The 81,703-nt window shown below is 74.5% G+C and carries 75 protein-coding genes and 3 pseudogenes; 32 read left to right on the forward strand and 46 right to left on the reverse strand.

From position 1 onward, the window contains the following. The 5 genes from BU52_RS26920 to BU52_RS26940 all read right to left on the reverse strand — a co-directional run. Positions 1–386, reverse strand: a 386-nt coding sequence (locus BU52_RS26920) for a phytoene desaturase family protein (protein WP_037939086.1), incomplete at its 3' end; no start/stop codon positions are given. Then, positions 379–885, reverse strand: a complete 507-nt coding sequence (locus BU52_RS26925; RefSeq protein ID WP_037939087.1) for an SRPBCC family protein — start codon at positions 883–885, stop codon at positions 379–381. The genes BU52_RS26920 and BU52_RS26925, both read right to left, overlap by 8 nt. 97 nt (positions 886–982) lie before the next feature. Next, positions 983–1,855 (reverse strand): oxygenase MpaB family protein, encoded by an 873-nt coding sequence (locus tag BU52_RS26930; RefSeq protein ID WP_037939088.1) that lies wholly within the window; start codon positions 1,853–1,855, stop codon positions 983–985. Positions 1,856–1,940: 85 nt separating this feature from the next. Continuing rightward, positions 1,941–2,207 (reverse strand): hypothetical protein, encoded by a 267-nt coding sequence (locus BU52_RS26935; RefSeq protein WP_037939090.1) that lies wholly within the window; start codon positions 2,205–2,207, stop codon positions 1,941–1,943. A gap of 53 nt (positions 2,208–2,260) precedes the next feature. Further along, a complete protein-coding gene (locus BU52_RS26940; RefSeq protein WP_037939242.1) occupies positions 2,261–3,082 on the reverse strand; it encodes a restriction endonuclease in 822 nt (273 codons plus the stop codon). Between the two features lie 194 nt (positions 3,083–3,276). On the opposite strand from BU52_RS26940, the gene BU52_RS26945 reads away from it, so the two are divergent. Next, positions 3,277–3,942, forward strand: a complete 666-nt coding sequence (locus BU52_RS26945; RefSeq protein WP_078903460.1) for a GAF and ANTAR domain-containing protein — start codon at positions 3,277–3,279, stop codon at positions 3,940–3,942. Between the two features lie 30 nt (positions 3,943–3,972). Here the strand turns inward: BU52_RS26945 and BU52_RS26950 are convergent, their stop codons facing one another. Then, on the reverse strand, positions 3,973–4,554 hold the full coding sequence (locus tag BU52_RS26950; protein ID WP_200881305.1) for an AMIN-like domain-containing (lipo)protein: 582 nt from the start codon (positions 4,552–4,554) through the stop codon (positions 3,973–3,975). 164 nt (positions 4,555–4,718) lie between these two features. Between BU52_RS26950 and BU52_RS26955 the strand changes: the two genes are divergently transcribed. Continuing rightward, positions 4,719–7,292: a SpoIIE family protein phosphatase gene (locus BU52_RS26955; RefSeq protein WP_051858621.1), complete on the forward strand. Its 2,574-nt coding sequence runs from the start codon at positions 4,719–4,721 to the stop codon at positions 7,290–7,292. A gap of 19 nt (positions 7,293–7,311) precedes the next feature. On the opposite strand, the gene BU52_RS26960 is transcribed toward BU52_RS26955, so the two are convergent. From BU52_RS26960 to BU52_RS26975, 4 genes are all read right to left on the reverse strand, one after another. Next, a complete protein-coding gene (locus tag BU52_RS26960) occupies positions 7,312–7,500 on the reverse strand; it encodes a hypothetical protein (RefSeq protein WP_037939094.1) in 189 nt (62 codons plus the stop codon). 170 nt (positions 7,501–7,670) lie between these two features. Next, complete coding sequence (locus BU52_RS26965; protein ID WP_037939251.1) at positions 7,671–9,710, reverse strand: DUF1996 domain-containing protein; 2,040 nt, start codon at positions 9,708–9,710, stop codon at positions 7,671–7,673. 281 nt (positions 9,711–9,991) lie between these two features. Beyond that, positions 9,992–10,666 (reverse strand): lytic polysaccharide monooxygenase auxiliary activity family 9 protein, encoded by a 675-nt coding sequence (locus tag BU52_RS26970; RefSeq protein WP_037939097.1) that lies wholly within the window; start codon positions 10,664–10,666, stop codon positions 9,992–9,994. A 178-nt stretch (positions 10,667–10,844) separates the two neighbouring features. After that, on the reverse strand, positions 10,845–11,477 hold the full coding sequence (locus BU52_RS26975; RefSeq protein WP_037939254.1) for a GNAT family N-acetyltransferase: 633 nt from the start codon (positions 11,475–11,477) through the stop codon (positions 10,845–10,847). A 101-nt stretch (positions 11,478–11,578) separates the two neighbouring features. On the opposite strand from BU52_RS26975, the gene BU52_RS26980 reads away from it, so the two are divergent. Beyond that, positions 11,579–12,706 carry a YihY/virulence factor BrkB family protein gene (locus tag BU52_RS26980; protein WP_037939257.1) on the forward strand — a complete coding sequence of 376 codons (1,128 nt, stop codon included), beginning with the start codon at positions 11,579–11,581 and terminating at the stop codon, positions 12,704–12,706. A 61-nt stretch (positions 12,707–12,767) separates the two neighbouring features. Here the strand turns inward: BU52_RS26980 and BU52_RS26985 are convergent, their stop codons facing one another. Further along, complete coding sequence (locus BU52_RS26985; protein ID WP_037939100.1) at positions 12,768–13,220, reverse strand: flavodoxin family protein; 453 nt, start codon at positions 13,218–13,220, stop codon at positions 12,768–12,770. 97 nt (positions 13,221–13,317) lie between these two features. Here BU52_RS26985 and BU52_RS26990 point away from each other — a divergent pair, with 97 nt between their 5' ends. Then, on the forward strand, positions 13,318–14,007 hold the full coding sequence (locus BU52_RS26990; protein ID WP_037939104.1) for a class I SAM-dependent methyltransferase: 690 nt from the start codon (positions 13,318–13,320) through the stop codon (positions 14,005–14,007). 47 nt (positions 14,008–14,054) lie between these two features. Here BU52_RS26990 and BU52_RS26995 read toward each other — a convergent pair whose 3' ends face one another. The 6 genes from BU52_RS26995 to BU52_RS27020 form a co-directional block, all read right to left on the reverse strand. Further along, on the reverse strand, positions 14,055–14,405 hold the full coding sequence (locus BU52_RS26995; protein ID WP_037939260.1) for an ArsR/SmtB family transcription factor: 351 nt from the start codon (positions 14,403–14,405) through the stop codon (positions 14,055–14,057). A gap of 148 nt (positions 14,406–14,553) precedes the next feature. Continuing rightward, entirely contained in the window at positions 14,554–14,976 is a 423-nt protein-coding gene (locus BU52_RS27000) for an ATP-binding protein (RefSeq protein WP_037939106.1), read from the reverse strand. Further along, complete coding sequence (locus BU52_RS27005; protein WP_078903461.1) at positions 14,973–16,619, reverse strand: SulP family inorganic anion transporter; 1,647 nt, start codon at positions 16,617–16,619, stop codon at positions 14,973–14,975. Before BU52_RS27005 ends, BU52_RS27000 begins: the two co-directional genes overlap by 4 nt. Before the next feature lie 200 nt (positions 16,620–16,819). After that, positions 16,820–17,419: an Rv1733c family protein gene (locus BU52_RS27010; protein WP_037939111.1), complete on the reverse strand. Its 600-nt coding sequence runs from the start codon at positions 17,417–17,419 to the stop codon at positions 16,820–16,822. Positions 17,420–17,557: 138 nt separating this feature from the next. Beyond that, positions 17,558–18,631 carry a zinc-dependent alcohol dehydrogenase family protein gene (locus BU52_RS27015; RefSeq protein ID WP_037939114.1) on the reverse strand — a complete coding sequence of 358 codons (1,074 nt, stop codon included), beginning with the start codon at positions 18,629–18,631 and terminating at the stop codon, positions 17,558–17,560. Positions 18,632–18,925: 294 nt separating this feature from the next. After that, entirely contained in the window at positions 18,926–19,834 is a 909-nt protein-coding gene (locus BU52_RS27020; RefSeq protein WP_037939116.1) for a LysR family transcriptional regulator, read from the reverse strand. Positions 19,835–19,931: 97 nt separating this feature from the next. On the opposite strand from BU52_RS27020, the gene BU52_RS27025 reads away from it, so the two are divergent. Both BU52_RS27025 and BU52_RS34135 read left to right on the forward strand, forming a co-directional pair. After that, positions 19,932–20,897 carry a DMT family transporter gene (locus tag BU52_RS27025; protein WP_037939118.1) on the forward strand — a complete coding sequence of 322 codons (966 nt, stop codon included), beginning with the start codon at positions 19,932–19,934 and terminating at the stop codon, positions 20,895–20,897. 120 nt (positions 20,898–21,017) lie between these two features. After that, a pseudogene (locus BU52_RS34135) lies at positions 21,018–21,146 on the forward strand (aminopeptidase); the annotation flags it as partial. Positions 21,147–21,398: 252 nt separating this feature from the next. Here BU52_RS34135 and BU52_RS27030 read toward each other — a convergent pair. The 11 genes from BU52_RS27030 to BU52_RS27075 form a co-directional block, all read right to left on the reverse strand. Then, a complete protein-coding gene (locus BU52_RS27030; protein WP_037939121.1) occupies positions 21,399–23,150 on the reverse strand; it encodes an ABC transporter ATP-binding protein in 1,752 nt (583 codons plus the stop codon). After that, positions 23,147–24,886 (reverse strand): ABC transporter ATP-binding protein/permease, encoded by a 1,740-nt coding sequence (locus tag BU52_RS27035; RefSeq protein ID WP_037939124.1) that lies wholly within the window; start codon positions 24,884–24,886, stop codon positions 23,147–23,149. The genes BU52_RS27030 and BU52_RS27035 overlap by 4 nt, the downstream gene beginning before the upstream one ends. Further along, a complete protein-coding gene (locus tag BU52_RS27040) occupies positions 24,883–25,947 on the reverse strand; it encodes a nitroreductase family protein (RefSeq protein ID WP_037939127.1) in 1,065 nt (354 codons plus the stop codon). Before BU52_RS27040 ends, BU52_RS27035 begins: the two co-directional genes overlap by 4 nt. 11 nt (positions 25,948–25,958) lie before the next feature. After that, complete coding sequence (locus tag BU52_RS27045) at positions 25,959–27,314, reverse strand: YcaO-like family protein (RefSeq protein WP_037939130.1); 1,356 nt, start codon at positions 27,312–27,314, stop codon at positions 25,959–25,961. After that, positions 27,311–28,795 (reverse strand): CocE/NonD family hydrolase, encoded by a 1,485-nt coding sequence (locus BU52_RS27050; RefSeq protein WP_037939132.1) that lies wholly within the window; start codon positions 28,793–28,795, stop codon positions 27,311–27,313. The genes BU52_RS27045 and BU52_RS27050 overlap by 4 nt, the downstream gene beginning before the upstream one ends. After that, positions 28,792–29,613 carry a hypothetical protein gene (locus BU52_RS27055; protein ID WP_037939134.1) on the reverse strand — a complete coding sequence of 274 codons (822 nt, stop codon included), beginning with the start codon at positions 29,611–29,613 and terminating at the stop codon, positions 28,792–28,794. The genes BU52_RS27050 and BU52_RS27055 overlap by 4 nt, the downstream gene beginning before the upstream one ends. Before the next feature lie 92 nt (positions 29,614–29,705). After that, positions 29,706–29,819 carry a streptamidine family RiPP gene (amiA, locus tag BU52_RS36880; protein WP_240661371.1) on the reverse strand — a complete coding sequence of 38 codons (114 nt, stop codon included), beginning with the start codon at positions 29,817–29,819 and terminating at the stop codon, positions 29,706–29,708. A 58-nt stretch (positions 29,820–29,877) separates the two neighbouring features. Beyond that, positions 29,878–30,699 carry an ABC transporter ATP-binding protein gene (locus BU52_RS27060; RefSeq protein ID WP_037939137.1) on the reverse strand — a complete coding sequence of 274 codons (822 nt, stop codon included), beginning with the start codon at positions 30,697–30,699 and terminating at the stop codon, positions 29,878–29,880. Positions 30,700–30,719: 20 nt separating this feature from the next. Then, entirely contained in the window at positions 30,720–31,727 is a 1,008-nt protein-coding gene (locus BU52_RS27065; protein ID WP_037939141.1) for a FecCD family ABC transporter permease, read from the reverse strand. Beyond that, positions 31,724–32,899 (reverse strand): iron chelate uptake ABC transporter family permease subunit, encoded by a 1,176-nt coding sequence (locus BU52_RS27070; RefSeq protein WP_235216431.1) that lies wholly within the window; start codon positions 32,897–32,899, stop codon positions 31,724–31,726. Before BU52_RS27070 ends, BU52_RS27065 begins: the two co-directional genes overlap by 4 nt. A gap of 77 nt (positions 32,900–32,976) precedes the next feature. Then, positions 32,977–33,936: an ABC transporter substrate-binding protein gene (locus tag BU52_RS27075; RefSeq protein ID WP_051858623.1), complete on the reverse strand. Its 960-nt coding sequence runs from the start codon at positions 33,934–33,936 to the stop codon at positions 32,977–32,979. Between the two features lie 95 nt (positions 33,937–34,031). Between BU52_RS27075 and BU52_RS27080 the strand changes: the two genes are divergently transcribed. Further along, positions 34,032–35,228, forward strand: coding sequence for a hypothetical protein (locus tag BU52_RS27080; RefSeq protein ID WP_037939143.1), 1,197 nt, complete (start codon positions 34,032–34,034; stop codon positions 35,226–35,228). A gap of 12 nt (positions 35,229–35,240) precedes the next feature. Here BU52_RS27080 and BU52_RS27085 read toward each other — a convergent pair whose 3' ends face one another. Further along, positions 35,241–39,572: a cation-translocating P-type ATPase gene (locus tag BU52_RS27085; RefSeq protein WP_037939145.1), complete on the reverse strand. Its 4,332-nt coding sequence runs from the start codon at positions 39,570–39,572 to the stop codon at positions 35,241–35,243. A gap of 22 nt (positions 39,573–39,594) precedes the next feature. Next, positions 39,595–40,158 (reverse strand): hypothetical protein, encoded by a 564-nt coding sequence (locus tag BU52_RS35805; RefSeq protein WP_051858631.1) that lies wholly within the window; start codon positions 40,156–40,158, stop codon positions 39,595–39,597. A gap of 277 nt (positions 40,159–40,435) precedes the next feature. Here BU52_RS35805 and BU52_RS27095 point away from each other — a divergent pair, with 277 nt between their 5' ends. From BU52_RS27095 to BU52_RS27115, 5 genes and pseudogenes are all read left to right on the forward strand, one after another. Then, positions 40,436–41,131 carry a nucleotidyltransferase family protein gene (locus BU52_RS27095; RefSeq protein WP_037939146.1) on the forward strand — a complete coding sequence of 232 codons (696 nt, stop codon included), beginning with the start codon at positions 40,436–40,438 and terminating at the stop codon, positions 41,129–41,131. A 21-nt stretch (positions 41,132–41,152) separates the two neighbouring features. Continuing rightward, positions 41,153–41,440 (forward strand): hypothetical protein, encoded by a 288-nt coding sequence (locus BU52_RS27100; RefSeq protein ID WP_037939147.1) that lies wholly within the window; start codon positions 41,153–41,155, stop codon positions 41,438–41,440. Then, complete coding sequence (locus BU52_RS27105; protein ID WP_037939148.1) at positions 41,437–42,198, forward strand: metallophosphoesterase family protein; 762 nt, start codon at positions 41,437–41,439, stop codon at positions 42,196–42,198. Before BU52_RS27100 ends, BU52_RS27105 begins: the two co-directional genes overlap by 4 nt. A 275-nt stretch (positions 42,199–42,473) precedes the next feature. Further along, positions 42,474–42,713 (forward strand): annotated as a pseudogene (locus BU52_RS27110) (alkaline phosphatase D family protein); the annotation flags it as partial. A gap of 164 nt (positions 42,714–42,877) precedes the next feature. Then, the gene (locus BU52_RS27115; RefSeq protein WP_037939153.1) at positions 42,878–44,248 is read left to right on the forward strand and encodes a trypsin-like serine protease; all 1,371 of its coding nucleotides are present in this window, start codon (positions 42,878–42,880) and stop codon (positions 44,246–44,248) included. Between the two features lie 79 nt (positions 44,249–44,327). On the opposite strand, the gene BU52_RS27120 is transcribed toward BU52_RS27115, so the two are convergent. After that, positions 44,328–45,575 carry a cytochrome P450 gene (locus tag BU52_RS27120; RefSeq protein ID WP_037939155.1) on the reverse strand — a complete coding sequence of 416 codons (1,248 nt, stop codon included), beginning with the start codon at positions 45,573–45,575 and terminating at the stop codon, positions 44,328–44,330. Positions 45,576–45,784: 209 nt separating this feature from the next. Here BU52_RS27120 and BU52_RS34140 point away from each other — a divergent pair. The 8 genes and pseudogenes from BU52_RS34140 to rfaE2 all read left to right on the forward strand — a co-directional run. Further along, positions 45,785–46,244 (forward strand): annotated as a pseudogene (locus BU52_RS34140) (hypothetical protein); the annotation flags it as partial. 214 nt (positions 46,245–46,458) lie between these two features. Next, entirely contained in the window at positions 46,459–47,421 is a 963-nt protein-coding gene (locus tag BU52_RS27130) for an NAD-dependent epimerase/dehydratase family protein (protein ID WP_037939157.1), read from the forward strand. Positions 47,422–47,487: 66 nt separating this feature from the next. After that, positions 47,488–49,155 carry a carbamoyltransferase family protein gene (locus BU52_RS27135; RefSeq protein ID WP_037939167.1) on the forward strand — a complete coding sequence of 556 codons (1,668 nt, stop codon included), beginning with the start codon at positions 47,488–47,490 and terminating at the stop codon, positions 49,153–49,155. Continuing rightward, positions 49,152–50,216, forward strand: a complete 1,065-nt coding sequence (locus BU52_RS27140) for a glycosyltransferase family 2 protein (protein WP_037939169.1) — start codon at positions 49,152–49,154, stop codon at positions 50,214–50,216. Before BU52_RS27135 ends, BU52_RS27140 begins: the two co-directional genes overlap by 4 nt. A 49-nt stretch (positions 50,217–50,265) precedes the next feature. Further along, positions 50,266–51,231 (forward strand): glycosyltransferase, encoded by a 966-nt coding sequence (locus tag BU52_RS27145; protein WP_037939171.1) that lies wholly within the window; start codon positions 50,266–50,268, stop codon positions 51,229–51,231. Then, positions 51,228–52,490 carry a glycosyltransferase gene (locus BU52_RS27150; protein ID WP_051858627.1) on the forward strand — a complete coding sequence of 421 codons (1,263 nt, stop codon included), beginning with the start codon at positions 51,228–51,230 and terminating at the stop codon, positions 52,488–52,490. The genes BU52_RS27145 and BU52_RS27150 overlap by 4 nt, the downstream gene beginning before the upstream one ends. Before the next feature lie 91 nt (positions 52,491–52,581). After that, entirely contained in the window at positions 52,582–53,208 is a 627-nt protein-coding gene (locus tag BU52_RS27155; RefSeq protein WP_037939172.1) for a D-sedoheptulose-7-phosphate isomerase, read from the forward strand. Further along, positions 53,205–54,620, forward strand: coding sequence for a D-glycero-beta-D-manno-heptose 1-phosphate adenylyltransferase (gene rfaE2 / locus BU52_RS27160; protein ID WP_037939174.1), 1,416 nt, complete (start codon positions 53,205–53,207; stop codon positions 54,618–54,620). Before BU52_RS27155 ends, rfaE2 begins: the two co-directional genes overlap by 4 nt. Positions 54,621–54,774: 154 nt before the next feature. Here the strand turns inward: rfaE2 and BU52_RS27165 are convergent, their stop codons facing one another. The 4 genes from BU52_RS27165 to BU52_RS27180 all read right to left on the reverse strand — a co-directional run bounded on the left by BU52_RS27165 (position 54,775) and on the right by BU52_RS27180 (position 57,960). Next, positions 54,775–56,007, reverse strand: a complete 1,233-nt coding sequence (locus BU52_RS27165) for an MFS transporter (RefSeq protein WP_037939175.1) — start codon at positions 56,005–56,007, stop codon at positions 54,775–54,777. A 369-nt stretch (positions 56,008–56,376) separates the two neighbouring features. Beyond that, on the reverse strand, positions 56,377–56,940 hold the full coding sequence (locus BU52_RS27170) for a hemerythrin domain-containing protein (RefSeq protein WP_037939272.1): 564 nt from the start codon (positions 56,938–56,940) through the stop codon (positions 56,377–56,379). 91 nt (positions 56,941–57,031) lie between these two features. Further along, positions 57,032–57,565 (reverse strand): DoxX family protein, encoded by a 534-nt coding sequence (locus tag BU52_RS27175; protein WP_037939177.1) that lies wholly within the window; start codon positions 57,563–57,565, stop codon positions 57,032–57,034. Positions 57,566–57,636: 71 nt separating this feature from the next. Further along, entirely contained in the window at positions 57,637–57,960 is a 324-nt protein-coding gene (locus BU52_RS27180; protein ID WP_037939179.1) for a hypothetical protein, read from the reverse strand. Between the two features lie 138 nt (positions 57,961–58,098). Here BU52_RS27180 and BU52_RS27185 point away from each other — a divergent pair, with 138 nt between their 5' ends. Next, complete coding sequence (locus tag BU52_RS27185) at positions 58,099–58,986, forward strand: fructosamine kinase family protein (protein ID WP_037939183.1); 888 nt, start codon at positions 58,099–58,101, stop codon at positions 58,984–58,986. A 4-nt stretch (positions 58,987–58,990) separates the two neighbouring features. On the opposite strand, the gene BU52_RS27190 is transcribed toward BU52_RS27185, so the two are convergent. The 3 genes from BU52_RS27190 to BU52_RS27200 form a co-directional block, all read right to left on the reverse strand. Next, entirely contained in the window at positions 58,991–60,649 is a 1,659-nt protein-coding gene (locus BU52_RS27190; protein WP_037939185.1) for a catalase, read from the reverse strand. 221 nt (positions 60,650–60,870) lie between these two features. Continuing rightward, positions 60,871–61,107 (reverse strand): hypothetical protein, encoded by a 237-nt coding sequence (locus BU52_RS27195; RefSeq protein WP_037939187.1) that lies wholly within the window; start codon positions 61,105–61,107, stop codon positions 60,871–60,873. 260 nt (positions 61,108–61,367) lie between these two features. After that, entirely contained in the window at positions 61,368–62,855 is a 1,488-nt protein-coding gene (locus BU52_RS27200) for a helix-turn-helix domain-containing protein (RefSeq protein ID WP_037939191.1), read from the reverse strand. 160 nt (positions 62,856–63,015) lie between these two features. Between BU52_RS27200 and BU52_RS27205 the strand changes: the two genes are divergently transcribed. The 3 genes from BU52_RS27205 to BU52_RS27215 all read left to right on the forward strand — a co-directional run bounded on the left by BU52_RS27205 (position 63,016) and on the right by BU52_RS27215 (position 66,014). Then, the gene (locus BU52_RS27205; RefSeq protein ID WP_037939193.1) at positions 63,016–63,636 is read left to right on the forward strand and encodes an L-threonylcarbamoyladenylate synthase; all 621 of its coding nucleotides are present in this window, start codon (positions 63,016–63,018) and stop codon (positions 63,634–63,636) included. Positions 63,637–63,652: 16 nt separating this feature from the next. Beyond that, positions 63,653–64,408 carry a dienelactone hydrolase family protein gene (locus tag BU52_RS27210; RefSeq protein WP_037939196.1) on the forward strand — a complete coding sequence of 252 codons (756 nt, stop codon included), beginning with the start codon at positions 63,653–63,655 and terminating at the stop codon, positions 64,406–64,408. Positions 64,409–64,508: 100 nt separating this feature from the next. Next, positions 64,509–66,014 (forward strand): metallophosphoesterase family protein, encoded by a 1,506-nt coding sequence (locus BU52_RS27215; RefSeq protein ID WP_037939198.1) that lies wholly within the window; start codon positions 64,509–64,511, stop codon positions 66,012–66,014. 11 nt (positions 66,015–66,025) lie between these two features. Here BU52_RS27215 and BU52_RS27220 read toward each other — a convergent pair whose 3' ends face one another. Next, positions 66,026–67,000 carry a TauD/TfdA dioxygenase family protein gene (locus BU52_RS27220; RefSeq protein WP_037939200.1) on the reverse strand — a complete coding sequence of 325 codons (975 nt, stop codon included), beginning with the start codon at positions 66,998–67,000 and terminating at the stop codon, positions 66,026–66,028. 174 nt (positions 67,001–67,174) lie between these two features. Here BU52_RS27220 and BU52_RS27225 point away from each other — a divergent pair, with 174 nt between their 5' ends. Continuing rightward, positions 67,175–68,005 (forward strand): aldo/keto reductase, encoded by an 831-nt coding sequence (locus tag BU52_RS27225; protein ID WP_037939203.1) that lies wholly within the window; start codon positions 67,175–67,177, stop codon positions 68,003–68,005. Between the two features lie 97 nt (positions 68,006–68,102). Here the strand turns inward: BU52_RS27225 and BU52_RS27230 are convergent, their stop codons facing one another. Genes BU52_RS27230 through BU52_RS27240 form a run of 3 tightly spaced genes read right to left on the reverse strand, consistent with a single transcriptional unit; the run spans position 68,103 to position 71,336 of the window. Then, on the reverse strand, positions 68,103–70,433 hold the full coding sequence (locus BU52_RS27230; RefSeq protein WP_037939206.1) for a SpoIIE family protein phosphatase: 2,331 nt from the start codon (positions 70,431–70,433) through the stop codon (positions 68,103–68,105). A 58-nt stretch (positions 70,434–70,491) separates the two neighbouring features. Next, on the reverse strand, positions 70,492–70,959 hold the full coding sequence (locus BU52_RS27235) for a peroxiredoxin (RefSeq protein ID WP_037939209.1): 468 nt from the start codon (positions 70,957–70,959) through the stop codon (positions 70,492–70,494). Beyond that, the gene (locus BU52_RS27240) at positions 70,956–71,336 is read right to left on the reverse strand and encodes a DoxX family protein (protein WP_037939211.1); all 381 of its coding nucleotides are present in this window, start codon (positions 71,334–71,336) and stop codon (positions 70,956–70,958) included. Before BU52_RS27240 ends, BU52_RS27235 begins: the two co-directional genes overlap by 4 nt. Positions 71,337–71,658: 322 nt before the next feature. On the opposite strand from BU52_RS27240, the gene BU52_RS27245 reads away from it, so the two are divergent. From BU52_RS27245 to hemC, 3 genes are all read left to right on the forward strand, one after another. Next, positions 71,659–72,639, forward strand: a complete 981-nt coding sequence (locus BU52_RS27245; RefSeq protein ID WP_037939274.1) for an ATP-dependent DNA ligase — start codon at positions 71,659–71,661, stop codon at positions 72,637–72,639. A gap of 143 nt (positions 72,640–72,782) precedes the next feature. Then, positions 72,783–73,559 (forward strand): NPP1 family protein, encoded by a 777-nt coding sequence (locus BU52_RS27250; RefSeq protein ID WP_037939215.1) that lies wholly within the window; start codon positions 72,783–72,785, stop codon positions 73,557–73,559. Positions 73,560–73,640: 81 nt separating this feature from the next. Beyond that, on the forward strand, positions 73,641–74,576 hold the full coding sequence (hemC, locus tag BU52_RS27255) for a hydroxymethylbilane synthase (RefSeq protein ID WP_037939218.1): 936 nt from the start codon (positions 73,641–73,643) through the stop codon (positions 74,574–74,576). A gap of 7 nt (positions 74,577–74,583) precedes the next feature. Here hemC and BU52_RS27260 read toward each other — a convergent pair whose 3' ends face one another. Next, positions 74,584–75,105: a hypothetical protein gene (locus BU52_RS27260; protein ID WP_037939221.1), complete on the reverse strand. Its 522-nt coding sequence runs from the start codon at positions 75,103–75,105 to the stop codon at positions 74,584–74,586. A 503-nt stretch (positions 75,106–75,608) separates the two neighbouring features. Here BU52_RS27260 and BU52_RS27265 point away from each other — a divergent pair. Further along, complete coding sequence (locus BU52_RS27265) at positions 75,609–76,400, forward strand: RNA polymerase sigma factor SigF (protein ID WP_037939224.1); 792 nt, start codon at positions 75,609–75,611, stop codon at positions 76,398–76,400. Positions 76,401–76,428: 28 nt separating this feature from the next. On the opposite strand, the gene BU52_RS27270 is transcribed toward BU52_RS27265, so the two are convergent. Next, entirely contained in the window at positions 76,429–76,749 is a 321-nt protein-coding gene (locus BU52_RS27270; RefSeq protein WP_435857085.1) for an ANTAR domain-containing protein, read from the reverse strand. 250 nt (positions 76,750–76,999) lie between these two features. Here BU52_RS27270 and BU52_RS27275 point away from each other — a divergent pair, with 250 nt between their 5' ends. After that, positions 77,000–77,803 carry a VOC family protein gene (locus tag BU52_RS27275; RefSeq protein WP_037939229.1) on the forward strand — a complete coding sequence of 268 codons (804 nt, stop codon included), beginning with the start codon at positions 77,000–77,002 and terminating at the stop codon, positions 77,801–77,803. 22 nt (positions 77,804–77,825) lie between these two features. Here BU52_RS27275 and glgX read toward each other — a convergent pair whose 3' ends face one another. After that, the gene (gene glgX, locus BU52_RS27280) at positions 77,826–79,970 is read right to left on the reverse strand and encodes a glycogen debranching protein GlgX (protein WP_037939232.1); all 2,145 of its coding nucleotides are present in this window, start codon (positions 79,968–79,970) and stop codon (positions 77,826–77,828) included. Continuing rightward, on the reverse strand, positions 79,967–80,479 hold the full coding sequence (locus BU52_RS27285; protein ID WP_037939235.1) for a hypothetical protein: 513 nt from the start codon (positions 80,477–80,479) through the stop codon (positions 79,967–79,969). Before BU52_RS27285 ends, glgX begins: the two co-directional genes overlap by 4 nt. Before the next feature lie 370 nt (positions 80,480–80,849). Between BU52_RS27285 and BU52_RS27290 the strand changes: the two genes are divergently transcribed. Further along, positions 80,850–81,152 carry a DUF5133 domain-containing protein gene (locus tag BU52_RS27290; RefSeq protein ID WP_037939237.1) on the forward strand — a complete coding sequence of 101 codons (303 nt, stop codon included), beginning with the start codon at positions 80,850–80,852 and terminating at the stop codon, positions 81,150–81,152. A 73-nt stretch (positions 81,153–81,225) separates the two neighbouring features. Further along, positions 81,226–81,703, forward strand: a 478-nt coding sequence (locus BU52_RS27295; protein ID WP_037939239.1) for a maltotransferase domain-containing protein, incomplete at its 3' end; no start/stop codon positions are given.

The raw sequence follows: 81,703 nt of genomic DNA on the forward strand, positions 1-81,703 counted from the left end.
TCCCACATGTCGTGCAGGCGGCGCCAGGCGGCTCCGTCCCCCGGGGCGAAGGCCTCCAGGGAGTCGGCGGTGACGTCGACACGGCGGTCGAGCACCGCGCACCGGCCGTCGCTCCGCGGATGCGCGACGACGTGCGGAGCGTGGCTCCAGCGCAGCCCGTGACGCTCCAGGTGCAGCCCGGAGACGACCGGGGACGCGGCGGCCAGCGGATAGAAGGAGCTGCAGAGGTCGCTGACGAAGTCGGGGTGGGCCCCCCGGTCGTGGCGCACGGCGCCGCCCGGTTCCGGCTGTTCCTCCAGGACCTCCACGCTCCAGCCCGCGTCGGCGAGCAGGTTCGCCGCGACCAGTCCGTTGGGCCCGGCTCCGATGACGACGGCGTCAGGCACGGGCGCCTCCCGCGCCGGGCTCCGGCGCGACGACCTGCCCCATGGGCCGGCGCCGCTCCTCCTCCGCCGCCTCGGCCTCGCAGATGTGCGCCAGCCGGGCGAGCATGGCCCGGTGGCGGACCTGGATGAGACCCTCCACGGCCACGTTGTGCAGCGTGCCGCCCGCGCCCCGCAGCGGATGCTCGTCGACGATCACCAGGCAGTGGTCGCCCCAGGGCCGCACCTCGATGGCGATCCGCGCCGTGCCGAGCGGTCCGGCCTTGGCCTCGAGTTCCAGGGCCTCGCCCGGAACGCAGCGCCGCACGACGGTCTCGTTGGACAGGCGCACGGTGCCGAGCCGCACCTCGTAGGCGATCGCGGAGCCGAGCTCCGGCCAGTGCCCGCGCACGGGCTCCGACGACGAGGTGCCCACGACCCATTCCGCATAGCGGGTGCCGTCCTCGAGCACGGTCCACACGGACCGTGGGCTCGCTTTGATCAGACGATGGCGTACCGCCACTTCGACCTCCTGTGTCCCGGAACGACACCAGCCAGCACTGAGTGCCCTCTCTGGCGCGTGTCAACCAGCGGCGGGGCGAGGAGCCGGGACGACCGGGTCAGTGCGTGTCGCGCGTCGGAGCCAGCGCCCACCGGATGCCCGCGGTGACGGCGCTGCCGAGCGGGCGGACGCACACGCTCTCGGCCGGCGGGACGCGGGGCAGCCACAGGGCACGGGAGGCCCAGCCCGGCAGGAGGGAGACCGCGTTGGCGGCGAGGACGCCGTACGGCAGCCGGGCGAGCAGCGGAACAGGCGGGTTGAGCAGCAGGAAACGGGTCGTGCTGCGTGCCTCGGGGGTGGCCCGCAGTTCCGGGCGGTAGGCGGCCAGCCGCTCCTCGAGTCCGGCCCGGTCGACCGGCGGATCGGGTATGCCGAGGGCGGTGGCGATGCGTGCCATGTCGGCGACGTACCCGTCGCAGTCCTCCTCGTCCAGGGGATGCGCGCCGTAGCGCTGGTGGGCGCGCAGGAAGCTGTCGACCTCCGCGACGTGCACCCAGCACAGCAGGTGGGGGTCGGCGGCCCGGTACTCCTCGCCGTCGGCGGTGGTGCCCCGTACCGTCTCGTGGACGGCCCGGACCCGGTCGACGGCCCGCTGGGCGGCGTCCGCGGTGCCGTAGGTGGTGACGGCGAGGAAGGTGCTGGTCCGCTGGAGGCGTCCCCAGGGGTCTCCGCGGAACCCGGAGTGCCCGGCGACGGCGGCCATGGCCAAGGGGTGCAGCGACTGCAGCAGCAGGGCCGACAGGCCGCCGATGAACATCGAGGCGTCCCCGTGCACCCTTCTGACCGGCCGCTCGGGGCCGAACCAGCGCGGTCCGGGCGTGCCGTGGATGCGGGCCCGGTTGTCCGGGCCGTCCGGTCCGGCCACCCTGGAGAAGATCGCGTGCCCGATCCGGCCGCGCAGCGCCGAGCCGCCTTCCGTCAGCAGTCCCATGGCTCGCTCCGCCCTCTTCGCGCCCGCGACGGCCGTGGACGCCCTATGGCTACGTCTGCCCCGCCCCCCTCGGTGCCCACACCGGTCAGGGGACGTCGCCCCACCAGTCGTACACCCGGCCTCCGGGGCTGCGGGGCGCGTACACCGAGCGACCGCCCGCGCCGTAGCGCCCTATCTCGGTGCGCAGACCCACGCCGTCCCTCAGCTCCGCCTCGTCGCGGCCCGTGACATCCAGCAGCAGGCCGTCGAGCGGTCCGCCGGCCAGTTCCACGTACGACCGCCCTTCCCGTGGTCCCGGGTCGTCGTGGTCCGCCCCGTAGACCCGGCCGCGCATGAACTCCAGCTCGTCCATACCGGCAGGGTGACATCCGCCACTGACAGTCGGCCCCGGACGGCGGAGAGGGGCTACACCTGCGGACCGCCCGCGTACGCCGCCCACGGCGCCGGCGCCCGGCCGTCGCTCCAGGCCAGCAGGGCGTCGCGGGCGACGCACACTATGCCGCACTGCGCGGCGTACCCCTCGGCCGGTTCGGTGAAGTCGCTCGTGGTGACGACCAGGGCCAGATCCGCCTCGTGGACGGTGAAGCAGGTGCCGCCGAAGCGCTGCAGGTCCTGCGATCCGACCTTGTTGTCGTCGCCGTAGCGCTTGCACTGGATGACGAGGCGGCGGCCCTCGGGGCACACGGCGATCACGTCGGCCCCCAGGTCCCCGGCGCCGCCGACGACGTGCACCTGTGAGCAGCCGTCGCGTGCGCACAGGGCGGCTATCGCCTCCTCGAACTCCACCGGGCTCAGCGCGTCGAAGTCGTACCCGGGCTCGTCACCGGCCGCGTGGCCCGCGTCCTGGCCGGACGCCGGGTCGGGCCCATGGCCGTCGGCGCGAGCCGCCGGTGGCGCCGGTGCCGTCGCCAGGGCCGGTGCCGGCGTCTCGAGGGCGTCGAGTGCCGTCGTCGTCGCCTGCTCCAGTGCCTCGCCGGCCCGGCGGGCGATCCCCGCGGCGGACAGCCGCCGCCGTCTGCGCCCGTGGGCCAGGACGGTCGCGAGGACCACGCAGACGAGCACGAAAACCCATATCGGGCGCTGGCTCACCACCCCGGACAGCGCGCGCACCGCGAGGCCGCCCGTGACCAGGACCGTGGCGAGCAGGCCGAAGAACATGGCTGTCGCGCGCAGGTCGAAACGCCGCCCGCGGGGCAGCGGACGCGTAGGGCGTTCGGGCATGGTCACCGTGGTGATTCCCTTCTCTGGCAGCCGGCAGACGTGCCCCCGGTAGTCGGGGCCGCCGAAGATCACGTACGCCGTCTGCCCGGGATCGGTGCGTTCACCGGCGTGCCGCTCATGGGCGCGGGGTAGGTGCGGTGTGTGCTGACTGCGGCAACCAGGGAGGTTGGACGGTGGACTGGCGGGGATTCGCTCAGCAGATGGCTTCGATGGCGCGTGATCTCCTGGCCGAACACACCCTCGAGTCCACGCTGCAGCAGATCTCGAGGTCGGCGGTGGACCTCGTCGAGGGCTGCGACGCGTCGGGGATCCTCGTGCTGCGGGGTGACGAGGTGAGTTCGCTGGCGCCCACCGAGCAGCTCGTGATCGACAGCGACCGTCTCCAGGGGATGCTGCGAGAGGGGCCGTGCTTCGACGCGGCCCGGCCCGACCGGACCGAACGGGTCTTCCGCATCCCCGACTTCACCGAGCGCCCCGAGCGCTGGCCGGCCTTCGTGCCCCGCTGCCGGGAACTCGGAGTGGGCAGCATGATGGGATTCCTGCTGTACACGCGGGAGGAGGAGCTCGGAGCGCTGAACATGTACTCCCGCAAGCCGGGGATGTTCACCGAGGACAGCGAGACGGCGGGCTGGCTGCTGGCCTCCCACGCGGCGGTCGCGTTCTCCACCGCCCTGACCGATGCCCAGATGCAGGAGGCCATCGCCACCCGGCACCTGATCGGTGAGGCGATGGGCATCCTGATGGGGCGGCACCAGGTCACCGAGGACCAGGCCTTCGACATCCTGCGCACGCAGTCCCAGCGCACCAACACCAAGCTGCGTGACGTGGCGCGCCGGGTCTGCGAGACCGGCACCGTGGAGCGGTGAGCGCGCGGCCGCCGGTCCCGTGCGGGAAGTTCAGCGGCCGCCCGTCCAGGTGTGGGCGACGTCGATCACGAGGTGGCCGGGCAGTTCCAGCACGCGGAACGGCAGCCGGGCACGCGCTCCGAGACCGATCTGGGTCTCGCCCTCGAAGCTGCCGGCGAACCGCGCGTCCCTGAAGGTGCGGTATCCCGTGAGGTCCACGCCCGGCAGGGGGCGTCCGGCACGCGCGGGGTAGGTGGGCTCGCCGGTCTCGGGTGCGTAGGAGGGCGCGGCCACCCGCACCTCGAGAACGGCGCCGCCTGCTACGGGGACGGGCCGGCCCGATCCGTCCTGGTACAGCCGGTCGACGTAGCGCACGGAGTAGCCGAGGCCGCCGCGTCCCGCCCCGGGCACGTCGACGACCATCCGGTCGAAGCAGTCGTGGCGCCCGGTCCTGATGTCGCGCACCGGCGCGGTCGTGCTGTCGGTGTCGGTCCTGGCGGCGCTTCCCCAGCCGGTGGGGCAGGCCGTGGCCCGGGTGGGCGCCGCCTGGGTGGCCCCGGCCGGGACCGCGGTCGCCGTCAGGGCAGTGCCCACGAGCAGGAGAGTCGCGCAGATTGTTCTGGGTTGAAGCATTTTTGGCCCCCTGGGCTCGTATCCGTCTGGTATCGGGTGAGACGAGCGGGATGCCCCAAAGGTTGCGGCTCCTCTCCGGCCGGTCGCCGTACCGGCGGGCATGGCACATCCTGGTGGGAAGCGAACGAACGATGTCCCGTGCGTCCGCACCGGGAGGGCGCGACATGGACCACGCAGCCACCGAACCGCGCGGGGAGCGGTCGGAAGGTCTGCCCGGGCAGGGAGCCGGGGAGTTCCGGAGCGCGCACCCGGAGCGCCGTCTCGAGGACGCGCTCGCCGCTCCCGTGGTGGCGGCGATCCAGAGCACCGGCGGATACGGCGGCCTGGTGTACCTGCGATCGCGCGACCGGCGTTCGCTGGTGCTCTGCGTGGTGTGCGGTGTCCCCCGCTCACTGCTCAGGCCGTGGTGGCGGGTGCCCGTGGGCGGTGCGCTGCCGATGTCGGAGGCGTACCGCAGGGGCGAGGACCTGTGGCTGCCGGACGAGCGGGCGGCGATGCTGCGCTTCCCGCAGTTCACCGCCGCCCTGCCGTACTCGTTCGCCCACGCCTACCACCCGGTTCGGGTCGGCGGTGAGGACGTGGGCGTCCTGGCCGTGCTGCGTTCGGCCACCCGGGAGCCGGTGGACGAGTTGGCGGTGCGGGAGGCGCTGCGCGAGGCCGGGCGTGACATGGAGGAGCGCCTGACCGACTTCGCCCGCCGGATGCCCGGCCGGGAGGGACCGGACGCCGTCGCCTACGGCATCGACTACGACGACCAGCCGGTGAACGTGCGGCTGCCGACCCCGTCCGTCCGGGCCGTGGAGGTCGGCATCATCGAGTGGGACCTGGACAGCGACCGGTGGTCCGGGGACGACGACGCACTGTCCCTTCTCGGCATCAGGCGGGAGGAGTTCGACGGGACCATGGCGGAGGTCGAGGACCGCGTCAGCCCCGACGACCTGTACGAACTGAGGGCGAGCCGGCGGGAGGCGGAGGAGACCGGACAGGTCAGGGCCCGGCACTTCAGGGTGATGGACGAGGAGGACACGCGGGTCCGCTACCGGCCGCTGGAGCTGTGGGGCCATGTCGTACGGATGGAGGGGGCGGCCAGGATCCTGGTGGGCGCCCTCGTCGACGCGGCCGGCGGGCTCACCGCCGCGGAGGCCGCGGAACGGCTGCCCGACGGGCTGTTCTCCCTCGACCAGGACGGCCGGGTGATCTACGCCAACCGCCGCTGCCAGGAACTGCTGGGCAGCGAGCTGGAACAGCTGCTCGGCCACTACCCCTGGGAGGTGCTCACCTGGCTGCACGACCCCGCCTACGAGGACCGCTACCGGGCGGCGATGCTGACGCAGGAGCCGGTGTCGTACATGGTGCGTGACCCGGACGGCGTCTGGCTGGGGTTCGTGCTGTATCCCGGCGTGCACGGCCTGACGGGCCGGGTCTTCCGCACCAACGCCCCCGCGGGGGCGGAGCCCGGCCGGACCCTGGCACCCGTCGGCGGGGTCGCGGGGGCGCCGTCGGAGCTGGTGGCGCCGACCCGCGCGGGGGCGCTCTACCACGTCGTACAGATGGCCAGTGTGCTGACCGAGGCGGTCACCGTCAGGGATGTGTGCCGGGCCGTGGCCGAGCAGCTGCTGCCCGGGTTCGGCGCGCAGGAGATCGCCCTCTACACGATCCGGGAGGGGCGGATGTACCTGCTGTGGGAGTCCGGCTACCCGGAGCACTTCCTCGACGCGTTCGAAGGGGTGCCGCTCGACGCGAACCTGCCCGGCGTACACGCCCTGACGACCCGGCTGCCACTCTTCTTCGAGTCGCCCGAGGCACTGGTGAACGCCTACCCCGGGCTCGCTCTGGACACCATGCGCGCCTGGTCGTTCCTGCCGCTCATCGCCTCCGGACACCCGGTCGGCTCCTGCATCCTCGGCTGGTCCACACCGCACCGGTTCACCCCCGAGGAGCGCAGCGCGCTGACCGCGCTGGGCGGGCTGGCCGCGCAGGCGATGGAGCGGGCCCGGCTCTACGACGCGGAGTCCGCCGTGGCGCGCGGGCTGCAGGAGGGGCTGCTGCCGCACCGGCTGCCGGCCATCGAGCGGATGCGCACCACCGGCCGGTATCTGCCGGGGACGCAGGGCATGGCCATCGGGGGCGACTGGTACGACGTGATCAGGACGGGGCGGGGAGTGGCCCTGGTGATCGGTGACGTCGAGGGGCACAGCGTCGGCGCCGCGGCGGTCATGGGGCAGCTGCGCAGCGCGGTGCACGCCTTCGCGGCGAGCGGCCGGCCGCCGCAGGAGGTCATCACCCACACGAACCGGCTGCTGGCCGAGCTGGAGACGGACGTGTTCGCCACCTGCTGCTACATCGAACTCGAACCCGCCACCGGCCGTGCGCTGGCCGTCCGGGCGGGGCATCCCCCTCCCCTGCTGCGCCATCCCGACGGCCGCACCGAGAGCCTGGACCTGCCCGGCGGTGTGATGCTCGGCGTGCAGCCGGACGCCGTCTACCCGGTCACGGCACTGACCCTGGCCTCCGGCAGTGTGCTCGCCCTGTACACGGACGGGCTCGTCGAGACGCCGGGCAGTGACATCGAGACGGGCATCGAGGAGGTCCGGCTCCGTCTGGCCCACAGCCGCACCGACTCCGTCGAGGAGCTCGCCGACCAGTTGATCCGGACGGCCCGCAGGACCGAGGACCGCCCGGACGACGTGGCCCTGCTGCTGACGGCGTACGACTGGGCCCCGGGAAACGGCACCTGACGGCGTGTCGGGCCGGGTCTCACAGGCAGTAGCGCACCAGCCACTCGTCCGGGTCGTAGGCGCGGCGGGCCGGGTCGTCGGGCAGGGCCGGCCGTTCCTCGACCATGTCCTCCACCCGGACCGGCTCCGGGAGACGGCCGAAACGGGCCTGACGCGCGGTGGCCGCCCGGTCCTCGTCCTCGTGCGTGTGCACCGTTCCCTGGCTCACGGCAACTCCCCTCTGCGGCCGGCCGATGCTCCCCCTCGGACAACACCGCGGCCTCCATGTCGAGTTTCCCACACCGGCGCCCGGAAGCACGGCTTCGTGCACCGGGCAGGACAGACGCCAAGCGGCAGGACCCCCAGGGGGTCCTGCCGCCGTTCACGTGCCGTGGGGGATCAGGCCCCGCGCCGCACGCTCCGCAGGACGAAGAATCCGAAGATCACCAGGACTCCGCCCAGCGCGGCTGGCCACAGCTGGGCCCCGGTCTCGGCGAGGCTCCCCGTCCCGGCCTGTGCCTGGGTCCCGTCCTCTGTTCCGAGTTCGGGGAGGCTGCCGGGCACCTCGGCGGCCTGGGCCGCCTGACCGCCGACGCCCTCGCCGCCCCGGTCGCCGTCCTGGTTCCCGGCGCCCGCGTCCCCGCCGTTCCCGGCCGGGAGGGAGGCCTTCACATCGGGCTGCTCGGGCTGCTCGGGTCGTGCGGTGCCGTCGCCGCCCGCGGGCTCCTCGGCGGCAGGGCTCTCGGCCGGAGTCTCAGCCGGGGTCTCAGCCGGGGTCTCGGCCGGGGTCTCCGACGGCTGCTCCTGACCGCCGTCGCCCTGGTCGCCGCCGTCGCCAGGCTTGTCGCCGCCGTCGCCCTGGTCACCGTCGCCGGGCTTGTCGCCACCGTCGCCCTGGCCCGGGTCCTCCGGCGTGGCCGTGGGCTCCTCCGGCTGCTGCGGCTCCTCGCTCGGCTCGCCGTCACCGTTGCCGCCGTCACCGGCACCGCAGGTGCGGCCCTCGTTGATGCAGCCGACCATCTCGTTCATCAGGTCCTCGTCGAAGACGTTGATGAAGTCGCCGTGGTCCGTGATCGGCTTGTGCAGCTGCTCCGGGAAGGAGTCGACCGCGAACAACGGCGTCGTCCTGCCGCCGTCCTCGAGGCTCGGCGCGTCGACGTCGTAGACGATGCGCTGCACCAGCTGCGGCACCGGCTTGAAGCCCGCCGGGCAGTTGCCCTCGGCGTCCGTGAACGCCATGTGCGTACGGTGGTTGGCGCTGTCGATGTTGCGCCCGTCCCAGCAGCTCTGGAAGTCGAAGGTGCGCACGACGTCGCTGCCCTCGGGGCACAGCGGGTACTTGTCCGTCAGCTGCCGGTCCTCGAAACCGGTGCAGCTCCACGACGCGTTGGCGTTGGCGGGGCCGTTGACGAACGACTTGGCGTCGCCGGTGATGATGCGCAGCAGCCGGGGCATGGCGGTGACGTCTCCGCGCGGGTTGCCCACGAAGGTCAGCGTGACCTCCTTGGGGGTGACGATCTCACCGGCGTTGCCCTCGATGCCGCCGCCAGGGGCGTCGGCATCCCGCTCCTGGGTTCCGTTCTGCAGGCGCAGCACCGGCCAGTAGTACGACGACTTGTCGCCCTGGTCCTCGCAGCTCGTGTCCGCCTGCGCCAGATCCTCGTCGCTGGAGAAGGCGTTGGTGACCTGGTTGCCGATGTAGTCGTGGAAGTGGTGGGCGCCGTTGCTGACACCCGGGGCGGCGATCACGTTGTCCGAGTTGAACACGCCGTTCGCGTTGACGCCGCACTCGGTGGTGAAGGTGCCGCGGGAGGCGTTCTCCGTCTGCTTCGTCCTGGAGACGTTGGGCTGGACGCTCTCGATGTCGACGTAGTCACCGGCGACAGGACCGTTGCCGGCCTGGCCGCCGTTCCCGCCCTGGCCCTGCTGGTCCTGACCACCCTGCTGGCCCTGACCACCTTGCTGGTCCTGGCCCTGCTGGTCCTGTCCATCGCCGCCGTCGCCCGCCTGCTCGCCGCCGGTGCCGTCGCCTTCCTGGCCGGCGCCCTGCTCAGCAGGGGCGTTGCCCGACTCGCGCACGGCACAGGCGGCGAGTTCCTCCAGTCCCTCGGGCCGGTCGCCCACCCGGTCGATGGCGGTCGCTATGCGGGAGAGCGTCGCGGAGCGCTTCTCCTTCAGCGGCCCGGCGATCGCGTTGTCCGCGAACGCCGGGTCCTGCCGGAGGGCGTCGGCCGACTCGCCGAGCCGCCTGTAGGCCTCGGCGACCTGCGCGTCGAGACCGGCGAGTTCCTTGTCGACCTCCGCCCGTGCCTCCTGGGGCACCGACGTCAGCCGCGTGGCCACGTCGGGGCAGTCGATCGTGGCGCCGGCAAGAACCCGCGCCTGATCGGCACCCGTCCCGCCCTCCTCCGTCGCGGAAGCGTAGACATTTGCCGCCATCATCCCGCCTCCGCCGAGGATCAGGGCGAACGCGGCCAGAGTCGCGCGCTGTTTCGGGCGTCTGCGTGTGTTGCGTGGCAAGGCAGTACTCCTACGCTTCCGTCGCGGGGGTCGGCATGGGATTCCCACGCCCCATACGCAGACGGACCGCCGTGTGTTCAGACGCCTCGCGATTTCTTCACGGGATCCCGGAGCGGACGAGCCCCGGGACGGCGGGTCCCCGCCGGGCTCGGCACGCCCGGCGGGGACCCGGTGTTCGGGGAAGGTGACGTTCCGTCGGCTCAGCCGAAGTTGACGTCACTGCAGAGGAAGTACGTCTGGTCCATGTGCGAGGCCTGCCAGATCGTGTAGACGACGTGGCGGCCGCTGAGACCCGACGTGCTCACCGGGATCGAGTAGTTCTGGCTGGGGGCGTACGCGCCGGTGCGCGCCACCAGTTGCAGGTCGTCCCAGCCCAGCTGCTGCGTGGCGGGGTCGAAGCCCTGCCGGGTGACGTAGACGAGGAAGTAGTCCGCGCCGTGGCTGGCCTGGTCGTGGAGCCGGACGGTGAAGTCGTCGTTCACGTCCGTCGTCTTCCAGGCACCCACCGTGTCCAAGGAGTTGTACCGCCCGCCCTCGGTGTGCCCGCCGCTGCACAGCTGACCGTCGGGGACGACGGCCTGGAAGTTCCCGGCGGAACCGTTGCGGTACAGACCGTTCCAGTTCCACATGGCGTTGGGGTTGTCCTGCCAGGCCTGCCAGCACATCGGGTCCTGCTGGGCCATCGCCGGGTTCTGGAAGTCACTCCCCCAGCGCTGCCAGCAGCCGTAGTTGCGGGACGCCGGGTCGACCACGGAGCCGTGGGCGACGGCCGTGCCGCTCCAGGGGATCAGGGTGAGCAGCGCGGCCACCGCGACGGTCAGAGCGAGCGACAGGCGGGACCGGAGCACGGATGTGACATAGCCATGCCAAACCATGAAGACCTTCTTTCCACTGTGGGGGTTGTGGGGGTGGGGGGAGCGCCGCCCATCCGGACATGGGAGCGCTCCCAAACCAGGCTGCGCTCGACGAAACGGAGCGGCAACATGCATTCGCGCCACTTCCCGGCGGGCCGTGGCGCGTTCGACGCGTTCGACGGGACGGGGCGGCGACCCCTCAGAACCGGTCGGGCTCCTCGGTCGTACGTCCGAGGCAGACGACCGACTCGCCCATCGGTGCGTCGATCTCCTCGAAGCCCATCCGGTCGTAGAAGGCCCGGGCCGGCTTGTTGGCGGCCGCCATCACGAGGTGCACGGACGGCACTCCCGCGTCCCGCAGCGCCCTGAGGAAGGTCCGCATGAGCCGCCGGCCGTAACCGCGCCCCTGCCACTCGGGCAGCAGGTCGATGTGCAGATGGGCCGGCCAGGCGGCCAGCTCGGGGACGACCATCCGCTCCGGGTGGTGCAGCAGCAGGGCGATCTCCTCGTCCGGGGTCTCCGGCGGCCCGGACGGTCCGGGATGGCGGTCGGCGACCAGCGGGAGCCATGCCGCACGGAAGGTCCTGGCGAAGCGGGCCGTGTCGGCGGTGCCGACGACGTAGCCGACCGCCCGGCCGCTCCCGTCGTCCAGGACGAAGGCGAGCTCGGGCTCCAGATGGACGTAGGGGGCCGCGAAGGTGTCCGGGAAGACGGTGGGATCGGCGTAGTGGGGGCGGCTGTCCTGGCCGTTGTGCGCGGTGCGGATGCAGATGTCGTCGAGGGCGGCCCGGTCCTCGCGACGGTACGGGCGGATCCTGGGGGACTCGGTCATGTCCGGCATCCTGCACCTTTGGGAGCGCTCCCACAACCTCTTTGGGGCCGGGCCGGATCCCGGCCCGGCGTGACATGGCGGTCACGGGTTACTCGATGGCCATGAAGCTGCATATCCCGGGGCTGAACGACAAGCAGGCCCACAAGGGCACGACGGACGAGGCCCGCCCGGGTCACGGGGGACAGCGCGCGGCGCCGGACGAGGCCCGTCCGGATCAGGAGGCGGAGCGCGCGGCGCCGGACGACCCCGGGCCCAGTGACGAGGTGGAGCGGGCGGCGCCCGACTCACCGGCCAAGCTGCCGAAAGGGGCGTGGGGCGCGGCGCTGAAGGGCAGCCTGCACGAGTTCAAGGACGACGAACTCACGGACCGGGCCGCGGCGCTGACGTACTACGGCGTCCTGTCGCTGTTCCCGGCGTTGCTGGCGCTCGTGTCCATCCTGGGCCTCACCGGCAAATCCACCACCGACAAGGTGCTGGAGAACCTCCAGGAGCTCACCGCCCCCGGCGCGGCCCGGGACATCATCACGCAGGCGGTCGAGCAGCTCCAGGGCAACGCGGGCATCGGCTCGATCGTGGCGATCGTCGGTCTGGTGCTGGCCATCTGGTCGGCGTCCGGCTATGTGGCGGCGTTCATGCGCTCGGCGAACGCGGTCTACGACATGCCCGAGGGGCGTCCGGTGTGGAAGGTGCTCCCGGTACGCGTCGGAGTGACGGTCGTGCTGATGCTGATGGCCGTGATCAGTGCGCTGATCGTGGTCTTCACCGGCGGTCTGGCCCGTCAGGCGGGCGATCTGCTCGGTCTGGGCGACACCGCGCTGACCGTGTGGTCGATCGCCAAGTGGCCGGTGCTGATCGTCCTGGTCGTCATGATGATCGCACTGCTGTACTGGGCGGCCCCGAACGCCAAGGTCCGGGGGTTCCGGTGGATCACTCCGGGCAGTTTCCTGGCGCTGCTGATCTGGCTGGTCGCCTCCGCGGGCTTCGCCCTCTACGTGGCCAACTTCGGGTCGTACAACAAGACGTACGGCACGATGGCCGGTGTCATCGTGTTCCTGATCTGGCTGTGGATCACCAACCTGGCCATTCTGCTCGGGCTGGAGTTCGACGCGGAGATCGCCCGGCAGCGGGCCATCGCCGGGGGCCATCCGCCGGAGGCGGAGCCGTACACGCAGCCGCGCGACACTCGGGCCTGGGACGAGGAGGACCGGCGGCGGATGGACGAGACCTGACCATCCCGAGGGACCCGAACGGACCGCCCGACGGCCCGGCCGCACCGGCGGCCGGGCCGTTTCAGTCCGCCAGGCCGGCCGCGAGCGTGGCGCCCAGTTCCCAGCACTGTTCGGCGGCGGCCTTGTCGGGCTCACCGGTGACCGTCACGGTCTCCGCCGCGCGACGCCAGCCCAGACCCGTCGTGACCGATTCGATGCCGCGTACCGCGCCCGTGACGTCGCTGCCGCCGTGCACGTAGTAACCGAAGGGCCGCCCCCGCGTGGTGTCCAGGCAGGGATAGTAGATCTGGTCGAAGAAGTGCTTGAGCGCCCCCGACATGTAGCCGAGATTGGCGGGTGTGCCGAGGAGGTAGCCGTCCGCGTCCAGGACGTCGGAGGCGGTGGCGGAGAGGGCCGCCCGCCGCACCACCCGGACGCCCTCGATCTCCGGGGCCGTCGTCCCGGCGAGGACGGCTTCGAACATCGCCTGGCAGTTGGGCGAGGGCGTGTGGTGGACGATCAGCAGAGTCGGCACACCCCGACCCTGCCGTGCCGGCCGCGGCGTCCGCAAGCCGGGCGGCAGCCGCGCACGGGCGGTGCCCCGTTGTCACGACGGGACGCGAAGTGGCACGATGCCCCGCATCGGAAACGCGGAGACGGGGTGCGTCTTGGTCGACGAGGAACACGAGTCACCGGCGGCGGCGGTGTTCGACGCGCTGGGCAGCGAGTACGAGAAGGCGTTCGCCTCCTCGGCGGCTCACCGGGCGTCGCTGGACTGGCTGCTGGAGCGCCTGGCGCCCGGCAGCAGGGTGCTGGACGTGGGCAGCGGCACGGGCCGGCCCACGGCCGAGGTGCTCGCCGCCGCGGGTCACCGGGTGCTGGGGGTCGACGTGTCCCCGGTGATGGTGGAGATCGCCTCCCGTCAGGTGCCCGAGGCCGAGTTCCGTTGCGAGGACATCCGCCGGACGACGCTCGAGGACGCTTCTTTCGACGCGGTCTGCCTCTACTTCGCGACGTTGCAGATGTCCCGGTCGGAGCAGTCCGGGCTGCTCCGCCGGCTGGGCCGGGCGCTGCGCCCGGGCGGTCTGCTCGTGCTGGCCACCGTGCCGCTGGACGTGGAGGAGTTCGACGGGGTGTTCATGGGACAGCCCGTGCGGGTCACCAGCTTCGCGGCCGAGGACCTCATCGCCCTGGTGCGCGAGGCGGGGCTGACGGTGCAGTCGGAGCGGAGCGTGATGTTCACCCCGACCCACCCGGACGCCCGGCCGGAGCCGCACCTGTTCCTGCACTGCCGCCGCGAGGGGCCCGCCCCCGTGGGCTGACGCCCGGGCCCGGGCGTCCCCGCGGCGTGACCACCGCGCCCCGGTGACTACGGCAGGGGCTTCGGCTCCTTCTGCGCGGCCTGGAGGTCCGCGAGGAGTTCGGCCTGGCCGGCGAGGACACCGGACAGGATGGTGCGGGCGACCCGCAGCAGTTCCGCCACGTGCGGGCTGGTCAGCGAGTAGTACACAGTCGAGCCCTCCTTGCGGCCGACCACCAGGTTCGCCCGCCGCAGCACGGCCAGTTGCTGGGAGAGGTGCGCCGGCTCGATGCCCACCTCGGGCAGCATCTCCGCGACCGCGTGCTCGCGCTCGCTGAGCAGTTCCAGCACGCGGATCCGGGCGGGGTGCCCCAGTGTCTTGAAGAACTCGGCCTTCAGCTGGTACAGCGGCGTGGTCATCGTGCCGTCCCCTTTCCGGCGCGGCAGCACGGCCCCGGCGGCCGGTCCTCGGTCCATCGCCTCATCCGTTCGTCGACACCCGCCTCGGCATTTTCCGACATTAGCAACGTCGTACATCCCCGCCGTCCGGCGGTGGTCTCCGGTGGCCTCACAGGGGAAGCGTGATCCAGACGCTCTTGCCGCGGCCGTCGGCGTCGCCGCGGACCACGGCGGTGCCGCCGAGGCCGTGGGTCAGTTCGACGACGGTGGCCAGTCCGCCCGGTCCGGCGCCGTCCGCCCCGTACAGCCGGGGCCGGCGGGGGTGGCGGTCGTGCACGGCGAACACCAGGCACTCGGGGCCCGCCGCGTAGATCACCGTGGTCTGCGGGGAGACCTCGGCCGCGTGGCGGACGCTGTTGGTCACCAGTTCGCTCAGGATGAGCAGCGCCGGGCCCACCGCCGGGTGGTGTGCGCCTATGCCCCACTCCGCGAGGGCCTGCTCGGCGGTCTCGCGGGCGAGACGCACGGCACCCGGCCCGGTGGGCAGGGTGAGCACGTGGCGGTACGGCAGCGTGTGCGGCGCGGGGATCATCGGTGCTCCGCCCGGGGCGCCGGGGTCCGGTGTCCGGTCGCCCGCAGGACCCCGGCGCGTTCCAGGTGGGCACGGGCCGCGGCGATCGCCTCGGGCGTGGTGACGTACTCCCGGCCCTCGTGCCGCAGCAGTTCCAGCACGCCCACCGAGGCCAGGGCCTGGCGGTGGGCCGGGCGGACGCCGGAGGCCAGGACAAGAATCCCGCGCCGCCTCAGTTTCGTCACCGCGTCCTTGAGGACCAGGGCGCCGGTGGCGTCGACGACGCTGACGTGGGACATGCGCAGGACGACCACGCGCACGTCGGCGAGTTCCGCCAGCTCCAGCAGGAAGCGGTGGGCGGCGGCGAAGAACAGCGGACCGTCGATGCGGTAGGCGACGATGTGCTCGGCCAGCAGTTCGTGCTCCTCCTCCGTGTGGTCGCCCCGGTCCAGCGGGAGCGGGGCCAGCCGGGCCTGACGGGCGACCGCTCCCAGCGCGAGGACGGCCGCGACGCCCAGTCCGATGATCACCGCCTGGACCAGGTCGAGGACGAGCGTGGCGGCCGCGGTGAGGACGAGGATCAGCGCGTCGGAGCGGGTGGCGCGGGTCATCGCGCGCAGCGAACCGACCTCGACCATGCGGACCGCGGTCGCCAGCAGGACGCCGGCGAGGGCCGCCAGCGGGATCCGCGACACCAGCGGGGCGGCCGCGAAGACGATCACGGCGAGGACCGCCGCGTGCGTGAGGGAGGCCAGCCGGGAGGTCGCGCCGGTACGGACGTTGACGGCGGTACGGGCGATCGCGCCGGTGGCGGGGACGCCGCCGAACAGCGGCGCCGCCATGTTGGCGAGGCCCTGGCCGAACAGCTCGCGGTCGGGGTCGTGCCGCTGTCCGACGGTCATGCCGTCGGCGACGGAGGCGGACAGCAGCGACTCCAGGGCGGCCAGCGCGGCCACGGCCAGGGCGGGCGCGAGCAGGCTGCCCAGGGCTCCGGTGTCGACGAAGGAGAGCGAGGGTGCGGGCAGGCCCGGCGGCAGGTCGCCGATCGGCCGCGCCCCGTCCAGCCCCGCGGCCTGTGTCACGGCCGTGGCCGCGATCACCGCCAGCACGGAGAAGGGAACGGTGGGCTTCCAGCGGGCGCCGATCAGCATCGTGCCCGCCACCGCGAGCGCCAGGGTCGGTGCGGTCCAGTCGGGGGCGCGGACGAACTCCTGTCCGGCCCGCCAGGCCACCACCAGGACCCGCTCGCCCTCGGCCCCGGACACGCCGAGGGCGTTCGGGACCTGCTGCAGTCCGATCACACAGGCGATGCCGAGCGTGAAGCCCTCCACCACCGGCGCCGGCACGTACCGCATGCTGCCCCCGGCCCGGAGCAGCGCCAGCCCGACCAGGATCACGCCCGCCATCAGGCCGACGGTGAGCACACCCCCCGGCCCGTGGTCGGCGACGATCGGCACGAGCACCACCGTCATCGCCCCGGTCGGCCCGGAGACCTGGAGACTGGAGCCGCCGAACACGGCCGCGAGTGCCCCGGCGACCACGGCGGTGGCGAGCCCCGCCTCGGCGCCGAGCCCGGAGGAGACACCGAATCCGAGCGCGAGCGGCAGGGCGACGACCGCGACCGTCAGGCCGGCGAGCAGGTCACGTCGTGGATGGCGCCGCATCTGGTCCAGGTCGGCGCGGGTGGGCAGCAGCGAGACGATCCGGGACCGGATTCCGGCCGGCGGCGGCGGTACGGACACGGCCCCTCGACTTCACTCTCGACTGGATGACGAGACAAGCATGTAGGCAATTGCGAAACTTTGCAATTTGGCAGGTCACCGCTCGATCGGGTTCGCTCCGTCGAGGAGCGGCCGCCGTCCGCTCAGCCCGTCATCCGCTTCCGCCACGACGGCTCGACCTGCCGCCACTCGGCCTCCCACTCGGCCAGTCGCCGCCACTGCAGCCGGTACCGGACGAGCCATCCGCCGAGCACGACCAGTCCCCCGGTGGCCAGGGCGACCGTGACGCCCGCCATCACGACCTGGAACCCCGCCTCGGCGCCCACGGGCGGTGCGGACACCAGCCGGCCCGCGGTGTCGTTCCACACGGTGACCTCGGAGCCCGCCCTGCTGTCCGGTGCGACCTCCGCCCGGCCCGTGTGGGCGGTGCCCTGTGGGTCGGTCCACCGCACCTTCGCCCAGACGCCGCCGTCCCCGTCCTCCGCCACGGGTGCGGCCGGCGCGTCGCGGGCGTCCTCGACCAGGACCGCCTGCACGGGGCGGGTCCGCTCCCGGCGGTCGTCGAGCGACCCGTCGACGACGTCGGCGGCGGTCAGTCCGGCGAACGCGCCGATCAGCAGGGCGAGGACGAGTGTGGCGAGAGTCAGCCAGGCCTCGACCAGATCGCTGCGGCGGCGCAGCGGATTCCTGCGCCACCGCCACAGCCGCACTCCGCGCGGCCTCGCACCGTGTGTCCTCGCCATGGGAGGTCACCTCCTCGCGCGCGTGCCGTCGGGCGCCACGTCTCCAGGGTGGACCCTCCGCCTCCCGTCCGGCATGGGCCGAACGGCCCCCGGGCCGCCCGCTCGCCGGAGGGCGGGCGGCCCGGGCCGGGGCCGGGGTCAGACCGTCGGCTGGACAGCAACCACCTCGTGCTGCGGCACGCCGAGCACGACCTTGAGCGCACCGGTCTCGGAGGCGTTGCCGAAGACGTCGTACGCCTCCTGCATGTGGTCGAGCGGGAACGTGTGGGTGACCAGCCGGCGGGTGGGAAGCCGGCCCGCGGACGCCATCCGCAGCAGGGTGGGAGTGGAGTGGGTGTCGACGAGTCCGGTGGTGATGGTGACGTTCTTGATCCACAGGTCCTCGAGGTGGAGCGTGGCGGGAGCGCCGTGCACGCCGACGTTGGCGAGGTGCCCGCCGGGCCGCACGACACGGGCGCACAGCTCGAAGGTCTGCGGGACGCCCACCGCCTCGATGACCACGTCCGCGCCGAGGCCGCCCGTGAGGTCCTCGATCAGTTGCTCGGGGTCCTCGCTCGCGTCGGCGACGGCGTCGGCGCCGAACTCCTTCGCCGCCTGCAGCCGCGAGGCGGCCAGGTCCACGGCGACGATGCGCTCGGGAGCGAACAGCCGGGCGGTGGCGATCGCGGCGAGCCCCACGGGGCCCGCTCCGACCACGACGACGGTGTCACCGGGACGGACCCGCCCGTTGAGCACGCCCACCTCGTAACCGGTGGGGAAGATGTCGGCCAGCAGCACGGCGTCCTCGTTGGCCACGGCGCCGGGCAGGGGGTACACCGAGAGGTCGGCGAACGGGACACGGACGTACTCGGCCTGGGTGCCGTCGACGCGGTGACCGAGGATCCAGCCCCCGCCGCCCCGGCACTGGCCGTACATACCCTCGCGGCAGTAGCGGCAGCGCCCGCAGGCGGTGATGCAGGAGACCAGCACCCGGTCGCCGGGGCGTACGGTGCGGACGTCGGCGCCGGTCTCGACGATCTCTCCGACGGCCTCGTGACCGAGGACGGTTCCGGGCCGGACCTCGGGCACGTCGCCCTTGAGGATGTGCAGGTCCGTACCGCAGATGGTGACGGCGTCGACGCGCACGATGGCGTCGCCGGGTTCCTGGACGGACGGGTCGGGGACCTCTTCCCAGGCGGACTGCCCGGGGCCGTGGAAGACGTAACCCTTCATGCCTCTCCTCACCCTTCTCGCTCTGCGGGCCGGGGCACCGGGCGCGCCCTGCCCGCCTGCGTCGGCGGGCCCTCCGGACAGGTGCCGGGACCCCGCCCTGCACTTCCAGTCTGGGCGCAGGACGGCGGATCCGCTCGGGCCGGACGGTCCCGCCCGGGGCCGGGGAGACCGCCGGCGCCGCAGCGCCGGTCGGTCGCGGGCGGACGGACGGGCGGGCGGACGGGCGGGCGGACGGGCGGACGGGCGGACGGGCGGACGGGCGGACGGGCCGGGTGTATCGGTCCGCAGCGTCGTTCACACGGCTGACCGGCGGTGGGCCGGCTGGGACGCCTCCCCCAGCGCCCGGAGCAACGTGCTCAGGGCCGACTGTGCCGAGGCGTTCTCCCGTACGGCCGCGTAGATCGTCCTGACCGGCTCCGGACGCCGCACCTCCCGCAGGACGACGCCGGGGCGGTCGGCCGCTCCGAGGCGGGGAATGAGCGCGACTCCGAGGCCGGCCGCGACGAACCCCTGTGCCGTGGCGTAATCCTCGCTCTTCGCCACGAAGTCCGGGCTGAACCCGGCCGCGGCACACGCGTGGAGCATCAGGTCCCGGCAGGGCCCCGGCGGTTCGCTGCAGACCCACGGCTCGCACGCGAGGTCGGCGAGATCGAAGGCGCGCCGCCCCGCGCGTGCGTGCCCGGCGGGCAGCGCGACCAGGTACTCGTCGTCGAGCAGGTGCACCATACGAAGGCCCTGTCGGCTGTAGTCGCGTGGTCCGACCACGATCGCCAAGTCGGCGTCGCCTCGTTGGACTTCCCGTAGGGGATCTTCGGGTTCGATCAGTCTGAGATCGATCCGCACACCCGGATGCTCCTCGCGGAGCCGGGCCAGTGCGGGGGCGACCAGCATGGGACCGACAGAGGCGAAGTACCGGACGGCCAGTCGGCCCGTCCGCCCGGCTCGCAGGTCGGCCAGCGCCGACTCCGCCTCGGCGATGTCCTGGCTGATGATCGCGGCGTGCCGCGTGAGCAGCCGGCCGGCCTCCGTCGGCCGAACGCCGCGCCCCACCCGTTCGAGGAGGGTCATGCCGACTTCCTTCTCCAGCACCGCCACCTGCTGGCTCACCGCGGAGGGCGTGTACCCCAGGTGTGCCGCAGCCGCGGTCACGGATCCGCTGGTGACCACCGCGCGGAGCATCAGCATGCGCCTCACATCAAGCATGTAGCTCAACTTAACGCAAGTCGGCAAACATTTGATTGTGCTTATGTGCGGCACACGGCATCGTTCCCCTGGGACCAAGACCCGGGAGGAACCGAAGGTGAACAGCGCCGCGAACCGGACACGGGCCGTGGTCCGCATAGGCGTCCTGGCCCTGCTGTGGGGATCGACGTTCCTGTGGATCAAGCTGGCCCTGCACGCACTGTCGCCGGTTCAGGTCACCCTCGTCCGTTGCCTGCTGGGGGCAGCCACACTGCTGCTTCTGTGTCTGGCCACACGACAGCGTCTCCCCAGCGGCCGTGTCGTCTGGGGTCACGTCTTCGTGGCAGCGTTCTGGTGCAACGCGCTGCCCTTCGCGATGTTCAGTGTGGGTGAGCAGACCGTCGACTCCGGAGTCGCCGGCGTACTGAACGCGACGACCCCGCTGTGGTCCCTCCTGGCCGGGATCGTGATCGGCACGGAGCGCCGGCTTCACCCGGCGCGGCTGGGCGGACTGCTCCTCGGTTTCGGCGGTGTGACGCTGATCTTCGCTCCGTGGCAGGCGGCCGGCCAGGCCGGCTGGTCCGCCCTTGCCATCGTCGCCGCAGCGGCGAGCTACGCGGTCGGCTTCGCCTATATGGGACGCCATCTCGTCGGAAAGGGACACGCGACCCTCTCCCTCTCCACGGCTCAGCTCGTCGCCGCTACGGCGCTGACCGCCGTGAGCCTTCCGATGGGCGGCCTGGCACCGGTGCACCTGCACTGGTCCAGCCTGATCGCGGTGGTGGTCCTGGGTGTCTTCGCCACGGGAATCACCTTCCACCTCACCTATCGGATCATCGCCGACGAAGGCGCGACCAATGCCGCGACCGTCGGCTATCTGCTGCCCGTGGTCTCGGTGGGCCTGGGAGCAGCCGTGCTCGACGAACCCTTCAGCCTCCGGATCGCCGCAGGGATGGTCGTCGTTCTGGTCGGTGTGGGCATGACGCGGCGGAAGGCGGCTCGGCCCCCGTCGTCGCTTCGGCCCGCGCCTGCCCCACCGGACCGACGGATCGAACCCCGGGAAGAGAACAGGACAGCCACGTGACTTCGCTGTCGGTGACCACGTCCACCGCTGCGTCCCCGCGTGTGGGCTGCGTCGTGACCGGTGTCGCCAAGAGCCCCGAAGGGCCGGTCCTGCCCCCCGCGACGGGAGGCGCCCCGCCGGGCCGGCGCCGCTGCCGTGTTCGCCTCCGTGGCGGCCGCTTCCCGCCTCGACCTGCCGATCAATATCACCGGGTGGCTCCCCCTGGCCGAGAACATGCCGTCCGGGCCGGCCACACGGCCGGGAGACGTCGGCTCCTGAACCATTCGGTCACTGCTCGCAGGCCACGGTCCCGCCGAGGGGACCGTCGCCCGGCGCGTGCCGTGCTCCAGGTGACGGGACTGCACCACGGAATCCGCGACAGCGGCTGACGCTGTCGCTCGGCTCGTCCGCGGAGGACCCTCGCACGGCCGCCCCTTTCCACGCGGTGACCGCGCTCCGGGCCGAGCCGCCGTACCGCCCTTCGCCGTGATCCAGCCCTGCGGCTGTCGACCACGCCCGCGATCACCGCACCTGGCGGCGCAGCACCCGGTTGAGCGCGCTGTCGGGGCGGGCGGTGAGCCGGTCCCAGGTGCCCTCCTCCGCGATGCGGCCGGATTCCAGTACGGCGATGCGGTCGGCGCGGCGGATGGTGGCCGGGCGGTGGGCGATGACGACCGTCGTACGTCCGGCGGTGCGCAGCGCGGCGGCGAGCTGGGCGTCCCCCGTGTTGTCCAGATGGGCCGTCGTCTCGTCCAGGACCAGCACCCTGGGCTCGGCCAGCAGCGCACGTGCGAGTGCGATCCGGGCGCGCTGGCCACCGGAGAGGGTGGCCCCGCGCTCGCCGACCGGGGTGTCGGGTGCGGCGAACCGGTCGATTCCGCACAGCCGGGCGACGGCGAGGAGCCGCGCGTCGTCCGCGTCGGGGGCGGCGAGACGCAGGTTCTCCGCGAGGGTGCCGTGGAAGAGGGGGGTGTCCTGGCCGACGACGGCGACGGCCCGGCGCAGGTCGGCGTCCGTGAGGTCGCGGAGGTCCACGGGGTCCCCTTCGGCCGGGAGCAGTTCGACGGTTCCGGCGGCCGGGTCCCAGAACCTCGCCAGCAGATGGGCGCAGGTGCTCTTGCCCGCGCCGGAGGCGCCGGTCAGGGCCAGCGTGCGCCCCGCGGGGACGGTCAGGTCCAGCCGCCTCAGCACGGGCCGGCCGCCGTGGTCGAAGTCCACGCCGTGCAGCCGCACGCCGAGGGGGCCGGGCGGCAGGGGGCGGGGTACGGCGGGCGGTGGTGCCTGGGCGGGGGCGGTCATGGCGGCGGCCACCCGGGCGGCCGCGGCCCGCAGCCCCATGGCCTGGCTCAGTGCCCGGGCGGATTCGGCGACCGGGCCGAGCACCGACAGGGCGAGTGCCATCGCCGCCGGTGCCCACGCCCCGTGCAGCCGCCCGGAGGTGACGGACTGGGCGGCGCCGGCCACCACGCCGAGAACCGCCGTCGCGAGCAGCGCGTCCCGGAGGGCGGCGGCCACGGCCTCCCGTCCCGCCTCGGCCCGCTGGGCCTCCCCCACTTCGCGGCCTCGCGCGGCCAGCCGGCCGCGCCGCTCGTCCAGCCGTCCGGAGGCGAGCAGTTCGGGCAGCCCGTCGACGGTCTCCACGGTGTCGGCCGACAGCCGCGCGACGGCGGCCCGGGTGCGGGCGCCGCGCTCCGCGCGCCCGCGGGCCTCGGCGAACGGGGCCGCGGCGAGCAGGACCGCGGCCGGGAGCACCGCCACCAGCAGCCAGGGTTCGGCACCGGCCAGGACCGTCGCGCCCGCCGTGAAGACCACGCCGGATGCGAGGAGCTGGGCGGTGGTGTGGGCGTAGAAGAACTCCAGCGCCTCCACGTCGGCGAGGGCGGTGGCGGCCAGGTCCCCGCTGCGCCGGCCGGCCACGCGGGCCGGCGCACTGCGGGCGAGCCCGTCGAAGACGCGCACGCGCAGGGCGGCGAGGACCCGGTAGGCGAGGTCGTGGGAGAGGTCCATCTCCCGCCAGGTCGTCAGGGCACGGACCACGACGAGGCCGGTCAGCGCGGCGACGGTGCCGGAGCCGGGGGCGCGGCCGTCGATGACGGCGGTGCCGACGGAGTGCGCGGCCAGGGTCAGCAGCGCGACCAGCGAGGCCTGTTCGAGGAGCGCGGCGGCGCAGGTGCGGACGATCATGGGACGGTGTCCGGCGAGGGCGGGCAGCAGGGCGCGCAGTGCGCCGCGCCCGGGTGCGGCCGAGGCGCCCGGGGCGGGGGTGCCTGTCATGCGGCGAGTTCTCCTTCGGGGACGTGACCGGCCCGGACCAGGTCCGTGTAGACGCCGCCGGCGGCCACGAGCGCGGTGTGGGTGCCGACGGCGTCCACGCGGCCGTCGTCCAGGACGACGATGCGGTCGGCGTCGCGCACGGCGGCGATGCGGTGGGCGACGACCAGGACCGTGCGGTCGCCGGCGGCGGCGAGGAGTTCACGGACGATGCCGGACTCCCGGCGTTCGTCGACGGCGCTGGTGGCCTCGTCGAGCACCAGCACCGGGGCGTCGGCGAGCAGGGCGCGGGCCAGGGCGAGCCGCTGGCGCTGGCCGCCGGAGAGGGTGGCGCCGCGCTCGCCCACGACGGTGGCGTAGCCGTCGGGCAGGGCGCTGATCTCGTCGTGGACGCCGGCCGCGCGGGCGGCCCGGGTCAGCTCGGCGTCCGTGGCGCCCGGTGCGGCCAGACGCAGGTTGCCGGCGACGGTGTCGTGGAAGAGGTGGGTGTGCTGGGAGACCACGGCGATGCCCCGGCGCAGCGAGTCCAGGGTGTGGTCGGCCACGTCCCGTCCGGCCACGGTGATCCGGCCGGCTCCCGGGTCGTGGTGGCGCAGCAGCAGCGCAAGGAGTGTCGACTTGCCGGCTCCGGAGGGGCCCACGAGCGCCGTGGTGCGCCCGGCCTCGGCGGTGAAGCTCACCCCGCGCAGCGCCGGCCGGGCGGCGCCCTCATAGGTGAACCCGACGTCCTCGAAGCGCAGTTCGGGCGGGGTGGACCAACGGGCCGGGGCGGTTCCGGTGTCGGCGACGGCGGGCCGCGCGGTCCGCAGCGCGGCGAGTCCGTCCGCCGCGGAGGCGCCGAGGTACCCGGCGTGCCACTCCCGGGACAGGTCGCGCACGGGCCGGAAGCACTCGGCGGCGAGCAGCAGCACCAGGTAGGTGCCCGTCGCCGAGGTGGATCCGGTGACGGCGGAGCCGCAGGCGAGCAGGGCGGCGGCCACGGTGCCGCCCTGGACGGCCAGATCGGTGAGTCCGGTGTCGACGAGCGACACGCGGAGTTTGGCGACGGTGGCCCGGTGCAGCAGCGCCGACCGTTCCTCCAGCCGCTGCCGGGTCCTGCCGACGGCGCCCGCGGCGCGCAGCGCGGGCATGCCCTGGAGCGCTTCGAGGTAGTCGGCGCCCAGCGCCTCGTAGGTGTCCCAGTGTTCCTTGCCCCGGCGGGCGAGGAGCCGGTCCCAGCCACGCGGGCCGGCGAGGGCGAGCAGCAGGGCGGGCACCAGGCCGAGGAGGGCGAGCGGTTCGACGAGGGCGACGGCGGCGAGCAGCAGCGGCGGTACGGCGAGCGTGACCAGGAGCTGCGGCAGGTAGCGGGAGACGTACGCGTCGACGCCCTCCACCCCGTCCACGAGGGTGGTGCGTACGGCTCCGGCGCGCGCCGTCGTCAGGTGCGCGGGGCCGAGCCGCCCGAGGTGGGCGAGGAGTTCGTCGCGCAGCCGTACCCTGACCGCCGCTCCCGCGCGGACGGCGGTGCGCCGCTGCCGGTGGCCGAGCCACGCGCGTGCGGCGACCAGGGCGAGCACGGCTCCGAGCAGCGCCGGCAGCCGGTCCGTGACGCCCCGGGCGACATCGGCGAGCGTCACGGCGAGCAGGACGGCCTGGGCGAGGTGGGTGAAGGTGACGGCGGCCTGCAGCAGGGTGGCCGCGAGCAGCGGGCGCCGGACGTGACGTGCCGCGCGGCGCAGTTCGGGATGGACGATCACGGGGTCCTCTCCTCGGAGTGGTCGGTGCCGAGGGCCAGTCCGTGGACGACGAGGTCCCGGCCCGGCGGGGCGCCGAGCGCGGCGCCCAGGTCGGCCTCCTGCCAGGAACCGACGGGGCGGGCGGCCAGCCCCCGCCGCACGGCGGCCACATGGGTGAGCTGGACGGCGAGTCCGGCCCGCAGATGGGTACGGCGGATGTGCGGGGCGCCGGCCCGCACCGGGCAGCCGTGGCCGAGCAGCACGGCGCCGGCCCGGGCGATCCAGGCCTGGCGGGCGGCCCAGACGGCGAGCGTGGGCCGGGCCTCCCCCGCCGCGAGCCGGCGCAGGGTGCCGTCGGGCGCCGCTTCGACGAGCCCGGGGCGGGGCGGGCCGACGGCCGCGCACCAGGCCAGTTCTCCCGCGCCGGCCTCGTGGGCCGTGGTGAGCAGCGCCCACAGGTCCTCCGGCGGCGGTGGGCCGAGCAGTGGGGGCGGGGCGCTGCGCCGGACCGGCATCTCGCGGCGCGGCGCGGGGCCCGTGGGAAGGGGGACCCGGACGGTGGCGAGGGGGGCCTCGGTGAGCCCGTCGAGGTGGAGTGCGGCCGGCCTCGCGCCCAGTGCCTCGGCGGCCAGCCGCAGGGCGCCGGCCGCGTGGCCGGTGTCGAGGAGGAGCAGCGGCGGGGCGCGGTGGCCGTAGTGGGAGCGCGTGCGCCGCTCGGTCACCGTCAGCTCCACGGTCACGCCCGGTGGTGTGCCGTCGGGTGCCGGGCCGAGGGGGTGGACGCGGTGGCGCAGGGGGTCGTGGCCGTAGCGTCCGGGCGGCAGCGGGCAGCCCTCGCCCACCACGAGCACGGCGTCGACCGGGTGCAGGGCGCCCGCGGAGGCGGCGGGCCGCAGCCGTCCCGAGGGGTCGGAGGCGGTCAGGGACAGGCGCAGCAGGCGGTCCAGGTCGAGTTCGCCGGGGCGGGCGGCCGGCACGGGGTGCGGCGGTCCGGGCCAGTTCGGCACGGGAGGTCCGGCGGGTGTGCCGCGGCCGGGTTCCTCGGCGGAACGGGCGCGGGTGAGGGCGGTGACGAGATCCACGGGGCGGTGCCTCACATGTGGGGCGGCGGGGCGAGGGTGAAGTGCTCCGGTCCGCTTCCGGCCGCGGCACTCACCAGGCGCGGGCAGCCGAAGTAGCCGAAGGCGGCGGGGGCGTTGGGGAGGAGCCCGGAGACGAGGACGCGGGCGACGCGCAGTTCCGTCTCGGCCACGTCCTCGGTGGTGAGGTCGAAGGTCATGACGCGGTGGCCGCCGTGGTGGAGCGCGCCGTCCAGCCGTTCGCGGCTGCCGGCCTGCACCTCCCGCACGGGGACGGTGCCGAGCGCGGGGCGGGTGAACCGGCGGGCCTCGGGGGCCATCCGCTCGTCCAGCCACACCTGGACGTGCGCGCCCAGGTCGCGCACGTGCTCGAACTGCGGCCCGCAGTCGTCGAGGTAGCGGCCGTCGGGCCGGTGGCCGAGGTAGAGGCCCCGGGCGAGCAGTCCGGCCTCGACGGCCTGGAACACCCACCCGTCGGGGTCGGTGAGCCCCTGGGTGAAGACCCAGGTGTGGACGGCTTCGAGGACCGCCTTGCGGGCCGCTTCGGCCGGGTCGTACCGGCAGGCGAAGCCGGCGGCGTACAGGCCGAGCCGGGGGTCGTGGACCAGGGCCCCCACGCAGGGGGCGAACTCGGAGGGCATCTCGACGAGGTGGACGGTGAGTCCGGATCCGGCGAGGTCGTCGGCGAGCCCCGGCACGGTGGCCGGGTCGATGCCGCGGGCGGGGGTGTCGAGGTGCCACCACAGTTCGAGCGCGTCGCGTTCGACGATCTCCAGCAGAGCGCGTTCGACCGCGTCGTCGAATCCCCGCCCGGTGGCGATACCGGCGTAGTTGAGGTGGTGCGTGCGGGGCAGGGAACGCAGTTCGCCCTGGCGCCAGTTGAGGTGGGTGAGGGCGACCGGTGCCCAGACCTCGGCGGCGGTGCCGTCGGGCAGCCGTTCGGTGCCGCGGGTCCACAGGGCGGGCGTGCCGGGGGTGAGGCGGCGGTAGGGGAAGCCGTCACGGGCGTACTGCCAGCCGGCGTACTCCGGCAGGTCCTGCGGCCCGTACAGCCGCAGCCCCCGGCCGGCCAGATCCGCGGCCGTGGCACGCAGCGGGGCGCCCGGACGGCCGGGCGGGGGCAGGCGGTTGCCGCAGTACCGTTCGACGCCCTCGGCGACGGCCGCGACCCGGGCGCCCTCGGGGTCGCCGAAGGTGGTGCCGAGGGACACCCGGTCGGCGGGCCACAGGCCGAGCCTGCGGGCGTCCGCCATCTCGGCGGTGAGCGCGGTGTAGCGGGGCGGGGTGCCCGGGGGATGCTCGACGGGCTTGACCTTGCGGACGATGCCGCAGACGGGGTCGATGAGGGCTTCCAGCGGCAGCGGTGTCATCGGAGGATCTCCTGGGCGGGGTCGGTGGGGGCGGGACGGGACCGGAGGACGGGCAGCCGCAGGACGGTCCCGGCCGGGTCTACGTCCCGGCGGGAGGCGGTCAGGCGGAGCGCGGTGACGGCGTCCTCACCGGTGTGGGGGTTGCGGGCGTGGGCCGGGAAGTGGTGCCCGGCGATCTCCAGACGCAGCCGGGTGCCGGCGGCCAGCCGCCGGGCCAGCCGGCCGAGCGGCACGGTGAACCCGGTGGCCCGGCCGGGCGGGTCCGTACGCCGGACGACCCCGACGGCCAGCCGCTCCGCCCGGCCCCCGGCGGTGAGCGCGGTGAGGCGGGCGGCCCAGTCCGCGGCCGGGGTGTCGGCGGCGGCCCGGAGCACGACACGGGCCGCTCCGACGACGTCCAGGGGGCGCGGCAGGGGCGGGGTGACGAGCACGCACCGGTCGGGGGTGCCCTCGGTGGGGACGGTCAAGTGCTCCGAGGACACGGGGTGTTCGGGATCGGCGGTGAAGGTGGCGCCGCGCAGCAGGCGCAGTCGCGGTGCGCACGGCTCGCCCTCGGCGCCGGCGCCGAGCCACAGAGGGCTGCCGCCCAGCGCGACCGCGCCCCGGGCTCCGGGTGCGAGGGCACCGGCGAGGGCGAGCCGGGCCCAGCGGGCGTAGAGGTCGCCGAGGCCGACGCGGTGCGCCGCGGGGTCGGCGTCCGGTCCGGGTGCGGCGGTGAGGCCGTGGCCCCAGGGGCCGAGCAGCAACCGGGCGGAGGGGCCGCCCCAGTTCCGCCAGAGGGCCACCGTGTCCTGTGTGAAGTGGTCGTGGTGACCGCCCACGGCCAGCAGGGGAAGACGGGCATGCGCCGCGCGTGCGACCAGCCGGCCGCGCTCGCGGCGGTGCCAGAGCCCGAACCAGGAGGGCAGGTCGCGGCCCAGCCGGCGGGGCAGTGCCGTCAGCGGCAGGTGTGCGAGCAGTGCGGGGTCCGCGGCCCGGGCCCTCGCCAGGGCCCCGTCGTCGGAGTCGCGGCGGTCCCCGTGTGCGGCCCACCAGCCGGCCCGGGCGGCCAGCCGCTCCACACCGGAGGGTTCGCGGGCGGTCTCGGCGGCGCCCAGCGCCGGCACGGCGGCGACGACGGCGTCCGGCCTGCCGTCCGCGGGCGCGTCCAGCGCGAGGACAAGGGCGCAGTGGGCGGCGTAGGAGGAGCCGGAGGCCACGAGCCGGCCGTCGCTCCAGGGCTGCCGGCGGATCCACCGGGCGGTGGCGGCACCGTCCGCGGTCTCGTTCCGGTACGGGTGCCAATCCCCCGGTGACGCGTGCCGGCCGCGCACGTCCTGCACCGCGGCGGCGAACCCGCGCCGGGCCCAGCCGCGCATCTCGGCGCGGTGCCGCAGCCGGTCGTACGGGGTGCGCACGAGGACGCACGGGAACGGGCCACCCGTGTCGGGGAGCAGGACGTCGGTGGCCAGCCCCGCGACGGTCGTGGTGAACGGTGTCATCGCGAACTCGCCGGTGCCGCGGCGACGTCGGGGACGGGCAGGACGGGGTGTTCGGTGACGGTCAGGTCGCGCAGGTCGACGCGCCGGAGCCGGCGCCGGGCGGGGTACGGGCCCGGGCCGGGGGCACCGGTGGCCCACCGGGTGAGGTCGTCGGCGAGGAGCGCGGCGATCAGCCCGGCGGCGGGCGGGGTGAGCCGGGCGGGAACTCCGGTGGCGCGGGGGCCGGTCCAGTAGGCGGCGAGTTCCCGGTGGGCGGGGGTGGCGGCGAGGCGGCGGGCCCGGACATGGGCGGAGGTGACGTCGCCGGGGCCGGTGGCGAGGGGCTCCAGGTAGGCCTGCAGTCCCTCGCGGTGGCAGCGCAGCCAGGCGATGTGCCGGCGGGGCAGCCGGTCGGCGGTGTCCCACAGCCCTTCGGGTACGGGTCCGTCCAGGCACCACACGACGGCGGCGGGCCGTCCGGCCGCCGGTTCGGCGGGGGTGCCGGGGCGGGGTTCGGCCCCCGCGGCCCGCAGCCGGTCCGCCAGCGGCGCGGTGAGCACGGGGTCGCCGAGCAGGGTCACGTCCCGCAGCAGGGCGGGCCACGCGGCGGGCGGCTGTTCGTCCGCCAGGTACCCGGCGGAGGCGAACGCCGCGACAATGCGCTCGAGTTCGGGGTCGGAGGCGGTGGACCCGGTGCCGGAGAGCCGCGCGAGGAGGGCGTCCGGGTCCGCGGAGGCGGTCCTGACCGTGAGGAACTCCCCGCCGGCCGTGCGGACGGCGAGGCCCCGGCCGGGGACGCCGACCAGTTCGACACCGGGTGCGAGCTGTCTGGGGGGCACGTTGACTCCTGTGGTCACGAGGGGCTCGGGAAGGGGCGTGGGCCCGCCCGGAAGGTGACGGGCGGGCCCACGGTCGAGGGGTGTCCCCCCGCTTACTCCTCCGTGTCGTCGAAGGGGTTCTCGACGAGGGCGTTGGAGTGGGAGGCCGAGTCGTGGGCCAGCTGACCCGGGTCGGCGATCGGGGCGAAGACCTGCTCGTTGTCCATGAACTCTCCTTGTTCGTAAGGGAGGTGCGGCGTTCGGACGAGCACCGCTGCGCCCACACTAATGAATATGATTTTCATATTCTACCCCCGGAAGAGGGTGATCCGGGTAACACACCGGCCAGCCGCCCTCGGGGTCGCGCCCGACCCGGCCCGCCACCCTGAGCACGTCCGCGAGCAGACCGGGCGTCACGACGTCCCGCGGCGGCCCGTCGGCGACGACCCGGCCGTCCCGCAGCGCCACGAGCCGCTCGGCGAACCGGGCGGCGTGCGCGAGGTCGTGCAGCACCATCACCACGGTCAGGCCGCGCTCCTCGCGCAGCCGCACCACGGTCCGCAGCACGTCGAGCTGGTGATGCAGGTCGAGGTAGGTGGTCGGTTCGTCGAGGAGGAGGATCCGGGTGTCCTGGGCGAGCGCCGTCGCCAGCCGGACCCGCTGGCGCTCACCGCCGGACAGCGCGTCCACGGGCCGCTCCGCCCACGACTCCACTCCCACGTCCCGCAACGCCCGGCGCACCACGGGGTCGTCCCCCTCGCGCAGCATGCCGAGCGGGCCGCGGGCCGCGTACCTGCCCTGGCGCACCAGCTGCCGCACGGTCATGCCGGGGACGGCCGGGGCCGACTGGTGGAGCAGGGCGACCCGCCGGGCGGTGTCCCGCCGCGACAGCCGGGCGAGGTCGTCCCCGCCGAGCAGCACGCGCCCGCGCCCCGGCCGCAGCAGACCGGCGGCCAGCCGCAACAGGGTCGACTTGCCGCAGCCGTTGAGGCCGACGAGCGCGGTCAGCTCGCCGGGCCGCACCGCCAGATCGACGCCGCGCAGCACGGGCCGCTCCGGGTAGCCGAAATGGACCCCCTCGACGGTGATCCCCAGGGATTCGGTCATACGTGTGTCCTTCGTCGACATCAGAACGTCCGGTCCGGCGCGCGGCGCACGACGGCCAGCAGCAGTACGGCCCCGGCGCAGGTGGTGAGCGCACCGACCGGCAGGGTGAGCGAGCCGGCGCCCAGGGCCGACGCCACCGGCCGGGAGAGCAGTTGGGCCGCCGCGTCCGCCCCGCACACCACGAGCGCCCCGGCGAGGGCGGCACCGGGCAGGGACCTGCGCAGGTCGGCGCCGAACACGGCGAGGGCGAGATGCGGCACCAGCAGCCCGACGAACCCCAGGGCACCGACGGCGGCAACCGCGCCCGAGGTCAGCGCGACCGCGCACAGCAGCGCCAGCCGGCGGGCCCGCCCGGTGGACAGACCGGCGGCACCCGCCATGTCGTCGCCGCAGCGCAGCAGGGTCAACGGGCCGGCCAGCAGCCAGGCCGCGGCCGTCCAGGCCAGCGCCCAGGGCCACAACAGGTGCCAGTGCTGCCAGACGCGGCCCTCGGTGGTGCCGACGAGCCACTGGACGACACTGCCCAGTTCGCCCGGTGCCACCAGCAGCACCATGGCGGTGAGCCCGCCCAGCACCGCCGAGACCAGGACGCCGTGCACGGCGGTCCGCGCCGGATCGTCACCGCCGCGTCCGGCGAGCAGCCACAGCAGCGCGGCCCCGGCGCAGCCGCCCAGGCACGCGGCGACGACCACGGCGAGCGGCGACTCCCACCCGGCGAGCCCCAGCCCGGTCGCGGTGACGGCACCGAGCACCGCTCCCGGCGTCACACCGGTGACCTCCGGCCCGGCCAGCGGGTTGCGCAGGGCCGACTGCAGCACCAGTCCGGCGACCCCGAGGCACGCCCCGGCGCCGAGGGCCACCAGCATGCGGGGCAGCCGCAGGTGGAAGAGGATGTGCCGCTCGGTGGAGGTGCCCCCGCCGGCGAGGACGTCCCCGACGGCGGCCGGCGACATGCCCCGTCCGGCCACCAGCTCCGCACCGGCGCACACGACGACGAGCGCCACGAGCACGGTGCAACGACGGCTCATCGGGACTCCTCCGACCGGGGTTCCGGGCGGTGCGCGGGGGCGGGCGCGCCCGCCCCCGCGCGGGGACGGTCCCGGTCGCCGGGGGGCGCGCCGGCGGACGGCTCCGGGGTCCGGCGGACGGGGGTCCCCGCGTCCCGCACGGCGGGCACGGCGCGGCCGGTGCCGGGGTCACGCCCCGGTGCGGGGGGACGTTCCCCCGAGCAGCCGCGCGGCCGTCGTCGTGGGCGCTTCGGAGCTCGTGTCCCGGAGCGCATCAGGGCCACCCCCGCGGGCACGCCGAGCAGCGCCGTCCAGGCGCCGGCCGGGGTCTCCACGGGGGCGAGCGCGAGCCGTGCGGGGACGTCGGCGACGGCCACCACGACGGCTCCCCATGCCGCCGACCAGGGCAGCCAGCGCACCGCGTCCGCCGCCGGAAGGGCCCGCCGGGCCAGGTGCGGGGCGAGGAAGCCGACCCATGCCACCGGACCGCACACCGCCGTCACGGGCGCGATGAGCACCACGGCGACGGCCAGCGCCGCGGACCGGGCCCGCCGGGCGCGCACGCCCAGCGCCTCGGCGTCCGCGTCACCGAGCCGCAGCACCGACAGCACGGGCGCGCACAGCACCAGCGCGGGCAGTGCGACGAGCAGCCAGGGCCACAGCCCGGTCACGTCCTCCCAGGTGCGGGCGGACAGGGAACCGAGGAGGTAGCGGTAGACGAGCTGGAGGTCCAGCTGATCGGCCATCACCATCAGGACCAGCAGGGCGGCCTGCAGCGCGGCGGCGACCGCCGCTCCCGTGAGCAGCACCGCCGACGGACTCCGCCCCAGCCCGGCGGCGAGCAGGGTCAGCGCGCCGCCGAGCGCGGCGCCGCCGATGGCGAGAAGCGGCTGCACGGCGGCCGGCACGGCCACCGCGAGGACCAGCGGCGCGGCGACCCCGAGCGCGGCCCCCGAGGAGACGCCCAGCATCTCCGGGACGGCCAGCGGGTTGCGCAGCGCCTCCTGGAGCACCAGTCCCGCCGCCCCCAGGCAGGCACCGGCGAGCAGCGCCAGGGCCAGCCGGGGCAGCCGGAGTTCGCCGACGACGATTCCGGCGAGCGTGCCGTCCCCGGCGGTCAGTGCGGCGGGGAGCCGGTGGAGGGGCACGTACGGGGTGCCCAGGGTCAGGGCGCACACCGACGCGGCGGCCAGCAGTGCGAGGACGGCGGGCAGTTGCCACCGCCCGGACCGTGCGGCCGGCTCCGCGTCGTGCGTGGTCGCGTGGACGCTCACCGCAGCGCGGCCGCGGCCTCGTCGAGGACGATGCCCAGCGAACGGGTACCGCGGCCCTTGGCCCAGACCTCGGAGTCCACCTCGTGCACATTGCCGTCGCGCACGGCCGGGATCTTCCCCCAGAGGGGGTTCTTCGCCAGCTTCTCCGACAGGGTGCCGTCCGCCTCGCCGAAGCTCAGGGTCTCCACGAACAGCACGTCGACGTCGCGGGCGAGGATCTCCTCGAGGCTGTAACTTCCCTGCACGCCGCGGGACGTCCAGGGGTAGTCGGTGATCTTCGGGAACAGGCTGGCGGCGGCGTCCCCCTCCGGGGTCGCGACGCCGAAGTTCTCGTCGCTGCCGTAGATGATCAGCGCCGTCCGGTCGCCGCGCGTCCGCTCCGCGGCGGCCAGCTTGGTACGGAACGTCTTCTCGGCCTTCTCCCCCTCGGCGGTGCGGCCGGTCAGCGCCGCGACGTCGCGCAGGTAGCCGACGCTGTCCTGCCAGGTCTCCGGCTGCATGGGCCAGAAGGTGGTGGCGCCCTTCAGCGCGGGGGCGAGCTTGCCGTGGGTGTCCTCGAGGCCGATCACCAGATCGGGCTCGTGGGAGAGGATCGCCTCCACCTCGGGCGCGATGAACCCGCCCGGGACGACGGGGACCTCCTTCGCCCTCTTCTCCCCCAGGAAGTCCTCGTGGGCGAGGAGCGCGCTGTTCGTGGCGGCCGGGACGATGCCCAGTTCGGTCAGGATGTCGTCGCACAGCGCGAACAGGCAGACGATGCGGCGCGGTTCCTTCGGCAGGGAGATCTTCACGCCGTTCGCGTCGGTCAACCGCCGCGCCGGCTCGATGGGTTCGACGGTGACATCGGTCCTGGCGCCGCCGGCGCCCGTCTCGGCCGCAGGGCCGGCGGACGCTCCGCATCCGGTCAGGACGGACGCGGCCAGAACGGCGGCGATCCAGCTTCGTGAGCGCAGCATGACAGCCCTCGCTTCTTCTCAGGGGGTCCGGAACGCCACGAACATACATGATAATCATTTTCAGAAGTCACCCTCTGCCGACCGGGAGGACCCCGATGACCACCTCCGCCCTGCTGCTCGTCTCCGGCCACGTTGAGGGGGTGGTGCGCGTGCTGGCGGTGCCGGACGGCACCGAGGCCCACCGTCTGACCGGACGTCACCTCTCCGAGCACGCCGGGTTCCTGGCCCTCCCCCGCGGCAGGGTCGCCTGTGTCGACGACCGCAGGGGCGAGCTGCTGGTCCTCGACCCGTTCGGCGAGCGGCTCGTCACGGCGGCGGTCCCCGTGGCCGTCCCCGCCGAACACCTCGCCGCGGATCCCTCGGGGCGCCGGGTGGCCGTCACGACCGGGCTCGGGAAGAACTCCGGGCCCTGGTCGGACCTGGTCACGGTGGTGGACCTCGCCACGGGCGACGCGGCCCGGGTCCGCACCCGCACGGGCGAGCCGGGGGTGACACTGCCGGGCCGCGAGGACCCGCTGGTCGTCCTGCGGCACCGCGAGCCCGGCGCGCTCGCCGTCCACCGCTTCGGTGACCTGCTCGGGGCCCCGCCCGGCTGCCCGCCGGTCACCCCCCGCGCCGAACTTCCGCTGCCGGCCGACGGCCACGGGGACGCCCACGACCCGCTGACCGGCGCCGTGTTCGCGGCCACGGGCGAGGGCGTGCACCGGGCGCGCGCGCAGGACGGCACGCTGGTACCGGATCCACCGATCCCTTGGGGCGCGCCCGCCCGGGGCTGGTACCTGCGCCTGGACCCGGTACGGCGGGCCCTGTGGTCGACCCTGCGGGGCGGCCCCGCGGATCCCCTGCGCTGGCCGGAGTGGACCAACCGGGCGTGGCGTCACGACCTGGGATCGGGCCGCACGGAGCTGACCGGACTCGGCCCCGGTCTGGTCTTCCGGCTCGCCCTCGCCCGCGACCACGCGGCCTTCACCCGTGTCCACCCCGACGGCGACGAACTGATCCTCCTGCACACCGGCGGCGGCCTCCGCCGCTGCCCCCTGCCCCCGATGGACGGCGCGCCACGCCGTGGCGGCACCCCCTGGGAGGGCGTCCAGCGCCGGGCGGTGGCCGCCTCACCCGGCGCCGACTGGGTCGCGGTCACGCGGGGCGGCCACGGCGAGGTCCACGTCGTCGACGCCCGCACGGGCGAGGAGGCGGCCCTCCTCGGCCTCGGCGCGGGGCTGCACCACGGCGGCCACCTGATGCTGCGCACCCGGTCCGACGGCGCCGAGGGCGACCCGGTGGGCCGGTGACGGCCCCGGCGGTCACGCCACCGGCCGGGCGATGCCGCTGCCCAGCAGGTGACGGGCCTGCCTCGCGGAGTGGCCGAGGCGCAGGGCGAGGCGGGAAGCGAGATCGTACAGGCGCCGTACGGCGTCGAGGCGTTCCAGGCGCGGGGCGAGGGCCGACAGGGTGATGGCCGCGGCGACGCCGAGCCAGGCGACGGGGCCGAGCGGGGCGCAGCCGAAGAAGTGGCTGACGCCCGGCGTCTGCACCAGGGCGGCGAGCACGGCCGCGGAGCCCAGCGCCGTCACCCACACCAGCGGGCTGTGGCGGCGTCCGGAGAGGGTTTGAGCGAGTTGGGCGCCGACCACTCCGCACAGGGCCATCGTGGTGGAGCGGCGTTCCGTGCCCGGGGTGAGACGGCCGATCAGGTAGGCCGTGACCGCGCCGAGGCAGGTGGTCACGCCCCGGCGCCGGACGGACCGCAGCAGGGGTGCGCCGAGGACGTCGAGGCCCATCGGGCCGGTCGCGGCGTGCGCCGCCGACGACGGGTCGTCGCTCGGCGTCACGGCCACTGCCATGGCGGGGAACATGTCGGTCAGCAGGTTGACCAGGAGCAACTGACGGGTCGACAGCGGTGAGGAGCCGGCGAGCAGGGTGCCCAGCACGCTGAAGCCGACCTCGCCCGCATTGCCGCCGATGAGGATGCTCACCGCGTCGGCCACGCTGCGCCACAGCGCCCGCCCCTCACCGACGGCGTCCACCAGTACGGACAGGTCACCGGTGGTGAGCACGATGTCGGCGGCGTTGCGGGCGGCCGCGGAGCCGCGGGCCTCGATGCCGACGCCCACGTCGGCGGCGCGGATGGCCGCGGCGTCGTTGGCGCCGTCGCCCGCCATCGCCACCACCCGGCCGGCCTGCTGCAGCGCCTCGACGACATGGAGTTTCTGTTCGGGTGCGACCCGGGCGACGACTCCGGCGCCGTGCAGCGCGCGGACCCGGTCGGTGCGGCCCATGGCGACGAGTTCGTCCCCGGTGACCACGTGGGTGTCCTCCGGCCAGCCCAGTTGCAGGGCGATGGCCCGGGCGGTCTCCGGGTGGTCGCCGGTGAGCATCACGGGCAGGATGCCGGCCCGGCGCAGCTGCACGAGCAGTTCCTGCGAGGTCTCGCGCGGAACGTCCGCCAGGGCGATCAGCCCGGCGAACTCCAGGTCGTCGAGACCGGCCTCGAGTTCGGCGTCCGTGTCGGGTCCCCGGCACGGACGCCGGGCGACGGCGAGGACGCGCAGCCCCTGTCCCGCCAGGGTGTGGGCCGTCCCGGCCGCCTCGTCGGGGAGGTCCCGGCAGGCGGGGAGCACCGTCTCCGGGGCGCCCTTGACGACGAGGAGCGGCCCGGCGTCCGTGCCGCCCTCCCGGCCGACCGCGGCCGCGTAGCCGCGGCTGGCCTCGAAGGCCAGCTCGCCCTCGGCGGTCCAGGAGTCGTCCGGCACTGCGGCGTCGAGCACCGCCTCGTCGGTGGCGTGCGCGATCCGGCGGCCCTCGGCGGTCTCCTCCTGCGGACAGGCGCGCGCGGCCAGCCGCACGACCCGTACGGCGTCGGGGGCGCCCGGGGAGAGGACGGTGCCGTCGGCGGTGGCCACCCGGACCAGGCGCAGCCGGTTCTCGGTCAGGGTGCCGGTCTTGTCGAAGCAGACGGTGTCGACCCGGCCGAGCGCCTCCAGGGTGCGCGGGGTGCGGACCAGCACGCCGCGCCGGGACAGCCGGCGGGCGGCCGCCATCTGGGCGACGGTCGCGACCAGCGGCAGGCCCTCCGGGACGGCGGCGACGGCCACGGCGACACCGCCGCTGACGGCCCGTCGTACCGGGCTGCCGCGCAGCAGGGACAGGCCGGTCACCAGAGCACCGCCGGTGAGGGTGACGGGCAGGGCCTTGCGGGTCAGTTCCTGCAGCCGTGCCTGGACGCCGGCGGGCGGCGGGGTGCGGGCGGCCAGGGCGACGGCGCGGCCGGCCTCGGTGCGGTCGCCGGTGTCCACCACGAGCGCCTCGGCCCGGCCGGCCACGACCGTGGTGCCCTCGAAGACCATGCAGGTCCGCCGGGCGACCGGCGCGCCCGGGGTCGGGTCCAGGGCCTTGGTCACGGGCAGCGACTCGCCGGTGAGCGACGACTCGTCGACCTCCAGGCCGTCCGCCTCCAGCAGACGCGCGTCCGCCGGTACGACGTCCCCGGCGCCCAGGCCGATCCGGTCCCCCGGCCGCAGCCGGGCGGCGTCGACGGTCACCATGCGGTCCCGGGCGACCTGACGGCGCGCCTTGGGCTGCTGGCGGGCGGCGAGCCGGGAGAGTGCCCGCTCGGCGCGCAGCCGCTGGAGGCCGCCCGCCACCGCGTTGATGTCCATGGCGCCGACGACGAGCAGCGCGTCCACGAGCGAGCCGAGCAGCGCCGAGGCGACCGCCCCGGTGGCCAGGACCGGGGTGAGCGGGTCGTCGAGTTCACGGCGCACGGCGCCGGCCGCCTGCCAGGTCCAGCGCGCGGGGGCGAGCGCGCGCACACCGGCGAGGCGGGCCGCCCGCTGCCGGGTCCGGACGGTGAGCGGGGCCGGTCCCTCCGGCGCCGCCTCGGTGCGGGTGGCGCGCAGCACTTCGCGCGCCTGGTGCGCCTCCAGGGCGTGCCAGGGCACGTGCAGCCGGGGTTCGGGCGGCGTGGCGCGCGCCACGCGTACGGCCTCGGTCCAGCCGGTGAGCAGGGCGGCCGCGGCGGCGACGTTCACCGGGGCGTGCCGGGTGAGACGCTGCCACAGACGGCCGCCCGGGGTGCCACCGCGCGCCACCATGAGTCCCGACAGGGCGGCGCCCGCCCGGGCCAGCGTCTGGGAACGACGGCCGACCTGGCGGGCCGCCGGGATCGCCGTGAGCAGCCGCCAGACGTCCCCGAGTCCGCCCGGGGCGAGGGCGTCGACGCCCCAGACGACCGCCGAACGCGCGTCGGTGAGGGCGATCGCCACGTCGCCGGCGGGCAGCCCGTCCGCCACGTCGTCGTCCCCGTGCGCGGCCACGCGGGCGACGCTCACCACGATGTGCCCGTCGTTCTGCAGCGCCCGTACGACGTCGCCGAACGGCAGGCCGGCGGGAGCGACCTCGTCGGCGAGCCGCGTGATGTCCTTGAGGTCGGAGCCGCCGGTGACGACGACGTGCAGGCCCGCCCGGCGGGCCGCGTCGAGGACGGCCTCGGCGCAGGGGTCGACGGGGTCGTCGAACACCCGGGGAGCGCCGTCGGCGGGCGGCGCGTGGCCGCGCAGGGCGTCGGCGTGCAGGACGAGGGAGTCGGCGATCTCCAGTTGCCACAGGCGTTCGCCGCTGCGCACGAGGATGCCGGACCGGGCGAGATGGGTGCCGAGGAGCGCGTCGAAGGCGGCGGGTCCGTAACGCGCGGCCTTGGGGGACCCGGCCAGGACCGCTTCTGCCGCCTCCGCGGCGTCGTGCGTGACGAGCAGGGTGGCGGCGGCTCCCGCCACGCTGCCGGTGCCGGCGTGGGCGGCGTACGCCTGGGCGGGCGTCACCCGCAGGGGCGGGCGGACGCCGACGGGCCGGGGAATGCTGGTGCGTTCCTCGAGGCAGACGTCGTCGTGCAGGGCCTCGAAGGCCGCGGCCCTGGCCGCCGCCTCGGTCAGCTGGCCGGTGCGCACCAGCCCGTCGAGCACCAGGGCCACCGGGGACTGTCCGGCACCGTGCGCGGCGGCGTTGGCGGCGGCGAGGAGGAGTTCCATGCCGCTGCGGCCGAACCGACGCCGCAGCAGGGCGCGGAAGCGGGGGTTCTCCCGCAGCAGGGTCACGCCGGCCGTGACCGCCTTGGGACTGCGGGGCAGGCGCAGCGACCGGCCCGCCAGGGCACCGGCCGCGCCGGTGGCGTCCAGCAGCAGCGCGGCGGCGGCGGTCCGCACCTCGCGGGGGTCGCCGGGGTGCGCCGTCCCGTTCGCCTCCCCGGGGCCCGCGTCCTCGGTCAGTCCCAGGCGGGCGGCGAGCGCGACGGCGTGCTCGGTCACGCGGTCGCCCGCCGCGTCCGTCACGGCGGTCACCACGAGGCGGGACAGGCCCTCGTCCCAGTACGCGGTCAGCACGTCCGGGTGGTCGAGCAGTTCCGCCGCGACCCTGCGGGCGAGCGGGGCGACGTCGCCGTCCGGGTGCCGCAGGGCCAGGTGGACGCGGTGTCCGGCCCGCCAGTGCCGCCCGCCGCCGAGGGCGTTGCGGGCCACGTGGCCGAGGCGGCGCGTCGTGTCGTGGACGGACGTCATGCCCTGCGCGGTGCCACGGGCGGCGCCGGCGGCGGCTCCCGCGACGGCACCGGCGAGAGGGGCGACGTCGAAGCGTGTGAGCATCCGGTGATCCCGTGGTCCCGGCTCAGCGGGCGGGCCGGTCGTGGCGCGACTGCGCGGGGGCGGCGGGCGAGCCATGGTGCGAGGTGGCCTCGGCCACGTGCTTGAGGCCCTCGGCGGTGGCGGTGTCGCCCACCTTCGCGGGCTGTTCGTGCACGGCGCGTTCCTCCCGGCCGTCGCGGTGGCGGGAGGGGGCGAGCCGGTCGCCGGGACCCGCGGGCGCGGCGGCGACGTCGCGGCCGCCGGGCGTGCGGGTGGCCTCGGGCGTGTCCGGCCGGTCGTCCGCGCCGTCCTGCGACGGCGTCCGCGGCCCGCCGTCCGGCCGGTCCGTGGGGCGCGGACGGGTGAGCCAGGCGACGGCCGCGCCGGTCAGCGCCACCGGCCACTCGACGACACCGGCCACCCCGAGCACCCCCGCTCCGGCGTAGACGGCCATCCGGCGCCCGCGCGGGGACACCGCGCCGATCGCGTCCAGGGTGCCGCCGGCCACCCTGCCCACCTGCTCCGCGCCGGGCAGGTGCCGCAGTCCCGAGGCGACCGCCCGCAGGGGCTGCGGAAGATCCGACGTACGAGACGTGTCCTGGTCCATGCCGACCTCCACGAGCGGGACCCTCAGGGGGCACCCATTGGTTTCCCTGCCTTTGCCCCATATTCGGTCGATACCGTCCGGAGCGCTTTTCCAGTACGCCCGAGCCGGTTCCCCCCGGGGTTCGGCGGCACGGCCGCCGAACCACCCGTGCCCTCGCACCGCGTCCGTGTCGGAACGGGCACGCCGGGTACTAGGTGCAGGCACACAGGGGCCGTCCCGGACGGGAGCGGCGGACACAGCGGCCGTACGGACCGTCCGGCCGCCGAAGGGAGTGGTCATGACGGAGAACGGCGAGGACGCCACGCTCGTGCGGCGCCCGGCACCCCCGGACCTCCGTCTGGCCTCGGACGCCCTGGCCGGGGCGTCACCGCCGGCGGTGGGACGCGAGGCGGGGCCCCAGGCGGAGGACGCCGAACCCGACCTCCCCCGCGACCGCAATCAGGCCATCCTGGAGGCCGCCAAGCAGGTCGGCGCGGTGCTGAAGCGGGGCGGGCACCCCTTCGCACTGGCCGGCAGCGTCGCCGTGCGGGCCCACGGCGGAAGCGGCAACCTCCAGCACGACGTCGACTTCTGCGTCCGCCCCGAGGACGCCGAGGCCGTGGCCGCCACGCTGGCGGAGGCCGGGATGACCGTCTACACCCCGCCGGAGGACTGGCTGATCAAGGCCACGTGCTTCGGCCAGGACGTGGACATCATCTTCGAGCTGGCGCACCGGCCGGTCTCCTCCGGGATGCTCGACCGGGCGGAGGAACTGCCGGTGGAGTCGGTGCGCATGCCCGTGCTGGCACCCACCGATCTGCTCACCGCCCTGCTGGCCGCGTTCTCCGAGCACCATTGCGACTTCGGGGCGGTCCTGCCCATCGCCCGCGCTCTGCGCGAGAAGGTCGACTGGGACCGCGTGCGGCGCGACTGCGGGGACGAGCCCATGCCCGCCGCCTTCCTCTTCCTCCTGGAACGCCTGAACGTCATCTGAACGTCCGCGGAAGGAACGCTCATGAGCACCCACGACGCCGGACCCGCGGCGGGTACATCCGCCGCGCGGAGCCCGGAGTACCGCGTCGCCCACCTCCAGGACCGGCTCGCCTCCGGCCACCTCGGCGAACTCGGCGTGCGGACCGAGGTCCGCGGCGAGACCGTGCTGGTCCACGGGACGGTTCCCTCGGCCCGCTGCCGCGAGGACGTGCTGAGCACGGTGCGCGAGGAGCTCGCGGGGCTCGAGGTGCACTGCGACATCGTGGTCAGCGAACCCTCGTCCCCCGACCACGCGGAGGAGCTGTCATGATCCGGATCGCCGCCGTCGGGGACATCCACCTGAGTCCCGAGACCCGGGGCGTGCTCCGTCCCGCGTTCGACACCCTGCCCGCGTGCGCCGACCTCCTGCTGCTGGCCGGGGACCTCACCCGGCACGGCACGCCCGAGGAGGCCCGGGTGGTGGCCGACGAAATCCGGGGCCTCGGTGTCCCCGTGGTCGCCGTACTCGGCAACCACGACCACCACGACGACCGGCAGGACGAGGTCACGGCCGTCCTGCGGGAGGCCGGAGCCGAGGTCCTGGAAGGGGAGTCCACGGTCGTGCGGGTGGGGGACGCGCGGGTCGGGGTGGCGGGCACCAAGGGCTTCGGCGGGGGGTTCGTCGGGGCCAGTGCCGGGGAGTTCGGCGAGCCGGTGATGAAGGAGTTCGTCCGCGTCTCCCGCCGGTGCGCCGACGGTCTGCGGGCCTCGCTGGAGAAGCTCGCCCAGGAGGACTGCGACGTCCGGATCGCCCTCACCCACTACTCCCCCGTGCCGGAGACCCTGGCCGGGGAGCCGCTGGAGATCTATCCGTTCCTGGGCAGCTATCTGCTGGCCGAGGCGATCGACACGGCCGGCGCGGACCTCGCCGTGCACGGGCACGCGCACGCCGGCACCGAGCACGGCATGACCACGGGCGGGGTCAAGGTGCGCAATGTCGCCCAGCCGGTCATCGGCCGCGCGTTCCACGTCTACCACCTGCCGGTCCCCGAGCGCGTCGGCGCCGCCACGGAGGCGACGACCACCTGAGCCGCCCCACCCCCAGCGCCGCCGGTACGCACCGGCGGCGCTCTTGTGCCGCCCCGGAGGAGGAGCGCGTTCCGCCTCCCGGGTGAACACCCCGCACCGCAGACCCGTTTCGTTCATTTCGTCTGCTCGGCATGCGCGCTCCACGCCCCGTGACTCCCCGGACGGCGCCGCCGGGCCGTCTCGGACCATCGTCCGCACTCGCCTCCTCCCCCCCCCCGACGCACGACGCCGAACTGCGCGCCGGCGCACGGCACCTGGCCCGCCGTCGCTTCCTGACCGTCGCCGGCGGCGGGGACGGGGCGGAGCACCCGGCCAACGGGGACACCTGCATGCGGGCCGACTCGCACCTGAGGTTCTACGACGGCCGGCGCGGCCACGTGCGCGTCGAACCGGGCCGGGAGAACGCCCGCGCCGATTTCCGGACCGTCCCGGCCGTGACGACTCCGGGCTCGCCCGTGTCCACGGCCGCCTCCTTCGTCACGGAGGCCGGCTCCCCCGGCCCGGCACCCGTCTGACCCGTCCGGGTGGCCGCCGTCGCACGCCCGTACTGCACATGGCGTCCATGGGTCTCTCCAAAGCGCTAACGCCGGCGTGTCCTGACATCGTGTCGGGCGCGCCGGGAAAGGACTGAGTCTCCTCGGCAGCAGCTTCGCCGCCCCGAACGAAGGAGACGTACCGAATGGTCCCCAGTCATGTCCGGGCCGTGCGCCGGTCGGCCGTCACGGCACTCGGCGCCCTCGTCCTCGCCGGACTCCCCTCCGCCGCGGCGGCCGACCCCACACCCGCGGCGGGGCCGGCGCCCAGCGCGGCGCAGACCCTCGGCGCCGACCGGCCGTCGCCCCAACTGCTCGGCGCCCTCCAGCGCGACCTGGGCCTGAACCCGGAGCAGGCCTCGCAGCGGCTGGTCAACGAGGCGGAGGCGGGCACCCGCGCCGGCCGGCTGCGCAACGCCCTGGGCGAGCGGTTCGCCGGTGCCTGGGTGCGGGGCGACACCTCGGCGGAGCTCATGGTGGCGACCACCGACGCGGGGGACGTGGCGGCGATCGAGGCCCAGGGAGCCACGGCGGCGGTGGTCGAGCGGACGCTGGCCGAACTGGAGGGGGCCAAGGCGAAGCTGGACGCGGCGGCCACCCGCGTGCAGACCCTCGACACACCCGTCTGGTACGTGGACGTGGCGGAGAACCGGATCATGGTGCAGGCGACCAGCCAGGCGGCCGGAGCGGCCTTCGTGATGGCCGCGGGCCTCGAGGGCGAGGACATCGGCGTTCGCGTGACGGAGGAACGGCCGCGGCTGCTCCAGGACATCACCGGTGGTGACGCCTTCTACATCAACGACTCCGCGCGCTGTTCCGTCGGCTTCTCCGTCACCAAGGGCGACCAGGCGGGTTTCGCCACCGCCGGTCACTGCGGCAGGCGGGGCGCGACCACGACCGGGTACGACCGCACCGCGCAGGGCACCTTCCAGGCGTCCACGTTCCCCGGCAGGGACATGGCGTGGGTGGCCACCAACGACCAGTGGGCGCCCACGCCCGGCGTGAAGGCGCAGGACGGCCAGGAGGTGCAGGTCACGGGTTCGGCCCAGGCGCTGGTCGGGGCGTCGGTGTGCCGCTCCGGCTCGACCACCGGGTGGCACTGCGGGACCATCGAGCAGCACGACACGAGCGTCCGTTACCCCGAGGGCACGGTGGACGGGCTGACCCGGACGACGGTGTGCGCGGAGCCCGGGGACTCCGGCGGACCGTACGTCACGGGCGCGCAGGCGCAGGGTGTCACCTCCGGCGGCTCCGGCGACTGCACCTCCGGCGGCACGACCTTCTACCAGCCGGTGAACCCGATCCTGGGCGACTTCGGCCTCACCCTGACCACCGCGGCCGCGCAGACCACGCCGGACCAGCAGGAGGGCGGCGTGCAGGCGTGGACGGCGGGCCGGGTGTACGAGACCGGGACGACGGTGACCCGCGACGGTGTGACGTACCAGTGCCTGCAGACCCACCAGGCGCAGGGGGCGTGGGCGCCCGCCGGCACGCCGGCGCTGTGGCAGCGGCTGTGAACGGTGCGGCGCCGGTGCCGGGCCGGAATCCCGGAGGGCGACGTGCCGGGGTAGTGCGGCGGTTCGGGAGCGGTACCGCCTAACCGGCGGCCGGGCGTATCCCCGCGAGGAGAACGCCACTGTGCGGACGCGTGGGGACGCGGTTCAGCGGGATCGTCAGATTCTGCTCCGGCACGGAGTACTCCATTCGGGCGAGCCGCCCCGCGAGCGCCTCCAGTACGCCGACGGTGATGCCCTCGCCGGGGCAGCGATGGCCCGTGGCCGGGTCGCCGCCCCCCTGCGGTATCAGTTCGTCGCGCTCCACGGGCCGTTCCAGGAAGCGCCGCGGGCGGAAGGCGTACGGATCGCCCCACAGCGACTCGTCGTGGTTCTGCCCGTAGACGTCGAGCACCACCAGTCCCCCGGCCGGGATCCACTCGCCCCGCCAGTACAGGTCGCGGACGGCCAGGCCGCCGAGGAAGGGCACGAACGGGTAGAAGCGGCGCACCTCGTGCGTGAAGGCGGCGGTGAACGGGAGGTCCCCGTCCGCCAGGGGCGCCCGGTGCTCGGGCCAACGGTGCAACGCGTGCGCGGCGAAGGCGACGAACCAGGCGACGGCGGTCGTCGGGCGGACCACGTTGAGCAGTTCCACCGCGGCCGTCTTCTCGTCGAGCTGCTCGCCGTCCGCGTCGCGGTGACGGCACACCAGGTCGAGCACCGAGCCGGCGGGCGCGGTGACCTCGCCGGAGCGCACGTCGCGCACCAGCCGGCCCAGCCGGTCCTCCTGCCGCGCACGGGCGCGCCGGGCGCGCAGGTGACGCGGTCCGGCGGTGGCGAAGCCGTCGACCATGGCGATCATGTCGCGGGCCGTCGCCGCGGCGTCGGCGTCGTCCAGCGGTATCCCGGCCCACCGGTGCACGCCGGTGGCGAGCACCGTGCCCGCCTCGTCGAACAGCACGACGGAACCGCGCCGGCCCCATGCCGGTACGGCCTCGTCCCAGGCCGCGGTGACGTGGTCGACGAGACCCGCGACACGGCCGGGCTCGAGCAGCGGCAGGAACAGGGACTTGCGGGCGCGGTGGGCGGCGCCGTCGAGGGTGTGCACGGCCTCGTGGCCGAACAGGGTGGCGAGTACGGGTTCGGGGATCGCGCGGTGCCGGTGCACGTTCTCCTCGTCGTAGAAGAACCGCACCGCCTCGGGCCCGCGCAGGGCCAGTGCGGGGCGGCCCATGATCCGGGTGCGGACCACGGGTCCCGTGGCGTCGCGCATCCGGTTGGGCAGCCAGGCGTAACCCTCGGCCAGCAGGGGCAGGGTGCGGTCGATCAAGGGGCGACTGAGTACGTCCATGACCGCCGGGTGCCCGGCCGGCTCCCCGGGACACTCCGGCAGCGGCGAGGACACCCGTACGGGTGTGGCGAAGGCCGTGCGCCACGGGAGGCACGCGTCGCACCGGGTGGGGAGGGCGGGCCGCCGGCGTTCCGTGCGGTCACCTCGCCCCGACGGTTCGGACGGCCCGGCGGTGCACGCACCTCTCTCCCCGGGCCACCGCACAGTGGCTGACCCGTTACTTCCCCGCGTACGGCGGGCCGCCGGCCTCCACGCTGTGCGAGGCCCGGGCACGGCAGGCGGTGACGGCCACGGCCCTGCTCCGCCACCCGACGGCGACGGACGCGGCGCCGGTCCCCGCCGGCGGGTCCTGGCGGTTCGGCGCGGCTCGACCGGATCACCGGCGCGGACACGGGCGAGGACGCCAGGGACCAGGCCTGGCGCACCTGGGTCGACGAGGTCGTGGCCGGCTGGGCGGCCTGCCTGCTCGCCGACCCGGAGCCGGCCGCACTCGCGGTGCGCTCCCTCGGGGACACGCCGGCCGGGTTCCGCCGTCTTCTCGCGTCCGACGGGATCGCCCGTCCGTCGCGCCGCGGCCTGCTGCGCCACCCGGACCTGCTCTCCCCGGTGGCCGCTCTCCACGACGCGTCCCTCTCTGGCCGCCTCGGGCCGGACGCCACCCTCGTGGCCCGACCGCCGGCCGCCGGGAGCGCACCCGGGCGGGCACCGGACGGGCTCACTGCCGCGCTTCGTCACGTTCCGTGGTTCACCGGTTCGCAGTAGGCGACCGTGCCACCGGGGGAACGGCGGCTCAGGCTGATCGAGAGGTCGACGGTCTCGGTCCGGGTGCCGGACGCACCGCGTCGGCCCGGACACCGGCGTCTCCGACGGAGGGCTGAACGACATGACCACCGCCATATCCCGCCCCTGGGAGCACGTCGTCGTCACCGGCGGCGCCGGATTCGTCGGCTCCCACCTGTGCACCGCCCTGCTGGACACGGGCGCCGCCGTCACCTGCGTGGACGACCTCAGCACCGGCCGCCCGGAGAACGTCACGCCGTTGCTGGAACGGCCCGGATTCACCCTGGTGCGGGCCAACGTGGCCGAGGAACTGCCGGTCGACCGGCGGCCCGACCTGGTCCTGCACTTCGCGTCCCCGGCCTCCCCGGCCGACTACCTGCGGCTCCCGCTGCACACCATGGAGACCGGCAGCCTCGGCACCCGCAACGCCCTGCGGCTCGCCCAGGATTCGGAGGCCCGCTTCGTCCTGGCCTCGACCTCGGAGGTCTACGGCGACCCGCGCCAGAACCCCCAGGACGAGCGCTACTGGGGCAACGTCAACCCGGTCGGCCCGCGCAGCGTCTACGACGAGGCCAAGCGCTTCGGTGAGGCGCTGACCACCGCCCACGCGGAGACCCACGGCACCGACACCTGCATCGTGCGGCTGTTCAACACCTACGGCCCGCGGATGCGCGGCCACGACGGCCGCGCCGTGCCGACCTTCGTCCGGCAGGCCCTGGCCGGCGAACCCCTCACCGTGACCGGTGACGGCCACCAGACCCGCTCGCTGTGCTACGTCGACGACACGGTGGCCGGCGTCCTGGCGGCGGCCGCCCACGGCATGCGCGGGCCCGTCAACATCGGCAACCCCGCTGAGATCACCATGCTGGAGCTGGCCCGGCTCGTCGTCCGGCTGAGCGGGTCCGCGTCCGAGATCCGCTACATCGAGCGCCCGGTGGACGATCCGGCCGTGCGCTGCCCCGACATCACGCTGGCCCGCGACAAGCTCGGCTGGGAGCCGCGGGTGGACGCCGAGGAGGGGCTGCGCCGCACGCTCGCCTGGTTCCGGGCCGAAGCGGGTCACTGAACCCGGCCGCTCCCGCCCAGGACACGCGGCCCGCAGGCCGCCCCCATCCGCGAAAGGCCGCCCGCCATGCGCATCCTCGGAATCAACGCCCTCTTCCACGATCCCGCCGCCGCCCTGCTGATCGACGGGCGGACCGTCGCCGCCGCGGAGGAGGAGCGGTTCTCCCGGCGCAAGCACGGCAAGCGACCGCTGCCCTTCTCCGCCTGGGAGCTGCCCGAGAAGGCCGCCGCCTGGTGCCTGAAGCGCGCCGGACTGCGCCCCCAGGACCTCGACGCGGTCGCCTATTCCTTCGACCCCGCGCTCGCCCGCCCCGCCGACGCGATGGGCCTGGACGACCCGTGGGACCACCTGCGGCTCACCTATGCGCGGGAGGCACCCGGCTTCCTGCGGACCGCGCTGCCGGGCCTGGACCCCGCCCTCGTCCGCTTCGTACCGCACCACATGGCGCACGCCGCCTCCGGTGCCTTCGCCGCGCCGGACGCGGGCGACAGCTCCGTGCTCGTGCTGGACGGCCGAGGCGAACGCGCCTCGCACCTCGCCGCCCGCCGGGTGGGCGACCGGCTCGACTCCCTGCGCGCGCAGGACCTGCCGCACTCGCTCGGTCTGGTCTACGAGGAGCTCACCGAGCACCTCGGCTTCCTTCGGTCCTCCGACGAGTTCAAGGTGATGGCCCTGGCCTCCCACGGCACACCGCGCATGCTGGCGGAACTGCGCCGCCACGTCCATCCCACGGGCGACGGCGGCTTCCACGCCACGGGAGTGCCCTGGCACGAGCTCTGCGCGCCGCGCGGCCCCGACGAACCGTGGACGCGGGACCACGCCGACGTCGCCGCCAGCGCGCAGGCCGTGCTGGAGGAGACGCTGCTGGACCTGGTGCGCTGGCTGCACGGCCGCACCCACGACTCGGTGCTCACCCTCGCCGGTGGCGTCGCCCTGAACTGCGTCGCCAACTCCCGTATCGCCCGCGAGGGCCCGTTCTCCCGGGTGTGGGTGCAGCCGGCGGCCGGTGACGCGGGGACCGCCCTGGGCGGCGCCCTGCTGCTGTCCGCCGGGGCCGGCGACGAGCCGGAGCCCATGACCGGCGCCGACCTCGGCCGGGACTGGTCCGACGCGGAGCTGGGGGCCTGGCTGAAGACGGCCGGCGTGCCCTTCGAGCGGCCGTCCGACATCGCCGCCACCGTGGCCCGGGCACTGGCCGACAACGGCATCGTCGCCTGGTTCCAGGGCCGCAGCGAGTACGGTCCCCGGGCGCTCGGCCACCGCTCGCTGCTGGCCCATCCGGGGCACGCGGGCAATCTGGAGCGGCTCAACGACGTCAAGGGACGAGAGCAGTTCCGGCCGGTCGCGCCGATGGTGCTCGCCGACCGGGCCGCCGACGTCTTCGACGGGCCGCTGCCCAGCCCGTACATGCTGTTCGTGCACGACGTGGCCCCCGCCTGGCGGGACCGCATCCCCGCCGTGGTGCACGTCGACGGCACCGCCCGCATCCAGACCGTCGATCCGGCGCGTGAGCCCCTGGTGGCGCGGATGCTGGGCGAGTTCGAGCGGCTGACCGGGCTGCCCGTGGTCGTCAACACCAGCCTCAACACGGCGGGCCGTCCCATGGTGGACGATCCGCGCGACGCCCTGGAGTGCTTCGGCTCCTCCCCCGTCGACCTGCTGGCCATCGGCCCGTACGCGGTCCGGCGCGGCGACTTCTTCCGCTCCACGGACGAGGGCGGGGTGCTGCGATGACCGGGTCACCCGCACCGGGCGGCGCGTACGCCGTGGTGGTGCCGACACTGGGCCGGCCCTGCCTGGGCCGGTGTCTGCAGGCGCTGGCCGACGCGGATGGGCCGGGCCCCGCCCGGGTCGTGGTGGTCGACGACCGCCGGGACCCCTCCGGCGCCCCGCTGACCGCCGCCGTCCCGCCGTCGCTGCGCTCGCGCACCCTCGTGGTGCCCGGCGGGGCACGGGGGCCGGCCGCCGCCCGCAACACCGGCTGGCGGGCCGCCGGGGACGTGCCGTGGATCGTGTTCCTCGACGACGACGTGGTCCCCGGCCCGACCTGGGCCGACGACCTGGCCCTCGACCTCGCCGGGGCGAGTGTCGCGACCGCCGGGATCACCGCCCGGATCGAGGTGCCGCTGCCCGCCGACCGCCGGCCCACCGACTGGGAGCGCAACACCGCCGGTCTCGCCCGCGCCCGCTGGATCACCGCCGACATGGTGTACCGCCGTCGTGCGCTGGAGGCCACCGGCGGCTTCGACGAGCGGTTCCGCCGGGCCTTCAGGGAGGACGCCGACCTGGCGCTGCGGGTGCTCGACGCCGGCTGGACGCTGGCCGAGGGCCGCCGCACCACCGCCCATCCGGTGCGGCGGTCCGGGCGCTGGGTCTCCGTGCGGCTCCAGGCGGGCAACGCCGACGACGTGCTGATGTCCCGGCTGCACGGTCGGGACTGGTGGCAGCGGGCCGGGGCCCCGCGGGGGCGCCTGCCCGGTCATCTGGCGGTGACCGCGGCGGGCCTGGCGTCCGTGGCCTGCGTGCTGTCCGGCCGGCCGCGGGCCGCGGCTGCCTGCCTCGGTGGATGGCTGGCCGGGACCACCGAATTCGCGCTCGCCCGGATCCTCCCGGGGCCGCGCACCCGGGACGAGATCGTGACCATGGTCCTCACCAGCGCGGTCGTCCCGCCGGCCGCGGCCTTCCACTGGCTGCGGGGCCACTTCGCGCACCGCGCGGCACCGCCCCGCCCCCAGCCGCCCGGTGCCGCCGCGCCCGCGTACCCGCCGGCGGCCGGCGAGCGGATGCCGTCATGACCCGCCCGCCGCCGGAGCAGGGGGAGCGGACCGGCCGAGGAGCCGCCGTATGAACATTCTGCTGTGGCACGTACACGGTTCCTGGACGACGGCGTTCGTCCAGGGCCCCCACACCTACGTCGTCCCCGTCACCCCCGGCCGTGATCCGGACGGCCTCGGCCGTGCCCGGACCTTCTCGTGGCCCGTGTCGGTGCGCGAGGCCACGCCCGCGGAACTCCGGGAGACGCCGTTCGACCTGGTCGTCCTGCAGCGGCCGCACGAGCTCGGGCTCGCCGAACGCTGGCTCGGCGGCCGCCGTCCCGGCCGGGACGTGCCGGCCGTGTATCTGGAGCACAACGCACCGGACGGCGACGTGCCGGACACCCATCATCCGTTCGCCGACCGGGCCGATCTGACGATCGTGCACGTCACTCACTTCAACCGGTTGTTCTGGGACTGCGGCACCACCCGCACCGAGGTGATCGAGCACGGCATCGTCGACCCGGGCCACCGGTACACGGGCCGGCTGGACCGGGCCGCCGTCGTCGTCAACGAACCGCTGCGACGCGGCCGGTACACCGGTACGGACCTGCTGCCCGCCCTCGCGGGGGCGGTGCCGCTGGACGTGTTCGGCATGGGCACCGGCGGCCTGGCCGGTCACCTGGGGCTGCCGCCGGAGCGGTGCCGCACCGCCGACCTGCCGCAGCGCGAACTGCACGCGGCCATGGCCGACCGCCGGATGTACCTGCACCCGGTGCGCTGGACCTCCCTCGGGCTGTCCCTGCTGGAGGCGATGCACCTGGGCATGCCGGTCCTGGCGCTGGCCACCACCGAGGTGGTGGAGGCGGTGCCGCACGGTTCGGGCACCGTGTCCAATCGGCCCGACGTCCTCGCCCGGGCCGCCCGCCGTTATCTGGCCGACCCCGCGGCGGCCGCGGCGGACGGGGCCCGTGCCCGGCAGGCCGCCCTCGAACGCTACGGGCTCAAGCGGTTTTTGGACGACTGGGAACGCCTGATCACGGAGGTGCGCTCATGACCCCGGCCCCCGGCCCGCCCGCCGGCGACGGACTCGCCCCGGGCGTGCTGTCCATCGCGCTGGTCTCGGAGCACGCCAGCCCCCTCGCCACGCTCGGCGGCGTGGACGCCGGCGGGCAGAACGTCCATGTGGCCGCCCTGGCGGGGGCGCTCGCCGACCGCGGCCACCGCGTCGTCGTGCACACCCGCCGCGACGCGCCCGACCTGCCCGACCGGGTGGCCCTGCGCGACGGCGTCGAGGTGCACCACGTACCGGCGGGCCCCCCGGAGCCGGTTCCCAAGGACCGGCTGCTGCCGTACATGGAGGAGTTCGGGCAGCACCTGGCCCGTCGGTGGCGTGCGCGCACCCCGGACGTGGTGCACTCGCACTTCTGGATGTCGGGGCTGGCCTCGCTGCGGGCGGCCCGGGAGCTGGGGCTGCCACTGCTGCACACGTACCACGCGCTCGGCACGGTGAAGCGGCGGCACCAGGGGCTCGCCGACACCAGCCCGCCGGAGCGGATCGCCTGCGAGATCGAGGTGGGGCTGGGCTGCGACCGGGTCGTCGCCACCTGCCGGGACGAGGTCGCCGAGCTGGCCCGGATGGGCGTGCCGGCGTACCGCGTCGGCGTCGTGCCGTGCGGTGTGGACACCGACCGGTTCACGCCGGCGGGACCGGTCGCGCCGCGCGGACCGCTCCGTCACCGGCTGGTGCAGCTGGGCCGGCTGGTGCCGCGCAAGGGCGCCGCCGTCTCGGTGGCGGCGCTGGCCCGGCTGCCGGGAACCGAGCTCCTGGTGGTCGGCGGGCCGCCTCGGGACCGTCTCGACGACGATCCGGAGGTGCGGCGGCTGCGCGGTGTCGCACGGGACGCCGGGGTCGCCGACCGGGTCCGCTTCACCGGCGGGGTGGACCCCTCCGGGGTTCCCGCGCTCCTGCGCTCCGCCGACGTGGTGCTGTGCCCCGCCGACTACGAGCCGTTCGGGATCGTCCCGCTGGAGGCCATGGCCTGCGGCCGTCCGGTGGTGGCCAGCGCGGTCGGCGGTCAGCTCGACACCGTCGCGGATCCGGGCACGGGCCGGCTGGTGCCGCCCGGCGACCCGGACGCGCTGGCCGGGGCCGTGGCCGCGCTGCTCGCCGACCCGGCGGCCCGGGAGGCCTGCGCGGTGGCGGGCCGCCGACGGGTACTCAGCCGCTACGGCTGGCCGCGGATCGCCGCGGCCACCGAGGCGGCGTACTGCGAGGTCCTCGACGCGGAGCCCGCCGCGACCGGAACCGGCTGACGGTCCGGCCGCCGTGGCCGACGACGTCCGACGTTGGAAGGAGGTGCGGGTCCCGCCGCCGTCCTCACCGAGGCGGTGCGCCCGAACAGCCATGACCGAACACCCCGCGCTCGACGCCGCGCATCTGCACTGCCGGTCGCTCCAGGAGGCCCTCGACGGCCTCCGCCGGGACGGCCTGCCCCGGATCGCCGACTGGGGCGGCCGGCTCGCCGCCCATCTCACCGACGGAGGACGGCTGCTGGCCGCCGGCAACGGGGGCAGCGCCGCGCAGGCCCAGCATCTGACCGCCGAGCTGGTCGGACGGTACCGCCAGGAGCGGCGTGCCTACTCGGCCCTCGCGCTGCACGCCGAGACCTCCAGCGTCACGGCCATCGGCAACGACTACGGCTTCGACCACGTGTACGCCCGCCAGGTGACCGCCCACGGACGTCCCGGCGACGTCCTGCTGCTGCTCTCCACGTCGGGGCGCAGCGCCAATCTGATCGCGGCGGCGGTGGCGGCCCGGCGGGCCGCGCTGCGGGTCTGGGCCCTCACCGGGCCCGGCCCCAACCCGCTGGCGGAGGCGTCCCACGAGGCGCTGTGCGTGGACGCGGGCAGCACGGCCACCGTCCAGGAGGCCCATCTCGTCGCCGTCCACCTGCTCTGCGAGTCCTTCGACGCCGCCGTGTCCACGCCGTTCGCGCGGCGCGCGACGACCGTCCCCGGGAGGATGTCATGACCGGTCCCGAGCCCGTCGTGGTCGTGGGGGACGTGCTGCTGGACGAGGACATCGAGGGGGTCGCCACCCGGCTGTCCCCGGACGCCCCCGCCCCGGTCGTCGATGTCACCGGTGACCGCCGGCATCCGGGCGGGGCGGGGCTCGCCGCCGCGCTCGCCGCCCGGGGCGGCCGGGACGTCGTCCTGGTGACCGCACTCGGGGACGATCCGGCGAGCGAGGCGGTCCGCAGGGACCTCGACGGCCGGGTACGGCTGCTGGAACTGCCGCTGCACGGGACGCTGCCGGTGAAGACGAGGGTGCTGGCGGGCGGACGGCCCGTGGTACGCATCGACCGGGGCGGCGGGACCCCCGGCGAGCCGGACGACGCGGTACGCGAGGTGCTCGCCGGGGCGCACGCCGTGCTCGTGGCCGACTACGGACGGCACACCGCCGGGGCGGTGCGCACGCATCTGGAGGACGTGGCACGGCGTACGCCCCTGGTGTGGGACCCGCATCCCCAGGGCGACGCGCCGGTGCCCGGGGCGCGCGTCGTCACGCCCAACGCGGCCGAGGCGGTCGCCCTGTGCGCCGACGGGCCGGGGCCGTCGGGGGCATCGCTGGGTGCCTTCGCCGAGCGGGGGGCGGAACTGGCGGAGCGCTGGCGGGCGGCGGGCGTCGCCGTGACGCTCGGCGACCGCGGGGTTCTGCTCACCCGGCCGGGAGGCGGGACGCCGATGCTGATCCCGGCGCCGTTCCGGGCCGACGGGGATCCGTGCGGCGCGGGGGACTGCTTCGCCGCGGCGACCGTGGCGGCGCTGGCCGACGGTCTGCTGCCCGAGGAGGCGCTGCAGCGGGCGGTGGCCGCCGCCGCGGCGTTCGTCGCGGCGGGCGGGGCGGGCAACCCCGACCTGTGGCACACGCCGGCCGTTCCCGGACCCGCGCGCCATCCCGCGGCCGACGCGTTCGAGGTGGCGGAGAGCGTGCGGGCGCGCGGCGGGACGGTGGTCGCCACGGGCGGCTGCTTCGACCTGGTGCACGCCGGTCACGTCGGACTGCTGGAGAGCGCGCGGCGGATCGGTGACTGTCTGATCGTGTGCCTCAACTCCGACGCGTCCGTGACCCGGCGCAAGGGCCCCGGCCGGCCGCTCAATCCCGCGACGGACCGGGCGAGGGTGCTGGCGGCACTGGGGAGTGTGGACGCGGTGGTGGTCTTCGAGGAGGACACGCCGGAGGCGGTGCTGGGGCGGTTGCGGCCGGACGTGTGGGTGAAGGGCGGCGACTACTCCGTGCAGGATCTGCCGGAGGCGGAGGTGCTGCGCGGCTGGGGCGGGCAGGCGGTGGTGCTGCCGTACCTGGACGGGCGGTCCACCACCCTGCTGGCGCGGCGGGCGGCGGATGCGGCTTCGGTCACCTTGCGGTCCGCGGAGGGGTGAGGGGGCGGGGGCGATGCGGTGTTCGCCCCCCGCCGCCCCTTCCCGTCCCGTCTTCGGGGGCTTCGCCCCCGGACCCCTTTCGGCCCTGGACGGGCGTCGTCCTCGAACGCCGGACGGGCCGGGGGTGCCGACGGTGCTCGGGCCCGGAGGGAGATCAGGCTGCCGTCTGCAGGGCCGGGCGGGGGGCGTCCTTCCGGGTCAGACGGAGGAGGGCGGGCGGGCGGCGGGTGCGGAGGAGGTGGCCTGCCGCGATCGATCCGGCGATGACGAGGCCGCCGGTGACCAGGGCACCGCGCGGGCCCGCCAGTTCCATGAGGAGGCCGAGGGCCGGCGGCCCGCCCAGGCTCCACACGGTGCCGATGCTGCCCCAGACGCCGAGCACGCGTCCCCGCAGGTGGGCGGGCGGGTCGGTCTGCAGCACGGCCGTTCCGGCGGTGTCGGAGACGGACTCGACGACGGCCATGGGCAGGACCAGCACCAGCAGCACCGCGAGCGACGGTGACATCCCCGCCGCCACCTGCAGCAGCGCGCCCGTCGCCGCGAGGGCGCCGACCAGCCGCACGGACGGCCGACGCAGCCGCGCGCCGAGCACCGCGCCGAGGATCCCGCCGACGGCGAGGACGGTGGACACCGTGCCGAACGCGCTCGCGCCCCCCGCCAGCGGCCCGGTGACCAGGACCGCGAGAGTGAGGCCGTAGTTGCGGCCGAGGACGGCACTGACGCCGGTGACTCCGGCGAGTGCCACCAGCCGGGGCCGGCGGGCGAAGAAGGCGAGCCCTTCGCGGACGGTCAGGTCGGCCCGCGGGCGCCCGCCCTTCCCGGCGACGTGCCGGACCGCACCCGCCGCCGGGCGCAGGAACGGGATGACCGCGGTCACGAAGAGGAAGGAGAACCCGTTGGCGAAGTAGGCCGCGGCGGTACCGAGGAACCCGACCGTCACCCCGGCGAGCGCGGCGCCCGCGAGCCGGCCCGCGTTGAAGACCAGCGCGCCCACTCCGATCGCGGAGGGGACGTCCTGCGCCGGCACGAGATCGTTGCCCAGCAGGGCGCAGGCCGGGTTGTCGACGGTGGCGACGATGCCGGTGACGGCGGCAAGCGCCATCAGGGATGTCATGTCCAGCCGGTCCAGCGCCACCAGGACGGCCGTGGTGAACGCGATCGCGGACAGCAGGGCCTGGCTGACGGCCGCCGTCAGCCTCCGCGGCCAGCGGTCGACCGCCGCGCCACCGAGGACGCTCATCAGCAGCGCCGGCGCGGCCTGCACCGACATCGACAGACCCGTGGCGGCGGCGGACCCGGTGATCTGCAGGACCAGCAGGTTCTGCACCGTGAGCTGCATCCATGTACCGGCGTTCGACACGAAGTTGGCGACGGACCACCAGCGCATGCTGCGGTGCCGCAGGGATCGCCAGGGGGAGCGGGACACGGCCGGGGCAGGGGTGGGCGAGGAAGACACGGTGCGCTACTCGGGGACGGGCCGGGGGGCCCGGCGGAAGGAGGCGCGGGAAGCGGACCGCCGGCTGCGCCGCGCGGCGGCCCCCGTCACCGGAACTGGGCGCGGACCATCGTGGCAGAAGGGAACGCCGGGTCGGTCCCGGGCGGCCGGGCACCGGACGGCCGGGTGGGTCAAGTGTGCCGAGGTGCCGGGGATTTGGGTCAGTGAGTGGGGTTGATCACAGCGGCCGGGACGAGCACCGGAGGCGACCGGGGACGGATGAGGGCCCGTCGCCGCGGCGACGGGCCCTCATCCGTGGTCTCAGCCGAGCTTGCCGCGTCCGCTCAGCGCGTCGCGGAGCCGGTCGACCATGCCGGCGCCCGGTGCCAGCAGCTTGTTCGCGGGGGGCTTGTCCGGGGCGGCGGGGTGCGGCCGGGTCGGGGCCGTCTTCTTCGCCTGCCGGACCTTGTCACCGAGCTGGCCGAGCTGTTCCGGGGTGCAGGCGGCACGCAACCGCGGGAAGAGGTTCTGCTCCTCGTCGGCGATGTGCTCACGGATCTCGCTCATCAGCATCCCGATGAGCCGGTCGAACTCGGCGTCGCCCGCGTCGCAGCCCTCCAGATCCTTCATGGTCTGCTCGGCCGTGGCGTGGTCCTCGAGCTCCTGGTCGGCCAGGGCGTCGCCGTCCGGCAGGTGCTCCCGTGCGGCCGGGTAGAGGTAGGCCTCCTCGGCGACGGAGTGCCGGACCAGCTCGATCGTGGCCTGGTCCGCGTACACCTTGCGCTCCTTGTGGCCGGGCGGCAGCGCATCGATCTTGCCGAAGAGTTCCTCGACTTCCCGGTGGTCGGTCATCAGTTCGTCGATGACGTCGCCTCCGTGTCCCATGTCCTTCACCTCCGGTTGGTGGTGGCACCCGGCCGGGTCCACTCCGCCCCCGGGTCCCCGCACCGCCGGGGTGCTACACGCGGCCGGTGCGTCAGCGGGACAACGTGGCCCGGACACGCCCGGCCAGGGCCGCGGGACCGGCACCGGCCCGGACGGAGTGGCGCACCAGGTGGGCGTCGCGCCGCAGGTCGTGGGCGGCGTGCCGGCTCCGCCACAGCAGCGACGGGGCGGAGCCGGTGTCGTCGGCGGCGATCAGCAGACCGCCGAGCATGGAGAGGTTCTTGAGGAAGTGGATGCGCTGCTGGGTCTTCTGGTCGGGGTCCTCCTCCTCCCAGAACCGGTGCGCGGCCAGGGTGGTGGGCACCAGCGTGACGGCGATGGCGAGCGCGGCCGGGCGTGACAGGCGGCCGGTGGCCAGCAGCAGCCCGCCCACGAGCTGGACGGCGCCGCTGAGGCGTACGGCGTCCTCGGTGCGGTCCGGCAGCACCGGGACCCGTTCGGTGACGGGCTGGACGACCGGCTCGGCGATCGGTGCGACGTTCTGCGGGCGGCGCCAGGAATCCAGCCCGCCCGTGACGAACATCGACGCCAGCATCGGCCGGCCGAGGACACGCAACAGACTCATGGACTACTCCTGTGTGTCGGTGGTGCGGATTCGCCGGGTTCCCCCGGGAGCGGGGGCCATTCGACGTGCCGTCACCAGAACCGGGTGGTGAGGGCGGGCTGGTGGACCGCCTCGACGGCGTCGCGCAGGCACAGTGCGACGGCGATGGTGGCCCGCAGGACCGACGGACGTACGCTCTGGGCCGTCTCCGTGGCCAGGACCAGCAGGCAGCCCGCGGCCTGTTCCACCACGGTGACCGGGAGGGTGTAGTCGCTGTCGGCGGCGGCGCGGAACGCCTTGAGCGGGATTCCGGCTCCGTCGACCGTACGCCGGGCGGCCTGCTCCAGGTGCTGTACGGCCTGTTCGCAGAGCGACGCGGGCAGGGTGAGGGTGCGCTGGAACGATGGGCTCGTCATGATCCCAGTGGTCCCCCGGCGCGGCTCCGTTCGATCGGCCGGCGCCGGAATTTCACCGTCCTGCGCGAGCGTTCGGCGGGTGCGGCCGGCGTGCCCGTACCCTGGGCGTCCCGCGTCGCCCCGATGAGGAGTCCGCCCATGATCCTCCCTCCCGGTCCGGCCGCCCGGGACGGTGACGGGCCGGGGGCCGTGGCGGCCCGGCTCACCGGGCGGGCGGTCACCGGACTGCGCACCCTGTCCGGCTCGCTCGCCGAGGCCGTGCTGGACGACGGCCGTGTCGTGGTCGTCAAGCGGACCACTGACGCGGAGGCCGCCCGCGCGGAGGCCGCGGGGCTGCGCTGGCTGGCCGGGGCCGGGACGGTGCGGGTCCCGGCGGTGCACGGTCACCACGAGGGGTGGCTGGTCCTCGACCGGGTGACGCGCGGCCGGCCCTCGCGGGAGGCGGCCGTCGGGTTCGGCCGGGACCTGGCGGGCCTGCACGCGGCCGGGGCTCCGGCGTTCGGTGCACCGCCGCCGGGCGGTCCGGTGGAGGCGTACATCGGGGCGGCCCCGATGCGCAACGTCACCGGCGACGACTGGCCCGGCTGGTACGCAGGGCACCGGGTCCTGCCCTATCTGCGCCGGGCGGTCGACGCCGGCGCCGTCCGCCCGGCCGAGGCGCGCCTCGTCGAGCGGGTCTGTGAGCGGCTGGAAGAGCTCTCCGGGCCGGCCGAGCCGCCCGCGCGGCTCCACGGCGATCTGTGGAACGGCAACGTGCTGTGGGGCGCCGACGGAGGTGTACGGCTGATCGATCCGGCGGCCCACGGCGGGCACCGGGAGACCGATCTGGCGATGCTCGCCCTGTTCGGCTGTCCCCACGGGGAGGCGGTGCTGGACGGCTACCGGGAGGTGGCGCCGCTCGCCGACGGATGGGAAACGCGCGTCGGCGTGCACCAGCTGTTCCCGCTGCTGGTGCACGCCGTGCTGTTCGGCCGCGGCTACGCCGAGCGGGCGCTCGCGGTGGCGCGGGCGGCCGCTGCCGGATGAGGGCTCAACGGGTCACCACGTGCCGTTCGTCGGGGACGCAGTGGGTCATGGTGAGCCCCTCCACGTCACGCGGCGGGTTGTCGCCGAGACTGGCGAGCCGTTTGCGGTCCTCCTCGGTCAGGTCCTGGCCGGCGAGGGGCTCCAGGTGGGCGACGTCCTCCGGCATGATCCCAAGGCCCTCGCCGACCCTGCGGCCGAGGTCGTTCTCGACCAGCAGGAAGTGCCACACCATGCGCTCCTGGACGGCGCGGTCGCACTGGGAGATCAGGTCGACGAAGTTCTTCACCAGGTCGTCGCGCTCCCAGTCCTCCAGGAGCAGGTAGCGCTGGCCGGCCTGCATGTAGTCGTTGGTGCGTTCGATGCGCTTGCGGGTGAGCCGGCCGCGGATCTCCGGGCCCTGGTCGTCGTGCGTCGGGTACTGGGCCTCCCGCAGACCGCCGGTGATCGACGGCTCGTAGTTCACGTGCGGGTTCTCTCCGGCGCCGTCGACGACGTATGTCATCTGTCCGTCGCGCTGGTTGGTGCGCACGTCCGCGTGCTTGGCCTGATTGACCGGCAGCTGGAGGTAGTTGGGGCCGACCCGGTACCGCTGGGTGTCGCTGTAGGAGAAGGTGCGGCCGACGAGCATCTTGTCGTCGGAGAAGTCCAGGCCGTCGACGAGGACGCCGGTGCCGAAGGAGATCTGCTCGTTCTCCGCGAAGAAGTTCTCCGGCATCCGGTTCAGCACCATGCGGCCCACCGGCTTCGGCGGGAAGTCCTGTTCGGGCCAGGTCTTGGTGTCGTCCAGCGGGTCGAAGTCCAGCTCCGGGTGGTCGTGGTCGTCCATCATCTGGACGAGCAGTTCCCACTCCGGGTACTCGCCCCGCTCCACCGCCTCGTAGAGGTCCTTGGTGGCGTGGCCGAGCCCCTGGGCCTGGACGTTCGCCGCGTCCTCCTCGGTCATGCTGCGGACGCCCTGCTTGGGCATCCAGTGGTACTTGACCAGCTTGGTCCCGCCCTCGGCATTGACCCACTTGTAGGTGTTCACGCCGAAGCCCTGCATGTGGCGGTAGTCCGCCGGGATGCCGCGCGGGCTGAACAGGTTGACCAGCATGTGCATGGACTCGGGGGTCTGCGACATGAAGTCGAAGATGCGGCGCGGCTGCTGTTCGAAGGTGACCGGGTCGGGCTTGAGGGCGTGGATGACGTCCGGGAACTTGATCGCGTCCCGGATGAAGAAGACGCCCAGGTTGTTGCCGACCAGGTCCCAGTTGCCGTCCTCGGTGTAGAACTTCACGGCGAAGCCGCGGGGGTCGCGGGCGGCCTCGGAGGAGTCGCGGCCGCCGATGACGGTGGAGAAGCGGACGGCGAGGTCCGTGCGCTTGCCCTGCTCCTGGAAGAGCTTGGCGCGGGTGTAGCGGGAGACCGGCTCGTCGCCCCACTTCCCGTACGCCTCGAAGTAGCCGTAGGCGGTGACGCCGCGGGCATGCACGACGCGTTCGGGGATGCGCTCCCGGTCGAAGTGGCTGATCTTCTCCAGGAACTGGTAGTTCTCCAGCGTGGCAGGGCCACGGGCACCGATGGTGCGCTGGTTCTGGTTGTCGTGGACGGGGTGGCCCTGGCGGTTGGTGAGTACCTCGCGGTCGTCGCCCGGAGCGGGGCCCCGGCTCGAAACGTCCGTCATGATCGTGGGCTCCTTGCGCTGCTCGTCGTCCCCCCGGTCACGTGCGTACGTCGGTCATGCTGCCCCGCATCGGCGCGCGCGGCGACTCGGGGCGGCCGGACGCGCCGGTGTCCGGGGGGGGGACCGGCGCGTCCGGTGGTACGCGCCCGGGCGCCGCTGGGAACAGCGCACGGTCCGGTCACCGCGCCGTGCGTGGTGACCGGACCTGCGCGACAGTGCGGTCAGCCGCCGTCCAGGCGTGCGCGCAACAGCCCCTTGCCCAGCTCCGCGCCCTTGCGGCTGTCCGCCTGGGCCTTGCGGAACAGGTCGGCGACCTCGGTGTCCTTGGCCCGCTCAGCGTCCTGGATGTAGCTCTCCAGGCGCAGCGCGTTGCTCAGGCACGCCTCGACGTACCAGATCAGGTTGTAGTCCTTGTCCTGCGTGCCGGTGACGCCGCCGGTCTCCGTCTCACTGGTCATCCGGGTCTCCTCCTCGCAGTGCTCGTTCGCCGCCCGCCGGACCGTGACGCCGGAGGCGGGCCTTCACAGCGGCGGACGGGTACCCGCCGGCCGCGGGGCCACACAGCGACGAAGGGGCGGAGCGCGACCGGTCCCCCGTTCCGGTCGTGCCCCGCCCGGCACGAAACTACGGGGAGGAGGACCGGCCTGTGTATCGCACCGATGCCCGCTGAGGCCCCCGGAGGGCTCATCCGTGCACAACTGAGTCCGAAAGGCCCCATTCACTCCCCCGCGAGCACCGGCTGCTCCAGGTCGCCCGCGGCCAGATGGGCCAGCACGACCTCGTAGAGATCGGTCCCTGATGCCAGCAACTGGCGTTCCAGGACGGGTTCCGCGCTGCGCATGTGCTCGCGCACGGTCTGGGCGTGGACGCCCAGGACCTGCGCCGCACGCTCGGCGTTGCACCCGACGGCGATCCAGGCGCGCAGGGTGCGGCGCACGTTGCGGGTGTCGCGGTCCAGTCGGCCCAGCAGCTCCCGCGCCCAGGCTTCGACGGCCTCGCCGGCCAGCAGTCCGGCGAGTCCGGGAGAGTGGGTGCCCGGGTCGGTGCCCGCCTGCCCGTCCAGGAGGTTGATCTGGGTGTGGAGCGCCAGGTGGACGACGGCACGGGCGGTGACGTCGTCGAAGTCCACGCCGAGCATGCTCTCGACGCGCTCCATGCGGGCGCGCACGGTGTTGCGGCTGACGCCGAGGATCTTGGCGGTGTTGACGGCGGTGAACTCCAGGCCCAGCCGGGCGGTGGCGAGGAGTTCGGCGCGGGTGTGGTGGGCCAGCGCGTCCAGGGGTCGCAGCACCCGGGCCGACCAGCCCCGCAGGGCGGCGGGGTCCATCAGCCGTTCGGGGTGGGTGCGCTCGGCGTACACGGCCGTCCTGTCCGCGCGGAAGCGCGCCACCGCGAGGGCGCTGACGGCCTGTCCGTACGCGGTGGCGGTGCGGGCCAGGCTCTGCCACACGCTGCCGCCGAGGAACGTGTCGGGGTGCCGGCCGACCAGCGACCGCAGGTCGGAAGCGGTGCTCTCGCGGGGGCTGACGACGATCACATGACCGTCCATCGCCGGGCACCGCACGACCAGCGCCTCCTCCCGCGTGGTGTCCAGGCACTCCACCACGAGCCGTTCACGCCGGTCGGGCGCGGACTCGACGACGTAGACGCACGCGGTGTCGGCGTCGAGCAGGCCCGGCCAGAGCCCCGCGGCGACCCGGCGGGCCGCGACGGTGTCCTCGACCATCAGCAGTTGCAGGATCGCCAGCCGCAGATCGGCCGTGGCCCGCCGGAGCCGGAGCCCGGCCGCGGTGGTCCCGTGGGCCGTCAGCAGGAGTTCGATCACTTGGGCGGTGTGCGTGACGACGTCGGAGGCGTCCCGGTCGAAGGGGGCCGTGCGGGAGACGGCCAGCACACAGGCCTGCGCGGGGTGGCCGATCCTCACCAGGCGCTGGTGACACCCGTCCCCGTCCCAGGCCGCGGAGGCGACCCGGCCGGAGCCGAGGTCGGCGACGAGGGCCGGATCCAGCGGCAACCGGGTGCCGGCGACGAGCGTTCCCGCGGCGTCCTGCAGGGAGACCTCGGCGCGCACGGTGCCGGCCAGCCAGTCGACGACCCTGCGGACGTCCCGCCCGGCCGGCCGCAGGTGTTCGAGCAGTTCGTGCGCCCACGTCGGGTCCCCGGCCGCCGCCGGTGTCCGCCGGATCCCGTCCCTACGGCCTGCCACCTCGGTCTTCCCCTTCGTCTCCTCGCCCTCCCGGTCCGGTGCGGGGACGTTACCCCACCCGTGGGCGCGGCTCGTCCCGGCACGGTGTCGCTCCCGCGCCCGGCGGCGGCGCGGGCCCGGTGTGCGCGGTGCTCCCGGGCGGGCGGCATAAGCTCGGTGAATGGCGAAGTACTTCGACGTTCATCCCGACAACCCCCAGCCGCGCACCATTTCCCAGGTCGCCGACAGCATCCGCGCCGACGCCCTGATCGCGTACCCCACGGACTCCTGTTACGCACTCGGCTGCCGTCTGGGCAGCCGCGGGGGCATCGACCGGATCCGTACGATCCGCAAGCTGGACGACCGGCACCACTTCACCCTGGTGTGCCGTGACTTCGCACAGCTCGGCCAGTTCGTACGGATCGACAACGACGTGTTCCGCGCGGTCAAGGCGTCGACCCCGGGCAGCTACACGTTCATCCTGCCCGCGACGAAGGAGGTGCCCCGCATGCTCCAGCACCCCAAGAAGAAGACCGTCGGCGTGCGCATCCCGGACCATGTCGTCACCCAGGCGCTGCTGGCGGAGCTCGGTGAGCCCCTGCTGTCCAGCACGCTGCTGCTGCCCGGTGAGGACGAGCCCCTGACCCAGGGGTGGGAGATCAAGGACCGGCTGGACCACCAGGTGGATGCCGTGCTCGACTCCGGCGACTGCGGCACCGAGCCGACCACGGTGATCGACTTCTCCGGCGGCGAGGCGGAGATCGTACGGCGGGGCGCGGGCGACGTCTCGCGGTTCGAGTGAGGGGGACGGACCGATCGTGACCTCCGTACGGGGAACCGGCGTCGGCATCCGCACCGAGGACGGCACCGCGGACGCGTACCTGACGCATCCGGTGGAGGGCGGTGCCCGCCCGGCGGTCCTGTTCTACACGGACGCCTTCGGTCTGCGTCCGCGGGTGCGGGAGACGGCCGACCGGCTGGCGGGGGCCGGGTACACCGTGCTGGTGCCGAACGTCTTCCACCGGCGCGGGCCCGCCCCGGTCGTGGAGCTGCCGGAGTTCATCGACGCCACGGCGCGGGCGGCCGCGTTCCGGCGGCTCCGTCCGACCATGCGGGCACTGACGCCCGAACGGGCGATGCGTGACGCCGGGGCGTATCTGCGGTGGCTCGCCGAGTGCCCGGCGGTGGCGGGCGGCCCGGTGGGGGTGACCGGCTACTGCATGGGCGCGGCCCTCGCCCTGCGCACGGCCGGCACCTACCCCGACCGGGTGGCCGCCGCGGCCGGGTTCCACGGGGGCCGGCTGGCGACGGACACCCCGGACAGCCCGCACCGGGTGGCCGGCCGGATCACCGCCGAGGTGTACTTCGGCCACGCCGACCGGGACCCCTCGCTGCCCCCGGCGCAGATCGAGCGCCTGGAGCGGGCGCTGACGGACGCCGGTGTCCGTCACCGGTGCGAGGTGTACACCGGGGCCGCGCACGGATACACCCAGTCCGACACGGCGGCGTACGACAGGGAGGCGGACGGGCGCCACTGGGCGGCGCTGCTCGGCCTGTTGGGGCGCAACCTGTGATCGGCTCCGCCAACTCAGCCGGACGGCACGGGGGTTCGACGGCCCCGCCACGGACCACCCGGCCTCCGGCGGGCCGCCGCACCGTTGTTACGGTGCACCGGTGTCCGACTCTTCACGTGATACCGCCGAAGGTGCCGGCTGGGGCTCCGCAGAACGCGGTGAGTACCGGCGGCTGATGCCGAACGAGGCCGAGAAGATCTCCTGGCTCGATCCCAGAATGCTGTGGGCGGCCCGCAACGGCGTGCTGGCCTCGTGGCTGGGGGACCCGACGGGGGGTGTCCGCGCCCGCTGGGTGGCCCGGCGGGCGGCGGCCGGGGCGCCCGCCGACAAGATCATCAGGCGCGACGACCCCGACCGTTTCTCGTTCCTGGTCCTCGGCGACACGGGGGAGGGCGGCGAGCCGCAGTACGCGGTCGTGCCGGGTCTGCTGAGCGAGGGCCGGGACACGGCCTTCGCCGTGCTCGCCAGCGATGTCATCTACCCGGTGGGCAGCACCGACGACTACGGGCCCAAGTTCTTCCGCCCCTACCGGGACTACCAGGCGCCGATCTACGCGATACCGGGGAACCACGACTGGTACGAGGACCTGGCCGGCTTCATGCGCGTGTTCTGCGACGACGCCCCGCCGCTGCCCGCAGAGCCCGCGCCGCGCCCCCTCACCCGGGCCTGGTTGCGCTCCTTGCTGTGGCACCGGCCCCGCGCCGGGGACGGCGGGCGCCTCGCCCGGGCGCGCGCACTGCGGTCCGGGCCCGCGCAGCGGGCCGTGCAGCCGGGACCGTACTGGGCCATCGACGCCGGGCCGGTGCGGATCGTCGGCATCGACACCGGACTGCTGGGCACCGTCGACGCCGAACAGGGCGCGTGGCTGCGGGAGGTCTCCCGGGGCCCGCGCCCGAAGATACTCGTCACGGGCTCGCCCCTGTACGTGGACGGCGAGCACCACCCGTGTCCCGTCGAGGGCGGCGGCACCGTCGACGACATCGTGCGCGACCCCGGCCACCACTACGTGGCCGCGATCGGCGGCGACATCCACAACTACCAGCGTTACCCCGTGCGGCTGGCGGACGGCCGCACCCTGCAGTACGTGGTGGCGGGCGGCGGGGGCGCGTTCATGCACGCCACCCACACCATCCCCCGGGTCGACGTCGCCGGTGTCACCGAGCGGGACTTCCGCTGCTATCCGCTGCGCGGCGACTCCCTGGCCTTCTACAGCGGGCTCTACGGGCGGCGGCTGCGGCTGCGCCGCTTCTTCACCCTCACCGATGCCGAGGCGATGACGGTGATCGCCGAACGCCTCGGCATCGGGCCCACCCGGGTCCCGGGCGCGCCGCCGCGGATCACCCGCCGGATGCGGCTGGTCGCCGGGCTGCTCGGCACCGGCCGCCGGCCCGACCGGGCCAAGCGCTTCCGGCTGCCGGTGCGCAAGGTCTACACGTCGCTGTTCTCACCGGGCTCGGCCACCTACAGCCCTCCGTTCTTCAAGTGCTTCCTGCGGCTGGACGTGAGCCCGGAGGCGATCCGGCTGCGCTGTCACGCGGCGACCGGCCACCGCGCCCAGGAGACCGACCCGCCGGTCGAGGACGAGGTGACCATCCCGCTGACGTGACCCGGCGCCGGCTACCAGCGGCCCGGCGTGGTGCCGGTGAGCGGCGTCGAGGGCCGGCCGTCGACACCGACGGGGACGTCACCGGCGAGCATGACGCGGTGCATGATCCGCGGGTGGCCGACGTGGTCCGTGTCGCCCGGGGCCAAGTGGATGGTGGCCCGGTTGTCCCAGAACGCCACGCTGCCCGGCTCCCAGCGGAACCGCACGGTCCATTCGGGCCGGGTCGCCTGTTCCAGCAGCATCTCCAGTACGGCCGCGCTCTCGGGGCGGGACAGGCCGCTGATCTGCTCGACGTAGTAGCCGTTGACGAACAGCACCCGCTCCCCGGTCTCCGGGTGGACGCGCACCAGCGGATGTTCGGAGGCCGTCTGGTGCTCCAGCAGATGGCGCAGATAGGCGTCGTCGCCGGGACGGGGCTGGTAGCCGACGCCGAGCCGGTGCTCGGCGCGCAGCCGGTCGGCGAACTCGCGTACCGGTGCGGACAGTCCGGCGTACGCCGCGGCCAGGTTGGACCAGGTGGTGTCCCCGCCGTGGGGCGGGACGCTCTCGGCGCGCAGGATCGTCGCGGCGGGCGGGTCGACGCGGGCGCCGTGGTCGCAGTGCCAGCCGCGCAGCAGGCTGTGGCGGCGGCGCCGCAGCCACTCGTCGTGCTCCATGCCGAAGCGTCCGCCCAGTTCGAGCCGGTCGGCGGTCGTCTCGACCTCGGGGAAGCCCGGCGGCGAGGCGCTGCCGCGCCGGGGCAGCACGACCGGTTCGCCGAACCGGCGGGCCAGCGCCACATGGGCGGCGTGGTCGAGGCGCTGCCCGCGGAAGAACACCACCTTCCAGCGCAGCACCGCCGCCCGGATGTCCGCGATCACGGTGTCGTCGAGGTGACCGGCGAGGTCGACACCGGTGATGTCCGCCCCGATGTGGCCGGCGACGGGGCGGACGTGCATCGCCCCCGCACGCTCCTCGTCCGCCGCGCCGCCGCTGTCCGTCGTCATGCGTCCCCTTCCGCCGGCCGGTCCCGTGCGGACCGGCTCCCGGGAGGATCGTGGCAGCCGGGCGCGGTCCCGGCGACAGCGCCTCGCCCGGCGGGGACCCCGGCCGTCCGTTTGAGCACCACCCCCACCGTCCCCGAGGCTGGGGGGACGACACTCCCGACGGAAGGCCGCCCCGTGACCAGCGTTCCGAGCCGCACCCTCAACGACGGCACCACGATCCCCGCCCTGGGCCTGGGCACCTGGCCGATGGACGACGCCGAGGCGGAGCGGGCGGTCGGCACGGCCCTGGAGACGGGTTATCGCCTTGTCGACACGGCGGCCAACTACCGCAACGAGACCGGCGTCGGCCGCGCCGTGGCCGCGGCGGACCTTCCCCGTGAGGAGATCGTCGTGACGACGAAGCTCCCGGGCCGCCACCACGGCTACGAGGAGACCCTCGCCTCCTTCGAGGAGTCCCGGACGCGGCTCGGCCTGGAGTACGTCGACCTCTATCTGATCCACTGGCCACTCCCCCGTGTCGACCGGTACGTCGACTCGTGGCGGGCCATGATCAAGCTCCGTGAGGACGGCCTGGTCCGGTCGATCGGCGTCTCCAACTTCACCGCCGCCCACATCGAGCGGCTGGAGAAGGAGACCGGGGTGCTGCCCTCGGTCAACCAGATCGAGCTGCATCCCTTCTTCCCGCAGGAGGAGTTGCGCGCGTACCACGCGGACAAGGGCGTGGTCACCGAGAGCTGGAGTCCGCTCGGCCGGGGCTCGGCGCTGCTGGACGACCTGGCCGTCGCCGCCGTCGCGCAGGCACACGGGGTGACCCCGGCCCAGGCGGTGCTGCGCTGGCACCTCCAGCTGGGCGCGCTCCCCGTTCCCAAGTCGTCCGATCCCGTACGGCAGCGCGCCAACCTCGACGTGTTCGGTTTCGAGCTGGACGCCGCGCAGATGCGGACCCTCGGCGACCGCGCCCACCGGCGGATCGGCGGTGACCCGGAGGTGCACGAGGAGTTCTGACCGGATGCCCGGGGCGGGGCGGGGCGCGGTCGGCGGCGCTCCGGCCGCGCCCTCGCCCCCTCGCCGCGGGGCGAGGGGGCCTGGCCCGCGGGGCGGATCAGTGCTCCGGCAAGGCCTGTTCCGCCCAGATCGTCTTGCCGTGACCGGTCTGCCTGCTGCCCCAGCGCTGGGTGAGCTGGGCCACCAGCAGCAGTCCGCGGCCGCCCTCGTCGAAGGCGTGGGCGCGCCGCAGGTGCGGTGAGGTGGAGCTGGCGTCGGAGACCTCGCAGATGAGGGCGCGGTCGCGGATCAGCCGCAGCCGGACGGGCGGCACGCCGTAGCGGAGGGCGTTGGTGACCAGTTCGCTGACGACGAGTTCGGTCACGAAGGCGATCTCGTCCAGTCCCCACGCGCTCAGCATGCCCGCGGTCCACCGGCGGGCGGCGGCCACCTCCTCCGGGTCGAGTCGCACGTCCCTGGTGGCGACCCGGTCCTCGCCGAGGGCCCGGGTGCGGGCCAGCAGCAGGACCACGTCGTCCTCGGGTTCCTCGGGCAGCACGTCCTTCAGCACGCCGTCGCACAGGGCGCCCAGCGAGTCGGCGGGGACCGTCAGGGCGCGGCACAGCACCCCGGTGACGTGGTCGATGTCGCGGTCGCGGTCCGCGACGAGGCCGTCGGTGTAGAGGGCCACGACACAGCCTTCGGGCAGCTGGAGCTCCGTGGCCTCGAACGGCAGCCCTCCGACGCCGAGCGGCGGGCCCGCGCTCATGGGGACAAGCCGGCATGTCCCGTCGGGCCGCACCACGGCCGGCGGGGGGTGCCCGGCGGCGGCCGCCGTCAGGAGGCGGGAGACGGGGTCGTAGACGGCGTACAGGCAGGTGGCGCCGAGTTCGGCGACGTCCTCGCGGTCGTCGGCGGCCAGATGGGTGACCAGGTCGTCCAGGTGCGTGAGGAGCTCGTCCGGCGGCAGGTCCACGTCGGCGAGGGTGCGCACGGCGGTGCACAGCCGGCCCATGGTCGCCGTGGAGGGGATGCCGTGGCCCACGACGTCGCCCACGACGAGGGCGACCCGGCTGCCGGCCAGCGGGATCACGTCGAACCAGTCGCCGCCGATGCCGGCCGCCGACGCCGAGGGCAGATAGCGGTGGGCGACCTCGACGGCCGCCTGGCCGGGCAGGCTCCTCGGCAGCAGGCTGCGCTGGAGCGCCAGGGCGGTGGCGCGTTCCCGGGCGAAACGGCGGGCGTTGTCGACACAGACGGCGGCGCGGCTGGCGAGCTCCTCGGCGAGTACGGCGTCGTCGGCCACGAACCCGTCGGGGCGGACGTTGCGGACGGCGACCGCGACGCCGAGCGTGGTGCCGCGGGCGAGCAGCGGCACGGCCAGCTGGGCGTGGATGTCCGCGAAACGCGCGGGGACGGCGGCGCGCACGCCGCGCTCCCCCATCCACCGGTCGAACTCCGGCTCGCCGGCGCGGGCGAGCACCGCCCTGCCCTCCCGAAGGGCCCGCGCGGGCGGGGTGAAGGGCGGGTAGACGTCCGTCCGGCCGAGGGACACGACCGCCTCGGGGGTGCCCTCGGAGGCTGAGCGGTGCGCCACCCGGCGCAGGACGACCGCGCTGTCCGGCCGGTGCGGGGGCTCGGCCGCGCCGAGGACCCAGTCCAGCAGGTCGACGGTGGCGAAGTCGGCGAATGCCGGCACCAGGAGTTCCAGCAGCTCCTCGGCGGTGCGCACGACGTCGAGGGTGGTGCCGATGGAGGCGGCGGCCTCGTTGAGCAGCGCCAGCCGGCGCCGGGCCCGGTGGTGCTCGGTGCTGTCCAGACCCGCGAGCGCGGTGCCGACCACCTCACCGGTGAGGCCACGGACCGGCCACATCTCGACGTTCCAGGCGTGGTTCGCGGAGCCGGAGGGCGTCCGGCCGTAGCTCTCGTGGTGCAGGGGCTCGCCGGTCTCGGCGACACGGCGCAGATGCCGGTCCACGCCGAGGGTGTGCTCGCTGCGCCCGACGGTGTCGAGGAAGGTCCGCCCGAGCAGGCTCTCCTCCGACCCGCCCATCGCCTCGCAGGCGGCGGCGTTGAGCCGTACGAAGCGCTGCCCGGTGTCGACGACGGAGATGGCCAGGGACGCCTGCTGGAAGGCACGGTCCGCCAGGGACCGCTCGGCCGGCCTGCCGGGCACCGCGGTGATCACGTAGCCGCCGGGCGTGTCCCCCGCGCCGGTGACGGGGCGGGCCGTGAGCCGGAGCGTCACGGGGTGGCCGTCGCGATGACGCACCACGACGGTTCCCGAGGGCACGGGCGCGGCGCCGGGGGCGTCCCCGTCGAGCAGCTCCCGTACGGGGCGGCCCACGGCCTCGCCGGCGGGGAACCCGGTCAGTCTCCGGGCTTCCTCGCTCCACCCCGTCACGATGCCGCGGGCATCGACGACCACCGCGGCGGAGGCCTCCTCCATTGGTCCAATATCGTCCCATCGCCGTCCGCTCTCAACCGCGGCCGGGCGCCCGCGGGGCTCAGGCGCGGTGGTCGCGCAGTGCGGCGAGCGCCCGGTCGGCGTGCGTGTTCATCCGCAGTTCGCTGCGCACGACCTCCAGAACGGTCCGGTCCCGCCCGATGACGAAGGTGGCCCGTTTGGTGGGTGCCAGGGCGATGCCCCGCTTCACCCCGAACCGCTCGCGGACCGTGCCGTCGGGGTCCGACAGCAGCGGGATGCCGAGGGTGTGCCGTCCGGTGAACTCCGCCTGCCGCTCGACGGGGTCTCCGCTGATGCCCACCGGGCGCGCGCCGACGGCGGCGAACTCGGCGGCCAGGTCCCTGAAGCGGCAGGCCTGGGCCGTGCAGCCGGGGCTCAGGGCGGCCGGGTAGAAGAAGAGCACCACCGGGCCCTCCGTGAGCAGCTCGGAGAGCCGGCGTACGGTGCCGGTCTCGTCCGGCAGCGCGAAGTCCTCGACCGTGTCCCCCTTGCCCGGGTGCCCGCTCACGACCGGCCCTGCGCGTTCCTGGCGACGCCGCGCGCCCAGAGCACCAGAGGCAGCTGGAGCGGCAGCCGGCCGAGGGCCGCGGCCCTCTGCGGGGCGGGGCGGTGGCGCCAGTCGACGGCCATCTTCACGTTGGCGGGGAACACGCCGACGAAGAAGGCCGCGGCGGCCAGTGCGGCGGGCCTGCGGGTGCGGGGCAGTGCCACCCCGGCGGCCAGCGCGAGTTCCACGGCACCGCTGGCGTAGGTCCAGGTGCGCGGCGAGCCGGGCAGGGAGCGCGGCACGATGTGGTCGAACTGGCGCGGGACGGCGAAGTGGGCGGTGCCCGCGGCGGCCAGCAGGCCGGCGAGCAGCAGGGGCGAGCGTTCGGACCGTGACACGGTTCCTCCTCCGATGACCTGCCGCGCGATATTACCCGACGGTAAGTGCTGCTGGGACGAGGGGTTCCGGCGGCGGAGGCGCAAGGGCGGTGAGGTTCCGGGTCAGGAGGGCCCGGACTCCTCGTGGGCGGCTGCGCGAGGAAGCCGTCGCGCGCTCCACCGCCTCACCCGTCCCGGTTCGCGTCCCCGTCGGCACGAGCGGCGCGGCCTCCTCCCGGCCGCCGGTCCCCGCCCAGCCGCCGGCCCACCCTCGTCGCGGCCGTTCGGGCGAAAGCCCGGCGGCGGGCGCGTGGCGGTCCGGACGGGTGTCCACACCTCACCCGTGACCCTGCCGCTGATCCCGCCCATGCTCGCCACGCCCGGCTCCCTCCCGCCGCCCGCGGCGGACGCCCGCTGGGCGTACGAGACCAAGCAGGACGGCCAGCGGGCGGTGGTCTACCTCCCCGGGGACGGGACCCTCGTCCTGCGCGCCCGGTCGGGTCAGGACATCACGGGGGCGTATCCGGAGCTCCACCCGCTGGCGACGGCTCTGGGCACCAGGGCCGCGGTCCTGGACGGTGAGGTGCTCGCCCTCGACGCACACGGCCGCGCGGACTTCCAGCTGCTGCAGTCCCGGATGGGTCTGGCGCACGCTCCCGGCAGGGCGGCCCGGCGGGCGGCGGCGGTCCCGGTCCACCTGGTGCTGTTCGACGTCATGCACCTGGACGGGCGGTCACTGATCCGGCTGCCCTGGACCGGGCGCCGCGAGACGCTGCAGAGCCTCGGCCTCGACGGGCCGGCCTGGTCCACCCCGGCCGCGATCGTCGGCCACGGGACCGAGGCCCTGCGGGCCACCGCCGAGCACGGACTCGAGGGGCTGGTCTGCAAGCGGCTCGACTCGGTGTACGAACCGGGGGTGCGGTCCCGCTCCTGGATCAAGATCCGCAACATGCGCAGCGAGGACGTCCTGGTCGGCGGCTGGCTGCCGGGCAAGGGGCGGCTGACCGGCCTGCCGGGAGCGGTCCTCGTCGGACAGCGGGCGGCTGGGCGGCTGCGGTACGTGGGCGGGGTGGGCACCGGCTGGAGCGAGGCCGAACGGACCGAGCTCGCCGGGCTGTTGCGGGCGGCGGCCACCGACGTGTGCCCCTTCGACCCCGTGCCGGCCGCTCCGGGCGCGCGCTGGGTGGTGCCCCGGCTGGTGGGCGAGGTGCGCTACAGCACCCGGACCCGGGACGGGATGCTGCGCCAGCCGTCCTGGCTGCGGCTGAGGCCGGACCTCGCCCCCGGGGAGGCGGCGGCCGACATCCCGGACGACATGGTGTGATCCGCCAGTCCGGAGCGGCGAGAGGTGCGCCGCGCCCTACCCACGGCACGTGACCCTCTTGGCATGTATGCGTCCAGCCGGGATGCTGAACTCCCCCACACCCAACAGCCGTTGGGCTGCGCCCGGACCAAGAGGAGGACGCAGTGCCGTCGAGCACGTTCCGCACGCACCGCAGGAGATGGCTGACCGGCCTGGCCGGCGCCGCCGCACTGGTCATCGCCTTCCCCGCCACCGCCTTCGCCGCTCCCCCACCCGCCCTGCCCGCCGACGCCGACGCCCTGGAGCGGACCTTCCAGCCCGCCTACGACTACGACACCGACGGCTGCTACCCCACACCCGCGATCGGCCCGGACGGCTCCGTCAACACCGGCCTCAGGCCCACCGGCGCCCTCGACGGCGACTGCCGTGACGCCTCGGACCTCGACAACACCAACGGCTACGCCCGCGCCACGTGCAACAACGGCTGGTGCGCCGTCGTCTACGCCCTGTACTTCGAGAAGGACCAGGCGCTGCCGGGCGTCAGCCTCGGTGGCCACCGCCACGACTGGGAACACGTCGTGGTGTGGGTGCAGAACGACACCGTCCAGTACGTCTCGACGTCCAACCACGGCTCGTTCTCGATCCACGCGCGCTCGGAGGTCCGCTTCGACGGCACCCATCCGAAGATCGTCTACCACAAGGACGGCATCGGCACCCACTGCTTCCGCCTCGCCGGTCCGGGCGACGAGCCGCCGGAGAACCACCGGGGCAGCTGGCAGTACCCGGCCCTGGTCGGCTGGAACGGCTATCCGGCGGGTCTGCGCGACAGGCTCGTCTCGTACGACTTCGGCAGTGCCCACTTCGGGCTGAAGGACGGCAGCTTCGCCTCCCATCTCGCGGAGGCCGAACCGCCGGGCATCCCGTTCGACCCGAACGCCTGAACGCGGCACACGAGTTGACGCCGGGGACGTCGTACGGCGTCCCCGGCGCCCCGGGGTGCCGCGAGGGTCTATCGTGTCGGCATGTCCGTCCCGGAACTGATCCGCATCGTCTCCCGCGACTCACCCATGGCGCTCGCCCAGGTGGACCGTGTCCGGGCGGAACTGGCCGCCGCCCGGCCCAATGTGCGCACCGAGGTGGTGCCCGTCAGAACGACCGGCGACAAGTGGCTGGGCGAGCTGTCGAAGGTGGAGGGCAAGGGCGCGTTCACCAAGGAGGTGGACGCCGCGCTGCTCTCCGGCGAGGCGGATGTCGCCGTGCACTGCCTCAAGGACGTCCCCGCCGACCGGCCTCTGCCGGCGGGCACGGTGTTCGCGGCGTTCCTGAGGCGGGACGACGTCCGTGACGCCCTCGTGCACCCGGGCGGACTCACCCTGGACCAGCTCGCGCCCGGCACCCGGATCGGCACCTCGTCGGTGCGCCGGTCCGCCCAGCTGGCCGCCGGCCACCCGCACCTGCGGTGCGTGCCGTTCCGGGGCAACGCCAACCGGAGGCTGGAGAAGCTCGCGGCCGGGGAGGCGGACGCCCTGCTGCTGGCGGCCTCCGGCCTGGAACGCATCGGCCGCACCGACGTGATCAGCGAGGTGCTCTCCCCCGAGACCATGATGCCGCCCGTCGGAGCGGGCATCCTCGCGCTGCAGTGCCGCGAGGGCGACACCGGCCTGATCGACACGGTCAGCGCCCTCGGTCACCCGGACACCCACCGCGAGGCCACCGCGGAGCGCATGTTCCTGCACGTGCTGCAGGGGCACTGCAACAGCCCGATCGCCGGATACGCCCGGGTGGACCGCGGCGGCGAACTGTCGCTGCGTGCCTGCGTCTTCACCCCGGACGGCAAGACGCGGCTGAACGCGCACGAGTGGGCGGGACGGCTCGATCCCGCCACGCTCGGCACGTCCGTCGCCGTGTCCCTGCTGCGTCAGGGCGCCCGCGAGATCATCGACGGCATCCCGCACTGACGGCGGGTCAGGAGGTGCCTTCCTCCGCCTGCTCCTGCAGGAAGACGCTCACCTGCTGCGCGAGGGTGTCCCGGCACGCGCCGACGGGCGCCCCCACGGTCCCCTCGTGCACACCGACGCCGCCCGTCCACAACCGGCGGCCGGCCCACTCCTCGTCGGCGCGCAACTGCACCTGGACGTCGACCTGGCCCAGGGACGCCTCGGGACCGGCCGCGTAGAGCACGGCCGTGGCACGGCGCAGCGGGTGGACGTCGAATCCCTCGATGAACTGCGAGTTGCGCCAGTCGATGAACGCGCTTTCGCCGTCCGGGCCGGTTCTCACGTCGATCTGGCCGTCCTCGAGGTGAATGCACAAAGGCCGGTCGCCGCGATTCTCGACGGTGACACGGACACTGAAGTACGACAGCCCTTCGGCGGCGTCGTCCCGTCCGCGCGGCGGTTCGCCCGCTTCCAGACGATGGACGCGAACCCGCAGACCGGCCTGCTCGTCGTACTCCTGCCAGTCCCCGACCACGTTCGGCTCGTACACAGTCCACCTCTCGACTTCTGTCCGCTGCTTCCTATCTGTGGGTTCGGCGCACTGTCAAATGAGAGGAATGGGCCGTGGTCAGGCAGTTCGCCCCATCTGATCAACGATCAAGCGCTGCGCTGGAGGAATCCCCCGGCCGGCCGGGCGGGCCGCGGCCCCGGCGTGCCGCACATCACGTCGGCCGCCGTGATCACCGGGTGGCGGCGGGGACAGGACCGCGCGCGGCGGCGCGGTCCTGCCCCCGCCACCCGCACCGGCACCGGCACCGCGTATTTCACCCCACGAATTCCCCCGGTTCCGGACCGTGGGCATTTCCGGAACGTGTGCGCGTGAATTCAGAAAACGGTTTTGACCCGCGGGCACACGGGGAAGGGAATTCTCAGTGCTTCGGACAGGAGGCACGTCCGTGGGAACCGGCTCGCCGGCCCCGGGCCCGCCTGGTCCGAGCCGCCGCTTCCCACGGGGTCCGTCCATCCGGCACCCCGCTCAGGGAGGTGCGCGCGATGCGTACCGTCAGCCCCAGGAAGCCGCACTCGCACGACGACGCCCCCGACACGGCCGGTAAGTTCGCACGTCTGGCCGGGCTGCCCGAAGGGCCCGAGCGCAGGACGCTGCGCGACGAGCTGGTCACGGCGTGGCTGCCCATGGCCGAACGGATCGCCGTCCGCTTCCGGGGCCGTGGCGAGACCCTGGAGGATCTGTACCAGGTGGCGGCCCTCGGCCTGGTGAAGGCCGTCGACCACTACGACCCGGCGCGCGGCAACGCCTTCGAGGCGTACGCCGTGCCGACCGTCACCGGGGAGATCAAGCGGCACTTCCGCGACCACATGTGGACCCTGCACGTACCACGCCGGGTCCAGGACCTGCGCAACCGCGTGCGCCAGGCCGCGAAGGAGCTGGCGCAGACGACCCCGGGCCGGGCGCCCACGGTCGCCGAGATATCCGCGCACGCCCGGCTCACCGAGGACGAGGTGCGCGCCGGGACGGAAGCGCTGGAGTGCTTCTCCACGCTGTCCCTGGAGGCGGAGATGCCGGGCACCGACGGATACGTCCTCGGGGACGTGATCGGCGGCCCGGACCCGGCCTACGACACCGTCGTCGACCGGGTGGCGGTGCGGCCGTGCCTGGAGGCGCTGCCGGAGCGCGAACGGCTCATCCTGTATCTGCGCTTCTTCAGGGGGATGACGCAGAGCGGGATCGCCGAGCAGCTCGGCATCTCGCAGATGCATGTGTCCCGGCTGCTCAGCGCCTGTTTCGCGCAGCTGCGCGAGGAACTGCGGGCGGAGGCCGACTGACCGGGCGACCCGCCGCCGCGCGGACGCGTCAGCGCTCCGGCCGCACGCCCGGAAGCCGGGTGGGGCCGAGCCGGTCCAGCACCTCTTCCAGTACCGTCCGCACCTCCGTCGGCAGCAGTCCGGTGCGCCCCCAGACGAGGATCATGTCCGCGACGCTGCGGAGCTTGATGTTCGTGCGCTGGGAGACCTCCTTCAGCACGGCCCAGCCCTGGTCGGGCGAGACCCGCCCGAGTGCGACGATCATGCCGATCGCCTGGTCCACCACCGCGTGCGAGACGACCGCTTCCTTCAGCTGCCGTACCTCTTTCTCCAGCTGGAGGATCCGGTCCGCGCCCCCGTCCGTGGGCATGGTCACCTCCGGGTCCGGTGTGCCGCTCCGTTGCTGCCTTCGCATGGTGCTTGAGTGCCTTCACCCAGTGTCCGACCCATCCATCGTCGCCACTCGGACCGCCCTGTGCCACCGGGGTGGTCCGCAGGCGGCCGGGGTCACCGTTTCGGGGCCACCGCCGGGGTACTCGGCAGGCGCCCGGGCCGGTACCCGGCGGACACTGGTGCCATCCGGGTGGCTGCCAGGCCGACGAGATCAGGACGCGACTTCCATGAACCACGACATGCCCTCCCCCGCCGGCTCGACCGACGTCTTCTCGACGCACTCCGTGTTCGGTGCGCCCTGCTGGGTGAGTCTGACCAGCCGTGACGTGAAGACCACCGAGGAGTTCTACGGAGCCGTGCTGGGCTGGGAGTGGCGTCCGGTGCGCCTCGGCGACCGGTTCCGCATCGCGCTGGCCGACGGTCAGCCGGTGGCCGGGATCGCGGCGGTGGCCGGCATGTGGCACATGGCGGTGGCGTGGACGCCGTACTTCGCGGTGCGCAGCGCGGACGAGGCCGCGGCGCGGGTGCAGGAGCGCGGCGGCACCGCGGCGGTCGGCCCGATCTCCCTGCCGCCGGGCCGGGCGGCCCTGCTCGCCGACCGGGACGGTGCGACCTTCGGGGTGTGGGAGGGCGAGCTGTTCACCGACTGGCCCACCTGGCGGCGGGCGCAGCCGGCGTTCATCCGGCTGCACACGCGGGACGCCTTCGACGCCGCCATCTTCTACGGCGAGGTCTTCGACTGGGCGTCCGACAAGCCCGGCTGCTGCGAGGTCCACTACGAAGGCGGGGAAGTGGTGCTGCGCAGCGGTGGGGCCGTGGTGGCACGCATCGAGTCGGGGGCGCTGGGATCGGCGCCCGATCCGGCGATCCGGCCGCGCTGGCAGGTCCACTTCGCGGTGAAGGACGTGGCCGCGTGCGCCCGCGCCGCCGAACTCCACGGCGGCAGTGTGCTCTCCCTGGGCCCCGAGGAGGCCGTGCTGCGCGACAACGAGGGTGCCCAGTTCACGGTGACCTCACGCCGCGAGCGCTGACCCCCTTCCCGGGGCTCCCACGTCACCGCGGCGTGCGGGACGGGCGGGTCAGGAGCACCAGGCTGCGGCCGTCGACGGTGAGAGTGGTGCCCGCCTTGCGTTCCGCCTCGTCGGGGGCGCCGTCCGGGTCGGCGGTGTCGATCAGCGCCGTCCAGCGTCCGCCGAAGGACGCGTCCGGCAGCCGGAAGTCGACCGGCTCCCAGTGGCTGTTGAGCAGCAGCAGGAAGGAGTCGTCGACCACGCGCCCGCCACGCGGGCCGGGTTCCACGATGGCGTCGCCGTTCAGGAACACCCCCACCGAGTGGGCGTCGGAGCGCTGCCAGTCGTCGTCGGTCATCTCCCGTGCGTCCGGCAGCAGCCACACCAGGTCGGGCAGCGGCTGGCCGGCGTGGCGCACGGTCTCGCCCCGGAAGAAGCGGCGGCGGCGCAGCACGGGGTGGGTGACGCGCAGGGAGATGAGGGTGCGCGTGAAGGCGATCAGGCCGCGCTGCTCGTCGGTCAGCCGCCAGTCGATCCAGGAGGTTTCGTTGTCCTGGCAGTAGGCGTTGTTGTTGCCGCGCTGGGTGCGGCCCAGTTCGTCTCCGTGGGAGAGCATCGGAATGCCCTGGGACAGCAGCAGCGTGGCGAGGAAGTTGCGCTGCTGACGGGCGCGCAGTTCGAGCACGGACGGATCGCGGGTGGCGCCCTCCGCACCGCAGTTCCAGGACCGGTTGTCGCTCTCGCCGTCCTGATTGCCCTCCCCGTTGGCCTCGTTGTGCTTGTGGTTGTACGAGACGAGGTCGCGCAGGGTGAACCCGTCGTGCGCGGTGACGAAGTTGACGCTGGCGCGGGGCCGGCGCCTGTTGTGGGCGTACAGGTCGGCGGAGCCGGTCAGCCGGGAGGCGAACTCGCCGAGCGTGTGCTCCTCACCGCGCCAGAAGTCCCTCACCGCGTCCCGGTACTTGCCGTTCCACTCCGACCACAGCGGCGGGAAGTTGCCCACCTGGTAGCCGCCCTCGCCCACGTCCCAGGGCTCGGCGATCAGCTTGACACGGCTGATCACCGGATCCTGCTGGATCAGGTCGAAGAACGCCGACAGCCGGTCCACCTCGTGGAACTGCCGGGCCAGGGTGGCCGCGAGGTCGAACCGGAAGCCGTCGACATGCATCTCGGTGACCCAGTACCTGAGCGAGTCCATGATCAGCTGGAGTACGTACGGGTGGCGCATCAGCAGGCTGTTGCCGGTGCCCGTGGTGTCGTAGTAATGCCGCCAGTCGCCGTCCACCAGCCGGTAGTACGAGGAGTTGTCGATGCCTCGGAAGGAGAGCGTGGGCCCCTTCTCGTTGCCCTCGGCGGTGTGGTTGTAGACGACGTCCAGGATCACCTCGAGGCCGGCCGCGTGCAGGGTCTTCACCATGTTCTTGAACTCGGTGACCTGCTGCCCGCGAGTGCCGTGGGCGGCGTAGGCGTTGTGCGGCGCGAAGAAGCCGATGGTGTTGTAGCCCCAGTAGTTGGCCAGGCCACGGCCCTGCAGCACACCGTCCTGGACGAACTGGTGCACCGGCATCAGCTCCACGGCGGTGACGCCCAGCGAGGTGAGGTGTTCCACCACGGCGGGATGCGCGAGACCGGCGTAGGTGCCCCGGAGCTCGTCCGGGACGTCGGGGTGGGTGCGGGTCATGCCCTTGACGTGGGCCTCGTAGATCACCGTGTCGGAGTAGGGGCGGCAGGGCCGGATGTCGCCGCCCCAGTCGAAGGCCGGGTCGGTCACCACGCCGAGCACCGTGTGCCCGGCGCTGTCGGCGGGGTCGGGGCCGTGCGGATGGCGCTCGTACAGCGAGGGGTGGTTGTCGACCTGGCCGTCCACCGCGGTGGCGTAGGGGTCGAGGAGCAGCTTGGCCGGGTTGCAGCGGTGGCCGGCCGCCGGGGCCCACGGTCCGTGGACCCGGTAGCCGTAGCGCTGTCCGGGGGCGACGCCGGGGAGGTAGCCGTGCCAGACGAATCCGTCGGCCTCGGTGAGCCGTACGGCACGGTGCCGGCCGTCGTCGTCGACGAGGACCAGTTCGACGCGTTCGGCGACCTCGCTGAACAGCGCGAAGTTGGTGCCCTCCCCGTCGTAGGACGCACCCAGCGGGTAGGGGCGCCCGCTCCACGCGGGCGCCCCTTTCCGGTTCTGTCGCCGGGTCACCGGACCTCCTCCAGGAGGCCGCCCGGCGTTCGCACCCGGCCGGTGAGCTGGGCGACGGTCGGTTCGCGGGGCACCTGCAGGCCCTCGCTCTCGCGCGGGTCGGGCGCCGTCGGCACCAACGGGACGCGTTCGCCGGCGCGGGCGCGCTGCGAGAACCAGATGACCTTGCTGCCGGTCTCGGTGGCGCAGCAGCCCCAGCCGTCGCTGCTCGCCGCGATGTGCTCGAGGCAGCCGCGCAGCTCCTGGTCGGGGCGCAGGGATCGGTTGTTGTCCCCGATGGCCGTGATGAGGTGCTGGCCGTTCCACCACATCTCGATCGACGTGTTCCTGTCGGTCGCGTGCTCGGCGATGGCGCGCAGCAGCATCTCGGCGCCGCCGCAGACGGGCTGCATCAGGTTCTCCAGGTCCCAGAACCGGAGGTGAGCGGCCAGTATGCGGCTGACCTGTCCCACCTTCTCCGGGCTGACTTCCACGTCGAGGTGGTAGTAGCAGGGCACTGCGGTCTTCATGGTCGTTGGCTCCTCACCGCGAAGCTCGCGCTCCATCTCGCCCCTGAGGGACGAACCCCGGACACGGAACGTGAGCGGGTGTCGCTTCTGAGTCACCTTCAGAGTGAGGGGGTTGGTCCATTCGTGCAACACGAGCGCACGGCTGGGGCCTACGGGGCGACGACCCGGCGCTCGGTGCGCCGCCACGCCCGTCACACGGGGAGGAGGGCGAACCCGATCTGTTGAAAATCCAACAAGACGCTGTGTCATCACCCGTGCACCATGTGTGAAGACCTCGATCGCCGTTACGGGTCCGTGCATCTGTGCGCACGCTCCTGCCCGACCGTCGGGACAACGCGCCTCCATCGAGCCCCGGAAAGGTCAACGGCGCATGCTGCTACCCGCCAAAGCCGAAGTCGCCCGGCAGTTGCGTCGCTACCGGGCCTGGGAACGCGTGATGCTCGCGGCCCCCGCCGACCGCACGGTGCGGGCCACCTTCGAGGACTCGGGATACACCCTCTGTGTGCTGATGGGGAAGCGCTGCGCGCGGGAGGCCGCGGACGCCGCCGAACGGTATCTGCGCAGCACCGTCGTCACGTATCTGCAGGAACAGAACGACAGGCCCCGCCCGGCCGCCACGGTCAGACGGGGCCCGCCGGCCATCGGGCGGCGCTCCCCGGCGGGAAGGCAGTGACCTTCCCGCCGCTGTTTGGTCCCACGCCCGGGCACCGGCCCGGGCGTCGAGCACGGCGGAGGTGCGAAGACCCATGAAGACGACCCGGACCATCGGTCGTGTCCCGGTACGGGACGTCCGGCCGTCCGTCGACTGCGGCAGGCGGCCGGCGAAGGCCGTCGTGGGCGAGACGTTCGAGGTCACCGCCACCCTGTTCCGGGAGGGGCACGACGCGGTAGGCGCCAATGTGGTGCTGAAGGATCCCGAGGGGCGTCCGGGGCCGTTCACGCCGATGCGGGAGCTGGCACCCGGCACGGACCGGTGGGGGGCCGAGGTCGTCGCGCACGGCACGGGTCTGTGGACCTTCCGCGTCGAGGCCTGGGGCGACCCCGTGGCCACCTGGCGCAGGACCGCCGCCGTCAAGGTCCCCGCGGGCATCGACACCGGGCTGGTCCTGGAGGAGGGCGCCGACCTCCATGAGCGCGCGGCGGCCGGGGTGCCGCGGGACGAGGGACAGGACGTGGTCCTGGCCGCGGCCGAGACCCTGCGCGACGACTCCCTGCCCTGCGCCA

The organism is Streptomyces toyocaensis (genome assembly GCF_000725125.1).
Taxonomy (GTDB): Bacteria; Actinomycetota; Actinomycetes; order Streptomycetales; family Streptomycetaceae; genus Streptomyces; species Streptomyces toyocaensis.

Excerpts from the sequence above, each read along its gene's own strand:
- hemC (WP_037939218.1), top strand. The coding sequence starts at position 73,641 with ATGTCCGTCCCGGAACTGATCCGCATCGTCTCCCGCGACTCACCCATG.
- amiA (WP_240661371.1), bottom strand. The coding sequence starts at position 29,819 with ATGGACAACGAGCAGGTCTTCGCCCCGATCGCCGACCCGGGTCAGCTG.
- BU52_RS27020 (WP_037939116.1), bottom strand. The coding sequence starts at position 19,834 with ATGCTTGATGTGAGGCGCATGCTGATGCTCCGCGCGGTGGTCACCAGC.
- BU52_RS35805 (WP_051858631.1), bottom strand. The coding sequence starts at position 40,158 with ATGGACCAGGACACGTCTCGTACGTCGGATCTTCCGCAGCCCCTGCGG.
- BU52_RS27155 (WP_037939172.1), top strand. The coding sequence starts at position 52,582 with ATGACCGAACACCCCGCGCTCGACGCCGCGCATCTGCACTGCCGGTCG.
- BU52_RS27185 (WP_037939183.1), top strand. The coding sequence starts at position 58,099 with ATGATCCTCCCTCCCGGTCCGGCCGCCCGGGACGGTGACGGGCCGGGG.
- BU52_RS27045 (WP_037939130.1), bottom strand. The coding sequence starts at position 27,314 with ATGACACCGCTGCCGCTGGAAGCCCTCATCGACCCCGTCTGCGGCATC.
- BU52_RS27005 (WP_078903461.1), bottom strand. The coding sequence starts at position 16,619 with ATGCGGCGCCATCCACGACGTGACCTGCTCGCCGGCCTGACGGTCGCG.
- BU52_RS27010 (WP_037939111.1), bottom strand. The coding sequence starts at position 17,419 with ATGGCGAGGACACACGGTGCGAGGCCGCGCGGAGTGCGGCTGTGGCGG.
- BU52_RS27135 (WP_037939167.1), top strand. The coding sequence starts at position 47,488 with ATGCGCATCCTCGGAATCAACGCCCTCTTCCACGATCCCGCCGCCGCC.
- BU52_RS27140 (WP_037939169.1), top strand. The coding sequence starts at position 49,152 with ATGACCGGGTCACCCGCACCGGGCGGCGCGTACGCCGTGGTGGTGCCG.
- BU52_RS27265 (WP_037939224.1), top strand. The coding sequence starts at position 75,609 with ATGCGTACCGTCAGCCCCAGGAAGCCGCACTCGCACGACGACGCCCCC.
- BU52_RS27105 (WP_037939148.1), top strand. The coding sequence starts at position 41,437 with ATGATCCGGATCGCCGCCGTCGGGGACATCCACCTGAGTCCCGAGACC.
- BU52_RS27120 (WP_037939155.1), bottom strand. The coding sequence starts at position 45,575 with ATGGACGTACTCAGTCGCCCCTTGATCGACCGCACCCTGCCCCTGCTG.
- BU52_RS27000 (WP_037939106.1), bottom strand. The coding sequence starts at position 14,976 with ATGATCCCCGCGCCGCACACGCTGCCGTACCGCCACGTGCTCACCCTG.
- BU52_RS27060 (WP_037939137.1), bottom strand. The coding sequence starts at position 30,699 with ATGACCGAATCCCTGGGGATCACCGTCGAGGGGGTCCATTTCGGCTAC.
- BU52_RS27275 (WP_037939229.1), top strand. The coding sequence starts at position 77,000 with ATGAACCACGACATGCCCTCCCCCGCCGGCTCGACCGACGTCTTCTCG.
- BU52_RS27015 (WP_037939114.1), bottom strand. The coding sequence starts at position 18,631 with ATGAAGGGTTACGTCTTCCACGGCCCCGGGCAGTCCGCCTGGGAAGAG.
- BU52_RS26995 (WP_037939260.1), bottom strand. The coding sequence starts at position 14,405 with ATGACCACGCCGCTGTACCAGCTGAAGGCCGAGTTCTTCAAGACACTG.
- BU52_RS27170 (WP_037939272.1), bottom strand. The coding sequence starts at position 56,940 with ATGGGACACGGAGGCGACGTCATCGACGAACTGATGACCGACCACCGG.
- BU52_RS27190 (WP_037939185.1), bottom strand. The coding sequence starts at position 60,649 with ATGACGGACGTTTCGAGCCGGGGCCCCGCTCCGGGCGACGACCGCGAG.
- BU52_RS27230 (WP_037939206.1), bottom strand. The coding sequence starts at position 70,433 with ATGGAGGAGGCCTCCGCCGCGGTGGTCGTCGATGCCCGCGGCATCGTG.
- BU52_RS27175 (WP_037939177.1), bottom strand. The coding sequence starts at position 57,565 with ATGAGTCTGTTGCGTGTCCTCGGCCGGCCGATGCTGGCGTCGATGTTC.
- BU52_RS27095 (WP_037939146.1), top strand. The coding sequence starts at position 40,436 with ATGACGGAGAACGGCGAGGACGCCACGCTCGTGCGGCGCCCGGCACCC.
- BU52_RS26970 (WP_037939097.1), bottom strand. The coding sequence starts at position 10,666 with ATGGTTTGGCATGGCTATGTCACATCCGTGCTCCGGTCCCGCCTGTCG.
- BU52_RS27080 (WP_037939143.1), top strand. The coding sequence starts at position 34,032 with ATGACCACCTCCGCCCTGCTGCTCGTCTCCGGCCACGTTGAGGGGGTG.
- BU52_RS26990 (WP_037939104.1), top strand. The coding sequence starts at position 13,318 with ATGCCCCGCATCGGAAACGCGGAGACGGGGTGCGTCTTGGTCGACGAG.
- BU52_RS27285 (WP_037939235.1), bottom strand. The coding sequence starts at position 80,479 with ATGAAGACCGCAGTGCCCTGCTACTACCACCTCGACGTGGAAGTCAGC.
- BU52_RS27115 (WP_037939153.1), top strand. The coding sequence starts at position 42,878 with ATGGTCCCCAGTCATGTCCGGGCCGTGCGCCGGTCGGCCGTCACGGCA.
- BU52_RS27050 (WP_037939132.1), bottom strand. The coding sequence starts at position 28,795 with ATGACACCGTTCACCACGACCGTCGCGGGGCTGGCCACCGACGTCCTG.
- BU52_RS27195 (WP_037939187.1), bottom strand. The coding sequence starts at position 61,107 with ATGACCAGTGAGACGGAGACCGGCGGCGTCACCGGCACGCAGGACAAG.
- BU52_RS27180 (WP_037939179.1), bottom strand. The coding sequence starts at position 57,960 with ATGACGAGCCCATCGTTCCAGCGCACCCTCACCCTGCCCGCGTCGCTC.
- rfaE2 (WP_037939174.1), top strand. The coding sequence starts at position 53,205 with ATGACCGGTCCCGAGCCCGTCGTGGTCGTGGGGGACGTGCTGCTGGAC.
- BU52_RS26950 (WP_200881305.1), bottom strand. The coding sequence starts at position 4,554 with ATGCTTCAACCCAGAACAATCTGCGCGACTCTCCTGCTCGTGGGCACT.
- BU52_RS26975 (WP_037939254.1), bottom strand. The coding sequence starts at position 11,477 with ATGACCGAGTCCCCCAGGATCCGCCCGTACCGTCGCGAGGACCGGGCC.
- BU52_RS26965 (WP_037939251.1), bottom strand. The coding sequence starts at position 9,710 with ATGGCGGCAAATGTCTACGCTTCCGCGACGGAGGAGGGCGGGACGGGT.
- BU52_RS26945 (WP_078903460.1), top strand. The coding sequence starts at position 3,277 with ATGGCTTCGATGGCGCGTGATCTCCTGGCCGAACACACCCTCGAGTCC.
- BU52_RS27150 (WP_051858627.1), top strand. The coding sequence starts at position 51,228 with ATGACCCCGGCCCCCGGCCCGCCCGCCGGCGACGGACTCGCCCCGGGC.
- BU52_RS26980 (WP_037939257.1), top strand. The coding sequence starts at position 11,579 with ATGAAGCTGCATATCCCGGGGCTGAACGACAAGCAGGCCCACAAGGGC.
- BU52_RS26955 (WP_051858621.1), top strand. The coding sequence starts at position 4,719 with ATGGACCACGCAGCCACCGAACCGCGCGGGGAGCGGTCGGAAGGTCTG.
- BU52_RS27085 (WP_037939145.1), bottom strand. The coding sequence starts at position 39,572 with ATGCTCACACGCTTCGACGTCGCCCCTCTCGCCGGTGCCGTCGCGGGA.
- BU52_RS27030 (WP_037939121.1), bottom strand. The coding sequence starts at position 23,150 with ATGACAGGCACCCCCGCCCCGGGCGCCTCGGCCGCACCCGGGCGCGGC.
- BU52_RS27270 (WP_435857085.1), bottom strand. The coding sequence starts at position 76,749 with ATGCCCACGGACGGGGGCGCGGACCGGATCCTCCAGCTGGAGAAAGAG.
- BU52_RS27100 (WP_037939147.1), top strand. The coding sequence starts at position 41,153 with ATGAGCACCCACGACGCCGGACCCGCGGCGGGTACATCCGCCGCGCGG.
- BU52_RS27145 (WP_037939171.1), top strand. The coding sequence starts at position 50,266 with ATGAACATTCTGCTGTGGCACGTACACGGTTCCTGGACGACGGCGTTC.
- BU52_RS26930 (WP_037939088.1), bottom strand. The coding sequence starts at position 1,855 with ATGGGACTGCTGACGGAAGGCGGCTCGGCGCTGCGCGGCCGGATCGGG.
- BU52_RS27220 (WP_037939200.1), bottom strand. The coding sequence starts at position 67,000 with ATGACGACGGACAGCGGCGGCGCGGCGGACGAGGAGCGTGCGGGGGCG.
- BU52_RS27065 (WP_037939141.1), bottom strand. The coding sequence starts at position 31,727 with ATGAGCCGTCGTTGCACCGTGCTCGTGGCGCTCGTCGTCGTGTGCGCC.
- BU52_RS27130 (WP_037939157.1), top strand. The coding sequence starts at position 46,459 with ATGACCACCGCCATATCCCGCCCCTGGGAGCACGTCGTCGTCACCGGC.
- BU52_RS27205 (WP_037939193.1), top strand. The coding sequence starts at position 63,016 with ATGGCGAAGTACTTCGACGTTCATCCCGACAACCCCCAGCCGCGCACC.
- BU52_RS27165 (WP_037939175.1), bottom strand. The coding sequence starts at position 56,007 with ATGCGCTGGTGGTCCGTCGCCAACTTCGTGTCGAACGCCGGTACATGG.
- BU52_RS27075 (WP_051858623.1), bottom strand. The coding sequence starts at position 33,936 with ATGCTGCGCTCACGAAGCTGGATCGCCGCCGTTCTGGCCGCGTCCGTC.
- BU52_RS26935 (WP_037939090.1), bottom strand. The coding sequence starts at position 2,207 with ATGGACGAGCTGGAGTTCATGCGCGGCCGGGTCTACGGGGCGGACCAC.
- BU52_RS27290 (WP_037939237.1), top strand. The coding sequence starts at position 80,850 with ATGCTGCTACCCGCCAAAGCCGAAGTCGCCCGGCAGTTGCGTCGCTAC.